Source organism: Rhizobium sp. 01T417 (assembly GCF_056398905.1).
In genome coordinates this window covers 1-96,109 of the sequence record NZ_JBFTQH010000022.1, presented here as the reverse complement: position 1 = coordinate 96,109, position 96,109 = coordinate 1, and the positions used below count along the sequence as shown (strand labels likewise).

At 59.5% G+C, this 96,109-nt stretch carries 95 protein-coding genes and 2 pseudogenes; 36 read left to right on the top strand and 61 right to left on the bottom strand.

Annotation, left to right across the window (positions count from 1 at the left end; all coding sequences use genetic code 11):
- Positions 1 to 352: 352 nt before the first annotated feature.
- From AC1DPR_RS20800 to AC1DPR_RS20790, 3 genes are all read left to right on the top strand, one after another.
- Positions 353 to 931 (top strand): hypothetical protein, encoded by a 579-nt coding sequence (locus tag AC1DPR_RS20800; protein WP_477817069.1) that lies wholly within the window; start codon positions 353 to 355, stop codon positions 929 to 931.
- Between the two features lie 136 nt (positions 932 to 1,067).
- Positions 1,068 to 1,280, top strand: a complete 213-nt coding sequence (locus AC1DPR_RS20795; protein WP_477817068.1) for a hypothetical protein — start codon at positions 1,068 to 1,070, stop codon at positions 1,278 to 1,280.
- A 237-nt stretch (positions 1,281 to 1,517) separates the two neighbouring features.
- Positions 1,518 to 2,417: a hypothetical protein gene (locus tag AC1DPR_RS20790; protein WP_477817067.1), complete on the top strand. Its 900-nt coding sequence runs from the start codon at positions 1,518 to 1,520 to the stop codon at positions 2,415 to 2,417.
- Between the two features lie 119 nt (positions 2,418 to 2,536).
- Here AC1DPR_RS20790 and AC1DPR_RS20785 read toward each other — a convergent pair whose 3' ends face one another.
- From AC1DPR_RS20785 to AC1DPR_RS20750, 8 genes are all read right to left on the bottom strand, one after another.
- Positions 2,537 to 3,253: a transcription termination/antitermination NusG family protein gene (locus AC1DPR_RS20785; protein WP_477817071.1), complete on the bottom strand. Its 717-nt coding sequence runs from the start codon at positions 3,251 to 3,253 to the stop codon at positions 2,537 to 2,539.
- Positions 3,254 to 3,255: 2 nt separating this feature from the next.
- Complete coding sequence (locus tag AC1DPR_RS20780) at positions 3,256 to 3,648, bottom strand: hypothetical protein (RefSeq protein WP_477817066.1); 393 nt, start codon at positions 3,646 to 3,648, stop codon at positions 3,256 to 3,258.
- Positions 3,648 to 4,079, bottom strand: coding sequence for a hypothetical protein (locus tag AC1DPR_RS20775; protein ID WP_477817065.1), 432 nt, complete (start codon positions 4,077 to 4,079; stop codon positions 3,648 to 3,650). The genes AC1DPR_RS20780 and AC1DPR_RS20775 overlap by 1 nt, the downstream gene beginning before the upstream one ends.
- Positions 4,076 to 4,468 (bottom strand): Rossmann-fold NAD(P)-binding domain-containing protein, encoded by a 393-nt coding sequence (locus tag AC1DPR_RS20770; protein WP_477817064.1) that lies wholly within the window; start codon positions 4,466 to 4,468, stop codon positions 4,076 to 4,078. Before AC1DPR_RS20770 ends, AC1DPR_RS20775 begins: the two co-directional genes overlap by 4 nt.
- 92 nt (positions 4,469 to 4,560) lie before the next feature.
- Complete coding sequence (locus tag AC1DPR_RS20765; RefSeq protein ID WP_477817063.1) at positions 4,561 to 5,589, bottom strand: bifunctional DNA primase/polymerase; 1,029 nt, start codon at positions 5,587 to 5,589, stop codon at positions 4,561 to 4,563.
- Positions 5,589 to 5,900: a winged helix domain-containing protein gene (locus tag AC1DPR_RS20760; protein WP_477817062.1), complete on the bottom strand. Its 312-nt coding sequence runs from the start codon at positions 5,898 to 5,900 to the stop codon at positions 5,589 to 5,591. Before AC1DPR_RS20760 ends, AC1DPR_RS20765 begins: the two co-directional genes overlap by 1 nt.
- A 124-nt stretch (positions 5,901 to 6,024) precedes the next feature.
- Positions 6,025 to 6,222 carry a helix-turn-helix domain-containing protein gene (locus AC1DPR_RS20755; RefSeq protein ID WP_477817061.1) on the bottom strand — a complete coding sequence of 66 codons (198 nt, stop codon included), beginning with the start codon at positions 6,220 to 6,222 and terminating at the stop codon, positions 6,025 to 6,027.
- A 182-nt stretch (positions 6,223 to 6,404) separates the two neighbouring features.
- On the bottom strand, positions 6,405 to 7,628 hold the full coding sequence (locus tag AC1DPR_RS20750; protein WP_477817060.1) for a tyrosine-type recombinase/integrase: 1,224 nt from the start codon (positions 7,626 to 7,628) through the stop codon (positions 6,405 to 6,407).
- A gap of 363 nt (positions 7,629 to 7,991) precedes the next feature.
- Here AC1DPR_RS20750 and AC1DPR_RS20745 point away from each other — a divergent pair, with 363 nt between their 5' ends.
- The gene (locus AC1DPR_RS20745) at positions 7,992 to 8,621 is read left to right on the top strand and encodes an eCIS core domain-containing protein (RefSeq protein WP_018855065.1); all 630 of its coding nucleotides are present in this window, start codon (positions 7,992 to 7,994) and stop codon (positions 8,619 to 8,621) included.
- Positions 8,622 to 8,801: 180 nt separating this feature from the next.
- On the opposite strand, the gene AC1DPR_RS20740 is transcribed toward AC1DPR_RS20745, so the two are convergent.
- Complete coding sequence (locus AC1DPR_RS20740; RefSeq protein ID WP_477817059.1) at positions 8,802 to 10,331, bottom strand: cation:proton antiporter; 1,530 nt, start codon at positions 10,329 to 10,331, stop codon at positions 8,802 to 8,804.
- A 116-nt stretch (positions 10,332 to 10,447) separates the two neighbouring features.
- On the opposite strand from AC1DPR_RS20740, the gene AC1DPR_RS20735 reads away from it, so the two are divergent.
- Positions 10,448 to 11,665 carry a flavin monoamine oxidase family protein gene (locus AC1DPR_RS20735; protein WP_477817058.1) on the top strand — a complete coding sequence of 406 codons (1,218 nt, stop codon included), beginning with the start codon at positions 10,448 to 10,450 and terminating at the stop codon, positions 11,663 to 11,665.
- Positions 11,666 to 11,703: 38 nt separating this feature from the next.
- On the opposite strand, the gene AC1DPR_RS20730 is transcribed toward AC1DPR_RS20735, so the two are convergent.
- The 4 genes and pseudogenes from AC1DPR_RS20730 to AC1DPR_RS20715 form a co-directional block, all read right to left on the bottom strand.
- Positions 11,704 to 13,203: a L,D-transpeptidase family protein gene (locus AC1DPR_RS20730; RefSeq protein WP_018855069.1), complete on the bottom strand. Its 1,500-nt coding sequence runs from the start codon at positions 13,201 to 13,203 to the stop codon at positions 11,704 to 11,706.
- A gap of 471 nt (positions 13,204 to 13,674) precedes the next feature.
- Positions 13,675 to 14,181: a hypothetical protein gene (locus AC1DPR_RS20725; protein WP_018855071.1), complete on the bottom strand. Its 507-nt coding sequence runs from the start codon at positions 14,179 to 14,181 to the stop codon at positions 13,675 to 13,677.
- Between the two features lie 257 nt (positions 14,182 to 14,438).
- Positions 14,439 to 14,570 (bottom strand): annotated as a pseudogene (locus AC1DPR_RS20720) (hydrolase); the annotation flags it as partial.
- 164 nt (positions 14,571 to 14,734) lie between these two features.
- Complete coding sequence (locus AC1DPR_RS20715; RefSeq protein ID WP_018855073.1) at positions 14,735 to 15,442, bottom strand: type 1 glutamine amidotransferase domain-containing protein; 708 nt, start codon at positions 15,440 to 15,442, stop codon at positions 14,735 to 14,737.
- A gap of 383 nt (positions 15,443 to 15,825) precedes the next feature.
- Between AC1DPR_RS20715 and AC1DPR_RS20710 the strand changes: the two genes are divergently transcribed.
- From AC1DPR_RS20710 to AC1DPR_RS20700, 3 genes are read left to right on the top strand one after another with little or no spacing between them, the layout of a single operon-like run.
- Positions 15,826 to 17,124: an epoxide hydrolase family protein gene (locus AC1DPR_RS20710; RefSeq protein ID WP_477817057.1), complete on the top strand. Its 1,299-nt coding sequence runs from the start codon at positions 15,826 to 15,828 to the stop codon at positions 17,122 to 17,124.
- 56 nt (positions 17,125 to 17,180) lie between these two features.
- Positions 17,181 to 17,726 carry a hypothetical protein gene (locus AC1DPR_RS20705; RefSeq protein ID WP_477817056.1) on the top strand — a complete coding sequence of 182 codons (546 nt, stop codon included), beginning with the start codon at positions 17,181 to 17,183 and terminating at the stop codon, positions 17,724 to 17,726.
- Between the two features lie 18 nt (positions 17,727 to 17,744).
- On the top strand, positions 17,745 to 18,392 hold the full coding sequence (locus tag AC1DPR_RS20700; RefSeq protein ID WP_113471297.1) for a cysteine hydrolase family protein: 648 nt from the start codon (positions 17,745 to 17,747) through the stop codon (positions 18,390 to 18,392).
- A gap of 91 nt (positions 18,393 to 18,483) precedes the next feature.
- On the opposite strand, the gene AC1DPR_RS20695 is transcribed toward AC1DPR_RS20700, so the two are convergent.
- On the bottom strand, positions 18,484 to 21,312 hold the full coding sequence (locus AC1DPR_RS20695; protein WP_477817055.1) for an ATP-binding protein: 2,829 nt from the start codon (positions 21,310 to 21,312) through the stop codon (positions 18,484 to 18,486).
- A gap of 253 nt (positions 21,313 to 21,565) precedes the next feature.
- Here AC1DPR_RS20695 and AC1DPR_RS20690 point away from each other — a divergent pair, with 253 nt between their 5' ends.
- Positions 21,566 to 22,216 carry a response regulator transcription factor gene (locus AC1DPR_RS20690; RefSeq protein WP_477817054.1) on the top strand — a complete coding sequence of 217 codons (651 nt, stop codon included), beginning with the start codon at positions 21,566 to 21,568 and terminating at the stop codon, positions 22,214 to 22,216.
- A gap of 594 nt (positions 22,217 to 22,810) precedes the next feature.
- On the opposite strand, the gene AC1DPR_RS20685 is transcribed toward AC1DPR_RS20690, so the two are convergent.
- Together AC1DPR_RS20685 and AC1DPR_RS20680 are read right to left on the bottom strand one after the other, a co-directional pair.
- A complete protein-coding gene (locus tag AC1DPR_RS20685) occupies positions 22,811 to 23,281 on the bottom strand; it encodes a nuclear transport factor 2 family protein (protein ID WP_113471298.1) in 471 nt (156 codons plus the stop codon).
- A gap of 121 nt (positions 23,282 to 23,402) precedes the next feature.
- Positions 23,403 to 24,488, bottom strand: coding sequence for an NAD(P)H-dependent flavin oxidoreductase (locus tag AC1DPR_RS20680; protein WP_477817053.1), 1,086 nt, complete (start codon positions 24,486 to 24,488; stop codon positions 23,403 to 23,405).
- A 277-nt stretch (positions 24,489 to 24,765) separates the two neighbouring features.
- Between AC1DPR_RS20680 and AC1DPR_RS20675 the strand changes: the two genes are divergently transcribed.
- Genes AC1DPR_RS20675 through AC1DPR_RS20665 form a run of 3 tightly spaced genes read left to right on the top strand, consistent with a single transcriptional unit; the run spans position 24,766 to position 26,983 of the window.
- Positions 24,766 to 25,491, top strand: coding sequence for an SDR family NAD(P)-dependent oxidoreductase (locus tag AC1DPR_RS20675; protein WP_477817052.1), 726 nt, complete (start codon positions 24,766 to 24,768; stop codon positions 25,489 to 25,491).
- Positions 25,485 to 25,955 carry a RidA family protein gene (locus AC1DPR_RS20670; protein ID WP_018855082.1) on the top strand — a complete coding sequence of 157 codons (471 nt, stop codon included), beginning with the start codon at positions 25,485 to 25,487 and terminating at the stop codon, positions 25,953 to 25,955. The genes AC1DPR_RS20675 and AC1DPR_RS20670 overlap by 7 nt, the downstream gene beginning before the upstream one ends.
- 38 nt (positions 25,956 to 25,993) lie before the next feature.
- On the top strand, positions 25,994 to 26,983 hold the full coding sequence (locus AC1DPR_RS20665; RefSeq protein WP_477817051.1) for an enoyl-CoA hydratase/isomerase family protein: 990 nt from the start codon (positions 25,994 to 25,996) through the stop codon (positions 26,981 to 26,983).
- Positions 26,984 to 27,060: 77 nt separating this feature from the next.
- Here the strand turns inward: AC1DPR_RS20665 and AC1DPR_RS20660 are convergent, their stop codons facing one another.
- A complete protein-coding gene (locus tag AC1DPR_RS20660; protein ID WP_477817050.1) occupies positions 27,061 to 27,999 on the bottom strand; it encodes an AraC family transcriptional regulator in 939 nt (312 codons plus the stop codon).
- A gap of 100 nt (positions 28,000 to 28,099) precedes the next feature.
- Here AC1DPR_RS20660 and AC1DPR_RS20655 point away from each other — a divergent pair, with 100 nt between their 5' ends.
- Positions 28,100 to 29,104 (top strand): SDR family NAD(P)-dependent oxidoreductase, encoded by a 1,005-nt coding sequence (locus AC1DPR_RS20655; RefSeq protein ID WP_113471300.1) that lies wholly within the window; start codon positions 28,100 to 28,102, stop codon positions 29,102 to 29,104.
- A gap of 157 nt (positions 29,105 to 29,261) precedes the next feature.
- On the top strand, positions 29,262 to 29,930 hold the full coding sequence (locus tag AC1DPR_RS20650; protein ID WP_018855086.1) for a VOC family protein: 669 nt from the start codon (positions 29,262 to 29,264) through the stop codon (positions 29,928 to 29,930).
- A 36-nt stretch (positions 29,931 to 29,966) separates the two neighbouring features.
- Here AC1DPR_RS20650 and AC1DPR_RS20645 read toward each other — a convergent pair whose 3' ends face one another.
- From AC1DPR_RS20645 to AC1DPR_RS20635, 3 genes are all read right to left on the bottom strand, one after another.
- Positions 29,967 to 30,203 carry a tautomerase family protein gene (locus AC1DPR_RS20645; protein ID WP_018855087.1) on the bottom strand — a complete coding sequence of 79 codons (237 nt, stop codon included), beginning with the start codon at positions 30,201 to 30,203 and terminating at the stop codon, positions 29,967 to 29,969.
- 31 nt (positions 30,204 to 30,234) lie between these two features.
- On the bottom strand, positions 30,235 to 30,867 hold the full coding sequence (locus AC1DPR_RS20640; RefSeq protein ID WP_113471302.1) for a thioredoxin domain-containing protein: 633 nt from the start codon (positions 30,865 to 30,867) through the stop codon (positions 30,235 to 30,237).
- A 69-nt stretch (positions 30,868 to 30,936) separates the two neighbouring features.
- The gene (locus AC1DPR_RS20635; protein ID WP_018855089.1) at positions 30,937 to 31,650 is read right to left on the bottom strand and encodes an SDR family NAD(P)-dependent oxidoreductase; all 714 of its coding nucleotides are present in this window, start codon (positions 31,648 to 31,650) and stop codon (positions 30,937 to 30,939) included.
- A 281-nt stretch (positions 31,651 to 31,931) separates the two neighbouring features.
- Here AC1DPR_RS20635 and AC1DPR_RS20630 point away from each other — a divergent pair, with 281 nt between their 5' ends.
- Together AC1DPR_RS20630 and AC1DPR_RS20625 are read left to right on the top strand one after the other, a co-directional pair.
- Positions 31,932 to 32,201 (top strand): hypothetical protein, encoded by a 270-nt coding sequence (locus AC1DPR_RS20630; protein ID WP_018855090.1) that lies wholly within the window; start codon positions 31,932 to 31,934, stop codon positions 32,199 to 32,201.
- Positions 32,202 to 32,516: 315 nt separating this feature from the next.
- Complete coding sequence (locus AC1DPR_RS20625; RefSeq protein WP_113471303.1) at positions 32,517 to 33,506, top strand: potassium channel beta subunit family protein; 990 nt, start codon at positions 32,517 to 32,519, stop codon at positions 33,504 to 33,506.
- A gap of 84 nt (positions 33,507 to 33,590) precedes the next feature.
- Here AC1DPR_RS20625 and AC1DPR_RS20620 read toward each other — a convergent pair whose 3' ends face one another.
- Positions 33,591 to 33,908, bottom strand: a complete 318-nt coding sequence (locus tag AC1DPR_RS20620; RefSeq protein WP_018855092.1) for a DUF982 domain-containing protein — start codon at positions 33,906 to 33,908, stop codon at positions 33,591 to 33,593.
- Between the two features lie 400 nt (positions 33,909 to 34,308).
- Here AC1DPR_RS20620 and AC1DPR_RS20615 point away from each other — a divergent pair, with 400 nt between their 5' ends.
- Positions 34,309 to 36,819: a glycogen/starch/alpha-glucan phosphorylase gene (locus AC1DPR_RS20615; protein ID WP_113471304.1), complete on the top strand. Its 2,511-nt coding sequence runs from the start codon at positions 34,309 to 34,311 to the stop codon at positions 36,817 to 36,819.
- A 31-nt stretch (positions 36,820 to 36,850) separates the two neighbouring features.
- Here AC1DPR_RS20615 and AC1DPR_RS20610 read toward each other — a convergent pair whose 3' ends face one another.
- From AC1DPR_RS20610 to AC1DPR_RS20600, 3 genes are all read right to left on the bottom strand, one after another.
- Positions 36,851 to 37,303, bottom strand: coding sequence for an arginase family protein (locus AC1DPR_RS20610; RefSeq protein WP_169684012.1), 453 nt, complete (start codon positions 37,301 to 37,303; stop codon positions 36,851 to 36,853).
- Positions 37,266 to 37,727: an arginase family protein gene (locus AC1DPR_RS20605; protein WP_477817049.1), complete on the bottom strand. Its 462-nt coding sequence runs from the start codon at positions 37,725 to 37,727 to the stop codon at positions 37,266 to 37,268. The genes AC1DPR_RS20610 and AC1DPR_RS20605 overlap by 38 nt, the downstream gene beginning before the upstream one ends.
- A 96-nt stretch (positions 37,728 to 37,823) precedes the next feature.
- Positions 37,824 to 38,585, bottom strand: a complete 762-nt coding sequence (locus AC1DPR_RS20600) for a MarC family protein (protein WP_477817048.1) — start codon at positions 38,583 to 38,585, stop codon at positions 37,824 to 37,826.
- A 252-nt stretch (positions 38,586 to 38,837) separates the two neighbouring features.
- On the opposite strand from AC1DPR_RS20600, the gene AC1DPR_RS20595 reads away from it, so the two are divergent.
- From AC1DPR_RS20595 to AC1DPR_RS20565, 7 genes and pseudogenes are all read left to right on the top strand, one after another.
- On the top strand, positions 38,838 to 39,068 hold the full coding sequence (locus AC1DPR_RS20595) for a hypothetical protein (protein ID WP_192242223.1): 231 nt from the start codon (positions 38,838 to 38,840) through the stop codon (positions 39,066 to 39,068).
- Positions 39,069 to 39,543: 475 nt separating this feature from the next.
- Entirely contained in the window at positions 39,544 to 41,067 is a 1,524-nt protein-coding gene (locus tag AC1DPR_RS20590) for a DUF3300 domain-containing protein (protein WP_477817047.1), read from the top strand.
- A gap of 22 nt (positions 41,068 to 41,089) precedes the next feature.
- A complete protein-coding gene (locus tag AC1DPR_RS20585) occupies positions 41,090 to 42,031 on the top strand; it encodes a DUF2950 domain-containing protein (protein ID WP_192242133.1) in 942 nt (313 codons plus the stop codon).
- A 383-nt stretch (positions 42,032 to 42,414) separates the two neighbouring features.
- Positions 42,415 to 42,543: a hypothetical protein gene (locus AC1DPR_RS20580; protein ID WP_018858765.1), complete on the top strand. Its 129-nt coding sequence runs from the start codon at positions 42,415 to 42,417 to the stop codon at positions 42,541 to 42,543.
- Between the two features lie 828 nt (positions 42,544 to 43,371).
- Positions 43,372 to 45,289 (top strand): annotated as a pseudogene (locus tag AC1DPR_RS20575) (heavy metal translocating P-type ATPase).
- A gap of 844 nt (positions 45,290 to 46,133) precedes the next feature.
- A complete protein-coding gene (locus AC1DPR_RS20570; RefSeq protein ID WP_477817046.1) occupies positions 46,134 to 47,666 on the top strand; it encodes an FAD-dependent oxidoreductase in 1,533 nt (510 codons plus the stop codon).
- Between the two features lie 300 nt (positions 47,667 to 47,966).
- Positions 47,967 to 48,839 (top strand): amino acid ABC transporter substrate-binding protein, encoded by an 873-nt coding sequence (locus AC1DPR_RS20565; protein WP_477817045.1) that lies wholly within the window; start codon positions 47,967 to 47,969, stop codon positions 48,837 to 48,839.
- Between the two features lie 82 nt (positions 48,840 to 48,921).
- Here the strand turns inward: AC1DPR_RS20565 and AC1DPR_RS20560 are convergent, their stop codons facing one another.
- From AC1DPR_RS20560 to msuE, 8 genes are all read right to left on the bottom strand, one after another.
- Positions 48,922 to 50,571, bottom strand: a complete 1,650-nt coding sequence (locus tag AC1DPR_RS20560; protein ID WP_113471313.1) for a Na/Pi cotransporter family protein — start codon at positions 50,569 to 50,571, stop codon at positions 48,922 to 48,924.
- A gap of 230 nt (positions 50,572 to 50,801) precedes the next feature.
- Positions 50,802 to 52,133, bottom strand: a complete 1,332-nt coding sequence (locus AC1DPR_RS20555; RefSeq protein WP_477817044.1) for an LLM class flavin-dependent oxidoreductase — start codon at positions 52,131 to 52,133, stop codon at positions 50,802 to 50,804.
- 37 nt (positions 52,134 to 52,170) lie between these two features.
- Positions 52,171 to 52,830: a peroxiredoxin gene (locus tag AC1DPR_RS20550; protein WP_018858771.1), complete on the bottom strand. Its 660-nt coding sequence runs from the start codon at positions 52,828 to 52,830 to the stop codon at positions 52,171 to 52,173.
- A gap of 153 nt (positions 52,831 to 52,983) precedes the next feature.
- Positions 52,984 to 53,583, bottom strand: a complete 600-nt coding sequence (locus AC1DPR_RS20545; RefSeq protein ID WP_026371995.1) for an RBBP9/YdeN family alpha/beta hydrolase — start codon at positions 53,581 to 53,583, stop codon at positions 52,984 to 52,986.
- A 40-nt stretch (positions 53,584 to 53,623) separates the two neighbouring features.
- Positions 53,624 to 53,755 (bottom strand): hypothetical protein, encoded by a 132-nt coding sequence (locus AC1DPR_RS20540; protein WP_018858773.1) that lies wholly within the window; start codon positions 53,753 to 53,755, stop codon positions 53,624 to 53,626.
- A gap of 9 nt (positions 53,756 to 53,764) precedes the next feature.
- Entirely contained in the window at positions 53,765 to 53,923 is a 159-nt protein-coding gene (locus tag AC1DPR_RS20535; RefSeq protein ID WP_018858774.1) for a hypothetical protein, read from the bottom strand.
- 20 nt (positions 53,924 to 53,943) lie between these two features.
- Complete coding sequence (locus AC1DPR_RS20530) at positions 53,944 to 54,114, bottom strand: hypothetical protein (protein WP_018858775.1); 171 nt, start codon at positions 54,112 to 54,114, stop codon at positions 53,944 to 53,946.
- A gap of 19 nt (positions 54,115 to 54,133) precedes the next feature.
- The gene (gene msuE / locus AC1DPR_RS20525) at positions 54,134 to 54,697 is read right to left on the bottom strand and encodes an FMN reductase (RefSeq protein WP_018858776.1); all 564 of its coding nucleotides are present in this window, start codon (positions 54,695 to 54,697) and stop codon (positions 54,134 to 54,136) included.
- 501 nt (positions 54,698 to 55,198) lie between these two features.
- On the opposite strand from msuE, the gene AC1DPR_RS20520 reads away from it, so the two are divergent.
- From AC1DPR_RS20520 to AC1DPR_RS20500, 5 genes are all read left to right on the top strand, one after another.
- Positions 55,199 to 55,354, top strand: a complete 156-nt coding sequence (locus tag AC1DPR_RS20520; protein WP_018858777.1) for an entericidin domain-containing protein — start codon at positions 55,199 to 55,201, stop codon at positions 55,352 to 55,354.
- A gap of 204 nt (positions 55,355 to 55,558) precedes the next feature.
- Complete coding sequence (locus AC1DPR_RS20515) at positions 55,559 to 55,786, top strand: hypothetical protein (protein WP_018858778.1); 228 nt, start codon at positions 55,559 to 55,561, stop codon at positions 55,784 to 55,786.
- Positions 55,787 to 55,991: 205 nt separating this feature from the next.
- A complete protein-coding gene (locus AC1DPR_RS20510) occupies positions 55,992 to 56,276 on the top strand; it encodes a hypothetical protein (protein ID WP_018858780.1) in 285 nt (94 codons plus the stop codon).
- Positions 56,277 to 56,443: 167 nt separating this feature from the next.
- Positions 56,444 to 57,193 carry a cytochrome c biogenesis CcdA family protein gene (locus tag AC1DPR_RS20505; RefSeq protein WP_018858781.1) on the top strand — a complete coding sequence of 250 codons (750 nt, stop codon included), beginning with the start codon at positions 56,444 to 56,446 and terminating at the stop codon, positions 57,191 to 57,193.
- Between the two features lie 40 nt (positions 57,194 to 57,233).
- A complete protein-coding gene (locus tag AC1DPR_RS20500; protein WP_018858782.1) occupies positions 57,234 to 58,184 on the top strand; it encodes an AEC family transporter in 951 nt (316 codons plus the stop codon).
- On the opposite strand, the gene AC1DPR_RS20495 is transcribed toward AC1DPR_RS20500, so the two are convergent.
- The 5 genes from AC1DPR_RS20495 to cysG are packed head-to-tail and all read right to left on the bottom strand — an operon-like array spanning position 58,164 to position 63,369.
- Positions 58,164 to 59,375, bottom strand: coding sequence for a UbiH/UbiF family hydroxylase (locus AC1DPR_RS20495; RefSeq protein ID WP_018858783.1), 1,212 nt, complete (start codon positions 59,373 to 59,375; stop codon positions 58,164 to 58,166). The genes AC1DPR_RS20500 and AC1DPR_RS20495 overlap by 21 nt on opposite strands.
- A gap of 38 nt (positions 59,376 to 59,413) precedes the next feature.
- The gene (locus AC1DPR_RS20490; RefSeq protein ID WP_477817043.1) at positions 59,414 to 59,926 is read right to left on the bottom strand and encodes a DUF934 domain-containing protein; all 513 of its coding nucleotides are present in this window, start codon (positions 59,924 to 59,926) and stop codon (positions 59,414 to 59,416) included.
- Between the two features lie 10 nt (positions 59,927 to 59,936).
- Positions 59,937 to 61,607, bottom strand: coding sequence for a nitrite/sulfite reductase (locus tag AC1DPR_RS20485; protein WP_018858785.1), 1,671 nt, complete (start codon positions 61,605 to 61,607; stop codon positions 59,937 to 59,939).
- Between the two features lie 8 nt (positions 61,608 to 61,615).
- On the bottom strand, positions 61,616 to 61,930 hold the full coding sequence (locus AC1DPR_RS20480; RefSeq protein WP_018858786.1) for a DUF2849 domain-containing protein: 315 nt from the start codon (positions 61,928 to 61,930) through the stop codon (positions 61,616 to 61,618).
- Between the two features lie 2 nt (positions 61,931 to 61,932).
- Complete coding sequence (gene cysG, locus AC1DPR_RS20475) at positions 61,933 to 63,369, bottom strand: siroheme synthase CysG (protein ID WP_026371996.1); 1,437 nt, start codon at positions 63,367 to 63,369, stop codon at positions 61,933 to 61,935.
- A gap of 262 nt (positions 63,370 to 63,631) precedes the next feature.
- On the opposite strand from cysG, the gene AC1DPR_RS20470 reads away from it, so the two are divergent.
- Both AC1DPR_RS20470 and mazG read left to right on the top strand, forming a co-directional pair.
- On the top strand, positions 63,632 to 64,219 hold the full coding sequence (locus AC1DPR_RS20470) for a nucleoside deaminase (protein ID WP_018858788.1): 588 nt from the start codon (positions 63,632 to 63,634) through the stop codon (positions 64,217 to 64,219).
- Positions 64,220 to 64,225: 6 nt separating this feature from the next.
- The gene (gene mazG / locus AC1DPR_RS20465) at positions 64,226 to 65,059 is read left to right on the top strand and encodes a nucleoside triphosphate pyrophosphohydrolase (protein ID WP_018858789.1); all 834 of its coding nucleotides are present in this window, start codon (positions 64,226 to 64,228) and stop codon (positions 65,057 to 65,059) included.
- A 64-nt stretch (positions 65,060 to 65,123) separates the two neighbouring features.
- On the opposite strand, the gene hflX is transcribed toward mazG, so the two are convergent.
- The 8 genes from hflX to dusB all read right to left on the bottom strand — a co-directional run bounded on the left by hflX (position 65,124) and on the right by dusB (position 75,156).
- A complete protein-coding gene (gene hflX / locus AC1DPR_RS20460) occupies positions 65,124 to 66,458 on the bottom strand; it encodes a GTPase HflX (RefSeq protein WP_018858790.1) in 1,335 nt (444 codons plus the stop codon).
- Between the two features lie 77 nt (positions 66,459 to 66,535).
- Positions 66,536 to 66,778 carry an RNA chaperone Hfq gene (gene hfq, locus AC1DPR_RS20455; protein WP_003539403.1) on the bottom strand — a complete coding sequence of 81 codons (243 nt, stop codon included), beginning with the start codon at positions 66,776 to 66,778 and terminating at the stop codon, positions 66,536 to 66,538.
- Between the two features lie 110 nt (positions 66,779 to 66,888).
- Positions 66,889 to 67,752 carry a D-amino-acid transaminase gene (locus AC1DPR_RS20450; RefSeq protein ID WP_026371997.1) on the bottom strand — a complete coding sequence of 288 codons (864 nt, stop codon included), beginning with the start codon at positions 67,750 to 67,752 and terminating at the stop codon, positions 66,889 to 66,891.
- A gap of 63 nt (positions 67,753 to 67,815) precedes the next feature.
- Complete coding sequence (ntrX, locus tag AC1DPR_RS20445; RefSeq protein WP_018858792.1) at positions 67,816 to 69,180, bottom strand: nitrogen assimilation response regulator NtrX; 1,365 nt, start codon at positions 69,178 to 69,180, stop codon at positions 67,816 to 67,818.
- Positions 69,170 to 71,440, bottom strand: a complete 2,271-nt coding sequence (locus AC1DPR_RS20440) for a sensor histidine kinase NtrY-like (protein WP_018858793.1) — start codon at positions 71,438 to 71,440, stop codon at positions 69,170 to 69,172. Before AC1DPR_RS20440 ends, ntrX begins: the two co-directional genes overlap by 11 nt.
- Before the next feature lie 190 nt (positions 71,441 to 71,630).
- A complete protein-coding gene (gene ntrC, locus AC1DPR_RS20435; protein ID WP_018858794.1) occupies positions 71,631 to 73,082 on the bottom strand; it encodes a nitrogen regulation protein NR(I) in 1,452 nt (483 codons plus the stop codon).
- The gene (locus AC1DPR_RS20430; RefSeq protein WP_169683867.1) at positions 73,079 to 74,233 is read right to left on the bottom strand and encodes a two-component system sensor histidine kinase NtrB; all 1,155 of its coding nucleotides are present in this window, start codon (positions 74,231 to 74,233) and stop codon (positions 73,079 to 73,081) included. Before AC1DPR_RS20430 ends, ntrC begins: the two co-directional genes overlap by 4 nt.
- Positions 74,230 to 75,156: a tRNA dihydrouridine synthase DusB gene (gene dusB, locus AC1DPR_RS20425; RefSeq protein WP_477817070.1), complete on the bottom strand. Its 927-nt coding sequence runs from the start codon at positions 75,154 to 75,156 to the stop codon at positions 74,230 to 74,232. Before dusB ends, AC1DPR_RS20430 begins: the two co-directional genes overlap by 4 nt.
- A 236-nt stretch (positions 75,157 to 75,392) precedes the next feature.
- Here dusB and AC1DPR_RS20420 point away from each other — a divergent pair, with 236 nt between their 5' ends.
- On the top strand, positions 75,393 to 76,604 hold the full coding sequence (locus AC1DPR_RS20420; protein WP_113471318.1) for a bifunctional 2-C-methyl-D-erythritol 4-phosphate cytidylyltransferase/2-C-methyl-D-erythritol 2,4-cyclodiphosphate synthase: 1,212 nt from the start codon (positions 75,393 to 75,395) through the stop codon (positions 76,602 to 76,604).
- A 1-nt stretch (position 76,605) separates the two neighbouring features.
- Positions 76,606 to 77,106: a CinA family protein gene (locus AC1DPR_RS20415; protein ID WP_018858798.1), complete on the top strand. Its 501-nt coding sequence runs from the start codon at positions 76,606 to 76,608 to the stop codon at positions 77,104 to 77,106.
- Here the strand turns inward: AC1DPR_RS20415 and AC1DPR_RS20410 are convergent.
- The 12 genes from AC1DPR_RS20410 to eno form a co-directional block, all read right to left on the bottom strand.
- On the bottom strand, positions 77,097 to 77,540 hold the full coding sequence (locus tag AC1DPR_RS20410) for a type II toxin-antitoxin system RatA family toxin (RefSeq protein ID WP_007790436.1): 444 nt from the start codon (positions 77,538 to 77,540) through the stop codon (positions 77,097 to 77,099). The genes AC1DPR_RS20415 and AC1DPR_RS20410 overlap by 10 nt on opposite strands.
- Positions 77,541 to 77,549: 9 nt before the next feature.
- Complete coding sequence (locus AC1DPR_RS20405; protein ID WP_026371999.1) at positions 77,550 to 78,122, bottom strand: P-loop NTPase family protein; 573 nt, start codon at positions 78,120 to 78,122, stop codon at positions 77,550 to 77,552.
- A 72-nt stretch (positions 78,123 to 78,194) separates the two neighbouring features.
- On the bottom strand, positions 78,195 to 79,166 hold the full coding sequence (lipA, locus tag AC1DPR_RS20400; RefSeq protein WP_018858800.1) for a lipoyl synthase: 972 nt from the start codon (positions 79,164 to 79,166) through the stop codon (positions 78,195 to 78,197).
- Positions 79,167 to 79,208: 42 nt separating this feature from the next.
- Positions 79,209 to 79,457 (bottom strand): GlsB/YeaQ/YmgE family stress response membrane protein, encoded by a 249-nt coding sequence (locus AC1DPR_RS20395; RefSeq protein WP_018858801.1) that lies wholly within the window; start codon positions 79,455 to 79,457, stop codon positions 79,209 to 79,211.
- A 121-nt stretch (positions 79,458 to 79,578) separates the two neighbouring features.
- Positions 79,579 to 81,024 carry a dihydrolipoyl dehydrogenase gene (gene lpdA, locus AC1DPR_RS20390; RefSeq protein WP_018858802.1) on the bottom strand — a complete coding sequence of 482 codons (1,446 nt, stop codon included), beginning with the start codon at positions 81,022 to 81,024 and terminating at the stop codon, positions 79,579 to 79,581.
- A 15-nt stretch (positions 81,025 to 81,039) separates the two neighbouring features.
- On the bottom strand, positions 81,040 to 81,621 hold the full coding sequence (locus AC1DPR_RS20385) for a GNAT family N-acetyltransferase (protein ID WP_018858803.1): 582 nt from the start codon (positions 81,619 to 81,621) through the stop codon (positions 81,040 to 81,042).
- 2 nt (positions 81,622 to 81,623) lie between these two features.
- The gene (locus AC1DPR_RS20380) at positions 81,624 to 82,265 is read right to left on the bottom strand and encodes an SGNH/GDSL hydrolase family protein (protein WP_018858804.1); all 642 of its coding nucleotides are present in this window, start codon (positions 82,263 to 82,265) and stop codon (positions 81,624 to 81,626) included.
- 19 nt (positions 82,266 to 82,284) lie between these two features.
- Positions 82,285 to 83,625, bottom strand: a complete 1,341-nt coding sequence (locus tag AC1DPR_RS20375) for a pyruvate dehydrogenase complex dihydrolipoamide acetyltransferase (RefSeq protein WP_113471319.1) — start codon at positions 83,623 to 83,625, stop codon at positions 82,285 to 82,287.
- An 18-nt stretch (positions 83,626 to 83,643) separates the two neighbouring features.
- Positions 83,644 to 85,020, bottom strand: a complete 1,377-nt coding sequence (locus tag AC1DPR_RS20370) for a pyruvate dehydrogenase complex E1 component subunit beta (RefSeq protein ID WP_018858806.1) — start codon at positions 85,018 to 85,020, stop codon at positions 83,644 to 83,646.
- Positions 85,021 to 85,037: 17 nt separating this feature from the next.
- On the bottom strand, positions 85,038 to 86,084 hold the full coding sequence (gene pdhA / locus AC1DPR_RS20365) for a pyruvate dehydrogenase (acetyl-transferring) E1 component subunit alpha (protein ID WP_018858807.1): 1,047 nt from the start codon (positions 86,082 to 86,084) through the stop codon (positions 85,038 to 85,040).
- Positions 86,085 to 86,230: 146 nt separating this feature from the next.
- Positions 86,231 to 86,551, bottom strand: coding sequence for an FtsB family cell division protein (locus AC1DPR_RS20360; protein ID WP_007532419.1), 321 nt, complete (start codon positions 86,549 to 86,551; stop codon positions 86,231 to 86,233).
- 145 nt (positions 86,552 to 86,696) lie between these two features.
- The gene (gene eno, locus AC1DPR_RS20355; RefSeq protein ID WP_112659422.1) at positions 86,697 to 87,971 is read right to left on the bottom strand and encodes a phosphopyruvate hydratase; all 1,275 of its coding nucleotides are present in this window, start codon (positions 87,969 to 87,971) and stop codon (positions 86,697 to 86,699) included.
- Between the two features lie 415 nt (positions 87,972 to 88,386).
- Here eno and AC1DPR_RS20350 point away from each other — a divergent pair, with 415 nt between their 5' ends.
- On the top strand, positions 88,387 to 90,231 hold the full coding sequence (locus AC1DPR_RS20350) for a methyl-accepting chemotaxis protein (RefSeq protein ID WP_113471320.1): 1,845 nt from the start codon (positions 88,387 to 88,389) through the stop codon (positions 90,229 to 90,231).
- Between the two features lie 20 nt (positions 90,232 to 90,251).
- Here the strand turns inward: AC1DPR_RS20350 and kdsA are convergent, their stop codons facing one another.
- Together kdsA and AC1DPR_RS20340 are read right to left on the bottom strand one after the other, a co-directional pair.
- Positions 90,252 to 91,097, bottom strand: a complete 846-nt coding sequence (kdsA, locus tag AC1DPR_RS20345; protein WP_018858810.1) for a 3-deoxy-8-phosphooctulonate synthase — start codon at positions 91,095 to 91,097, stop codon at positions 90,252 to 90,254.
- The gene (locus AC1DPR_RS20340; RefSeq protein WP_018858811.1) at positions 91,094 to 91,978 is read right to left on the bottom strand and encodes a VOC family protein; all 885 of its coding nucleotides are present in this window, start codon (positions 91,976 to 91,978) and stop codon (positions 91,094 to 91,096) included. Before AC1DPR_RS20340 ends, kdsA begins: the two co-directional genes overlap by 4 nt.
- A gap of 199 nt (positions 91,979 to 92,177) precedes the next feature.
- Between AC1DPR_RS20340 and lexA the strand changes: the two genes are divergently transcribed.
- Positions 92,178 to 92,894, top strand: coding sequence for a transcriptional repressor LexA (lexA, locus tag AC1DPR_RS20335; protein WP_018858812.1), 717 nt, complete (start codon positions 92,178 to 92,180; stop codon positions 92,892 to 92,894).
- Here the strand turns inward: lexA and AC1DPR_RS20330 are convergent.
- On the bottom strand, positions 92,875 to 93,609 hold the full coding sequence (locus tag AC1DPR_RS20330; protein ID WP_113471321.1) for a hypothetical protein: 735 nt from the start codon (positions 93,607 to 93,609) through the stop codon (positions 92,875 to 92,877). The genes lexA and AC1DPR_RS20330 overlap by 20 nt on opposite strands.
- Positions 93,600 to 93,956 (bottom strand): ComEC/Rec2 family competence protein, encoded by a 357-nt coding sequence (locus tag AC1DPR_RS20325; RefSeq protein WP_026372001.1) that lies wholly within the window; start codon positions 93,954 to 93,956, stop codon positions 93,600 to 93,602. The genes AC1DPR_RS20330 and AC1DPR_RS20325 overlap by 10 nt, the downstream gene beginning before the upstream one ends.
- A 674-nt stretch (positions 93,957 to 94,630) precedes the next feature.
- Here AC1DPR_RS20325 and gltA point away from each other — a divergent pair.
- Positions 94,631 to 95,920: a citrate synthase gene (gene gltA, locus AC1DPR_RS20320; RefSeq protein ID WP_018858813.1), complete on the top strand. Its 1,290-nt coding sequence runs from the start codon at positions 94,631 to 94,633 to the stop codon at positions 95,918 to 95,920.
- Positions 95,921 to 96,109: the final 189 nt, after the last annotated feature.

Sequence of the window (96,109 nt, the reverse complement as noted above, 5' to 3'; positions counted from 1 at the left end):
GAAAGGAGGAACGTCTCACCAGCAGGACACCCCGACAAACAGCCCCAATCAGGGGGCGGCATCATCTCGGAACAAGGGGGCGGTTAATTCTCGGAATTGGGGGGCGGCATCATTTCGGAATGCGGGGGCGGATTGCCTCGGAATCCGCAGGCGATGGGCCTCTAGCCAGAGCCAGCTTGAGCGCCCTACGGTCTTGGTGGGGTTCTTCTTTGCCATAAGGTTTCGGCGCCTTTGATTATTTGGACGGCGCACAGAGCGCTCGACTCTTCCGCAGTTCTAATGCAAGCTGAGATTGATTACGCGCTGTGGGGGATGCAGCATGTGGGACGCCATTCAGTACGTCGGAGGCGCAATGACGCTTGTTGCGTTTATTGTAGCCGCGACCCTTCAGGCCTATAACTCGCGTTTGAAAAGCGTTCGCAAAACGCTTGAATCTGTTCCTGCTGAACAGCGCCTTGAAGCTACGAAAGTAGCGGCGGAGTACATCAACGTTAATACGTCAGAGCTTCCTGCAGGGAAAAAGTTCGACATTGTTATGCAGCAACTTCGGTTGAAAGAACAGCGACAATGGCAAGTAACAATATCGGCACTTGTAGTCGCTTTTCTTTTGAGCGGCTTAACCCTCGCCGCCATCTTGAGAGGTCCGACCAACATCCCATCGACACCCCCCGCCCCGAGTCCCGATCCCGCACCGACTGTTCAGGAATTCGTGGTTTGCAACGTTGACGTTGACAACGTTGACAAATGTCCACCTTACGACTTCGTACGACATATAGGCCATTCTGCCAGTCAGGCCGACATCGGCAACTTGGCGAACGAACTGTGCCCGCAGCGAGGCCTCAAGGTTGCCTCTCCCTATGGCTTCATGCGCTCTGATCGCGGCGGAGGCCAATGGGGCGTAAACGAAATCGTCATCCGGTGTGAAGGCTGATCGTTCGTCCGGCTGTCCCCGCAACCCAAATTTGGACGGACCGAACTCTGTGGATTGTGCGGTTTGCAATCTGCGAGCCTTGCGACTCACGGTTATCAATCGTTTGCTGCGCCCTCCAAGCAAGAAGGAGACAAAGATGAAAACGACTGAAGACTGCATTATGATAGCGGCTGCAGGCGGGGGGCTTGATCTTACCAATGCCGGCAAGACAACCGAAGATTTGATACGCATAGCCGCAGCTGCCTCTGGCAAAGGAGCTGTGATCTGGGTTCCAGGTTCGAAGACAACCCAAGATCTGATCAGAATTTCTTCTGCGGGCAAAGGCTGCGTAATGGTCCGCTTTGACTGAATGACGGTAGCTGGAGCATACCAGCTACCGCTTCACTCTCCCGCCACCCAGCAGTACCTGCACACCTCCGGAGAGCGGCTGCGACTATAAGTGGGCTCCTAAGCGGGGTACCGCTGTTTCCCCTTTGCTGACCTGCATTTAGTGGCCTCGACTCTTTCAGGTTTAGGATGCAAGCTGCGATTGCTGCTTTTCTCCCTTGGGATTGTGGGCGTGGGGGAGTCGACGGGGGCGAGTGCAATGGACGAAGATGTTCAACTGCAGGCAGTGGTTCCGGCAGAACCAGCGCAAGCAAAGGGGATTTTTGCTCGCCTAACGTCTTGGATTGCAGAAAATTGGTTCAAAGTTTTACAGGGCACAGGCGCGATTGCATTCATTTTCACAGCTGTAGTGACAGGCGCCAACAGGATCTGGACGACACGCGAGTTCGCTCTGATCAACTACAATGACGTCCCGTTCTTTGTGGGCTCGGCGATTGTTCCGTTTCGTCATCCAAATGACTGCATCTCTGCCGTAGATGATTGGGCTAAGATGGGGAACGCTGAAGTTTCTGCTCATCCTATGAACACCTTAACCCGGGTCCTTCGGCTGGACGGCACCTGGATGCAGGTGACTTGCATAGGCGGTCAGGAAGAGCATTCATTTGCAGTTATTGCCGCCCTCAACCAGGACAACAGCAATTTGATCCGCGACGCGCAGGACCTCCAAAGCAGTATAAGCAAGGCCGATACAGAGAGCAGTTTCTCGTATGCTCCGACTAAACCCTGGCTTAGGCCCAATATTGGGTCCTCTACCTTCGAGGCTTCAATCGCGCTAACCGACCCTGAGCTACAGGAACTTAATCAGATGGGGACCCTTCCCCTGAAAGTTAGAAGGCACTTTTCCCAAAACGGCTTCAACCAAGCCCAATGCTTCCAGGGAACTTGCAGTTTTTTTAAGCCGGGCTTCTCGATAATTGTCTCGACAAAGAGGCTTGAAGACAAAAATGCGCTTCAGCTTGACGCCTTCATCGTTGCAACCTCAGAAATTATCGGGACAAGTTCACTTGGGATGAATCTCGAAAGCACTTTTTCGTTCTTGCAGGCTATGCCGGGAATCCAAAACTTGCAGGCAATTGGCAGAGACGACCGAGACTTCTAGGCGCATTTCTTCCATCGCGCGGTTTGCTGGGGAACCGCGGTGGACCGTCGCTCTGCGCACTGTACATCCACCAAATCAGTGCGCAGATATTACCAAACAGTTATGCGTTTGCAAGCGGATCACCCGAGTTTCAACAATTGATCCATTGTTTGCATAACCAAAGCGCGGGATGACGGTGCCCTGAGGCTCCGATTTAGGCCGCCGGCCAACTCGGAATACTGGGCATTGCGGATCTTGCGGCTTGCTCTCGATGCAGCCTTCTTGATCTCCATCATCTCTCGATCGACTTCCTCCTGGCGCATCCGCAAGGCCTTCTCCAGCAGGTACTTCTGGTCCTCCTCCCAGACCATGTAGCGGAGGCGATCAATCACTTCTTGCGGGAAGCTGAAAGGCTCGGGAGCGTCGCCGTAGGTCCGGCTGTACTTCAGAAGCTTCCCAACGCCTTCGACAGCCTCGACCGGGACGAAGCGCTGGGTCGGCAGGTTCACGAACACATACCCGGTGAAGATCGGGAAGCGCCGCTCGATCAACTTCTTGTTCCGATGGTGCTTCACGACGATCCGGTAGGTCGGCATGAAGGATTCGAAGCCCGCATTGGCGAGGTTGCGCTCGATGAGGCTCAGGCACGGGGCCCTTTCGTCGCCGGCGGGTGCCGATGGCGAGCGCTGAGATCCTGGCGCTGCCTTGACCGCGAACCAAAGATCAGCGACTGGCCCCCACTGGCCGGCCTGGCCTTCATCGTGGCGAGCTTTACGGAACCTAAGTTCCTCGGCCCGCGTCTCCTTCGCCAACTGGTCTTCCTTGTACGGATTGAAGGCTCGACTGAGGGTCTGCATGTTCAAATCTTGATATCCTTCAGCTGGTTCATGATTGAGCTGCGGCGCTGTTGTCCAGCCGCTCGGGCTTGCTCGCGCTGAGCCTTTGTAGGTTGGAGGCCCATCGTCACCTGTCGCACCGTGAAGCCCTTGCGCTTCAGCGCTTCGACTTCAGCCATGCAGTCCTCGCTGTCGGCGTGCGCGAGGTGATGGTCTTTTCGGCCGTTCTCGATGCGATCGATCCGCCAGTTCCTGAAAAGCTGCCCTGGCATTTGATAGTACTCGTAGGCGACTCGGACAGGCATCGGCCGGAAACCCTTGGTCGCCGTCTTGATGCGCTCGGCATTCACCTTGCCGAGCAGCTTTTCCATCATGCGCTGCTGCACGTCCTCGGGGAGCTCGTCGACCATAGACATCAATGTTCACCTCGCGTGGCCTTCTCGGCCAAGTAGGTTGCAGGATCGATACGTTTGACGTCAGAGGCGGCACCAAACGTACCAAGCTTGTAGTCTCGGAACTTCCGCTCGCCTTCCGGATCGAACTTCGCGGCCGCGATACTACGAACCCAACCAGCAGCCTTGCCGGCATTCGCCATTATCTGACGATCCTGGCGCTCCTGCTGACGTTTGGCCTTACGGCGCCCCTTCTTCGACTTCGGCGTTTCTGGCTTTCCCCACAGCACACGCTTGTTGCTCTTCGGCTTGGCCGGTCGATTGGCTTCGTTGTCGAGGCGATCGAGAGCCTTCCAGGCGGCGGCGTTAGTGTCGAAAGGACCGTCCACCACCTTGCCGCGCTGGTCGGTGATTTCGAATTGGCCATCGTCGTTGCGGGTGACGTTCAGGATCATGCGTCTCTCCCGTGGCTCTTCAGGAAGTCAGGCAAGGTCCAATCGGATCGCCCGCCCTCGCTCATGCTCTGGGCAAACTCTTCGCTCGTCGGCTCGTTCATGGCGCGCGGCACTTTCGTCTCGATGGCACGCTTGACCTCCTCCCGCATTTCCTCGGGCCAAAGCAGGTGCACAGGCTCGCCGCGCATCGCAGCATCAACGAAGGCGTCGACGGTCGGCTGATTGCCGATCACATCGCGAAACCGCTTGTCGATAGCCTTGGCCGTATTGCTGTTGGGGTGGTGCTTCTTTCGGTCCACTACAGTCCAACCGAAGATCCGAAAGCCAACGAAATCGAGATACTGATAGGCTTCTGCCTCGGTCATTTTTGGAAGGGCGGAAATGCTCATATCGCACCGCCGGTCGACCGAACGCTTAGTAGAAAGAATTTTGCTACAATATAACTATACACACCTCTCTCCTTTTCTCTGTGCCTCTGTCATCACAGCAGTCTCACAATCGGGGGATCGTTCTTTCCTCTTCCCCCCGGGTGGACGATTTCTAGAAAACCTCGACCAACGAGGACATCGCGTGCAGCGCGAAAGGTCGGAACACTCACGCCCATCGCCTTTGCCATGCCTTGACCAAGCTGGAACGGGCCGCCGTCGCGGTACGAGTTTTCCATTCGTAAGGTAATCAGCAGGGAGAGCGCGAGCGGAACATCCCACAGGTGATCCTTGTCGCTCCTGAAGATGACCGCCGATGCTTCGCCGCCGCTCACCATGAGACGGCCGGCCAATTTGTACTTCCAAGCCGAGTTGGCGACGCTGAGGACCTCATCCGAATGCATCGGCTCGGCGAACTGTAGATTTGCCTGGGAAACCATCTGGATTAGTTCCTCCTGGGTAGTGGCGTTTCGGGCTTGGCGCAGCGCGCGGCGAAAGAGCGAATTGTTGCGCCCATCACCGTCCCGCATGGTGTTTGAGCGAAGGCTGGGCTTGTCGCTACGTTCAGCCGTCTTCGGATCGATCCGGAAAGTGAGCGCTGGCTTGATGACGTTGGCCATCGTCGGCAGGTTATCGAGATCATCCATCTTTCCTTGAATGATCTGATACCGACCTCGGGCGCCGATCGAGGGCGGGGCAACGACATACCCATCACCAAGGATATCAACCGGTCGCTCTGGGTCTGGACGGATATGACGGCTTTCCCCGCTGTTGCGGTACCACGCCTGAAAGTGGCCGGACCCGCTTCGAACGATGAATGGCGTTTGCCCGTGGCGGGAAAGCCCGTCGGCAAGCTCACGCTCGTCTGTCGTATCAACGTCGAGGATCGTGAGCCCGTTGCGTTTACACGCAATCCCCAGCGCGTTATGCGCCGGGAACTTCAGTGCGAGTTGGCTGCTGGTGGGGAGACCTATCTTGAGGTAGCCTTTCACCGCTGGCTTTTTGTGCTTCTCGTCGACAACAACGGGGAAAGAACTGATCCCGTGAGCAGCATACTGGGGTTGCCATTCCGCAAACGCACCCATTACGCAGCGCCGCCCTCCAGTACGCGCAGGTCAGAGCATAAACGATACTTCGCATGTGTCCCTGGGAAGTCGCCGCCGTGAGGCTCATGTTCGGTCTCTATCGCGAAGCCGGCACCCCGCAAGCGATACACGTAGTGCGCCCATCGGGGGCCAGGATGAGTGAGAGGGGTGCATCCGTTCTTGCCGGCCTTGATGAGATTTTTCAACGCCCACGCGTTGCGCCCAACAACAGTAATCGGTTGACCAACCGACTCTCCGTTATCAATGATCTCGACTCGTATGCATGTACGTGCTTTAGATTGGCTGCTCATCGGCGCTCCTGTAATGCTGATGGGAGAGGAGAGGTCCCCTTCGGGGTGATTTCGAAAAACAGCGGCATGGGTTTTCTGAGTTTGGCGACCGTTAACCCATGCCGTTTTTCGTTGAGTGGTTTATTCATGCAGCTCCTTTCGTTGGCGTCTCGGGGAGCGAGTTAAGCCAATCATCAGCGTCTACCTTTCTGATCAAGGTCCGCTTTCCAGCCTTCCTCACTCGAAGACGCCCCGCCCCTATTTCCTCGTACGTGAACGTTCGCCCGATACCATAGAGCGTGCAGAACTCGGGTATGGTTAGGGCAGCTTTGTCAGGTTCCATGTCATCTCCATTAAAACCCAGTGACTGTCTCAAAGTGGCCCAGGCGACTAAGTACGAACCTGAACTCTACTTCGAACAATGACGTACAATACTGTATTCATGCGCCCACATAGGAGCTAACCGCCGGTTCATCCACAAGGAATTTTGTTCTCGTTATGTTTCCATTTATTCCTATGATTTTGTCAACACACCCTTTTTAGCGGCACAACAGCGCAACTGCGATCTATTGAGCAGTAATTAGCCCACGCTCTCATCAACTTACGACGCTTATCTAATGCGTCACTTCGGCGATAAGCTGCTTCGACTTTGTTCCCAACAACATGTGCGAGCGCAGCCTCTGCGAGGTCGCGTGGGAAGCTAGTTGAATCCCCGGCCCAATCGCGAAAACTGGATCGAAATCCGTGTACTGTCACATCTACTTTCATTCTTCTCAAAAGCATTTCCATCGACATGTTCGACAGTGGTCGACGCGGACGCTGTCCAAAGAAAACAAAATCCCCGATGCGCACCTCCAACAGGCTTTTGATGATTGCTAACGCTTGTGGAGATAGCGGCACCCGATGCTCCTCCCTCGCCTTCATACGACTTGCCGGAACAATCCAGACCGCGGCTTCGAGGTCGAACTCCTCCCATCGCGCCCCGAGCACTTCGTTCGATCGAGAAGCCGTGAGGATTAGGAACCGAAGGGCCTTGGCGGCCATGGCGTCCGAGAGCGACTTATAAAAGGCCGGAAGGTCTCGATAATCCATCGCGTCGTGATGCTTCACGCTTTCTTTTTTTCGCATCGGCAGCGCGTTCTTCAGATGACCATTCCACCTTGCAGGATTGTCCCCAGACCGCCATCCTTTAGCCTTTGCGTAGTCGAGGACCTTTTCTATGCGTCCACGTAGCCTAGAGGCGGTCTCCGGTTTTTTCTGCCATATCGGTGTCAGGACCTGCAGCACGTGCTCGGTGTCGATTTCCTGCACCGCAAGCTTGCGCAGCTTTCCGCAATAGGTGTTTCCAAGGGTCATTTCCCATTGAGCGACATGCTTTGGGTTCGACCAGCTTGGCTTCATGATGCCAACGAACTCATCTGCAACAGAGCCAAAGGTTTCCAGCTTAAGGGCTGCTTTCCGATCCGACGCTTCCATGAAGGGGTCGCCTTTGCGGCCGAGAATATCGCGGATCTCCTGCGCCTTTTCGCGAGCTTGCTTCAGAGAAACCAGCTCAGCCTTGCCAGATTTCCCGGCGGACCCAAGGCCCATTTCGTATCGCTTTGCGGAGATGACCCACATGAACACCCAGGACTTGGCACTGTTCTTTGACACATTGAGATAGAGGCCCCCGCCATCGCTGTGGCGACCTGCCTTCAACCTGTCTGATGAAACAAAGGAAGCTGAGAGTTTATTGAGCCCGCGCGCCAATCCGATCCCCACTTGTTTCCCCACTTTCAGTGCTGGCTACAAGCGAATCATAGCGAATTTGCGTAAACAATGAAAGGTAGATTACCTTTTATTTTCAAGGTGATAACGGACGCTTGCGAACTGTTGCGGACACCAATTCGCCTGACACCTCTTCCGCCAAGTTTTTTATTCATAACACTGATATCAGACGATTTTCATCGATAGCTCGTTCTCGCTTGCTATCTTAGATTGCGCCATGCTGGGAATGAGAGGAGAAACCCATACGGGTGACCGAGGCTCGGCGATCCATAGGAGAATTCAACGCAGTAGCCGCGGATGATCCACAGGACTATCATGTCTTACCGATGAGAAGAAATTACTGCGATGAACCGACGCCGCGCGACTATCTGGGTCCTGTCTGTCATCGTTGCCGTTAGTCTGATGCTCGACGGACCATCCGCCGTTGCTCATTATCAGGCTGACCGCAGGGACAATAGCTTCGTCATCATCGCAAATGAAAGTGTGGTCGACGCTCTCAACGAGCTTCAGGCACATGTTCTGAGCGGCCCGATACTCGCGAGCGTAATCACTGCGAGCCGCGATGAGGCCATCCACAAGGCTTTGCCGATACCTGCACACATTCGCCGTCAGTTGACCGGCTATGCCAGCGAAGACTCAATGAATCGCGTCAGATACAAAATCAATAACGACAGCTCCTTCAGCCTTGCCTACTTGCTGGAGCATGGCGGTTTTGCAGATGCAGTTACCCTAATCGATGTCGTTGTGTTCAGAGACCCGCGTGTAGCCGCGAGTCCCTGTGCGTGGGCCCATGAGTTGACGCATGTCGACCAATTCCGGGAATGGGGGGTGGAGGGTTTTGCCGTCCGATATGCGCGGGATTGGCGGACGGTCGAAAGTCAAGCTTATGCCAAAGGTGACGGCTACGACCGTTGGAAGCATCAACAGAAAGAATTCCCCAGCCTTGATGTCGATCACAAATGCAGCCTGAAATGATCGGAGTCGAGCGCCAGGCAAACGCTGCCCAAGGAGCGAGGCGCTTGGGCTAGCCAGACAAACATTCCACTGATGATCCAACCTCGACCTTCCTGAGAACTCTCTGAATTTCGAGGATCTTGTCCTTCATCAGGACCAGGAAATGGAGTTCATCCAGGCGCGAGCGCTCTTGGTGCGCACCTAACTCTCGGTAATTCGCCGCTCCTCGTCCAAAGCCACGGCAAGCTGCTTCCAGTCGAGATCCTCCTGCAGTTCAAGATACTGGCTAGGACCGACACGATCCGCGTCGCGCAGTTCGTCGAGGCGTTTGCGTTGCGCCAGTACAGCGGCAAGGGCCAGATCACGACGGCGTGCTGGCAAAGACCCAGGGCCACTCTCGCAGATTTCTCGATAGGCTAGTCTGATGGCCTCGACCTCCGGGCCCTTCTCGCCTTCAAGGCGGCCAAGGGCAGCCTGGGCAAGAGACTTGCGTGCCATGTGGATTTCCTGCCTCGACTTGTCCTCCCTCCCGAGCTTCAGGAGGCGGATCATGGGCGCGAGAGTCGCGCCCTGGATGACCAGTGTTGCGAGCACGACCGAGAAGGCCGTCAAAACCACGAGGTCTCGTTCGGGGAAGTCCGCGGGCAACACGAACGCGGTGGCAAGGGTAACCAGTCCGCGCATACCCGACCACCCAACCAGCAGCGTTTCACCATGTTCAAAGGGTGCGAGTTCATGACCGCGCCGATGCCGATAGCCAACAACCGCGTGAAAAAAGAATGCAATCGCCAAGCGCGACGCAATAACGCCTACGACGACGATCGCAGCGAACCCGATCGCCCTCTCCAGCTCGGCCGCCGACATGGCGCCAACAATGCGGCGGGCCTGCAGTCCCATCAGCAGAAAGGCAACCACGTTCAACAAGAAGACCACGGTCGTCCAGACGGCAAACGAGTGGACCCGCATGCGCGGAGGATCGTCGACCTTGGCAAGGGTAGCGAGTGTCATCGCACTTGCCACTGTTGCCAGCACGGCAGAGAGGTGCAGACGCTCGGCAATCAGCCACGTCGCGAATGCATAGACGAACTGAAGCAGCGTGCCGCCAACCGTATTGTCGGTGACGGTACGAAGTCGTGAAACCAGAAACCCGAAGGCAATTCCGAACAAAACTCCGCCCGGCGCCGCAAAAGCCATCCGCGCTACGGTTTCAGTTTCGAACCCGCCCCTCGCCTGGATGGTCAAAGCCGCGCTGAACAGCAGCAGCGCCGTAGCATCGTTGAACAGGCTTTCGCCTTTGAGAAGTGCGTCGACCCGGCGGTCGACCGGCAGATTGGACAGGACCGCGGTCGCCGCAGCTGCATCCGGCGGTGCGACGATCGCACCGAGAGTCACTGCCACCGCGATGGGCAACCCGACGGTAACTGCACTGATCGACACCACGACTCCAACCGTGAACAGCACTGCCACAACCGCGTAGACGAACAGCGGCACCAGCATGCGCCGCGCCGCGCCGAGGGGGAAGTCGTAGGCGGAATCGACAAGTACGGGGGCGATGAACAATGCAAGGGCGGTCGGAGGGTCGATGGGTATATCTGGCGCACCCGGCAACACCGCGACGGCAACGCCGGCTGCGGCGAGGATGCCGGGATACGGCAGCTGCATTCGTCTGGTTACCTGCAATAGCAGGATTGCGACAGCAAGCAGTGCAACGAGTGTTTCGAAGAATGTCATGCCCCGAATAGTAGCAGTCTTTAGCGCGCGTTGAAGAGGGATCGATTCCCTTGTAGAACCCGGTAGTAGAACCAGTCAAAGACGAGCGACGAGCGCCTCAAGGCGGAGCGGCGACCATGGATTACGACGTAGCGATTGTCGGTGCCGGCGCTGCTGGAATTGCGGCGGCACGGACCCTGTCCAGCGCCGGCTCCTCGGTCATCCTCCTAGAAGCGAGTGACCGCATCGGCGGTCGCGCCTGGACAATTGAGATCAGCGGAATGCCGCTCGACATGGGTTGTGGTTGGCTTCATTCGGCCGAACGCAATCCACTCGTCGAGATGGCTCGTGCTGCCGGGCTTACCATCGAAAGCGGCCCGACGGCATGGCGACGGCAGTGGCGCGATTTGGGCTTCACGCCGGAAGATCAGAAGGCGGCGGAAGCAGCGTGGGACGCATTCCAAACCCGCATTCGCAGCGATCGCCAACCAAGCGACCGTGCTTCCGATGCGCTGCCGGCAAACGCGGAATGGAATGCCTATTGCGACGCGACAAGCGGATACATGAATGGGACACCGCTCGAGCGGTTGTCGATCAAAGACTTCCTTGCATACGACAATGCCGCATCAGATGCCAATTGGCGGGTTCACGAAGGCTACGGCACTCTGATTTCTTCGAGCATACCTGATGTTGCATTGCGACCCTCGACACCTGTGCGCCGTATCGCGCTGTCCGATCGTGGCGTCCAGCTGGAGACCGACCGCGGTGCGATCAGCGCCCAGAAGGCTGTGATTACGTCGTCGACCAACGTCCTTGCCAACGGTGTGATCGCGTTCGATGCGGCAGTTGACGATCATCTTCACGCATCAAGCCAATTGCCGCTTGGCCTGGCAGACAAGCTATTCCTCGAACTGCACGGGAACCATGGCCTCGAGCCCGAGACCCATCTTCTCGGCGATCCCCGCAACGCCGAAACTGGCAGCTACTATATCCGTCCGCTTGGCCGACCGATTATCGAGGGCTTCTTCGGAGGCGCAGGTGCCCTGGTCATTGAGCGTGCGGGGCTGCTGGATGCGTTCGCTTTCGCGATTGAACAGTTGTCGTCCCTGCTGGGTAGCGGCATACGACGGCATCTGCGGCCACTGGCCGCGACTTCGTGGTGTCGTACCGATTGGATACGCGGTTCCTACAGTCATGCGCTCCCAAATCACTCCGATGCCCGCAACATATTGGCGCGCCCAGTCGATGATCGACTGTTCTTTGCGGGCGAGGCCACCCACATCTCGGATTTCTCAACGGCGCATGGTGCCTGGGAAAGTGGTATCAGGGCAGCCAACGAAGTCTTGCGCGGCTGACTTGAAGATGTCGTAGACGCCCTGCGTTGTTTGGGCGCTCAGGATTGATTGCGGCTTGAGGTCGTCATCGATATCGCGGCGAGCGTCTCTGCATCACGACCGTAAATGTCATCGAAATAGTGCACGACGCCGTCTGCAGTTGGCCATGCTGTAAAGTATGAGACATATACCGGAACTTCTTCCGGTGCCGGCATCTCCTTCTTTTCGCCATCGGCTATCTGTTGTGCAACAAATTCAACGGATGTTTTCAGAACCGCAGCCGCCATTGCGCGTGGGTTTTCCAACCGTACGCATCCGTGACTGAACATTCGATCCTGCGCGGCGAACTTTCCGCGCGCCGGAGTATCGTGCATGTATATGTCGTGAGGGTTCGGGAACAGTATCTTTAGCTGTCCGAGTGCATTGTCCGGCCCCGGCGGCTGAACAACGGAGATGTTCTCGAGAGGCTGGGCCCAATCGACCTTCGCGGAGGACATCGGCTTTCCATTTACAGAAACCTTGTAACCTTCCCTGTCGAGATATGCGGGGTCGCGCTTCAGATGCGGTAGCATCTCGTTGCGAATGATCGATTGCGGCACGCCCCAGTCGGGATTGAACTGAACAGTCTTGATCGAAGCATCGAAGAAGTTCGTCTGATGATCCTGTTGCCCGATTACGGCCTTCATCGAAAGTGCCAACTGACCCTGCTCATAGTAATACGCCATGTAAGCCGGTTGATTGATGAAGACATAGCGATCAGGAAACTCCTGAGGCAGCCAACGGATTTCCTCCATCGCAACAATGACCTTATCAATGTTGGCGGCGCTATCGCCTCCCTGACCCGACGATCGCAGCCAATGAAGTTCCGCTGCAAGCTGGGCGAACTTCGGATTGCTCGGCATAAGCCGGTCGACGACCGGCATCAGATCCGGATGGGCAGACAATTGGTCGATGGCCGCCTTCAGATCAACTTGCTTCCGCTTGAAGTCATAGTAGTTGGAGAGCTGGTTGGGATCGATCCGCCCGCGGTAGTTATCCTGCAGAAACATCAAGAACTCGCCGGACAGCGACGCTTCAAATAGGGCCAAAGACTTCGCGTATTCGGGCGAGCCCCGCGGAACCGTCTCAAACGTCGTGGCGACCGCATAGTCACTGGTGCTCAGGCCCCAATCATCCGCCTGCTTCAACAGGTTCAACGCCTGCACTGCCTTGGCGGTGGGACCTTTGCCATCGACCCAGATAAGTTTTGCTTTCGGATTGCCGTAATAGGCCTCAACTGCGTCCGCTATATCGTTGTTCATCACGATCGAGACGCCGCCCATCTCGCGCAGTACCCTTGATTGATTACCTCCCACAGTCTCAAACAGTGTCGAGAACGAACTGGCTCCCTGCCGAGAAATATGGACAGCCCGGCGCACAGGAACCGCGTAGGCATTTTTCGGGCTGGCCTGCTCGGCAAGCGCCGGCTGCGGCTCGGCCCTAACCTTGCCTTCCAACGCGGCAAACAGAACTAGACCGGCGAGCGCACCCGCGAAGAGTGTCAGTGTTCTCAGGGCCATCGGGTGTCCTCGAAACATTAAAGCAAGATCCGTGCGCTGCTACCGTTATGTTCTATGAGCCAGACTACAGCGCCGACATTCGGGCGGAAGATGGGCGGTATGGACCTCGGCATGCTGCCCCTTGTCTTCCTGCTTCTGAGAAGGGCCGACATGCAACAGCGTCAGCACCTGCTTCCTGACACCGAAGACGCCGGGTCGCGCGAGCATTCTGGTAATCCCACCCTATTTCCTCAAGGGCGAGTGTACTGACATCGTGGCACCGCTGGCGCCATGGGAGCGGCGCGCTCGCATTGTTCATGCAGTTCTGGCAGCCGTGGCGGATACGGCGAGAAGATGGCGCGCTCCCCCGATATCAGTGAAATGGTGGTTGCTGACTAACGGAGGTCATGTCCTCTCGCCGCCGCAGTGCCGAAAGGCCAGCCAGCTTTCGGTAAGGTCGCAGCCACGTCCTCGGCGCAGGATCGGGCGCGTTCATAGGGCTCGGCTATCATAAGCCCACTGAAGTAGTGCCTGTCGCTGCCGAGGACGGCAGAACCAGTCGTGGGGCTCGCAGTGGCGCCGTAGCTGCGATGCATGTCGCTTCATAGACTTCCAACGCCCAATCTGGCGTTCATCCTCGCCGGGTAACCTGCGACCTAGGAAATAGCGGCAGTACCATTGAAACCACCCGCGGGGATCGTCCGGATATATCCAGCCTTTGGCTCGCCAGACGCTAAGTGGTTGGCTGGCACCCACGCCGAAAAAATTCAAACTCGGATCATACCAGGATGAAATCTTGGCCGCGGCGAACCATTCTTTGGGGAATTCGTCCGCGCAATCGGTCATGTATTTGCCCCCGAATACACCTAGCCTTAGCATCTCCGCAGGTGTCAGTTCCGGTGCAAAGCCCTGGTGGAAGTCTTGGCCCGTGGGCGCGGTCAGAGGATATCGATAACCCTGCTGCATCCGATCTTTCACTTCAACCCACGAAATGACCATCGGTGATCTCCCTACTCGCATACATCATCGACTGATCTTCATAATGGGACAGGCGAGTGATGCCTGCTACTTTAACTGAAACATTTCGATGTGGGCTTGCTCGTATCGAGGTTGAGGCGCGGCTGAGACCAGCCACAACATTTCGCGGATATCGCCGTTAGATATCGATTTGCGCCACCAGAACTGCCTGCCTGCATTAAAGTTCCCTCGCTCAACGTCGAGGTTCAAAGACGGAGAACTTGCTTCGGACAATCATAAGCCATGGTGGTCAGACTGGTGGAAACGCCGAAACCCTTGGCTCCATGGGCGACGAGATCTGCGTTGTTCCGAAGATTGACGGCATCGATGCTCTTCGTCGCAAAAGCCATCTGCGACTGATAGTCGATCATGATCAGCGTGTAATCCTTCGGCGTGAGGAACTGAAGCCTGGCAGCCGTAGCGGAGCTAATGAATTTGCCGGCTGGCGACGCCGAGGCAAGGCGCAGGGCTGCGAGCGGTCACAACGGCTGGAATTGCGACCGCAGATTTGTCGTTACGCAGTTCGCATGGCCAGTTACGCAGCCGTGGAACTTGTCTGCTCCGTTGCGCCTTTCAGAAGCTTGACGAGGGCCTGCGCACCTGAGGTGGACGAGGCAGGGTTCTGGCCGGTGATAAGCCGACCGTCGGTGATGGCAAAGGGTTGCCAGTTGTCTTTCTTCTCGAAAAGTCCGCCGAGCCGTTTCAGTTCATCCTCAACAAGGAATGGCACGACGTTGGTCAGTTGAACCTCCTCCTCCTCGGTGTTGGTGAACCCTGTGACGCGCTTTCCCTTGACGATCGGCTCCCCCTTGTAGGTCACGCGATGCAAGACGCCAGGCGCGTGGCACACCGCCGCGACAGGCTTTCCGGCGTTATAGAAGGATTCGATCAAGGTGATTGAGTCCGGATCCTCGGCAAGATCCCACATCGGCCCGTGGCCGCCAGGATAGAAGACCGCGTCGAAATCGTCCGACCGCATATCCTTCAGCTTTTTCGTCGTCGCGAACACCTGCTGCGCGTCCGGATCTTTCTTGAAGCGAGCCATCGCGGCGGTCTGGTTTTCGGGCAGATCGCTCTTCGGGTCGACTGGCGGTTGACCGCCCTTCGGCGAGGCGAGCGTCAGATCGATGCCGGCGTCGCGAAAGACGTAATATGGTGCTGCGCCTTCCTCGAGCCAGAAGCCCGTCTTGCGGCCGGTGCTTCCGAGTATGTCATGCGATGTGAAAACCATCAGGATCTTCATCTGTCGGCTCCTTCCTTTGCCGTTACGCAGCGAAACCGGCTGCATTAGGAAAGTATGCCGACGATTGCCAGGAAGCGCACTTGCACGTTGGTATTGGCAACACCTTGGTATTGGGTAACACCGTGCGCTGAAAACCCTCGTTCGCGCAGTACCTGAAGCGAAGCCAGACGACGGTAACCGCGATCCACTAGGGCCAAACCGGAGCGACGATGTTCTCAGGTTGGCTGCATCGATCGGAACCATAGCGGACAGAGCTGAATACGAACATCCAAACGTGCTCTCGATTCCACTATACGAAGGTGTCGCCGATACCTTAGTTCAATGGCTGCATTTCCTCTTTGGTGACTTGTTACTCGCCAGCAAGCTAACTCCAGGAGGCTCTCATGTCCCATAACCAACCGGCGGTTTCGCGCCGTACACTTCTCGCAGTGGCAGCATCAATCAGTGCATTGGGCGTGCTTCCTGAAGCGTTTGCCGCGAGTGGCGATCCAAACGCGATCAAACCATTTCGATTCTCGGCTAAGGATGCGGAGCTATCCGATCTTGCCCGGCGGGTCGCGGCGACCAGGTGGCCTGACCGGGAAACGGTCGAGGATCACTCGCAGGGCGTCCAGCTCGCTACCATCAGGAAGCTCGCCGACCACTGGGCCAAGCACTACGACTGGCGCAAAATCGAAACGAAACTGAACTCCTACCCGCAGTTCACCACGAAGATCGAAGGGTTGGACTTTCACTTCATCCATGTGAAATCTAAGCACGCAAATGCCCTGCCGATCCTTGTCACCCATGGATGGCCCGGTTCCATCATCGAACAGCTAAAAATCATCGAGCCCCTGACCGATCCGACCGCGCACGGCGGCAGCGCCGACGACGCCTTCCACGTCGTCATCCCATCGCTTCCGGGTTACGGCTTCTCCGGCAAACCGACAGAGCCCGGATGGAACCCTCCCCGCATTGCCAAGGCATGGGCTGTACTGATGCAGCGCCTCGGCTACCCAAAATACGTCGCGCAGGGCGGCGACTGGGGCAACGCCGTTACCGAGCTGATGGCTGTGCAAGAGCCTCCGGGATTGCTCGGCATCCATACCAACATGGCAGCAACCGTTCCCGCCGACATATCCAAGGCGCTGTCAGCCGGCACGCCGCCTGCCAACCTCACGCCTGATGAAAAGCGCGCGTGGGACCAGCTCGACGATTTCTACAAGAATGGTCTTGGCTACGCCATCGAGATGAACAACCGCCCGCAGACGCTTTACGGCATCGTCGACTCACCGATCGGTCTTGCCTCATGGATGCTTGACCATGACATCCGCAGCTATGACATGATCGCTCGCGTCTTCGACGGCAAAGCGGAAGGCCTGACGAAGGACGATATCCTCGACAATATCACGCTCTACTGGCTGACCAATACGGCGATCTCTTCCGCCCGCCTGTACTGGGATAACGCGCACTTCCCTTCGGGTGGTTTCTTCGATCCGCGCGGCATCAAGATATCGGTCGCGGTCAGTGCCTTCCCGGACGAGATTTACCAGGCTCCCCAGAGCTGGGCCGAGAAGGCATACCCGAAGCTCATCTTCTACAACCGGCCTCCCAAGGGCGGCCATTTCGCAGCCTGGGAGCAGCCGATGCTTCTCACGGCCGATCTGCGCGCCGCCTTCAAGCCGCTCCGCAGATCGATGTGACGGCGTCTGCGGCGTTCCCCGCAAAATTCCCACCCATTGGATGAAGGAGAAAGACAATGTCAGACAAGCAGATCGTCGATTCCAGCTTCACGGCCATCATCAACGCGTCGATCGAGAAGATCGACATCCCGACGTGGTGCTTCACGCTGCCCGAAAAGGAATACCAGGGCTGTTCGCCCGCCCATATCGCTGCCGGCTTCACTACCGCTCCAGACGGTACGCGCATGTCGATCAACGTCGAAACGATCGGCGGCAGCCTGATGGTGCAGCACTACGTCGAAACGCTCGGCGAATTGGATCATCTGATCCTTGATTCCGACTCTGATGTGTTCACGCCGACGGGCCGGGTAGCCATTCACGTGACCTGGGAACTAAGCGTCAAGGCAATCGACAAAAATCACTGCGAATTTACCAACCGGGTTCAGTCCTTCGCGACCCCGGACATGCTCGCCTCTCTCGACCGGCAGGGCATTCCTTTCGAGATCTTCCGCACGCAGCGCCAGCCGATGTCGATCGCCCATAACAAGGGCGAGACGCCACTGTTCGCAGCCAGCATCGAGCGCCACGCGCTTCGCAGCCAACAGCCGTCGAAAGCAGCCTGAAGCCCAAGGGAGCCGATAATCATGCATCTGTCCTACGAGCGCGGCATCACCGGTCTTCTGGTGGTCGACCCGTACAACGACTTCATCTCTGAAGGCGGCAAGATCTGGCCACGCATCAAGGAAGTCGCAGAAGCCAACAATTGCGTGCCGCACATGGAGCAAATCCTCAGTACGGCACGACAGGTCAAGATTCCCGTCTTCTTTGCCATGCACCACAGGTACCGCGAAGGCGACTACAAGAACTGGAAGTACATTGCGCCTATTCAAAAGCTTGCGTGGAGCCGTAGGAGTTTTGAATACGGGACCTGGGGCGGAGAGTTCAAGGCCGAGTTTGTACCCGCGCCCCGCGAGATTGTCGCCTCGGAGCATTGGTGCTCCAGCGGCTTTGCCAACACCGATCTCGATCTGCAGCTCAAGAGGCAGGGCATTCACAAACTCATTGTCATCGGGCTGATCGCACACACCTGCATCGAGGCGACCGTGCGTTTCGCGGCAGAGCTTGGATACGACGTGACAGTCGTGAAGGACGCCGTCGCCGACTACTCCGACGAGATGATGCACGCGGCGCTGGTGATCAATATGCCGAACTATGCGAGCGCGATCGTAACCACTGAGCAGATTGTCGATGCGCTGAAAACCATGGAGCCCGTGGCCCCTGCCACCTGAGACAACCAGTCATAGCGCCTGCCCACAGACGCCGGCGCTGCTCGTCGGTCGTACGGGACCGAAAACGACGTCCGTCGGTTCTATAGCAGCTTCACACAGCCGATGCCTCGATCAATGCCTTTGCCTCGAGAAGCCTCGGACTGCTGAAGCCCTCAGTGAATCGCCGATAGACAGGAAGCAGAACACTCGGAACGCTTGCCTGGCGGAACGCACCAAGGCTGACGCCCGCGTTCAATTCCCAATAGAGTGCTCCCTGCTTCGCCGCTTCCGCCATCGCCTGTTGAAAGAGACCTTCGATCAGGGACGTCTCGCTTGAGCCTTGCGCCTTGAGCACTTCTGCTTTCCGCCTCAGGATTTCGGGCACCATCCAACGGTAGCCTTTCTCTTCCGAGAACAGCAACGCGTTGGCGACCTCGTTCAAAGCCTCGTTGAAACGCCCCATTGACTGTAGCGCAGCTGCGAACTCACAGAGGTAGAAAGGATAGAACAACAGGTAGGCCCCACTACGCAGTTCCACGAGGCCGGTTCGAAGAGCCTCGATACCCTCGGCCGGGCTACCCGTTCGATAGGCGAGACTGCCCTTGATGCACAAGCCGGCGGCATGGAAGGGTCGAAGACCGTGCTTAGATGCCTCCGCTAAAAGCTCCTCGCCCCATTCCTGCGCGCGGTCCAGATCGTTAAGCGTTAACGAAACGAAGGAAGCCGACCATGCGAGCGCGACGCAGAGGACGAAAGGCTGCCGTGTCTCTCGGGCCTCCTGTATGGCGACCTCTGCCGTAAGTGTTGCGGCGTCCAGTCGGCCACCTGCGATCAGGTTCACTGTGTTGTGAGCCAGAGAAGACGTTCGTACGTCCGCTTCCAATCGCAGCAAGTCTGTCCGGCGGTTCACCAGCGGATAGTGTGTGGCCGCCCATTCAAGCCTCTCGCCGGCTTCTTGATGGAGCGCCTGATAGGTCTGGGGAATGCCTACAAGCCATGAGGCCGTTGCGCGTCCGCGCACATCGTGTTCTTCAACCGCCCCCTCATATTCGCGCGCATAGGCTAGAGCGTCGCTCAATTCCGCCGAGCGGGCGGAGAAGAGCCACAGGGCGCAGGTTAGGCGCTGGCGATAGTCGTAATCGTTCAGATCCCTGGCAAGTGCCAGCGCGCCGGTGAGTACTTCCTTTCCGCGCTTGTTCATTCCCTGAGTGTAGATGAGCGCGTATCCCAGAGCACATCGCAAGACCATCTCGGTGCGCGAGCCGTTTTCTTCTCCTATGTTCTCCAGCGCGCGCTCAGCCCAGTCGCCAGCTTCGGAGACCAGCGATATTGCCGTCCAAAAGTCGCTTGACGCGGCAGCAAGCTTCGCGCCGAGCACGCCATCGCCGCTTTCCGAGAACGCCCATCTCAAGGCCGCACGCACGTTGTCGGTCTCCTTTCGGTAGCGACCGATATTGTCGAGCGCCGTCTGAAGGGAGCGCTCCTCCGAAAAAGGTTTAAACAGCTTGAGGAAGTATTTCGTAACTCGAGACATTGTTCGCCGAAACTCGTCCCGAGCTCCCAGCTTTTGCAGCGAGTAGACCCGCACAGTCTCAAGAAGGCGCCAGCGCGGAGCAGCGTCGAAACCGTCGAATGCGATCAAAGATTTTGAGACGAGATTTGATATCACGAGCGCCGTTTCCGCTTCCCCGTCGCCGCTGACCGCTACCGCCGCGTCCAGAGTAAAGCCGCCGGGAAAAGTCGCCAGGCTACAAAGCAATTCCCGTTCCGCGTCCGGCAGAAGTTGATAGCTCCAGTCCAGGGTAGCGCGGAGCGTCTGATGACGAGGCAGTGCCGTCCGGCGCCCGCCAGTGAGCAGCACGAAACGATCGTCGAGCCGGCCGGCGATCTGCTCTATTCCCAGCGTCGCAGCACGTGCCGCTGCAAATTCGATTGCCAGCGGTATGCCGTCGAGATGCCGACAAATCCCGGCAATGGCCAAGAGCTTCTCCGTGTCGTCCGCGAAATCCCGTTGCAGCGCTCGAGCGCGCGCCACGAAGAGTTGGATGGCGCTGTGCTCCAGAGCGCTGGTCGCCTCCTCCCTAGCTGGCACCTCCAAAGGTGGGACGCGATAGGCGAACTCTCCCTCGATCCTCAGCAATTCTCGACTTGTCGCAAGAACCGTCACATTTGGGCACGTGCGGACAAGTGCCTCGATCATCGCTGCCGCAGCATCGATGACGTGTTCGCAGTTGTCGACAACGAGYAGCATCGTTCGCCTACCAATGCAACGCGCGACGACCTCGGCCGAGATTTCGTCACCTTGAAGTTGCAGGTCGAGAGTTTGAGCCAGGGTTGTCGGAACTAGGTTGGGGTCCTGCAGCGAAACCAGCTCGATGAAGAAGGCATCTCCTTCGACGCTGGGCAAAAGACTACGGGCGATTTCGGATGCAAGTACCGTCTTGCCGATCCCGCCAGGGCCTGTCAGCGTCACGACCCGATAAGCGGATGCGAGCGTAAGAAGCTCAGCCACGGCATTCTCACGACCGATAAGATCAGATATCGACGCCGGGATCTTGGAAACGTAACGGGCGTCGGCTGAATGAGTTTTCACCGACGGCGCCGTTCCGTTGAGCGATGGCGCGCCAGATTTCCAGTTGCCAAGAAGTCGGTATCCACGGCCGGAGATCGTCTTGAGCAGATCCCGGTCTTTTCCCAGAGCCTTTCGAATGGCCGATATGTGGACCTGGAGTGTATTCTCCTCTACGACGATCCCCGGCCATACGCGGCGCATCAGATCCCCCTTCGACACGGCGTCTCCACCGGCCACTACGAGGACCTCGAGGATGTCGAATGCGCGGCTTCCGATCGGAACGGGTGCGCCGAGAGCCCTGAGTTCCCGCTTTGCGAGATCCATCTCCCAGCCGCAGAATTCGAAAAGGCCCCGTTCGATCTGTCCCAAAGCGATCCGATCTCTCTTGCCAATGCCAAATAGCTCAGCGGCATCTGTAACCGCCGCGGCGATTCATGACGGCGGAGACGCCGCACCGGATACTTCAGGATATTTCAGATTCTCTCAACCCACTTAAGTCGCTTCACGGGCGGTATTGGCTTAGACAATAGCCATTCTTGTTGGCGAGCTTCGCGCTATCGGCGCATTCTAAGAAAAAATACCACTTCTACGTGACTTCATCTTTGAACCGGAGGAGAATGGCATGTACAATGGCGGTCTGCCCCAGACATTCCCAAGTAACAAGATATCGACGTCGGACGCGCCGTCCGTATCCGTCGTGAGCAATAATGATGAGATCGGCGAGATCCTGCCCGACGAGTTGCGGTCGTGCGGCTGGCGACCTCACATCTTCGGATCAGCAGTTGAATTTCTCTCCGCCCGACGCGTTTCGAGCTTCGGGTGCATCGTTCTCGATGCTGATCTGCCCGATCTGGATGTCCAGACTCTCACCCGGATCATCTGCTTTTATGCGATGCATTGCCCGGTCATTCTGCTAACGAGCCACGACCATCGCGGCATGACCATGACGGCATCTCGGTTCAACTTTACAATCATGTCGAAGCCGGTGAACACGGTTGCTCTCCTTGAAGAGATACAGGCCGCCATTGCATCAACCATCAAGGTCAATGAACTCGACCGGCGTTATCGGTCCCTCTCGGTGCGCGAGCGCCAGGTCATGCAGTTCGTGGTGGCTGGGCTACTCAACAAGCAGGTCGCCTATGAACTGAGCCTCAGCGAAATCACGATCAAGGCCCACCGCGGGCAGGTGATGAGGAAGATGCGTGCACGATCGTTGCCAGAGCTCGTAAACATGGCTGCCAAACTCGAACTTGGCGCTGCACCGCTACACTAAACACGGATCCAGCCGGGGCACCACTCTTTGCCGCCGGCTCCGACGGGACGCCGAGAATTGTCAGCGAAAGTGGTCGGAGGCGTCCTCGCCGATCCATTTTTCTCCGACTGCCTTCGACGGAGATCTTTGGACCTGTGCTACCGCCCGAGAAGTTTGTCTTTAGTCCTTAGCCCTTGGATGCTTCCTATCAATCTCTCGGGTGATTGCCGAATTTGCCATCAGGTATATTCGGGCAATACCTAAGTTTACTTACCAGAATGGCCGTCACGGCTTAGGCTATGTTTTATCGCCTCCCTAGTTGGCGATAAGCTTGCGCAGCAAGCGCTCCAGTGTTCCTCCCGCCGCTGGAGCTCGCGGATCCCCCTCCCACGATCCGCCAAGGCCGTCTCCAATCCGCCTGGAGACGGCCTTCCCTGCATTGGAGTGTGGGTCGCCGATCGTTGATTGTATGGAGCCAATCATGCGGGTGATGTAGGGCACATCGGGCTGGCGGAGTTCGCGGGTAATCTCGAAGGTCCCGGCTTTATCGATTTATGGCCATGGCCACACGTCGTGAACGAGACAGCGCCGACAACCGCCGGCTCTGCCCCTTGGTCATTTGCGTTCGCTAAAGATCAACCGTTGGTAATCGGCAAGCATCTTTGGGTCCTCGACCGATCCGTGATGGTGGAGCAGCCGCCAGGCATCGTCCTTTCGGACAAACCACCGCGTCGTCCGGAAAGCAACGTCGATCGTCTCACGCGGCGTCTTGCATTGGCCTCGCTCGCGACCGACGAAGAGATGCCAGTCGGCGCCACTCTGGCTCGTGAAATCGTGAAAGGTGACGCGGACCTCAGCCTGGCCCTCGAAAAGCCTGGAATAGCCTTCGGAGATCGAAGGCCACCCTCGGCGGATGCCGCCGATGGGATTGTCCATGCTTGGAGCCTCCCCGTCGAACCAGACCGACTCCAGCCCGGCCATGTCTCCGCTGTTGAAGGCTCTATAAAACTCTATCAGAGCGTCGAGAGGGCTACCGTCGCCGGCCTTGGCTTCGCTTCCACTGATTTCAACGAAATGCCGTTCCATCGCGAATCCTTTCGTTTCTTCAAAAGCGACCGTTGGGAAATAGAAGCCAGCCCATCAACCTCCCGCGCGCCACTTGACTGCCGCCCAGTATCAGAAGCGCGATCCGACACACTTCCCAGGCTCAGCCTTGCGTCCGTCCTTGGATGACTTTGAGGGCATCCTGATACAGGCGCCGGGTCAGATCGCCGGCGGACAGCCTCGGTGCGAGCTTCGCCGCCTGCCCTGACCAAAGATTCGTGAAGTCGTTCCTGGACGCCTCCTCCGCTTTCGCCTTGATTGCGGCGAGAGCGGCCCCGGCGGTTGGAAACGGTGGAGCGCTTTCGGAGAGCGGACCGAGCTCGCGCATGATGCGATTGACAACGCTTCTGGCGGGCCTGCCGGTGAAGACGTTGGTGATCGCGGTGTTGTCGTCGCGCGCATCACCGAGCGCCTGCGCATGAACGGCAGGAATCTTTGCTTTGGGGCAGAAGAGGTACGCGGTTCCGATCTGAACCGCGGAAGCACCGAGCATCAGGGCGGCCGCCACGCCTCGGCCGTCAGCGATGCCTCCTGCCGCGATGACGGGGACGTTCACCGCGTCAACGACCTGCGGGACCAGCGCCATCGTTCCGACCTGCGTGGACATGTCATGCGTCAGGAAATTTCCGCGATGACCGCCGGCTTCAAAACCCATTGCCACGACAGCGTCGACGCCGTTTTCTTCTAACCAGACGGCCTCGGCGACAGTAGTGGCCGACGAGATGATCTTCGCGCCGGTCGCCTTCACTCGCTGCACCAAGGACTTCTCCGGTAGGCCGAAATGGAAGCTCACGATCTCCGGCTTGAACTCCTCCACCACCTCGCAGAAAGCGGAGTCGAACGGTGCACGTCCGGCTGCCGTCACCGGCGCCGCTGGATCGAGGCCGGATTCGACGTAATATGGCGCGAGCAGCGCCCTCCACCGCATCTGCGCGGCTGGATCGGAGGGCGGCGTGTGATGCGCAAAGAAGTTCACGTTCAAAGGAGCCTTCGTCGAGCTGCGGATGCTCGTCAGAGCCGCCTTTAGCTGATCGATGCTCAACAACGCGCTTGGCAGCGACCCGAGGCCGCCCGCCTGTGCAGCGGCGATGACCATCTCGTTCGTGGTCGAGCCAGCCATGGGCGCTTGAATGATGGGGATTTCAATCCCGAATAAGTCGAGGATTCGGCGGTCGGGCCAGCGCGTCATGTCGGACTCCATTTCGTATCCTGTGTCTGACCGTCATATCTCCGGTGCTCGTTGCGGTCCATTGCACCTTAGTGTCTACGCGCGCCAATCGATCCCAAAGTATCGGGAACACCTTGGTACAATAGCGCCTCGAGGAAATCGGCGCGATGGTTGCGGAGAACGCAGGGCGTAAGCGCCTTCGTTCCCGGCACGGCCGGCATCAGCGCATCAATTTCGAAACAAGCCGACCTGCCCCCACGGCAGGCGAATGGCTCTTTGCATCAAAACGGAGGCATACATGAGTGTGCAGAAGACAGTGGTGGTAACCGGTGCCTCGCAAGGGATCGGAGCCGGCATCGTGCAGACCTTCCTCGACAGGGGCTACAACGTCGTGGGAACCTCGAGACGCATCAGCGAGACGACGCCATTCGACCGCAGCGACCGTCTGGAACTCGTCGACGGCGACGTCAGCGATCCCGACACCGCCGAACGGGTCGCGCAGCGGGCAATCGACCGCTTCGGATCCGTCGACGCCCTCGTCAACAACGCCGGAATCTTTTTTACGAAGCCCTTCCTAGAATACACCGTCGACGATTTCCGGAAACTCTCCGCGACCAACGTGGAAGGCTTCATCCTTTTCACCAATCACGCGATCAGGCAGATGCTTCGCCAGAAGTCTGGCGGAAGCATCGTCACCATCACGTCGTCCCTTACGGATCACCCGATCGCGGGCGTGAACGCGTCATTGCCGATGGTCACAAAGGGTGGACTCAACGCGATAACCAAAAGCCTCGCGCTGGAATTTGCGGCAGACAATATTCGCGTCAACGCAGTGTCGCCAGGCGTCGTCGACACGCCGCTTCATGCGTCCAACCCGAAGGACTTTTTGAAATCGCTGTCGCCGATGGGAACGATCACCGCGGTGCAGGAGATCGTCGACGGCGTCGTCTATCTGACGGAGTCCGCAAATATCACCGGGGAGGTGCTGCACGTCGACAACGGCGCACATCTCGGCAAATGGTAGCCCGCGGCCCAGAAGCGCGACTGGAGGAACTGGCCATTGCCTTGCCTCCTCCGCCCACCCCATTCGGCGCCTACGTCGAAGCTGTCCAGTGCGACACCCTGTTATTCCTCAGCGGCATGTTGCCAGTGGTTGGACACGATCCGGTTTATCATGGGCGCGTCGGCGAGGAATTGTCTGTCCTCGAAGGTTATGACGCGGCGCGGACGGCCTGCCTCAGCGGTCTTGCCGCTGCCAAGGCGCAGCTCGGATCGCTGGATCTCATTCGTCGCATCGCCAAGCTCGGCGTCTACATCGCTACGCCGGGAGATTTCCGGGAACATCCGAAGGTCGCCGACGGCGCCTCGGAACTGCTGCTCGATGTCTTCGGAGCGGATCGGGTCCCACCGCGTATCGTCCTCGGCGTCGCCAGCATACCACTCGGCATGCCGGTCGAAGTCGAACTCGTTTTCGAGATCGAGCCCTAGCAAACCTTTCTCTTCCAATCTGAACGATGGAGTAAGTCATGAAGATCAAGCCAACGGATGCGAGGAACGTCGTCATTGTCTCGTCGAAGTTTCTGACGGCCACCGCCCTTCTGATGCTGCCCGCCCTTGCGCTTTCCGGCCAGGCGGGCGTCGCCGAAAAGACGGCCCGTCCGGCGGGCGAGCAAGCTCAGCCTGCAAGCGAGCAGACACAGATCAAGGTCGACAAAAGAACCCCGGCGTACTGGCGGGTGACGTTCGACAACCCACCCTTCAACATCTTCGGGCCGGAGACCATTCCGCAGATGGAGAAGGTCGTCGCCGAGATCGACTCGGATCCCGATTTGCGCGTCGTTGTCTTCGACAGTGCGGTGCCGGGCTTTTTCCTGACCCACTACAACTTCACGCCCAAGCTTTCCGAATCCACCAGCCTGCCATCAGGGACGACGGGACTTCATCCGCTTCCGGACATGCTGGTTCGCATCAGCAAGGCGCCAGTGGTGTCGATCGCACTGATACGCGGACGCGCAACGGGGGTCGGTAGCGAACTTGCGCTGGCCAGCGACATGCGCTTTGCGAGCCGGGAGAAGGCAATCCTTTCCCAATGGGAGGTCGGCGCAGGCTTCGTACCCGGTGGTGGTCCTATGGCCCGGCTTCCCCGTCTGATGGGCCGGGGCCGAGCGCTTGAGGTTCTGCTCGGCTCCGACGACATCAATGGCGATCTCGCCGAGGAGTACGGTTACGTCAACCGGTCGTTCCCCGACGACAAGCTTGACCCGTTCGTAGACGCCCTCGCCACTCGCATCTCCGGCTTCGACCGGCAGGCGATTGCCGACACCAAACGTCTCGTCGACTATGCAAGCCTGCCGTCCAACCCCGAGATCGGTGCCGGGTGGGACGCGTTCATCACCTCCGTACAACGCCCGGTCGCACAGAAGAACATTGGCAAGCTGATGGACATGGGCCTGCAGACCAATCCGGACATCGAGGCCAGACTTGGCCACTACACAGGGACTTTGGCCGACAAATAGGTAAACAAGTGTCCGTACAGTCCATGGCAAATCGCACGGACACCTCACATGATTCGTGCGAGCACGGGCAAACAAAATCAGGAAGCGTGCGCCGCTTCCTCGACGAGATAAAGTCGGCCTCCACGTCGAGGCGATACGCCCATCACACGCTTGAAAGCGGTGCTGAAGGCCGCCTCGGAACCATATCCGACTGAGGCCGCAACCCTGGCGATAGAACTGCCCTCCTGGCGAAGCGCGCGTTCGGCCTGGAGCATTCGCCATTCAGTCAGATAGTTGAGCGGCGGGCGTCCGGTCACATTACGAAAGTGAACCGCGAAAGCCGTCCGAGACATTCCCGCCGCACGGGCGAGTTCAGGAAGCGTCCAGGAACGGGCAATGTCGCCGTGCATGAGGTTGAGCGCTGGGGCGAGTTTTGGATCGCAGGCGGCGCGAAGCCAGCCGGGACGAACCTGGTCTCCTGATGAAAGGTGCCGACGTAGGATCTGGATGAGCAGCAAATGGGCTAGACTTGAACACGCCATTCCGGCCCCTGGAGCGCCGCCTGCCGCCTCTTCGACGAGTTCGCCGATCAATGCTCCAAGTCGGCTCGCTCCACTTTCGGCCGCCGGAAGATGAACAAAATCCGGCAGGCTTTCGATCATCAGGCGTCCGCCGACATGGTGTGTATCGATATGACCTCCGAGAAGCAGGAAGTCGTCGCCCTGCCCGACTGGAATGATGGACTTCCCGGCGCCCCTGAAGATCTCGGCCGCCGGCTGCGGAGCAAGCGCCAGATCGCTCGCGACCACAAACCCGACGTCACGCGTCAAGATGAAGATGTCGCCGGCCTTGAGCCGGAATCTTGCGACTGTGCCGTCAAGGGCAAGGAAACAGTGCCCGCGACCGACAACGAAGAACTTGATCTTGCGCGGTGGTTCGAAACGGATGGCCCAGTCGCCGCCACCAATAAAGCCGCCGGCATAGATCGTACGAGCGTCAAAGACCTTGAGGGTATGTGATAGCGGATCGCGTGTCATTTTGAACTTTGGCGAAAGAAACTGGAACTTCTGAATATTCAAAGTACGGCAATCGGAGAGCATATCCAAGGGCGAACAGTCACCGAAAGGAACTCACCAAATGCCTACGACGCAGACGCCACTCGGATCCGGCTTCCATGCCTCCAGCACGACGCTCGACATCATCGCCGGTATCGACCTCACCGGAAAGTTGGCGATCGTGACAGGCGGCTATGCGGGCCTTGGGCTAGAAGCCGCGCGGACGCTGGCGTCGGCTGGAGCCCGGGTGATCGTCCCGGCGCGAGACGTAGATCGCGCGCGACGTGCTATCGCGGAGATTGGTGGCGGGATCGAAGTCCGGCCGATTGACCTCACCGATCCAGCCTCGATCGACGCCTTTAGCTGTGACATCGTCCGGTCGGGGCTTCCGTTGCACATTCTCGTCAACAGCGCGGGCATCATGGCGCTGCCGGAACTGAGCCGCGACTCCCGAGGCAACGAGCTGCAGTTCTCGACCAACCACCTCGGTCATTTTCAGCTCACGCTCCGCCTGTGGCCTGCATTGGTTCGAGCTAGAGGCGCGCGCGTCGTTTCGGTCTCCTCAATGGGTCACCGCTTTTCCGACATCGTCTGGGACGACTTCAATTTCGAGCGCCGCCCATATGATGGCTGGAGCGCGTACGGACAGTCGAAGACAGCCAACATCCTCTTTGCTGTCGAACTTGATCGCCGAGGGCGCGACTTCGGGATCCGCGCGTTCTCGTTACACCCCGGCGGTATCGTGACTGGTCTGGCGAAGCACATCTCGACCGAACGCCTGAAGGAAATGGGAAATCTCGACGAGAAGGGTGTGCCTGTCATCGATCCTGACAGGGACATGAAATCGATTCCGCAAGGTGCGGCAACCCATGTTTGGTGCGCAGTCAGCCCTCAGCTCGCCGGCCTCGGGGGCGTGTTCTGCGCGAATTCGGACATAGCGCTTCTCGAGGACGGGTCCATCGTCACCTCGCTCGATGGGCGGGACCGGCGAACGTCGAAAGTCGCGCCTTATGCGGTAGATCCTGCTTCTGCTGAGCGCCTCTGGATGATGAGCGAGAGGGAGACCGACACTCAATTGTCGATTTGAACCGTCTTACTCCTCCCGTTCCTCACCCGCTGGATGCCAGAGTCAATGGGGGCGTTGGCGGCGACACCATTGGATAATGGACGGTCCCCCGAGGCGAGCGCATCGTGTGCCTGGTCGCGGGAAGTTCCCCGCGGCAATTTTACCGAGGGATGACAAGATGACCATTCAGGAGCGTAGCACGACCGCGACAAAGACAGTGAAGGATGCCGACATGAAACTGGAGGTCGTCGTGATCCCAGTTTCGGACATCGACCGCGCCAAGGCATTCTATACGGGACTTGGATGGCGTCTCGACGCCGACGTGCCCGGCAAGGACGGCTTCCGCGTCGTTCAAGTCACGCCGCCGGGATCTCCCTGCTCGGTGATCTTCGGATCGAACGTCACATCCGCGGCGCCGGGTTCCGCTCAGGGACTGCATCTTATCGTATCGGACATTGAGATGGCTCACGCGGCACTGGCCTCACATGGTGCTGAAATGAGCGGCGTCTTCCACGACGTCGGCGGCGTCTTCCACCACAAGAACACCGATGGACGGCTGCCCGGCCCACACCCTTCGCGCGCCAGCTATGGATCGTTCGCATCCTTTAGCGACCCGGACGGCAACGGATGGCTCCTCCAGGAGATTACGACGAGGCTACCGGGTCGAAAAGAGGCCAACGGCGCGACGTTCACCTCCGGCAGCGATCTGGCAGCAGCCCTTCGGCGCGCTGCGGCTGCCCACGGCGAGCATGAGAAGCGAAACGGGGGCAAGCATGACGATGACTGGCCCGATTGGTACGCCGCATACATGCTTGCCGAGCAAGCAGGGGCCGATCTTCCGGATTGACACGATCAAACTGCGCGCTTGCCGCCCCCAAGCGGACTAGGTGCCCTTGGCGGCGGCGAGCTTTCGATATTCCGCGGTCGGCAGCCCGCCCCATCCCCAGTTGTCGAGGTCCACTTCTTCGATCACCACGTAAGTGGATTCGAGCGGCTTGTTGAGGACCTCGAGCAGCACCTGGCTCACGCCCGCAATGAGGCGGGCCTTCTCTTCCTCCGTAACCGACTGGCGGCCCGGCGCAGTTCCTTCACGAGTGACCTGCACGTTTACAATAGGCATCGTTTGGTACTTTCCAATTGTCCGTCTGCCTTCAGAAGCCCAGCGCCGACAGGTGCTGCTCGAGCGCGTCGACGTGTGCATACCCCGAGCCAACCCTGGCCAGCTCGGCATCCTTCCTGACGAAAAGTGTCGGGAAGCTCGAAACGCTCATTGCTCGGGCGGTGGCGAAGTCGGTCGCCGCTTCCGCGATCGTGCTGCCTCGCTTCCACGTCTCCAGGAACTCTTCAGCAGTTGTGGGGTGGCCCAAAGTCGTCAGGGCACTGCTTCCGACTTTTGCGAGGACGACGCCATCGGTGGTATCAAGCGCGTCGACGTAGAAGGCATGCTGAAACGCCCTGAAGACCTTGAGAAGGTTGGCTTCCGGACGCAGGATGCGAGCGGCGACGACCGCGCGGCAAATCGGTTCGGTATCGTAGACGAACCCTTGTCTCGCCAGCAGCCCTTCACGATTGAACGGAAGACCGCTTGCCTCTTCGACCCTAGCCCAGTGATGCAGCCTGAATTGCTTTCCGGCATCGTCGAGAACGTCGGTCGCGCCGGCGCGGAGACCGCCAAGTATGATCTGCAGAGAGGCTTCCGGGCGCCGTTCGAGCAGCAGTTCCATTTCCTTTCCGAACCCATAGCACCACGAGCACATCGGGTCTGCGGCCAGTACCAGTTCCATCGTTGTTCCAATCGTTGTCGTCTGGGAGACCTGACGCACTTGCGTCAGGCCGTTCGGTCCGAAGGCGTGTTACCAGCGACCGGCGTTCTGACCGCCGTCCACGTGCAGGATCTCGCCGGTCACAAAGCTGGCGTTCTCGAGGTAGAGAACGGCGTCCACGATGTCGCTGATCGCGCCCATGTGGCCGATCGGGTGCAGGGCCGAAAGGAACTCATGCGTTTCAGGGGCGTGCATGGGGGTCTTGATGATGCCGGGCGATACGGCGTTCACCCGAACCCCGGTCTTGGCATACTCAAGCGCGAGTCCCTTTGTGACGGCATTCAGACCGCCTTTCGTCAGCGAAGCAAGGGCCGCGGGGACGCCAGCGATCGGCTGGTTGACGAGGCTTGTGGTGATCGAGACGATGTGACCGGATCCCTGCTTCAGCATCTCCTTTGCGGCGCGCTGCGTGATATGAAAGAAGCCAGCGACGTTCACGGCGAAGTTCAGATCGTAGTCTTCCTGCGTGAAGTCGACGAACGGCTTGGCTGTGAACACGCCGGCGTTGTTGACGAGAGTGTCGATGCGGCCGAAGCGCTCAATGGCTTCGCGAACGACGCGCTCAGCGGTCTCGACCTTCGAAATGTCGCCGGCGACAGCGTGAACGCCGGCATCGGAACCAGCCTTGATGGAACGCGAGGTAGCTACGACGTTGTAGCCCTTTTCCCGGTATCCACGGACGAGGCCCTCGCCGATGCCTTGGGACGCGCCGGTGATGATGGCTACCTTCTGATGACTGCTCATGATTGCATCCTTTCGATTGCGACGGCCGATCCCTCGGTCCGTCCAACGCCAGCGGCGTCGGTGCAATTGATTTAGATGTCTGCGTGTCTCGGGAGAATTGGCGATAGAAGGATGACACCCATCCGCCAAGCGGCATAATCACCGTATGCTTCCTGCCTCCCGGAGATCCGTCGGAGCTCACTCAGAAGATGGGGAGCGGCGCAGCATGTCGGCTTCGCGGCGGTCGTAGCACCCGGCCTGCGCTTGCGAGGAGAGTCAAGGCCAACGGCGATCTCTGCTATATGCCGGAACTTCTGCGTGTAAAGGCGAACCTGTTGTTGTCGATGTCGGCGTCAGATGAGGTGCACACGTGCCTGTTGCAGGCCCTCGACACAATCCGGAACATGGGTGCCCGCGGCTGGGAATTGCGTGCCGCGACCGACTTGGCTCGTTTCTTAGCGGCTGAGGGTCGCATAAGCGATGCGGGAGCGCTGCTTCAGCCGATCTTGGATAAGTTTGACGAAGCGCTTGATACCGAAGACCTCAAGATTGCGGGCGGCGTTTTGCGATGAACGAAAGTCCGCTGGGTCCACCCGTCACGAACCTAAGAGAGGGCATATTGCGGCCGGACAACATTTTCAGGGATGATCGGCGGTAGTGAAGATCCTGCAGAACCAAAACAGAACGCTGCCGTCCCTTTGCGGTAAACCTTCCCAATCAGTTGGCGAGTCTCGGCTGCCTGGCTAAGGACAGCAAGCAGGAACCCGAAGGCTGAGGAAATGCTCGGCTCCGCGTTCTCGTTTTTGGCCTTGCGCCCAAGCGGGATAGGGCTAGGTTCGCTACGAACAGCTGCTCGGCTGATTGTAAACATTCGTAGGAGGTTCGTTATGGAATATCGTCGTCTCGGCAAATCGGGCCTGAAAGTCAGCGAATTCTCCTTCGGATCATGGGTCACCTTTGGCAAGCAGGTTGATGGCGGCGATGCGGTCAGCCTAATGAAGCTCGCTTATGACAAGGGGGTGAACTTCTTCGACAATGCCGAAGGCTACGAGAGTGGAAAATCCGAACTTGTGATGGGCGAAGCGCTCAAGACGCTCGGCTGGAGCCGCGATAGCTTCATCGTCTCCAGCAAGGTGTTCTGGGGCGGGGAGAAGCCGACGCAACGCGGGCTGTCGCGCAAGCACGTAACCGATGCTGCCCACGCCGCGCTCAAGCGGCTGCAGGTCGAATACCTGGACCTCTATTTCTGCCACCGGCCGGATATCGATACGCCGATCGAGGAGACCGTTCGGGCGATGCACGATCTCGTGGCGCAGGGGAAGATCCTTTACTGGGGAACCTCGGAATGGTCGGCGCAGCAGTTAACCGAGGCTTACGCCGTCGCGCGGGATCTTCGCATCACGCCGCCGACGATGGAGCAACCCCAATACAACATCTTCGAGCGCCAGAAGGTGGAAGCCGATTATCGGCCGCTCTACGACCTTCTCGGTCTCGGAACCACGATCTGGTCGCCGCTTGCATCAGGCGTCCTCACCGGCAAATATAACGACGGCGTGCCGGCTGACAGCCGAATGAACCTTCCCGGATACGAGTGGCTGAAGGAGAAGCTATCGAGCGACGCTGGCCGCGCCCAGATCGCGAAAGTCCGCGAGTTGGCGAAGCTCGCAGACGAGATCGGGATCTCGATCACGCACCTTGCTCTGCTGTGGTGTCTGGCCAACAAGAATGTCTCAACTGTCATCCTTGGCGCGTCGCGCACGAGTCAATTGGAGGACAATCTTGCGGCCCTTTCGCATAGGGACAAGTTGACTTCCGACGTGCTCGATCGGATCGATGCAATTACCGGAAACAAGCCGGCGGCGGCGCAGCGGTTCTAGCTGCGAGGATCCACAGGCAGCAACGTGTGACGTACTTCTTTTCGTTCGCCTCTAGGACGGCTTAAGATTGAGCCGACATCGGCGCTAGTGAACCTGCCCGGCAGGTGGCGATTTCGTCAGACCATCCGGACGATCGGGAACATAATAGATCCGGTCCATCCAGGAAATTCCGACTTCTTCGGCCGCATCAATGAGGGCCAGCTTTGCATCGTCTGCCGGGAGCAACCCTTCCATAACTGCCGCGCAAACGGCAAGCGCACGCTCAAATGCCGGCCCAAAGGTTACCGGCCACTTGTCAGCTAGTAATGCGGAAGCTTCGCCAGTTCCTTTGATATCGATGGGTTGCGGAAAGTCAGGCAGCCAGATTTCCAGACCAAAGGTCCAATCGCTCCTTGAAAGCATGTGCGTGCTCCTCCCCTGAGTCGCTACGGGCAAAGACTCCTATCGGATCGCGGCGCTTTCATGGTCTCGAACGGGCCATGGCGTGTCGCCCGGACGATTTTACGACACTCTTGAAATTAGACCGCCAATCATGATGTCTACTTTGGATCCCAGCGGCCCGGCCCTAGAGCTTGCCGCCGCAGCCTCACCAGTGTCGTTACGTGCGTCGTTTACGGTAACATACTTCACTGCGCTGTTGGTTTCAGGCACCATCAACCCGGCACCCGCCCCGCTAAAGCGCCTCTTCATGCAACACGCGGGACCGTTAGCTCGACCTTTGAGCGCGTGAAAGACGGCATGGCACTGCGATGGCTCGTAAACCAATCCCGAAGATCGTGACCGGCAGGTTCGGAGGCATGGAATGGCAGACGACCAGGAAACATCAGCCCAAGCTCCTGAATTGGAGGCGACGGACTCCATTCCCCCGCAATATGATTGCGGCCCCCTCAAGCTAAGTGGCAGCAGCAACGCGTTGTACGAACGTCATCTTCTGTTCGACAACGTGCGGGCATCGAGCGAGATAGGAAACCGCGAGCGGTATGAGGCAGTCGCACGGTCCGTTCGGGATATTCTTTCCCAGCGCTGGGAAAAGACAGAAGAGGTCTATGATCGCGAGAACCCCAAGCGGGTCTATTATCTCTCGATGGAGTTCTTGATCGGTCGTTCCCTTAACAACAACGTTGTCAACCTGGGGCTGGGCCCTCTTGCGGATCGCTTCTTTCAAAGACATCAGCTGGACGAATTGGCCTTGCTTTCCGAAGAGCCCGACGCCGGGCTCGGCAATGGTGGTCTTGGACGCTTGGCAGCATGCTTTCTCGAGTCCATGGCGACGATGCAATTGCCTGGAATGGGCTATGGCTTGCGCTACGAGTACGGGATATTCAAACAGTCGATTGTCGATGGCTGGCAACGCGAACAACCGGACAATTGGTTGCGCAGGCCTGATCCCTGGGAAGTTGCCCGACCTCACTTGGCCGTGCCGGTCGAGCTTGGATGTTCGTTCGAAGTGCGCGGGGGAAGCCTGAGAGCGATCGCCGGCGTGCCTTCAAGCTTGCTCGGAATCCCTTACGACAGGCCTGTCGTCGGCTACGGCGGAAAAACGATAAACACGTTGCGGCTATGGGCTTCCGCAACTCCCCACGTATTCGATTTCCAGGAATTCAGCGCAGGTGACTTTGTTGGCGCACTGGCCGAACGGCTGACAGCGGAAACCGTGACACGTGTTCTTTATCCGGACGATTCCACCAGCATGGGACAGGGCCTTCGCTTCGTGCAGGAATATTTCCTTGTAGCGTGCTCATTGGCCGACCTGGTTCGACGCTTCCAAAAAAGCAACAGTAATTGGGACGATCTGCCGACGAAGGTGGCTATCCAGCTCAATGACACCCATCCGAGTCTCGCCGTTGCGGAGCTCATGCACATCCTCCTGGATACGGCAAAACTTGACTGGGAGCGTTCATGGGACCTCACGAAAAGGACCCTTGCCTACACAAACCACACCCTCCTCCCGGAAGCGCTGGAAAAGTGGCCGGTGCGCTGGTTTGAGTTGATGCTTCCACGGCACTTGGAAATCATCCTGGAAATCGATCGCCGCTTGCGGGAAGAGGTGCAAACTCGCTGGCCGGGCGACAATGGCCGCATCGAGCGTATAGCCATTGTCGAGCAAGGCAATCACCTGGTGCGGATGGCTCACCTCGCAATAGCCGGCTCCCACAGCACGAACGGTGTCGCGGAGATACACTCGAAGCTGCTCCGAAACGTCACCGTGAGCGACCTCGCAGAACTCTATCCTGACCGTTTCAACAACAAGACAAACGGCGTCACGCCACGCCGTTGGCTATTGCTGTCAAATCCGGGTCTTGCCGAATGCATCTCCGAAGCTATCGGCGACCGCTGGATAGCGAACGCGACGGACCTCGAACGTCTGAGGTCGCTTGCCGATGACAGCGGGTTCATTTCCGCCGTCCAAACCGCAAAACGCAAGGCCAAAGTCCGTTTTGCCGATTGGCTCAAGGCGCAGGCGGGAGTTCTGGTTGATCCTGACACGATTTTCGATAGCCAGGTGAAGCGCATCCACGAATACAAGCGACAGCTCCTGAATGGGCTGCGAGTCGTCGCCCTCTACCATCGGCTGCGGCAGAATCCTAGTCTCGATATGCCGCCACGCACCTTCTTCTTTGCAGGAAAGGCGGCTCCTGCCTACCACGCTGCCAAACTGATTATAAAGTTCTTGAACAATCTTGCCGCCACGATCGACCGCGATCCGTTGGTGCGGGGTCGCCTTCGGCTACTATTCCTGCCCGACTACTGCGTGTCACTCGCCGAGCAGCTCATTCCTGCCAGCGACGTATCCAACCAGATATCAATGGCGGGATACGAGGCAAGCGGCACGAGCAACATGAAGTTCATGATGAACGGGGCGTTGACCATCGGCACGCGTGACGGCGCAACGATCGAAATGGCCGAGGCCGCGGGCGAAGAAAATTTCTTCCTGTTTGGGCTGACCGCAGACCAAGTTGCAAACAGCCGCTGCTGGTATAGCCCCGGCTGGCACTATGAGAACGAGCCAGAGATACGCGCTGTCCTCGACCTGATCTTCTCAGGCGAATTCTCGCGAAATGAGCCGGCAGTCACCGACGCGCTGCGCAACATACTTCTGGTCGGTGGAGATACTTACATGCATTTGGCCGATTTCACCTCCTACATGGATGCAGATTCCAATCTTCAATCACTCTATCGGAATCCGGAAGCTTGGAGCCGCAAGGCGATCATGAACATCGCGGCTTCAGGAAGGTTCTCGAGCGATCGCACGATCGCCGAATATGCCCGCGACATCTGGGAGGTAGCTCCATGTCCGTTGCCATCGGCTTAGTCTCATGACTGGATCGATGTATCGGTCCCGGCTAGACCAGCGGGAGTTGGCTCAGAAGTTTTCTGGTTTCGATCGCATCCCAGGAAATGTATTCGGTGATGGCCATCCCCACGATTTCGCAAGCAGCAGACACATCCCGAAGGAGCCGCACCACGTGCTCAGGTTCCAGGCGCCCCCTGGGGACACCGGATAGAAACGTTTTATCAGTACCCGGTTTATTGAAAAGAATTGGCGGGAAACGGCCGGGCAGGATCGCATCGACGTCGAGATGCACTGCAAGCTGCTTGATGTCCTCGTCCGCAATCCACTTCAGGATTGCGTTACTGTCGCCGTACAACTTACGCGAGGATGTGTGTCGGAGGTTCAGGCGATCAATGACCTTCTGCTCATTAGCAGACCACTCGTCCAGCCCCGCATACATGACCTTGGACGGTCGAACAGGGATATCAACCTCGCCGACGAAATCGCGGTCGGCCCTCGCCAAGGAGCATACCGAGCACCTGCGCGTGCGCGTGACCGGTGTCCTTCAGCGTCTGGATATCTGGATGTGCATCTATCCAGAGCACTCCGACGTCCCCACCGTATCGCTTGTTGAGATACGCGATTGGGGCCAGATCGACGAGACAGTCGCCTCCGATTGTAAGGATGCGATCCGGTGCGTGCTTTTCGATCGCGGACCGCGCTGACCGGGCTTGTTGCAGCAAAGCGCTCTTAGCGACAATTCCATCCTCCAGGGGCAGTTCCGCCTCACCAGGCGACGAAACGTCGATTGTTTCCTCGGGGCCCTGAGATCTCGGCGGAAGCCACGACAGCAAGCGCGAGCTGACGTAATACTCGGCGAGGTTCTCGCCTTGCCACTGGGGCAAATGTAATCTGAGGGTGTGGTCAACTGTGGTATGAGCAAACACTCCTTCGCCATCGCGTGTGCCACTGAAGTAATCAAGCCACCGAGCGCCAGGGCGGACATTCGAGGCGTGCAAACTTCCCTAGTGAGAATGCGGCGGTTACCAAGCAATCATGCTTAGACTATGCAGAATGATCTGCAGTCCCAGAGCGGCTTGGGTAACCCCGAGCACAACCGCCAAAACCTGCAATGACGTTCCGATCCATCTGAGGATGGATTCAGCAAACATCATGGCCAGCCAGTCAAGCGTCAGGATCAGCAATACGATCGCTGCCACGGTGACGCCTTCCGCTTGCCGGTCACCCGCCAACGTAGCGAAGACGATGACGGCAGCTATACCATAGGGCGTCACAATTGTTGGAAACGCCAACGGTGCCAGAGCAAATTTCAAGTCCATCTGGCCCTGCTCCGTTGGCCGTATCATTGGGTCCGCGGTCGGCTGCAAAACGGTTCGCAAAGCCACCATGAACAAGATAATGCCGCCCGTCATCGCCAGCACCGGCAACGAAATCTCCAGATTTTCAAGCATGGTGCGTCCGAGAAATCCGGCGATGGCGAGCGCCGCCGCCGAGAACAGGATCGCTCTGGTGGCTAATTGTCGCCGAACGCTGGGCTCGTAGCTGCCCGCAAGGACCTTGAATGGCACCAGTATCTTAATTGGGCCGAGCATCAAAAAAAGCATCAGGAATATCTTGCGTGAGCCGAATTCCACCTCTGGGAACTCCGGCAGGGGCAAGGATTGCGCAACGGATTGCACCGGAACGCTCACCGCCCAAACCATAGCCAGTACAGACGCCAGGAGATATCGCCGCACGGGTTCCTTTGCTTTTGTGGTATGGGTCGCCTGGTGTTCGTCAGCCATATCAGCGGAACCGGGTTGCGATCCCGCCCCATACCACTTTCCGTTCTCGACCGCCATTTCGCCTTGGGGTCAAAGCGGTCTCTGGCTTCAGTGGCTTCCCCACGCCCGGTCGGCCATTTCAAGACAAAGTCCGGCCCAGGATTGGACCATGTCCCAATACACGACGGGGTTGGGAACCAACCCGATAGCCGCTTGCATTTCGGCAGCGCTCGTTGTTCAGTTCAGCAGCATGCATGTTTCATGGAGGGAGACATGGGCGCGACGATCGTCGAGCGCCTCGCAGAATGCGCCGCGATGATAGAAGATCTCTCGCAACGCATTTCCCGGATCCAAACGGGCGAGGTGCAGCATCAGGCCAGATTCGCTGGTGGGTCCTGGGAGGACATTACGCCGGAGATGCTCGTTCTCTATGAGCGTCTGCTCGAAAACCAAAAGTTCCTTGCTGAGGATCTGCGCGGCCGTTTGAGTAGCGGCGATAGCTGATCTCACCTCCCGTGGCCTCACAAGAAGGCGGGCCACCGTGGTTCGAACATTCGGCGCTGTTCAACTTCCGTTTCCGCGCCCATCAGCGATGACTTAGATCGCTGTGACACATGACAGTTCATCGTAGCGCCCGTGACTGCTTGATCAACCCGATCTGACTAGCTCGTCCGGCGATCACGAGCGCGCTATTTCGCACGATCGGCATGAATTTGCATTCCAACTGCACGTCGACAGCAATTCTCCACATTGGACAGCCATGACGGGCATAGATCGGCTCCCGTAATTTACCGTAACGTACGTGCGGCCGGGGCTGATTGCTGCTAGCCTGTCTTCATGGAGTTGCGAGGGGCCTCCGCATCCGCAAGTATTTTTCGCTCGACCGGCGGCTGCATTTTCTGCGGGTGCAAGCGAGGCTGCCCAGACGTCCAGTGGAGACGGTGATCCGTCTTCCACCAAAGAAAGAAAAGGTGCGATCATGACAAGGTTTCTTGCTTGGTGTGCAACTTGGCTGGCGGCGGTGTCCTGGCTCGTCATTCCGACAGAGCTACCGACTGCCTACGCGCAGCAGCCAGCGCCCGCACCCGCTTCTGCTTCAGCCGCCGCGCCGGCACCGAGTACCGCCGAAACAGCAGCGGCGCCTCAGGCCTTGACGGAGGACGAACTCGAGACGCTTGTCGCGCGCATCGCACTTTATCCGGATGACCTCGTGGCACTGATCACGGCTAGCTCGCTGTTTCCGCTGCAGATCGTCGAGGCGAACCGGTTCCTTGAAACGAAGAAGACTGATGACAAGCTTAAGCCCAAGGAGACTTGGGATGGCAGTATCATCTCTCTTCTCAACTATCCTGAGGTCGTCAAGATGATGAACGACGACCTGGAATGGACACAGACGCTCGGACAGGCGATCACCTATCAGCAGAAGGACGTCCTTGTGGCCATTCAACAGCTGCGCGACCAAGCGGTGGCCAAGGGCGCGATCAAGACGGACGACAAGATCACGATCGTCAACGAGGGCGACAACGTTGTCATCCGGCCGACCGACCCCGAGAAAGTCTACATCCCGAAATATCCGCCGGAGATGCTCTACGAGCCGGGCTACGCCTACCAGCCTATTAGCTACTACGACCAGCCCTATTCGAACTATTGGTATCCCGGTGCTGCCTTCTTCGCCGCAGCCGTGACGGGCGTTGCCTGGGCGGCCGCGGTCAACTGGGACAACTGGGGCGTTTGGGGCGGCAACTGGGGCGGCGACATCGACGTCGATTGCAACAACTGTTTCAACAACCGCAATTTCAACGGCAAGGTTAAGTGGAACGACGTCGACTGGAAGAACGTCGACCGCAGCAAGCTCAACATCGACAGAAGTCAGTTGGCGAACGTCGACCGAAACACTATCCGAAACAATCTCCAGGCCAATGGCGCCAACAACCTGCGCAATCGCGCCTCCGAGATCAACCGTGAGCGCGGCGCTGGCGTCGCCAACCGGGCGGACCGCGCAGCCGACGTGCGCAGAAGCACCGCGGAGGGTCTGAAGAACCGCGGCGGTAACGCTGGGCAAGCCGGCCTCAACCGCCCCGGCGGCGGGGTCGCCAACCGGCCAGCGGCAGGAAATCGGCCAGGCGCCGGCGCGGGCGTAAATCGCCCCGGTGGCGGAAACCGGCCGGCGGCCGGCCAGCGGCCCGCGAACGGTAAGCTCGCCGGCAAGGCGGACAACCGCGGCCGCGCAAACGCACTCGGCAACGTCTCGTCGAAGCGCGGTCAGGTCGACGCTTCGAGGCGTGGAGCGCAGAGCCGCGCCAACGCCCAGCGCCCCAACCGTTCCAACGTCCAGCGCTCGCCCAACCGTTCCAACATTCAGCGCGGTGGGGGTGGACGGTCGCAGATGAGCCGTGGCGGTGGCGGACGGCAGCAGATGAGCCGCGGTGGCGGCGGTAGGCAAATGCCTCGAGGCGGCGGCGGCCGCGGTGGCGGTGGCGGACGCGGTGGCGGCAGACGTTGAGCGACCTTTGGGGAGAAAAACGATGAACACGTTCTTCAAGTCTGCAGGCCTCTGGGCCGTTCTTGCAACAACGACCGTTCTTTGCGGAACTGTACCGGTGCTCGCCCAGGATACGCCGTTCGACAACTTCACGGCCTCAACTCCGGCGCCGCAATTCGACGACCCGATTGCGGCGGTCGACAAGCTGAAGGCAGCGCTGTCGTCCGGCGACGTCGATGGTCTTGCTGCGCTGCTCGGCATCGACGCGGCCAAGCTAAAGGCCAACGAGGATGCCATGAACACCTACCGGCAAATCCGCGAGGGCGCCGCAAAGCAGGTGGTCGTGGAGGACCGGGACGGCAAGAAGATCGTCGAGATCGGCGACAAGCTTTGGCCGCTCCCCTTCCCGCTCGCGAAACGTGGTGATGGCAAATGGGCCTTCGATACCAAGGCGGGCTTCGAGGAGATCCTCGACAGGCGGATCGGCGAGAATGAACTGCAAGCGATCGACACCATGCGCAACTACGTCGACGCGCAGCAAGAATACGCTTCGGCCGATCACGACGGCGACGGCGTTCTCGAATATGCACAGAACCTTATAAGTAGCCCTGGCAAGACAGACGGCCTTTACTGGCCCCCCAACCAGGGAGACTCAGACAGTCCCGCCGGAGCCTTCGTCGAACAGGCCGCTCTCGAGCGTGCGAAGGCCGGGGATGGCTATTTCGGCTACCGTTTTCGGATCCTGAAGGGCCAGGGCGCCAACATAGCCGGTGGCGACTACAGCTACATAATCAACGGCAACATGATCGTCGGGTTCGCGCTCGTCGGATGGCCCGTCAAATACGGTGAGACGGGAGTGAAGACGTTCCTGGTGAGCGAGAAGGGCGTCGTCTACGAACGCGATCTCGGCACCAACACCGCCGCGGCGGTCGCGAAAATGACGCGCTTCAACCCTGACGAAAAATGGGACATCGTACCCAACTGATTTTGGCACCGCCCCGCCGATGGGAGTCATTTCGCAACGTTCGGACAAAATTCGAATGCGATGCGTCCTTTGCCGCCTGTGACTGGGAAAGACAAGCCTGCATTCCTTTCGTCCGTCTATGGCTACGAGTTGCCAGGCGCGAGCGGCGCTGCGATTGGCGCCTAAATTGAGACTTCTCAGACGACATCTGGGCGATGTTCGCCACTGCTGCAAATTCCGTAGCCGCCAGGCGCGACGAACCACCTCGCGGCGTCAGGAATAGGGTTCACGGACCCGATTTTGGAAACCGCCCCCCAAGCGAGATCACGAGTGTTGCAGTTCCGCACTCGACTCGCCGTTAAAGCAATGCTCCAGTAACAACAGGCTAAAGTTGGGAGTTGGCGATGTACTACGAGTGGAACGAAGCCAAAGCGAGACGGCAGTACCTGATCAAGTTCGCCTCGGTCTGGCTGGCAGCGATCGCGTTGGCATTTCTTCCTGTCTGGTGGTTGGTGCAGGAAACCACTTTCTAGTCTTGTCAGACGAAGATCTTGCCTGATCGGGAGACACCCAAGGGGTGAACTCGGCCGCAACGCCTACGCCTCTCAGAACTCTCGAAACAGTTCCTACCAGCTGTAGCGCCAGTTACCAACATTGGCGTACGTGCGATCGATGGTCGGCTGTGCTTTTATGACCCCGGCCAGAAAATGCGGCCACTTCCTGTGATAGTGTTCCGAGGTCCGTGCACACCCCTGCGGGCCTCATCCTTTGCGCCTCCCACCGAATGACTAGCCCTCCCCCTCAAACGGAGGCATCCTGCCCTTCGCCCCAATAGGTTATTCTGAAACTTGTTCGCAGTCCCTCTGTGAGCAGGGTTAACTCAGGGCCCCGCAGAACCCCGTCGAGCCTTGCGCTTCTCTGTTCTACAGCCAGGCCGCGACAATAGCCGCGGCCTCGGCATTTTCAGGAGGGCTTCGATTTCGGCTGCTTCCGACCCGCGATCGACATGTGCTTGAAGCCTCTGTAGTTCGGTTACATCCGCGTGTCATTTGGCTGCACGTCGAAGCCGCTATGTGACCTCCGGCGACTGTCGATCTGGGGGCTCTCGCATACAGATGGCCTCCTCGGCTCGTCGCGGCCGCTGAATGCCTCGTCGGCATGACCGTGGTGACAGCAGGCTGGATGATGCTTGGACGAGTGAGTGTGCTGGTGGTCAAGAACACTTGGAGGGCGCCTCAATGCCCCCTAAAGTCGGCCTGGACGCACTCCTCATCAACGGCGATGAGAACTGCGACAAACGCTCGGGCACAATTCCGGGCGCCCTGAGCCGGGGTAACATAAACCAGTGAACCGAAGGCGAGATGAGCGGGCAAGGCAGAGACAGGTTCAAGATTGCCATTCTGGCTGTTGCCCTTACCGGCCTTACGGGTGGGGCCAGCCTGAGGCTTGCCGGAAATGTTGATCTCGCCGAAATGGTCTGGGTCGCCGGGGTCGTTCCTGTCCTTGCCGTCCTAATCATCGAGATTGTCCGAAGCCTCTGGAGAGGCGAGGTCGGCCTCGACATCGTGGCGGCTCTGTCCATGTCGGCCGCGCTTGTCTTCGGTGAGACGCTCGCCGCGGCCGTCGTCGCGCTGATGTACACTGGAGGCACATTCCTCGAGAGCTTTGCCGAAGGCCGTGCCCGCCGTAACATGCAAGACCTCCTCTCACGCATTCCACGCACCGCCGCCCGATACCGCGACGGCGCGTTGGAAGAGGTGTTACTCAACCAAATCGCACCCGGCGACCTTCTCCTCATTCGGCAAGGGGACGTCGCGCCTGTCGACGGAACTGTCGAGAGCGCGCGCGCGGTCGTCGACCAGTCAGCCATGACAGGTGAATCGATGCCTGTGAGACTGATGCACGGGCAAGAGGCGATGAGCGGCTCGACCAATGTGGGTGGGTGATGCCTTCGATCTGCGCGCAAGCCGCCGCGCTGCGGAGAGCACCTATGCAGGAATCGTCCGTCTGGTCGAGGAGGCGCAGCGGTCGAAGGCGCCGATGTCTCGACTGGCAGATCGCTATTCGATCCTGTTCCTCGTCGTTACGGTCACGCTTGCCGCTGCCGCGTGGTGGATGACCGATGACCCAATCCGGGCCGTAGCCGTGCTGGTCGTAGCCACACCCTGCCCTCTGATCCTTGCGGTGCCGGTCGCGCTGGTCGCGGGCCTATCGAGGGCAACGCACTTTGGCGTGCTGATCAAGGGCGCGAGGGCCCTCGAGGCACTCACGCAGGCCCAAACATTGATCCTCGACAAGACCGGCACACTGACGGACGGCCGTCCGCAGATTGTGTCGGTCGACACTTATGCCGACTTGCAGCCGGGTGAAGTGCTTCGCTTGGCTGCGGCAGCCGATCAGGCATCGAAGCACCCCATGGCACAGGCGATCGTTGCCTCGGCACGCGCGCAGGGCATGCCCCTGCCAATACCGACGCATATCGAGGAAGTTCCAGGAGACGGGGTCGCGGCTCAGGTGGACGGCCGATCCGTCGTCGTGGGCGGGACAGATTTCGTGATCAGCAAGATTGGCAGATCGCGGGCTCCGGATCAGGAATCCGAAGCGGGCTCTGTGCTGGTCGCGGTCGCGGTGGACGGCCAGCTCGCGGGAAATCTGGTCCTGTCCGACCCGTTGCGCCGGGAAACGGCAGGCTTCCTTTCCGGCATCCGCCGCAGTGGCATTAGACGGATTGTGCTTGCCACAGGCGACCGTCACGCCGTCGCCGAGGCCGTTACTGAAGGGCTCGGGCTTGATGCCGTCCGCGCCGACCTGACGCCCGACCAGAAAGTTCTTCTGGTGCTGACCGAACGCAAGAACGGGCCGGTGATGATGGTGGGCGACGGCGTCAACGACGCTCCCGCATTGGCGGCCGCCGATATCGGCGTAGCAATGGGAGCACGGGGGGCGGCCGCCTCCGCCGAGGCTGCTAGCGTTGTTCTGCTGGTTGACGACCTCGGTCGGCTCGTTTCGGGGCTAGAAGTGGCTAAGCGATCACGCGGGATCGCGCTCGAAAGCGTCTTCGCGGGCATCGGTCTTTCCATGGCCGGAATGGTTGCCGCAGCCCTTGGCTACCTCACGCCAGTCCAGGGCGCGCTCCTTCAGGAGGCAATCGATGTTGCGGTCATCCTGAACGCCTTGTGCGCGCTGCGAATAACACCAAGAAACGTGTCGGCAGTGGGCACACGGGTTAACCCTGTCGAGCTCCAATCCCAGGCAGAACGCTACGGTGCCTCTCAATGACTAGCCTCTCCCTAGCTGAGACGCATATGGTGTCTCGACGCCGATCTGCATCGGCGATGCACGCGGCAATACCTTTGAGGGACCGGAAGCCCGTCATTGAAAGCCTCAAATTGCAAGATGTCAGAAAGGTTTAGGCTGAGCGCCGAACGCGGTCTCGATCTGCCGCGAATATTACAACCAGAAACTTATTTTGAGACGACACGGCCACTAAGTCGGGTAGGCTGCTTCCATGAGGGGGTAGCTGGAATGAACTCGGAAGCGCGAGACTATGGACATCAAACCGACTGGCAAAGCATCGCCATGCTAACGATGCCATTGGCCATTGCCGTCGTTTCGTTTGGATGTCAGTTTTTCCTGTAGATATCTCATTATGGAAGGCTCCGCGCTTTTGCACCACAACGCCCCTAGACTGTCACAAGGAGAGCGTTGCCCGAGGCGGTTGCGTTCTATCCAGACAACCTCATTTTAAGCTCGACAAGCACAATCCGAGGAAATTCGCTGCACCCTCGCGCGACGAACTGGCGCGGCGCCCAAGGCGCAGCGATTTGATGGCGAGTCCGAAAACTCCACCGCCATGTCGCGCTGGACAGCTTTGTAGATAATCGCTGCCCTCCCTGGGGTCCTCAAGCTTGCGCTGGGTCAAGGTGCGAAACAAGCGGGCCACCTGTTCCGAACGCGGCATCATTGGAAACAGCGAAAGCGACTCCAGATGTATTTGGCGACGTTTACTTCGAGCCATATTCACTTACCTAAAGGGCAGAATAGCCCGAGAATTTAAGGGAGCTGCCTGGGCAACCTCCTCGCAGCAGGCGATACCGGCAGCTGCCTTTTGACGGAGGAGAAAATGACCGATAGCCGCTCAGATCCGAAGGGACCCGATCTCGCCCTCGGAATAGCACTCGACAACCTTCCCGATGGAGGCAAGCTGGTTGGTCACAAAGACGGCGAGCCCGTGCTTCTCGTGCGTCGTAGAGCAGAGATATTTGCCGTTGCCGCCACCTGTTCGCACTATGGCGGACCGCTGGTCGACGGCCTGGTTGTCGACGACAGTGTTCGTTGCCCCTGGCATCATGCCTGCTTCGACCTGCGAACCGGAGAGGCCCTGCGCGCACCGGCCCTGTCGCCGCTCACGTGCTGGTCGGTCGAGCAGCGCGGCGATAGGATTTTTGTTGGCGATAAACGCAAGAAATCGTCGCAAGCCTCGCGCGATAGCAATGCCGAGGTCTTGCCGGAAAGAATCGTCATCGTCGGCGGTGGCGCGGCGGCTTTTGCCGCAGCCGAAAGACTGCGGCGCGAACAATATCAGGGCGCCATCGTCATGATCAGCGACGACGAGGCGTTGCCGGTCGACCGCCCCAACCTCTCGAAGGACTATCTTGCGGGCAAGGCTCCCGAAGACTGGATCCCACTGCGCACGGAAGGCTTTTATGCCAAGAACGGCATCGAGGTACGCCTCGGAACGAAGGTTGCCGACATTGATGTCCGCGCCAGAGAGGTCGTGCTCGCCGATGGCGGCCGGGTCGCCTTCGACAAATTGCTGCTAGCGACCGGCGCGGAACCGGTGCGCCTCAGCATACCGGGTGCCGACCAGCCTCATGTCCACACACTGCGCTCGTTTGCCGACAGTCGCGCGATCATCGCGCAGAGCGGCGCGGCGCGGCGCGCTGTCGTGCTGGGCGCCAGCTTCATCGGCCTCGAGGTCGCTGCCGCGCTTCGGACCCGCGGTGTCGAAGTGCATGTCGTGGCGCCTGAGGAACGGCCGATGGAACGGGTGCTAGGTCCCCAGATGGGCGACTTCATCCGCGCCCTGCATGATGAACATGGTGTCGTCTTCCATTTGAAAGATACCGCTGCGAGCATCGGCGCCAGCGAGGTTTTGCTGACGAGCGGCAGCACGCTGACTGCCGACCTGGTCGTTGCCGGCATCGGCGTGCGCCCGCGGGTCGATCTCGCCGAAAGAGCGGGGCTTACCATCGATCGAGGTGTCCTGGTCGATGCCTATCTGGAGACCAGCGCGCCGGGGATATATGCGGCCGGCGATATCGCGCGGTGGCCCGACCCCCACAGCGGCGAGAACATCAGAGTTGAGCATTGGGTCGTGGCCGAGCGGCAGGGTGCTACCGCTGCGCTGAACATGCTCGGACGCCGGAAGGAGTTCACGGATGTGCCGTTTTTCTGGAGCCAGCATTACGACATCCCGATCAATTATGTCGGACACGCCGAGAGATGGGACGCGATCGAGATCGAGGGCGACATTGCTGCGAAGGACTGCCTCCTGCGCTTCACGCACGGCGGACGTGTTCTGGCGGTTGTCACGATCTTCCGCGATGCGGAAAGCCTCGAGGCAGAACTGGCGATGGAACACAAAAAGGCATAACGCGCGTAATGGCTCTATGCCAACCCGGATCTCTCCTGTCGCAAAATAGCGCCGTGGAGTTGATCCATAAAGCAGCACCGTGTGGGCTGCCGACGTGGGCGTCACGCGCGCCGCTGTAATGGCTGCCAACGGCTTCACATGTTGATCCAGGCGCCCGACCTGCAGTGCAAGATGGGGCTTTTCCGTCCCGCGACAGCGAGGTGCCCTGAGTTGACAAATGGCTGACTGCCCATAATCTGCGCGTACGCCTTTTAGTTCGCCGTTTTTTTCGTGGTGAGGTTCATGCCCATGGCAAAGTGCATGAGACGATTTCTGCTGGCGAATGTTGCCCTGTGGCTTTCCGCGATCGCGGCCGGCGCTGCGACGCTCGATACGGTCACCCAGCGCGGCAGTGTGCGTATCGGCTACATTACCGACGAGGCGCCCTTTTCCTCCGTCAAATCGGGCGCCGATCCGACGGGATATGCCATCGACCTGTGTGGCAAGATCGCCGACGAAATAGAGTATCGGGTTCCGCAACTGAAGCGCGAATACGTTGAAATGACGCTCGCCAACGGCTTCGATGCAGTGAAAAACGGACAGATCGACCTGCTTTGCGGCGCGATCACCGTCAATTTGAAGAGGCGAGAAATCGTTGACTTCTCACAGCCAATCTTTCTGACGGGGGCGACCGCGTTGCTCCGCAAAGATTCGCCTAACTATCTGCAGACTCTTTTTCTCGAGAAGCCCGCTGTTCGCCCGGTCAGCCAGCGTGTCCCCTCCACACGCGTAATCGGGGTGCGGGCAAGCACAACAACTGGAACGACCCTGCGCGAGGCGTTGGCCATCCAAGCCTCGAAGACGAAGCTTTCCGATTTCGAAACGCACGAGGACGGGCTTAAGGCGCTGGAGGATCACAAGATCGACGCCTATATCGCCGATCAGGTGCTACTCATCAGCCTGGCCAAGAGGGCACGCGATTCATCGTCGCTCGAGATCGGTGATCGGCTCTTTACGCATGAACCCTATGCAATAGCGCTGCGTCGCGACGACGCCGACTTCCGCCTGCTGGCCGACCGTGCGTTGACGGCATTCTATCTGTCGGACGATTTTCTGCCGCTGCTGGAAGGCTATTTCGGATCCGAGGCGCCGATGCTGCACACGCAAATCATCATGGAGYATGTTCCCGATTGATTTTAATCACCTCAATCAAGGGATTACACAAGCAGCTGCACCGCCTTGCGGAACGACCGACCGCAAAGGGGTATCCTGATGGCTAATGCCCGCCGCGCCCGAGAAGATGGGCAGCCAACCGCCAGGTGTGATGCGCGATTCGGTCGAGTCGTCGAGCGGCGTCGATCCGCGCGAAGGCACTTGCAGCTACCAGCTCTCCCAGTGCAACCGAGGCAAGAGTTGTCGCGCGATGGTCCTGCTTCAGCGCGCTGAGTTCTTTTGCCGCCCGTTCGGCGTCCGAAAGCGTCGCGGCGACCTCGGGTGACACGCTCCAACCGATAGCCGCGGCCTGCGCGCTGAGGGCGGTTTCAGAAGTGATCGAGCGACCAATCGCTTCGGCCGCGATCATCACACGTGCGCATAGCTCGGTCGCGCGGCGTTCGAGAACGGCTTCGACCGGCCGGCCGGGGAGTTCCCCCTCCTCCAGGACGTCCGCAAGGCGCGAAGCGTGATCGAGCGCGTGCAGCATGCTCGTCATGCGCAACCGCTCATCCTCAGTCTCGGGCGGCTCCTTCAATTCGGAGAGAAAATCCCGTATCTCCGACAGCACAATGCCGGTCGAAACGCCTCCGGTCGCAAGCCTCGTCGGGCCTGAGAGCGCAGCAGAAACCGAGGCAGTGTTCATCGCGAGGACGTCCGCCAGGACGCGCCTGACCGTCTCGATCGCGATGACCGGACTGGCAAGGGCGCTTGGATCAAGCGCGCGCTGAACGGCTGTCTGCCTCGACGGCAACATACGCTCGACAACGCGGGTAAACCATTGCGTCGCCGGAAGCAGCACCGCAACCCCTACGACGTTATAGGCCGTGTGATAGGCAGCAAGCTGCGTCATCCCGTCGACCGACGCGGAGAAGCGTTTCATCAGTACAGTCGTGAACGGAAAGGCGATGATCGCGATAAGCGCCGCGATCATCTTGAACAGCACATAGGCCAGGGCGAGGCGCTTGGCCGTCGTGCTGGCGCCGATCGCGGCTAAGGCGGAACTCGTCGCCGTCCCGATATTCTGGCCGATGATCAGTGCTGCGCCTTGCTCCAGGCTCACTGCCCCGGCGTAGAAGGCGGAAATGGTCACGGCGATCGCCGCCGTCGAGGACTGCATGACCGCCGTCATCGCCAAGCCAACGCCGATCAGCATCATGAGGCCAGACAAACCCGCACCCCAGCTAACTCCCGGAGAACCAAGCACCGAGGGCAGATCGGACGGATGCAGCGTCTCCGCCAGCCCCCCCATGCCCTGCTGCAGTGTCGTCAGCCCGTAAAGAATGAGCGCGAAACCCGCAAGCGCACTGCCCCCCGCCGCGATCCTCCCGCCGCTCAGTAGCTTGGCCAGCGCTCCGATGAATATCATCGGCAGCGCGTAGGCTGAGAGCGAGACTCTCACGCCGATCAGCGCAACCAGCCATCCCGTTCCCGTTGTGCCGACATTGGCGCCGAAAACGAGCCCAAGCCCCTGCGGGAAGGTCAAGAGCCCGGCGTTGACGAGACCGATCGTCGTCATCGTCACCGCGCTCGACGACTGGACGAGCAAGGTGACGACAGCGCCCCAGAAAGCGCCGGAGAGCGGCGTGGCGACTGCCGCGCCCAAGGCGGTCCGTAACGCCGATCCCGCCAATGCCTTGAGGCCGTCGGTCATGACGGTCATGCCGAGGAGAAAGAGCCCAATTCCACCGAGAATGGCAACCGCTGTCGACATCGGCGTTTGGCTCCCTTCGCTTCGCTCTTTATCTCTTCAAGCTAATAGGACCAACCTCGCCGTGCAAGCGGGCTTGGAATGCCCTTCCTTTGGGTGAGTGAGCACACGGGAAAGCCAACGCGCGGCCTTCGATTCGGTGCTTATCTTTTCCGGATCTGATCCGCGGCGGCCGGCCTCCCCCCTTGCCTCTCCTTGCCGTAAGAGGATGCTTCTCCGCCAGTTGTTGCGACTCAGCGGCTTGCAAAAAACCTGTTGGCGGGCCGAGATAGGCCAAGGTGTTCACGTAGCGTCGCACCCTCGTAATCCCTCCTGAAAATGCCTCGTCGCTGCAGCTCGGGTACAAGCCGATCAACGACATCGTCGAGACCTTGGGGAAGGTAGGGGAAGACGATGTTGAAACCGTCGCTGCCGCGTGCCGTCAGCCATTGCGCCATCTCATCGGCGATCGTTTCCGGCGTTCCTACGAACGCAAGGCCCGCGTAGCCCCCATAGCGCTGCGCGAGCTGCCGAACGGTCAACTGCTCTTCCTGGGTGAACTTCAGCACTTGCGCGCGGCCGGTCTTGCTGGCGTTCGTCTCGGGTATCTCAGGCAGCGGCCCGTCCGGATTGAAGCCGGAAGCATCATGACCAAGGGCGATCGAGAGCGAAGCGACGGCGCTGTCATAGTGAACGAGGCTGTCGAGCAGCGCCCGTTTCGCGCGCGCCTCCTCAATGCTGTCGCCAATGACGATGAAGGCGGCCGGCAGGATCTTGAGGCTATCAGGATCGCGGCCGACGGCGGCCATCCGCCCCTTGATATCGGCATAGAGTGATTGCGCCGCCGGGAGATCGCGCGGCGAGCAGAAGACGACTTCGGCTGTCTCGGCGGCAAGCTGGCGGCCCGGCTCTGACTGCCCCGCCTGCACGATCACCGGCCATCCCTGAGGCGGGCGGGCAATATTGAGCGGACCGCGCACGCTGAGCTCCTCGCCCTTGTGATTGAGGACATGCATTTTGGTCGGGTCGAAAAACTGGCCACTTTCCACGTCGCGCGTAAATGCGTCGTCGGCGAAACTGTCCCAGAGGCCGGTGACGACGTCGTAAAACTCGCGGGCGTGGCGATACCGTTCGCCGTGTTCGACATGTTCATCGAGGCCAAAATTCAGCGCGGCGTCGGGATTAGCCGTCGTCACAATGTTCCAGCCCGCGCGCCCGGCGCTGATATGGTCAAGCGAGGCGAAGCGGCGCGCAACGTGATAGGGCTCGTCGAAGGTCGTCGAGGCTGTCGCAACGAGCCCGATCCGATCGGTGACGGCGGCAAGCGCCGACAGCAGTGTGAACGGCTCGAAGGAGGTTACCGTCTGGCTCCTCTTCAGTGCCTCCACAGGCATGTTGAGCACGGCCAGATGATCAGCCATGAAGAAGGCATCGAACTTCGCCGCCTCCAGCCTTTGCGCAAACTCCTTTAAGTGCTTGAAGTTGAAGTTCGCGTCCGGGTAGGCGCCGGGATAGCGCCAGGCTCCGGTATGCAGACTGACGGGGCGCATGAAGGCGCCGAGATGCAATTGTCGCTCGTGTGCCATCAAGTCGTCCCGCCTTATGGCTGCCCGTGCCCGCCGGCTACGCCTGCGGCTGCTTGGTCTTGCGCAGGTACGGCAGCACCGTGTCAAACGATCCGAAGCGCGTTACCGCGTCCTCGTTGGAGACGGCAGCCGTGATGATGACGTCATCGCCCTGCTGCCAGTTCGCCGGCGTCGCGACCTGATGCTTTGCCGTCAACTGAATGGAGTCGATCGCGCGGAGGATCTCGTTGAAGTTTCTCCCCGTCGTCATCGGGTAGGTGAGGATCAGCTTGATTTTCTTGTCCGGGCCGATGATGAAGACGGAACGAACGGTTGCGTTGTCAGCTGGCGTGCGGCCTTCCGACGTTTCTCCGGCTCCAGCCGGCAGCATGTCGTAGAGCTTGGCAACCTTCAGGTCCTTGTCGCCGATCAATGGATAGTCGACATCGAAGCCGGTCGCCGTCTTGATATCGCTCTTCCACTTGCTGTGGCTTTCCACCGGATCGACAGAGATGCCGATGATCTTGGCGCCGCGGCTGCGGAATTCGGGCTCCAGCCCTGCCATCGCCCCAAGCTCGGTCGTGCAAACCGGCGTGAAGTTCTTCGGATGCGAGAAGAGCACCGCCCAGCCGTCACCAATCCAGTCGTGGAACTGAATGGGACCCTGCGTGGTGTCGGCGGTGAAATCAGGGGCAATATCGTTGATGCGGAGGCTCATGAGTCGTGACCTTGTTGGAAATGGCGCTGGTGTTCAATGACCGGCGATTCTGTAGTCGTTTTCTGGCGCTGTTCAAGCACTTGTGCCACGATGCCGGTGATTAATGGCCGCAAAGTTCGCGTGCCGACCAGTTGGCATCGTCGATGACATCGACTACCACGCGGACGAGGCCTCTTTACCAAGAGACGGCTTTTTCGGCGGTATCTTATCAAGATGCCGCGTTCTGGCTTTCAGGGTTTCAAAGGCACGGTAGCCCCCCGGCCACCGGCCATAGCCGCTGGCGACATTGACGTGCCCGGCCAGACCGGCATTGCGAAGCTCGCTGCCCCAGAGACGGGCAAACAGTGTCAGGCGATCGAGCGACATATAGTGATCGTTCAGACTGCCGACGACGATACTCGGAAACGGCAGCTCGGCCGTCGGCATCGTACCAAACGCAATCTGCCCGGGATGCAGCTTCTCGGTCACCAGCAGGTCGCACGGCGCCACCAGCAGCGCTCCCCTCACCCGCGCCGCAGAAGGCCGCCCGGCAAGGCTTGCCGCAAGCAGACATCCAAGACTGTGAGCAACGATATACGCTTCACCGGCATCTTCGAGCACGGCCTCGAGCCTCACCCGCCAGACGCTGAGGTGCGGATGATCCCAATTGTCCTGCTGGACGAGGCGACTTTCGGGATGATCCCGCAGCCATGCGGTTTGCCAGTGCGCATCTTCTGATCCGAAGAGCCCGGGAAGAATTAGTACTGGCGCCATCATCAATCCTTATCCGCATCGTGTGAAGGAGTATCTGTTCCTAGAGAACGCCGAGGGTGATTGCGAAGAGGAACCCGAAGGCGAACACCGTCGCCGCGGAAGCGGCCACATCCGCCGCGGCATCGGCACGCCGGCTACGCGGAGCAATATGGCGAGCATCGAAAACGGCCATGACGATCCCTCAGTACCAAGGCGCCGGAGACGAGCTCCAATAGTAGATTTCATAGTCGCGTGCCGTCAGTTCGCGGTCGCCATGCGGCTCGCACCGTGGCGCGGCTGCCGGTTGGGAAGGACCGATGAGGACCATCGACCGGAACCAAAGAAGAAGAGACTGCATCATCGTTTTCTCCTTGCCGCACCTCAGATCAGCTGGTTGCGCCTCGCATTCGAAAGCAGGTCCGCGGCGCTGGCGACGGGGCCGAACAGCATCAGCAGTCGATTTTGCTCGCGCATCGTCAGCCGATAGCGACGCGCAAAGTCGAAGACGCTCCAAAGCTCGCTCCCCATCGCCCGTTTCTCCGCACTGTCCATGCCACCATTCCTCCAAATCTCATTCGGCCGCCTGAAGCGAGGTCCTTGCCGACGGGACGAAAGAGAAGGCTGCCAGTTCGTCGACGACAGAACCGATACGGCCAGACAGCGCCTCCGAAGCGATTTTGTAGTCGACGAAATCGCGGTCAGCGGCATAGACGGCCGTCGGCAACGTGTGGGCCATGAAGAATCCGAACAACGGCCGCAGCTGATGCTCGACAATCAGGGCATGGCGGTCTCCGCCTCCGGTGGCAGAAATGATGATGGGCTTCGAGCGCAGTTCGCTCGGCTCGATTAGATCGATCAAGTGCTTGAACAGGCCGGGATACGAGCCCTTGTAGGTCGGCGAGCCGATGACCAGGACATCCGCCTTGACGATATCATCAAGAACCTGGCTGGCCTGTTCATCCAGGTCGCGACGCCAGAGCGCAGTGCCCAGCGACGGACCGACGTCCTTCAGATCGTAGATCTTGCTTGAAAAGCCGTAGTTTTCAGCAGCAAGCCCCGCAATATGCTCGACCAGGGCATAGGTCTTGGACGGACGGTTAAAGCTACCGGCAATACCCACCAATCGCAGCGACATAGATCTCTCTCCTTTGTTGTTAGACCGAATATTGTCTATAAATTTTATGAACAAAAGAAATGACGTTCCGTTATCTAGGAGAACCGTGAAATTCGATGCCCTCGGGCGCGCCGTCACGCAGCGGCTTCTGCAACTCTCCTAAGCTGTTGAACAGCAAACCTACGAGGCGGCAGAGAGCGACGGCCAGACCGTGTAATCGCGTGCGCCTGCTACGGCCCGGCCGTTCAAAAGTTCCAAGGCGTGCCGCAAGCTTTCTGTCTGGGCATACGCGTTTTTCTTGGAACCTTTGGCCGCGCCGCTCGTTTTTTTGATTGCAGCGTTTGAAATCCGCGCTGCCGGACCAGCATCGCATATGTAGGTTCGTCAAAAAGGCCCGGTGGTTTCTATCCCGCCGGGCTTTTCTTGGTCCCTTCCCCCGCTTTTTCTCCTTCGATTGTCGTTCGTTTTGAACAACTTGCGGTCTCGAGCATTAACTATCGTCAGCAACCAGGAAACAACCCAATGACGATCACCGCCAAAGTTGCCGCCGCCCTATGCATGCTCATGGCACTGAGTTCTTGCGCAAACACGATCAAGGGCATTGGGCGCGATACGGCCAATACCGTCAATGCGACCCAGAACGCCGGCAATCGTGTAGCGAATGCTGCGTCCCGCTAATCTCGTTGATGGCTTCGCCGCCAACAACCGGGCCCTGCATGCTTCCGGTCTGAAACCGCCGAGACGCGTTTTTTGGTGGACAGCCTGAGCGCGTTCGAAAGGAGCGTTTCAATCTCTTCGCGTTAATCGACGGAAATAGCCGGCGGGCCTTGAAATCGCATCGATCGAAGCAAAGATTCGTCTGGATGCGATGGAGGCCTAGCCATGTCGAACTATAAAGAGGAAAGGCGGTTTCGGTGTCAGGACGACAGAGGGAAAACCTATGTCGTCATTCAGCAGATCAGGATTTCTGGCCAAAACGCGCCTTCGCCCAAGACCGACTATATGACCGAGGAAGGCGAGATCGTGAATCGACTCGATGAAGATCATTTTCTGCTCCTGCTCGATGGGCAGGTACTGCACATTCCCCATATCTCGGATACGGATCACTGAGCGGTGACGGCACGACAGAAATGGCGCGCCGCTGACTCCAGGTGCTTTCGCTGCGTCTGCCGCCGACCAAACTCAACCGAATCATGATTCGGCGCGATCATCCGCATGACTGGGACATGAACGCCGGTTTCAGTGCGCATTCATTCGTGCCCAACCATCAGCGCTCCGAAGGCGTTGCGTTGACAGATACAGATGGAGACCGATCATGAGAAAGCTAGTTGTTGCAGCCGCCGGACTAGCGACGCTGCTCGTAGCCTCACCGGCTTTCGCGGACGGCGTATACTTCGAGTTCGGCTCCGGCCCACGCTATTATGACGATCCGCCTCCGCCGCGCTACTATAGGCACGGCCCGCGCTATGCGTACGACGATGATGGCGATGATTATTATCGCCCGCGTTATGCGCGACAGGTGTGCTGGGACCAGCCCTACCAGAAAAAGAGCCATCACCACTACATCACCAAATACAGGACAGTCTGCCGCGATCGCTAACATGCAGTGCGGAAGGCAATGATGGTGCGCCCGGCGGCGCACGATCACCGGTTCCGCATCCTGCGTCCTCCCTTCCTTTTTCAACGAAAGCGCAAAAAGGTGATTGGCCCGGATGGTTAGGTTGCGATAGGACTTCGCGCATCATTGCCTGCCGCCGGAGTGCCTAAGTGTCGATTGCCGATATTTCCTTGTTGAGCGCCCTTTTTGCCGGCGCGCTGTCGTTCGTGTCGCCCTGCGTCCTGCCTCTCGTTCCCCCCTATCTCTGCTATATGGCCGGCATTTCCGTCGAGCAGTTTCGCGGTGGCAGCGCCGTTGCCGTTGCCCCGGACGCGCGGCGGGGCGTGCTGTTTTCGGCGCTTTTCTTCACACTCGGCTTCGCGACCGTTTTTGTGGCGCTCGGCGCTGGTGCATCCAGCATCGGCATGGCGCTTCGCCAGCATCTCGATCTCCTGGCAAAGATCGGCGGCCTGATCATCATCGTCATGGGTTTGAATTTCCTCGGAGTCTTCCGGATTGGAATTCTGGCCCGCGAGGTGCGCTTCCAGGGCAGCGGCAAGCCCGCGACGCTGACCGGTGCCTATATCATGGGCCTGGCTTTCGCTTTTGGCTGGACACCCTGCATCGGTCCGGTACTCGGTGCGATCCTTGGCGTTGCGGCCTCGCGGGAGACGGTTGGCTCAGGTGCTGGGCTGCTGGCCGTCTATTCCCTCGGCCTTGCCATCCCGTTCTGGATCGCCGCTGGCTTTTCCGGCGCCTTCATGAACTTCCTGACGCGCTTTCGCCGGCATCTCGGAACGGTCGAGAAAGTCATGGGCGTATTCCTCGTCCTGACCGGCCTCGCCTTCATGTTCGGTTTCGTCAGTGACGTCGCAATCTGGTTCCAGCAGACCTTTCCAATCCTGATGAAAATCGGCTAAGCCGAAATCACCCCGAAGAAAGTTGCATTTGGAATAGCCGTTGTTCGATATTGTCAGTCTGCTCCTGCCGTTCTTCGGCCTGATCCTCATTGGCTATATCGCAGGCAAGGTGACGAAGCAGCCGGCCGACGCGCTCGGCTGGATGAACACCTTCATCATCTATGCAGCGCTGCCGGCGTTGTTCTTCAAGCTCGTCTCACGCACGCCCTTCGAAGATCTGACAAGGATCGACTTCATCGCCACCGATCTCGCGGCAACCTATTCGATCTTCATTGCACTGTTCGCGATCGGTCGCTGGATCCGGGGTAATTCGCTCGCCGACTGCACGATCCAGTCGTTTGCCGGCGCCTACGGCAACATCGGCTATATGGGGCCTGGCCTCGCTCTGCTGGCGCTCGGCCAAGCAGCGGCCATACCGGTCGCGCTGATCGTCTGCCTCGAGAACGCGCTGCACTTTATCGTCGCGCCGGCGCTGATGGCAGCGGCAGGCGATGACCGGCGTTCCGCGGGACGGCTGGCGATCGACATTACTCGGAAAGTGGCCTTCCACCCCTTTATCCTGTCGACGGCGTTCGGCTTCGTTGCTGCCGGCTTTCACATCGATCAGCCGGCCGCATTCCAGCATTTCGTCGACTATCTCGCGCAAGCTGCCGCCCCCTGCGCTTTGTTTGCCATGGGCGTCACGCTGGCGCTTCGGCCGGTGAGGCGCATACCGGCCGAAATCGGCTATATCGTTCTGGCGAAGCTCATCGTGCACCCGATTGTCGTCTATCTCGCGCTGACCGCCATCGGTGGCTTCGAGCCGGTCTGGATATATGCCGCGGTACTGCTTGCCGCCCTGCCGACGGCAACCAACGTCTTCGTCATCGGGCAGCAATATGGCGTCTGGAAGGAACGCGCTTCGGCAACGATCCTGATCACGACGGCGCTTTCCGTCGTGACCGTCTCGCTCTTCCTGATTGCGATCAAATCAGGCTTTCTTCCGGCTTAGCTTTTCGTTGATCGCGCCGGGAATATCGCGGAACGAACGACCAGGCTCGATGCCCTCACGCATGACAATGCTGCGCAGTGGGGCGAGTGCCGACAGAATGTGCAGGCCGGCAGCGCGCATCATCTGAACAGGCAGGAAATCGGACAATAGCGAGCGATTAAGAAGATCGACGCTCGCGGTGCGGCTCATGATATCGGCGCGACGCTTCCGATCGAAACGGTCGCCGGCATCAGCCGCGATCGGCAGTTCGGGTCGCGTGCAAAGAATGTCCTGAAGCGCCATGACATCGCGCAGGCTGAGGTTCAGCCCCTGCGCGCCGATCGGCGGGAAGACATGCGATGCCTCGCCAATGAGGGCAATCCGCCCCTTGCCGAAGCGATGGGCCATCATGCCTGATAGAGGCCAGAGCTGCACACCTTCCTCGACGGTCACCTTACCGAGCAGTGACTGCATGCGCTCCTCGACGACATTGCTCAGTTCAACGAGCGAGAGTTCATTGCGGGCGACGGCATCCGATGGGTTCTGGACCCAAACGAGGCTGGAGCGATTGGCGGGCAGCGGCACCTGAGTGAAGGGTCCGCTTTCCGTATGGAACTCCGTCGAGATATTCTCATGCGGCAGCGAGTGTTCGAAGTTCAGCACCATGGCCGACTGCCGATAAGACCAGGTGCGAACGTCGATGCCGGCGGTTTCGCGCAGCTTCGACTTGCGCCCATCAGCGCCAACCGCGAACGTCGCCGACAGGATTTCGCCATCGGCAAGCGTGACCGTCACCGATTCGGTGCCGATATCGATCACGCCGGCAAACGACGTAAAGCGCGTGATGTTCCCCTCACCGGCGATCGCGGCCTCCAGCACCCCCATCAAGGCTTTGTTCGGGAAATTGTAGCCGAAGGCCTCAAGATCGAGTTCGACCGAACGGAATGTGGTGATCGGCGCCCGCAGCAGGCGATTCGTGCCGTCGATGATGCGCATGGTGGAAAGCGGCGCGGCCGCTGGCCGCAACTTTTCCCACAACGTCAACCTGTCGAGGAAACGGATCGATTGATCCATGAGCGCGGTCGTGCGCCGGTCCTGGCTCGGCGATGGCGGGGCAACGAGAGCCACGTTGCGTCCGCCGCGAGCCAAGGCGATGGCGGCGATCATGCCAGCAAGCCCGCCACCGATCACCGCGATTTCAAAAGTCTTCATTGCACCGTTCCGTCAATTCTTTGACGGCGATCCGGTGCTTATGCAGCCGGCTTCGCCTGACGGCGCCAACTATAGCCCTTGCCAGCGTCCGCGTCACGCACAGCCGGTTGATAATGATGCGGAATTCCCGTCAGGCGATGTTCCGTGAGGCGCTTTATCGCAGTCTCGTTGGTGACAGCGAAGCTGTCGATGCCGACCCGCTGCATCAGCGGAATCTGGTCGATCAGCACGTCGCCGACGGCGCGCAGTTCGTTGGTGTATCCAAGGCGGTCGCGCAGGAGGGATGCATGGCTGAAGGCCCGGCCATCGTTGAACGCCGGGAAGGCGACAGCGACGATCTCAAGCCGATAGAGGTAGGGCTCGAGCTTGCGAATATCGTCCGCCGGCTTGATCAGCACGCCGAAGCCGACCTCGTTGCTCTCGTCGGCCCTGGCGATCAGCTCGTCCAGGCCGAGAAGGGGCTTCTGCCCCTCGCCTGCCTTCACCTCTTCAGTCTCGATCACCCAGGGATCGTTCTCTACGAAGCCGGTTTCTCTCCAGATCTTGGTCATCGTCCCCTCCTTACGCCGCTTCTGCCGCCGAACCATACAGCGCGTCCTTGAACGGCTGAGGACCAACGCGGCGATAGGTTTCGAGGAAGATCTCAGACGGCTCCTTGCGGATTGTCAGATAGGTGTTGACGATCGTTTCGATCGCGTCGGTCACCTTGTCGGGCTCGAAGCCGCGGCCGATGATCTCGCCGATCGACGTATGCTCGTCGCCCGAACCGCCAAGCGTGATCTGGTAGAGCTCAGCGCCCTTCTTCTCCACGCCCAGCAGGCCGATATGGCCGACATGGTGATGGCCGCAGGCATTGATGCAGCCGGAGATCTTGATCTTCAGCTCGCCGATCTCAGCCTGCCGATCCGGATCGCCAAAGCGCCGGGAGATTTCCTGCGCAACAGGAATGGAGCGCGCATTGGCGAGCGCGCAGTAGTCCAACCCCGGACAGGCAATGATATCGGTGATCAGACCGGCATTGGCCTCGGCGAGGCCGATGGCGACGAGACCGCGATAGACCGCTTCGAGATCGGCGAGCGCCACATGCGGCAGGATCAGGTTCTGCTCGTGGCTGACGCGGATTTCGTCGAAGGCATATTCCTCAGCGATATCGGCAATGGCATCCATCTGGCTATCCGAAGCATCGCCCGGAATGCCGCCGATCGGCTTCAGGGAGATCGTCACCATGCCGTAGTCGGGATGCTTGTGCGGCTGCACGTTCTGCTGCACCCAGCGAGAGAAAGCCGGATCGGCCTTCTTCCAGCGAGCGAGATTTTCCCAGCCTTCGGCGCGATCCTGCAGGGCCGGCGGCGCAAAATAGGCGGCGATGGCTTCGACATCAGCTTCCGGCAACTTCAGCTCGGATTCCTTGAGTTCCGCGAACTCTCCCTCGACCTGACGCGCCAACTCTTCCGCGCCTGTTTCGTGCACGAGGATCTTGATGCGAGCCTTGTATTTGTTGTCGCGACGGCCATGCAGGTTGTAAACGCGCACGATGGCTGTCGTATAGGACAGCAGGTCCTCTTCCGGAAGGAAGTCGCGGATCAGCTTGGCGATCATCGGCGTGCGGCCCTGGCCCCCACCGACATATACGGCAAAGCCGATTTCACCCTTCTCGTTCTTCTTCAGATGCAGGCCGATGTCGTGGACCTGGATCGCGGCGCGGTCACGTTCGGCACCGGTGACGGCAATCTTGAACTTGCGCGGCAGGAACGAGAATTCCGGATGCACCGAGGACCACTGGCGCAGGATCTCGGCGTAGGGGCGCGGATCCGCGATTTCGTCGGCGGCTGCACCTGCAAAATGGTCGGCAGTAACATTGCGAATGCAATTTCCCGACGTCTGCAGAGCGTGCATCTCAACGGATGCCAGCTCGGACAGCGCATCCGGGATTTCGGAGAGCTTCGGCCAGTTGAACTGCAGGTTCTGGCGGGTCGTGAAGTGGCCGTAGCCGCGGTCGTACTTGCGCGCGATATGAGCGAGCATCCGCACCTGGCGCGAGCTCAGCGTCCCGTAAGGAATGGCGATACGCAGCATGTAGGCGTGAAGCTGCAGATAGACGCCGTTCATCAGGCGCAGCGGCTTGAACGCGTCTTCGGCAAGCTCACCGGAAAGGCGGCGCTGCACCTGGTCGCGGAACTGCTCGACGCGCTCGGCGACAAAAGCGTGGTCAAATTCGTCGTAACGATACATCTGCTTCCTCAGACTGCGATGAATGCGGGGTCGGCGGGCTTGTAGCCCGGCGCGTATTCCATGGTTGGGCCCTGGGCACGAATGCGTTCGCGCAAGCGCAGCGGCCACAGCACGCCGTTGCTCTCCTGAACCTCGACGACGGCTACGTCCACGACCTGATTGTCGGCATAGGACTTCTTGCCAATTGCTTCCAGCGCATCGACGGCTTCTGTATGGCGAGCAACAAGGGCTTCCTGCAGCGAGGTCACCCATTGGCCGTTGGCGTTCAGCCAGACAGCGATGCCATCCGTCAGTCGGTTGGCAGTCAGGACCTTGTCCACCATGTTCAGCTCCTTGCAAATTCCTCGGACCGGGCGCGTTCGCGCACGAGCGGTTCCGACAGTTCGAAATTGGCGCCTGCTACAGCATCGCCGATAATGACCATAACCGGGCCGGTCAACTCGTCACGGTGCTGCAGATCAGGAAGATCCCGCAGAATCCCATGCAACAGCCGGCGATTGGGACGGCTGGCATTCTCGATGACGGCGACAGTGGTTTCTGCCGGAAGGCCAGCCTGCATCAGGCGCTCGGCGACGGAAGCGGCGACGGTGCGCCCCATATAGACGGCGATCGTTGCGCCTGAGACGGCGAGGCTTGCCCAATCCGGCAGGACATCACCCGTCAGATCGTGGCCGGTCGTGAAGACCAGCGAGGATGCCACGCCACGCAACGTCAGCGGCAACTCGAAATCGGCGGCGGCGGCGAAGGCCGAGGTGATGCCGGGGACCACTTCATAGGAAATGCCCGTAGCCCGCAGCGCTGCCATTTCCTCACCTGCCCGGCCGTAGACCAGCGGATCGCCGGACTTCAGGCGAACCACGCGCTTGCCTTCGCGACCGAGATATACCAGCAGATCGTTGATCTCTTCCTGCGACTTCGAATGGCATCCCTTGCGCTTGCCGACCGACAGGCGCTCGGCGTCGCGGCGGCCCATGTCGACGATTTCCTGCGGCACGAGGGCATCATAGACGATGACATCGGCCTCCATCATCACGCGCTGGGCGCGCAGCGTCAGCAGGTCCGCAGCACCCGGCCCGGCGCCGACGAGCCAGATGTGCCCCTCGACCTTCTCAGCGGACCGAAACAGGCCGTTGGCTGCACGGCGAGCCTGCGGCAGGTTCTCGCTGGCGACAGCATCGGCGACCGCGCCGGAGAAGAAGCGGCGCCAGAACAGGCGGCGCGCAGCGCCCTTCGGGACGAGATGCTCGACGGTCTTTCGATAGCCGATGGCAAGATCGGCCAGCCGCCCAAGTGATGGTGCAAGAAGTTGATCGACCTGTGCACGGATCATCTGTGCGAGCACCGGTCCCGCGCCTTCGGTGCCGATAGCGACAGCGACCGGCGCGCGATTGACAAGAGCAGGCGTGAAGAAATCGCAGTAGTCAGACTGATCGACGGCGTTGGCGGGCACCTTTTCGGCGCGCGCGGCCTCAACGATGGCGCGATCCTGCGCCGCGTCTCCGGTCGCAGCAAAGACGAGTGTTGCCCCACGGACTTGCTCGTCCACAAAAACTGCGCGCACCGTCTCAATCCGATTGGCGATCAGATAGGCGTGGTAATCGGCCTCAGGATGATCGGTATAGGCAACAACCCGTGCCTGCGTGTTCAGCAGCAAGCGAACCTTGGCGAAAGCCTCGTCGCCATTGCCGAAGACGGCCGCGATCCTGCCCTCGACGCGAAAGAAGGCAGGGAATACCGACAGTTGTTCAGTCTTGGGAGACATCATCAATCCATTTCGAAGTTGCCGGAATATGCACTCTCTGCCCAGGCAAATGAAGAAACAGAAATTCCAATGCCCGCGCGCGCACGTATTCTTTTACTCGCTCTCTCAATGATTTGAGTAAAAGTCACCGGTGCGGCGCAGCGGACACACCTGCGTCTGCCGCAGCGCAGCAGAAAGGCTGTGACAAATCCCGCTCCCCGTCGAAATCGGCATTTGCCTCGCCTGCCGCTACCGGTAGAGTGCGGCCACCAAGGAGAAAGCCATGTCCGACCAGACCATCGCCGCCCGCCTGCTCAACGTCATGGAACAGGACATCCTGCCGATGACCGAACGCGGCGTCGCTGCCGGCAACAAGGTGTTCGGCGCTGCGATCCTGCGCAAGTCCGACCTCTCGCTCGTCATCGCCGAGACCAACAACGAGCTTGAAAATCCGCTGTGGCATGGCGAGGTGCACACGCTGAAGCGCTTGTACGAACTGGGCGAGAAGCCAGCCACCAAGGATCTCATCTTTCTGTCGACGCACGAACCCTGCACCATGTGCATGTCGGCGATCACCTGGGCCGGGTTCGACAATTTCTACTATTTCTTCAGCCACGAGGATTCGCGCGACGCCTTCGCCATTCCTCACGACCTGAAGATCCTGAAGGAGGTTTTCGGTCTGGAACCGGGTGGCTACAGGCGCAGCAATGCGTTCTGGAACAGCTTTGCCATTGCCGATCTCGTCGAGACCGAAGAAGAGCATTTGAAGGCCGAACTGAAAACACAGACTGCGCGCATCAAGGCGCGGTACGATGCGCTCTCGGAAAGCTACCAGGCGTCGAAGAGCGACAACGATATTCCACTGAACTGAGTGACCATGGAAGCCTCAAAAGACATTTCGCGCCTGATCGAGATCATGGCCGCGCTGCGCAATCCGGCAACCGGCTGCCCCTGGGACATCGTCCAAACGTTCGAGACGATAAAGCCCTACACGATCGAGGAGGCCTATGAAGTCTCCGACGCAATCGAGCGCAATGACATGGACGACCTCTGCGAGGAGTTGGGCGACCTGCTGCTGCAGGTCGTGTTTCATGCGCGCATGGCCGAGGAAGCGGGAGAATTCTCCTTTGGCGACGTCGTTGAGGCAATCACCCGCAAGATGATCCGCCGCCATCCGCATGTCTTCGCCCGTTCTGATGCCGACACGCCCGATGCGGTGAAGAAGCAGTGGGACGACATCAAGCAGGCAGAAAAGCGCGAGCGCGCCGAACGGCGAGCCAAGCGCGGCGTCAGCGAGGATTTCAAGGCGGGGTTCCTCGGATCGGTCCAGCGGAGCTTCCCTGCCCTGACAGAGGCGCTGAAGCTGCAGGAACGCGCTGCAAAGGTGGGCTTCGATTGGTCAGCGCCCGAACCGATCCTCGACAAAATCGAGGAGGAAATCGGCGAGTTGCGTGTCGCCTTAGCGGAAGGCGATCAAGCAAAGGTCAGTGATGAGCTCGGCGACCTCATCTTCGCCGTGGTCAATATCGGCAGGCATGTAAAGGCTGACCCGGAAGATTCCTTGCGCGGAACGAATACAAAATTTCGTAGACGTTTCAGTCATATCGAAGCCGTTCTTGACGCGGAAGGCGAAACTTTGGACGCGGCGAGTCTGGAGCGGATGGAAGAAATCTGGCAGGCGGCGAAGGCTATCGAGCGGCAACTGGGCTGAGCCGACATCCTTACCTTGCATGAGGCCCAGTCCGGGCGTAATGCAAAGCCCGCTGCAGGGAGCTCTAGCGTTCCCAATCCTCTTTCGCGACTTTCGGCCCGTTGCCCAGGCGGCGCTCCAGTTCGACCGCTTCGGTTTCCGAGAGACGTACATCGAGCGTGATCGACCCGTCCTCGTTGTCCTCGCGGTTATCGACGATCGCATGATCGTAGAGCCAAGGCAGCAGCGCCAACTTGTCGACAGGCAAGCGCACAGTCGCTTCGGTCAGCACGCCTGACAGTCTGCGGCTGATCTCTCCCATCAGCGTATCGATACCCTCGCCGCTGATTGCGGATAGGGCGACGACGTTCTCGGCACCACTCGCCTTCTGGACGATGGCATCGTGCGCTTCCGGCTCAAGGCGATCGATCTTGTTCCAGACTTCGATGATGCGCTTGTCGCCCTCTTCCTCGTCGATGCCGAGGTCCTTCAGGATGCGGAGCACGTCGGCACTCTGCGCCTGATTGTCGACGTCGGACATATCGCGGACATGAAGGATCAAGTCGGCTTCCAGCACTTCTTCCAGCGTAGCGCGGAAAGCGGCGACGAGGTGGGTCGGAAGGTCCGAGATGAAACCGACGGTGTCGGAGAGGATCACCGTGCGGCCATGTGGCAACTTCATTCGGCGCAGCGTCGGATCGAGCGTTGCGAACAGCATATCTTCGGCCAGCACGCCTGCCCCGGTGATCCGGTTGAACAGTGTCGACTTGCCGGCGTTGGTATAGCCGACGAGCGCCACGATCGGATGCGGCACCTTCTTGCGCTTGGCGCGATGCAGCTGGCGGGTGCGGACCACCTGTTCCAGCTCACGCTCGAGCTTGACGATGCGGTCCTGCAGCAAGCGACGGTCGGCTTCGATCTGGGTTTCACCAGGACCACCCATGAAGCCGCCACCGCCGCGCTGACGCTCAAGGTGGGTCCAGCTGCGAACCAGACGGCCCTTCTGATAGTTCAGATGAGCTAGATCGACCTGCAGCGTGCCTTCCTTAGTGGAAGCGCGACGGCCGAAGATCTCGAGGATGAGGCCAGTGCGGTCGATGACCTTGGCGTTCCATTCCTTCTCGAGATTGCGCTGCTGTACCGGTGTCAGCGGATGGTCGACGATCACGAGACCGGAATCATTCGCATCCAACGTCGCCTTGATCTCTTCGATCTTGCCCGTGCCCATCAATGTTGCGGGTCGCGGATCGCTGACGGTGACGATCGTGCCATTCACCACATCGAGGTCGATCGCCTGCGCAAGACCGGTCGCCTCTTCCAGGCGGCTCTCGGGCGTGCGGGTGACCACAGGCGCAGCATCGCCCGCACTGCGTCCGGCGCGCCCCTGCTTGAGCAGGGGCACGACGACGGTCGCGCGCATATCATCCCGGTGCTTGGCTGCTTCCGGGATGATCGAATCGTTTTTGGTATCGCGTGTCGAGATAATTGCAGGTCCCGTTAGGAAGCAGCTTCTTCGCTTTCGAACATCTGCATCGGCTGGCCGGGCATGATGGTCGAGATTGCGTGTTTATACACGAGTTGCGAATGGCCGTCACGGCGAAGCAGAACGCAAAAATTGTCGAACGAGGTGACAACTCCGGTCAGCTTCACGCCATTGATCAAGAAGATTGTCAGTGAAATCTTTTGTTTGCGTACAGTATTGAGAAATAAGTCCTGCAGATTCTGAGAACGTTCCGCCATCGCGCCGCTTCTTTCTTTATTGCCGGCTTCATTCCGCCGGTGAAATACTAATCAACCTCGCCTGCAGGCAGYCGACAACCCTCATCCCATCTGCCCAGAAAGTCTTGGTATCAAATCGCAATCTTTTCCGCAACGTCGAAAAAGGCCTCCCTAATTTTCTGGGAGACGCTGCCTGGATGGCCATTTGCGATCGGCTGGCCATCGATCGACACAACCGGAAAGCAGATGCTCGTGGCCGCCGTGATGAACACCTCACGCGCCGCAAGCATCTCCGCGACCGAGAATTTCCGCTCCTCGATCTTCAGGCCCAGCTTGGCGCCGACATCGATCAGCGTCGTGCGGGTAATGCCGCGCAGAATGCCGTGTTCAGCCGGACGCGTAATGAGAGTGCCGTCGCGATCGACGATCCAGACATTGGTCGCAGCTCCCTCTTTCACCATCCCATCGGGGTCCACAAAGATCGCCTCCTGCGCACCGGCTTCCTTCGCGTGCTGGCGCGCCATGGCGTTCGGCAAGAGACCGACGGACTTGATATCGACACGGTCCCAGCGATTGTCGGGCACGGTGATCGCCTTGATGCCTGTCGCGTTCTTCCTCGCGATGATCGAAGGATCGGTGCTCTTGGCGGTGATGACCAGCGAGGGCAGCGTTCCTTCTGCGGGAAACACATGATCGCGCCGTGCAACCCCACGGGTGATTTGCAGGTAAAAGAGACCGTTGCGGACGCGATTGCGCCGCAGCGTTTCGCGAATAACACGGGTCAGCGCGTTGCGGCTCATTGGCCAGGCAATACGCAACTCACCAAGCGATCGGTCCAGCCTGTTCAGATGGCGTGTAAGATCAACGATATAGCCATGCCTGATTTCACAGACTTCATAGACGCCATCCGCGAACTGATAGCCTCTATCCTCGATATGGACCATTGCATTCGAGTGCGTGACATAGCGGCCGTTCACATAGGCTATTCTGGGCATGGTGAACCTGTGCGGGAGTTATAGCAGAGAGAATTAGGACGGCGCCGCAGCGCCGCCCGTGTCTCAGACGCCGAGCGACTTCAACTTGCGGTGAAGCGCCGAGCGCTCCATGCCGACAAACTCCGCGGTGCGCGAGATATTGCCGCCAAAGCGATTGATCTGCGCGATCAGGTAGTCCTTCTCGAACATCTCTCGTGCCTCGCGAAGCGGCAGCGTCATGATGTGATAGTCGTTCTTGGCCGAAACCTTTGGCAACATGTCGCCAAGGTCAGTCGGCAGCATCTCGGCAGTGATCGGCGCATCCGGACCGTCGGAACGGGCAAGGATCATCAGCCGCTCGATGTTGTTGCGCAGTTGGCGGATATTGCCCGGCCAATCATGGGCCTGTAGCACGGCCATCGCGTCGTCGCCAATGCGGCGGGGACGGATGCCGGCCTGTTCGGAAATCTGCCGCATCAGCTGATCGACCAGGAACGGAATGTCTTCGCGCCGTTCGGCGAGTGCCGGTACGCGCACGGGCACCACGGCAAGGCGATGATAGAGATCTTCGCGGAACCAACCCTCGGCGATGCGGGTCTCGAGATTGTAGGCCGTCGACGAGATGATGCGCACATCGACCTTCACCCGCTTGGAGCCCCCCACGCGCTCGAACTGCTGATCGACAAGAACGCGGAGGATCTTGTTCTGCGTCTCGCGCGGCATTTCGCCGACTTCGTCGAGGTAGAGAATGCCACGGTGTGCCTCTTCCAGTGCGCCGATCTTGCGCGCCTGGCCAGGCGACCCTTCCGTACCGAACAGCGCAATCTCCATGCGATCAGGGGTGATATTGGCGGCATTCAGTGCCACGAAGGGACCATTCGCGCGCGTCGACTTCTTGTGGATCATACGGGCCACAAGCTCCTTGCCGGAACCTGACGAACCAAAGATCATGATGCGGCTGTTGGTCGGCGATACCTTCTCGATCGTCTGGCGGAGCTGCGAGACGGCAACGGAGGTACCGATAAGTTCGACCGGATCGCCAGCCTTGCGCTTGAGTTCGGATACTTCGCGCTTCAGCTTCGAATTCTCTAGCGCGCGCTCCGCGATCAGGATCAGTCGATCGGCCTTAAATGGCTTTTCGATGAAGTCGAACGCGCCCCGCTTGATGGCGGAAACAGCCGTCTCGACGTTGCCGTGACCCGAGATCATGACGACAGGGATGTCCGGGTGGCGCGTCTTGATCTCGTCCAGAAGCGACAGACCGTCGAGCTTGCTGCCCTGCATCCAGATGTCGAGGAAGATCAGCCGCGGCGCACGATCGGAGATCGCAGCCAGCGCACTGTCGCTGTCATGTGCCGTACGGGTCTCATGTCCTTCGTCAGACAGGATACCGGAGACGATCTCGCGGATGTCGTGCTCGTCGTCGACGACCAGAATATCAGAGGCCATAAACACTTTCCTTGTCACTTGCGGCCGGAGCAGAAGGCGCAGTTTCCAGACGTGGCAGATGCACGCGGATCATGGCCCCTCTTCCCTGGTCGAAATCAGCGGGCGCATCATGCAATTCGAGCTGCCCACCATGTTCCTCAATAATCTTCTTTACGATCGCCAGGCCAAGTCCGGTGCCCTTCTCGCGCATCGTCGTATAGGGTTCCAGAATGCTGTGGCGGTTTTCGACCGGCAGGCCGCGACCGTTGTCGATCACATCGACGGTGAAGCGATCCCGCGCCGGATCGAGCGAGGCACGAACGAGGATCTTGCGCTCGTCGCGCTCTCCGCTCGGCACGGCTTCAATCGCCTCCACGGAATTCTTGATCAGATTGCCGAATGCCTGACCGAGCATGCGGCTGTCGAACAGCCCTTCCAGCGGCTGGTCGCCCAGTTCCTGCTGGAAGCTCACGTGGCTGTTGCCCATCTCGCGCAGGAACACCGCATCATGCAGGATCTTGCGGAGATCGCTCGGCTCCTTGATCGGCTTCGGCATCCGGGCAAACGACGAGAACTCATCCACCATGCGGCCAATGTCACCCACTTGCCGGATGATGGTCTCGGTGCACTGGTCGAAGACGCTGCGGTCATCCTGGTTGATCTGTTTGCCGTAGCGGCGCTGAATGCGTTCTGCCGACAACTGAATCGGCGTCAACGGATTCTTGATTTCATGAGCGATGCGGCGGGCGACGTCGCCCCATGCCGTCGAGCGCTGTGCGATAACGAGGTCGGTGATGTCGTCGAGCGTGATGACATAGGATTCGCTCATGTCGCGTACTTCCTCGCGCGTCACCTGGACGCTCAGCGTCCGCACGGTGCCAGCTCGCACGAGGGCAATCTGCTTGCGGAAATCGCCGCGATAGCGGGAGGCGGCTTCCGTCAGGACCTGGTCGACTTCGGGCGCGATCTCGGAGAGTTGCTTGCCGAGCATGTCCGACGCCGGCAATGCCATAAGCGCTTCTGCGGAACTGTTGACGATGGTGACCCTGCGATCGTGCTCGACACCGATGACCGCGGCGGTCACACCGGATAGAACCGCTTCAATGAAACGACGGCGGTCGTCCACCTCATCCTTGGCCTCCAGGATCTCGTCGCGCTGCGTGCGAATTTCCGAGATCATCTTGTTGAAGGTCCGCGAGAGGTTGGCAACATCGCCGTCCACGGAATGGACAGGCACGACAATATCCATGTTGCCGGAGGCCACGCTGTCCGCCGCCGTAATCAGCAGACGGATCGGACGCACGATACGGTCAGCCACGGCAATTGCCGTCCAGATGGCGGCCAGCAAAACGATAAGGGCAAAGCCGATGTAGAGAACCGCGAAGGCGATCTGCAGCGAGAAACGCCCTGCCTCCATGGATTTGTATTCTGTGGCGTTCTCCTCCATGAGACGCATTGCGCCCATGACCTTGGGATCGACCGCGCGGACCGTGTAGAGGAACGCGCCGTCAATCGCATCGAGCTTGATGATGGCGCCCACCAGGTTGGTTATGCCCGGCGGAATCAAGGTCGGCTGGCCGGCCGCGGCCTTGTTCAACGCATCCTGGGGAATTGCCGGCAACGGCTTCTCGGTCTTGATATCAGCCTGGGTGATCACCGAGCCGTCAGACTGGACAAGGAAAGCACCGAGCAGCCCGCGGCCCCGCGCCTGCCGCGTCATCAAATCGGAAAAGCCGGTGCGATCGAGATTGAACAGAGCCCTGTTGCGCTCGAGGTCATTCGCCATCGAGACAGTCTGGCCCTGCAGGTAGCTCGCATTCTCCATCATGTAGGCCTGCCCGATGTTTCGGGAGGAACTGACGATCGATTGCGTGCGGAGCGCAAACCACCGGTCGAGGCCGGCATTCAGCGTAATACTGGCGAAAATCGCAACAAGGATCGCGGGGGTGATCGCGACGATTGAGAAGAGCACAACGATGCGGATATGAAGGCGCGCCGCCGCTCGCCCGCGTTTCCGCGCCTTGAGCAGGCGGGAGACCTCACGTGCGATGAGGGCCATCAGACCCAACACGAAAAACGAGTTCACGACAACCGAGGTGACAACGACATGGTAAGTCGGCGCGATCGGGGTCAGCCCGAGCAGAACGAAGAGCGTCAGCGTGGCACAGAGAAGCGCACCACCGGCAAGGATCAGGCCCGGCAGCGCAAACAGGGCACGGCGATCGGTCACGGCCGTGACAGCTTCGCCTTCCGCCGCAGGCGGCATTGCATCCTGTTCCATTCGCTTATTTCTCCTGGCGGCAGGCAATCGCCTCCGCCGCTCCCGCGGACCAGGGCGGAAGCCGCCAGCCTGCCTCCGCAACGCAACGGCAAGTGCCGCTGCTCTCTTAGACAGCTCCGAAAACCCGAACCCCATGCGTGACTTCTAAGCAACGCATTGTGGCGAAAATGCAACGTCGCCAGTCACATTGTCAAGCAGTGCGGGAGCTTCTGTACACCGATACGCCAAGCTCTCTGATCTTCTTGCGCAGCGTATTGCGGTTCAACCCCAAAAGGTCAGCCGCCTTGATCTGGTTGCCGCGCGTCGCCGTCAGCGCGGCTAGAATCAGCGGATACTCCATTTCCGTCAATACACGATCGTAAAGCCCGGGTGGCGGCAGGCCGTCGCCGAAACCGGCGAAGTATGTCCGCATGTTTTCTTCGACAGCCTGGGCGATAGTCATGTTGCCGTTACGGATCGGCCCCTTGTCGATCGGGCTGTCCGGCACATCGGACCGAAGCTCGGCTTCGATGATTTCGCGGGTGATCACATCCTGTGGATAAAGTGCCATCAACCGGCGAATGAGGTTCTCGAGCTCGCGCACGTTGCCCGGCCAGGCGTAGGCTTTCATCAGATCGAGCGCCTCCTGATCGAAGCGCTTGGAGCCAAGGCCTTCCTTTTCCGCCTGCTGGACGAAGTGGCGCACAAGATCCGGGATATCCTCCGCACGATCACGCAACGGCGGCAGACGCAGCGGAACGACGTTTAGACGATAGTAGAGATCCTCGCGGAAAAGTCCCTGATTGATCGCCTGCTTCAGATCCTTGTTGGTCGCCGCGACGATCCGAACGTCGGTGCGGATCGGTGTGCGGCCGCCGACAGTGGTGTACTCGCCTTGCTGCAGGACGCGCAGGAGGCGCGTCTGGGCATCCATCGGCATATCACCAATTTCGTCGAGGAAAAGCGTGCCGCCTTCGGCCTGCTCGAAGCGACCGGTCGAACGCGTCTGGGCGCCGGTGAACGCACCCTTCTCGTGGCCGAAGAGCTCGGATTCGATCAGATCGCGCGGGATCGCCGCCATGTTGATCGCGACAAACGGCCCGTTGCGGCGCTTGCCGTAGTCATGGAGCGCCCTCGCCACCAGTTCCTTGCCGGTACCGGACTCGCCGGTGATCATCAGCGTCAGATCGGTCTGCATCAGGCGCGCAAGGACGCGATAGATTTCCTGCATCGCGGCCGAACGGCCGACAAGCGGCATTCCGTCCTGCATGTCCTCGTCAAGCTTGGCTGGCCTGCGCTTCGGCTCGGCCAGCGCACGGCCGATGATGCCGATCAGTTCCGTCAAGTCGAATGGTTTTGGCAGGTAATCGTAGGCGCCCTTTTCGGAAGCCTTGATCGCCGTCATGAAGGTGTTCTGGGCGCTCATGACAAGCACGGGGAGATCCGGGCGGGCCTTCTTGATGCGCGGCAGGAGATCGAACGCATTTTCATCCGGCATCACGACATCGGTTACGACAAGATCGCCCTCGCCTGCCGACACCCAACGCCAGAGCGTGGCGGCGTTGGAGGTAATTCGCACGTCATAGCCGGCGCGGCTCAGAGCCTGATTAAGCACGGTACGAATTGCCGCATCATCATCCGCGACGAGGATCGTTGCTGTCATCGAGTAGGTCCTGTGGGAGTTATGGTCGTTGCGTCGTCCACCGATGCGTCCTTGGAGGCCGGCATCAAGACGCGGAATGTCGTGCGGTTGGTCTGGCTGTCGCATTCAATAATGCCGCCGTGGTCCCCAATAATCTTAGCGACGAGCGCGAGGCCAAGGCCGCTGCCGTTCGTCTTGGTCGTAATGAACGGATCAAACAGATGCGGCAGAAGGTCCGCCGGCACGCCCGGACCGTTGTCCTGAACACAAAATTCCAGCGGCAGCGAAATCTTTTCGCGCGTGCCGGCGACCGACAGACGAATGCCGGAGCGGTAAGCCGTCGTCAAAACGATCTCGCCATCCGGGCGATCGCCGACGGCTTCGGCGGCATTCTTTACGAGATTGAGGAACACCTGAACAAGCTGATCGCGGTTCGCGTAGACCGACGGCAACGACGGGTCGTAGTTCTCGGTGATCCGGAGGTGCCGCGCAAATCCCGCCTTCGCCACGGCCTTCACGTGATCGAGAACGGAGTGGATATTGACCGGCATCCGATCAACGGGGCGTTCGTCCGAGAAGACTTCCATGCGGTCCACGAGCGAGACGATGCGGTCCGTTTCGTCGCAGATCAGCCGCGTCAATGCGCGGTCGTCGTCGACGACCGATTGCTCTAGCAGCTGCGCTGCACCGCGAATACCGGAAAGCGGATTCTTGATCTCATGCGCCAGCATGGAGGCAAGCCCCGTGACCGAGCGGGCCGCCGCACGATGCGTCAGCTGCCGGTCGATCTTGTCCGCCATCGACCGCTCTTGGAACACGATCACGACGGAGCCTGGATCGCTGACGACAGGGGCAACATACAAGTCGACAAGCTTGTCCTGTCCGAGGCGCGGCGAGCTCAAGTCGACGCGATACTCGTTGATCGGTGCTCGCCGTTCACGAACCTGGTCGATCAAGGCCAGCAGCGGACTGCCAAATGGGATAAAGGTCGAGATCTTGTACCGCGCGAGGTGGGCTGCGCTGGCACCGAAGAAGGCTTCCGCTTCCCAATTTGCGAAGGCGACGAGGCCAGCCTCGTTGACCATCACGACCGGATTCTGGATCGCGTTGAGCACAGCGATCGCAACTGCGCTAACGCCGTTGTCGATCGACGATGGCACGTCATTCGTCATGCAGCCTCCCGGGTCTGCGTGTTCGATGCCGCAGCCATAAATGCATTATAAAACCTTGCAGCTACGTCGTCGGGCTCCCGCGCCGTCATGATCGCGGCCTTTTCCTGCGCTGCAAGACCAGGCGCAAAACGGTCGAGATACCAGCCAAGGTGCTTCCTTGCATGGCGAACGGCGACTGCCTCACCGTAAAATTCGAGCATCATTCTGTAGTGCTCGGTCGCAATGTCGGGGACTTCCCACACTTCGGGCGCCGGTTGCCCAGCCAATACGCCGGCGTGCCACGGCCTGCCCTGGCAGCCCCTACCGATCATGACGGCATCGGCTCCCGAGCGACGCAGAATCTCATGTGCATCCTCGACGGTTTCGACATCGCCGTTTGCAACCAAGGGCACGGTAATGGCATCGCGAACCGCGCGGATCGCATCCCAGTCTGCCCGACCCTCGTAAAACTGCATGCGCGTGCGGCCATGGATCGTAATAAGCTGAACGCCAGCCTGTTCGGCGCGGCGCGCGATCTCGGGCGCGTTGATCGAATTCTCGTCCCAACCGAGCCGCATCTTCAGGGTCACGGGAACGCTGACGGCCTTGACTGTCGCCTCGATGAGGCTGAGGGCGTGATCGGGATCGCGCATCAAGGCGGAGCCGGAGTAACCGCCAATCACTTTCTTGGCGGGGCATCCCATGTTGATATCGATGATGTCGGCGCCATGGTCGGCAGCGATCCTCGCGGCCTCCGCCATCCAATGGGCTTCACGGCCAGCGAGCTGAACCATGTGGGGCTCAAACCCCGCGCTTTCGAGGCGTGCCCATGATTCGGCAGTGCTGTTGACCAGTTCGCGGCTTGCTACCATTTCGGTGACCACAAGCCCTGCGCCATGACGCCACGCCAGTTGCCGGAACGGCATGTCCGTCACGCCAGACATAGGCGCCAGTACAACACGGTTCCTGACTTCCACAGGTCCAATCCGCAAAGGTGATGCGAGGTCGAAGCTCAACAATTGATTATCTTTCAGGCACGCGAAATGCGTGCACTATTTTTAGACAGATTTGAATGGCTTGCCAAGAGGGCAGTGCGCGAATTGACATTTTTCGAGCAAATGCTGGAATTCGATGCGCCAAGCCGCTAAGCACCGGTGTAAAAATCGCGCTTTGAGGATTTATGCCGCAAATGCATCAAAAGCAACCAGCAATAGGTATCGTCGTCGTCGCGGCCGGCCGCGGCGAACGCGCGGGCGCCTCCGAAGAGGGACCGAAGCAGTATCGGGCGATTGGCGGCAGGCCTGTTATCACTCACACACTGGAGAAGTTCGCCAGCTGGGAGCTTGCCCGCCACATCGTCGTGGTCATTCACCCCGACGACGAGGCGCTGTTTGCTAAGGCTGCCGGGCAGGTCCAGTCCGGCACGCCGATCGATGCGGTTCACGGCGGCGCTACGCGCCAACAATCCGTCTTAGCGGGACTACGCCATTTGCGCGGCAAGAATATCTCGCATGTTCTGATCCACGACGCAGTGCGTCCCTTCTTCGATCATGCGCTTCTCGATCGCATCGCTGGCCTGCTCTCGGAGGGCGTGCCGGCAATTCTCCCCGCCATGCCCGTCGCCGACACGCTGAAGCGAGCAGATCATGATGGAACGGTCCTCGACACCGTTTCCCGCGATCATCTCTACGCAGCGCAAACGCCGCAGTCTTTCGCCTTCGAGCCCATCCTTGCCGCCCACGAAAAGGCGGCCGTGGCAAATCTCACCGATTTCACCGACGACGCCGCCATTGCCGAATGGGCCGGTATTCCGGTGCGGATCGTCGAGGGTCTGGCGGACAATGTAAAACTGACGGTCAAACGGGACATCGCAATGGCAGACAGCAGACTTTCAGTACAGGCGCTCCCCGATGTGCGCACCGGCAACGGCTACGACGTCCATCAGCTCGAGCCGGGCGACGGCGTAACGCTCTGCGGCGTCTTCATACCGCATGACCAGAAGCTCAAGGGTCACTCCGACGCGGACGTAGCGCTCCACGCGTTGACTGACGCACTGCTTGCGACCTGTGGAGCGGGCGACATCGGCGATCATTTTCCGCCATCTGATCCGCAGTGGAAGGGCGCGCCGTCGCGCATCTTCATCGAACATGCGGCAAAGATCGTGCGCGAGCGTGGCGGCGCCATCATGAACGCCGACGTGTCGCTGATCGCCGAAGCACCGAAAGTCGGGCCGCATCGCGACGAGATGCGCGCCAATCTGTCCGAGTTCCTGGGCATCTCGATCGACCGCTGCTCAGTCAAGGCGACGACCAACGAGAAGATCGGCTTTGTCGGCCGGCGCGAGGGCATCGCCGCGATCGCCACGGCAACCGTCGTCTATCGGAGCACATGAGATGAGCACCTTCCCGAACGACATCATCGTGCAAGCAGAAGCGATCATTCGCGATTTCACGGCAGCTGGGCTGATGGTTTCGACCGCGGAATCCTGCACCGGCGGACTGGTCGCTGGCGCGCTCACGGAAATCTCAGGATCGTCCTCTGTCGTGGACAGAGGCTTCGTCACCTACACCAATACCGCCAAAATGGAGATGCTTGGCGTGCAGGAGGAAACGCTGATCCGCTTCGGCGCGGTCTCCGAGGAGACGGCGCGGCAGATGGTGCACGGCGCCCTCTTCCGCTCCCGCGCCGCCATTGCCGTCGCCGTGACGGGCGTTGCCGGGCCAGGCGGCGGATCGGTGGAGAAGCCGGTCGGCCTCGTCCACCTCGCGGCCAAGTCGCGCTCTGGCGGGCTTATTCATCGGAAGATGCTCTACGGCGACATCGGTCGCAGTGAGGTGCGGCTTGCGACGGTCAGGACCGCGCTTGGTATGATCCAGGAATTGGCTCAGCCGTAAATCTTCGTCGCCCGCGTTTCGAAGGCTTCCGAGAACATGCGGAAGGCGCGATCGAACATCGACCCCATGACCGCCCCCAGGATGCGGCTCTTGAACTCGTAGTCGATGAAGAAGTGGATGTTGGAGCCTGTTGCCGTCTCCTCGAAACGCCAGCGGTTGTCGAGATAGCGGAATGGTCCATCAATATACTTGACCTCGATGAGGCGCTCGGCCCGGTTCAACAGCACCTGCGTCGTGAAGGTTTCGCGGATCGCCTTGTAACCGACGGTCATATCGGCGATCAGCAGAACCTTGCCGTCACGCTCCTTGCGGCTGCGAATGCTCAGCGCCTCGCAGAGCGGAAGAAACTGAGGATAATGCTCGACGTCGGCGACGAGATCGAACATCTGATCGGCGGAATGCGGGACGGAGTGATGCGTTTCGAACTGAGGCATGATCGGCAGTTAAGTAGGAGCGCCGAGAAGATCAAGAAGGTGGTTCACCTCCCGCCGGCTTTTCAGCTGAAAAACCGGAACATTCGGGCCATGCTTGTCGAGCGCAGCAATCACCAGGGGCGCGAACCGCTTCTCGAACGTCCAGATGTAAGTGAGAAACTCCCGATCCGGCACTCGCTCCAGGCATCCGGGCGCCATGTCTGGCCGAGTCCTTCCGAGATGGAGGAACGCGCGTTTGCAGATTCCCCACAGACAAAGCCAGCGCGGCATACGTACCCAGACGACCAGTTCCGTGCGGGCGACACGAATATCGAAGGTGGATGGGCCGGTTCCGTCCATGAGCCACCGTTCGCCGGCGACGACGTTACCGATCAGATGGCGCTCTTCCTCTTTCGGGCGCTTGACCCAGCCCGGCAGCCAGAAGAACTCTTTATCCATGGAAAAATAAGGAAGATCGAGCTTGCTGCTGAGTTTTAGCGACAAGGTGCTCTTGCCGCCGCCGGAGCAGCCGATGACCATGATGCGCTCGGACTGGCGCAGCAGTGCGGCAACCTTGCGCATATCGTCGATATAAGCCGGCATTCTCGTCGCCTCCGCAAACAAAAAGCCGCGGGAAGATCGCCGCCGCTTTTGAAAAATGCAAGCGATCGTTGATTATTCCGCTGCGATCAGCAGCTTTTTCTCGCGTGCGGCCTTCAGGCGTGCGAAGTCGTCGCCGGCATGGTGCGACGAACGCGTCAGCGGGCTCGAAGCCACCATCAGGAAGCCCTTGGTATAGGCGACCGTCTCGTAGGACTTGAATTCGTCAGGCGTAACAAAGCTCATCACCGCGTGGTGCTTGCGGGTTGGCTGCAGGTACTGGCCGATGGTCAGGAAGTCGACCTCTGCGGTCCGCAAGTCGTCCATCAGCTGCAGCACTTCGTTTCGTTCCTCGCCGAGACCGACCATGATGCCCGATTTGGTGAACATGGTGGGGTCCAGTTCCTTCACGCGCTGCAGCAGGCGGATGGAGTGGAAGTAACGAGCTCCCGGACGAACCGTCAGGTAGTTGCCGGCAACCGTTTCCATGTTGTGATTGAAGACGTCGGGCTTTGCGGCAACGACGCGCTCCAGGGCACCGGGCTTCTTCAGGAAGTCGGGCGTCAGGATTTCGATGGTCGTCGTCGGCGAGGCAACACGGATCGCCCAGATCACCTTCTCGAAATGCTCGGCGCCGCCGTCTTCGAGATCATCGCGGTCGACCGAAGTGATGACGACGTGGGAGAGCCCCATCTCCTTCACCGCCTTGGCGACATTCTCCGGCTCGGCCATGTCAAGCGCATTCGGCTTGCCGGTCGCAACGTTGCAGAAGGCGCAAGCGCGGGTACAGATCTCGCCCATGATCATGAAGGTCGCGTGCTTCTTGTCCCAGCACTCGCCGATATTGGGGCAACCAGCCTCTTCGCAGACGGTGACGAGCTTGTGCTCCTTCACGATCGAGCGCGTCTCTGCGTATCCCTTGGAGGTTGGCGCCTTGACGCGGATCCAATCCGGCTTGCGCAGGACCTCCTGGTCAGGCCGATGAGCCTTTTCGGGATGCCGCACACGCTTGGTATCAGGATTGATAGTATCGAGAATGGTTACCATGGCAGTTCAAATCTCCGCCGCTCCATGCGGCAAAAGCCCTATCTATCGGCGGACGAGCCGCGCGACGAATATCAGCAAGCAGGCACCAAGAAAACCCGTGACGAAGTAACCGAGCCTGCCCCCGGCCACCTCTATATGAAATTGCGCCAGAATCGCGGTTGCGACCACCGAGCCGACGATGCCGAGCACGATATTGAGCAATACTCCGTAGCGAACCTCCATCAGCTTGCCCGCGAGCCAACCCGCAAAGCCGCCGATGATGATCGCTGCGATCCAGCCTACGCCTTCCATCCTGCCCTCGCCTCTTTACGATATCGCCCTTGCGATCAGAACCACGATGATGGCGCCGACACACCATAAACATGATGATCGACTCTTGCTTTTTCCACCTTCGACAATAGGGAAGAAACGATCAAGCGTTCAGGACACGACCATAAGCATCCAGAACCGCTTCCTTCATCGTTTCGGAAACCGTCGGATGCGGGAAGATCGTGTGCATCAGTTCCTCTTCCGTGGTCTCTAGGTTCATTGCGACGACAAAGCCCTGGATGAGCTCGGTGACCTCAGCGCCAACCATGTGGGCGCCGAGCAGCTCGCCGGTCTTCCTGTCGAAGATGACCTTGCAGAGACCCTGATCTTCGCCAAGCGCGATCGCCTTGCCGTTGGCGGCAAAGGAGAAGCGACCGACACGGATGTCGCGGCCCAATTCCTTGGTCTTGGCTTCCGTGAGACCGACGGAGGCAACCTGCGGGTTGCAGTAGGTGCAGCCCGGGACCTTGCCCTTGTCGGTCGCATGAACGTTCGGCAGGCCGGCGATCTTCTCGACGCAGACGACGCCTTCGTGCTCCGCCTTGTGAGCGAGCATCGGCGGGCCGGCGACATCACCGATCGCGTAAATGCCAGGAACGTTGGTCTTGCCGTAACCGTCGATGACGACGCAGCCGCGATCCGTCTTGACGCCGACAGCCTCAAGGCCGAGGTTTTCGATGTTGCCCTGCACGCCGACAGCCGAAATCATGCGATCCGCCGTGATTTGCTGTATCTTGCCATCCGACGTCTCGACATGCGCGGTGATGCTGTTGGCGGATTTTTCGACCTTCGCGACCTTGGCGCTCGTGAAGATCTTCATGCCGCGCTTTTCCATCTGCTTGCGGGCGATCGCAGTAACTTCCGCATCCTCGACCGGCATGATGGTAGGCAAGACTTCGACCACCGTCACGTCCACGCCCATCGACAGATAGAAGCTTGCGAATTCGATGCCGATCGCGCCCGAGCCCATGACGATCAACGACTTCGGCAGTACATCCGGCTTCAGCGCTTCGAAATAGGTCCAGATCAGCTTACCGTCCGGCTCGATGCCCGGCAGGGCGCGGGGACGCGCACCTGTTGCAACGATGATGTGCTTGGCGGTGTAAGTGCCCTCGCCCTTGACGCCCTTCGGCACGGGATGCTGTGGCTCGACGACCGGCTTCGACGACTTGCCGACGACGATCTCACCCGGCTTGGTGATCTTGGCCTCGCCCCAGATCACGTCGACCTTGTTCTTCTTCATCAGGAAGCCGACGCCTCCGTTGAGGCGTGCGGAGACGGCGCGCGAGCGGGCAACGACCGCCTTCACGTCGGCGCTGACCTTGCCTTCCAGCACGAGACCGTAGTCCTTCAGGTGGTTGGAATGGTCGAGAATTTCGGCCGAGCGGAGCAGAGCCTTGGTTGGAATGCAGCCCCAGTTCAGGCAAATGCCGCCCAGATGCTCGCGTTCGACGATCGCGGTCTTGAGACCGAGCTGGGTGGCGCGCACAGCGGCGACATAGCCCCCGGGTCCGGAGCCGATGATGATGACGTCGTAGTTCTCAGCCATGTTTCCCTGCCTTTGCTATCGGGCGTCGCGGGTGAGAAGCACCCACTCGTGTTTCCTGCCGTTTTCGAAGAAGGCCACGGCATTCGTTCGCGCCGCCTCCGAAAATCCATTCTTCTTGTAAAGCGACAGAGCCGCCTCGTTGTAACCTGCGGTAATCAGGCTGACCGGCGCATTTTCCGCACGCTCAATCTGATCCATGAGAAGCCGTCGACCGATCCCGATGCCACGCAGATGGCTGTAGACACCGAGCGTTCCGACAAACCAGCTTCCCACCACCATTTTCTGCAGATCGATGACCGGCTTCAGCGCCGGGCGATCCGCCTCGATATTCCGTATGCCTTCGCCAAGACCGTAGCCGATCGCGGCTCCCGCGATCTCGCCATGGGCTTCGGCAATCACGGCGTCGCTCCAGTTGCCTTGCCCCTGGTCGCCACGCAGCTTCTGCCGTCCACGCTCCATCGGCGTATCGCCGCCACCGTTTCCAAGCTCCACCAGCCAGAGCCAGGAGGCGAAACCATGGGAAGCGATGTCCGTGAGTAAAGCCAGCTCCGTCGCATCCTCCCGCGTCGCGGGACGAAGCGAAGCGAAGGATCCCATGCTCAAAGCCCCAGCATCATCCGCACAGTCGACTCCATGCCGCGCCCAAGAGCGCGGGTATTGTCCGCATCAAGGTGAATGCCATCGACCGGTGTCGTCTTCGCCACCGAATTGCCGTCAAAGAAGCCGCAGCCGAGTTCGTCCGCGAGATCACGATAAAGGGTCGGAAGCTTCGCCGACTCCTCGATGGCGCCGACGAACGACGCCGCAAATGGCACGTTTGCCGTCTCACGCACCTTCGGCGGCGCGACGATCAGAATGTCCGGCCCATCGAATTCGAAGGGCCAGGCATGATTGCGGATCAGACGCACCAGCCGGGCAATGCCCTGGCAGGCGGCAAAGGCCGAACCCGCCACGACAGGCTTCATGTCGTTGGTGCCAAGCAGCAAAATGACAAGATCAAGCGGCGCATGGCTCTGCAGAATCGTGGGAAGGATGCGTGCGCCGTTCCGGTCGCAGTCGGCGAGATGGTCGTCGAAGGCGGTGGTTCGCCCATTCAATCCTTCGGCGATGATCCGCACTTCGTTGCCGAGTGCCGCCTGAAGCGCACTTGGCCAACGATCCTTGTAGGCATGACGTCCGATCGTGTCGGCGTCATAGCCCCAAGTCAGCGAGTCACCATAGCAAAGAACGGTCTTCGTCATTTCCGCCTCCGCTCCGGTCTCAGACGAGCATACCCATCGGATTTTCGATGTAGCCCTTGAACGCCTGCAGCAACTCCGCACCAAGCGCGCCGTCGACGCAGCGATGGTCGGTCGACAGCGTGACCGTCATCACGGTTGCGACAGCCAGCTGGCCGTTCTTGACGACGGGGCGCTGCTCGCCTGCGCCGACTGCGAGGATCGTCGCATGCGGCGGGTTGATGACGGCTGCGAACTGCTTGACGCCCATCATGCCCATGTTGGAGACCGAGCTGGTTCCGCCTTGGTATTCTTCGGGCTTCAGCTTGCGATCCTTGGCGCGCTTGCCGAGATCACGCATCTCGTTGGAGATGGCCGACAGGGTCTTCTCCTCGGCCTTGCGGATGATCGGGGTGATCAGGCCGCCAGGGATCGAGACGGCAACGCCGACATCGGCGTGCTTGTGCTTGACCATGTTGGCTTCGGTCCAGGAGACGTTCGCATCCGGAACATCGCGCAGAGCCAGCGCCATAGCCTTGATGACCATATCGTTGACCGACAACTTGTAGGACGGCGCACCATCCTTGCGGGGAGCGGCATCGTTCAGCTGGGCACGCAGAGACATCAGTGCATCGAGCTCGCAATCCACGGTGACGTAGAAGTGGGGCACAGTCTGCTTGGACTCGACGAGGCGCTTGGCGATGACCTTGCGCATGCCATCATGCGGCACGAGCTCGTAAGAGCCCGGTTCGAACAGCTTGAGAACGCTCTCGTCCGATGCGCCCTTCGGGGCTGCAGCAGGAGCCGGTGCGGCAGCCTGTGGAGCAGCAGCAGCCGGAGCAGCCTTTGCACCACCACCTGACACGGCCGCTTCGACATCGCTCTTGACAACGCGGCCGTGAGGGCCGGAGCCTGATATGGCCGAGAGATCGATACCGGATTCCTTGGCCAGTCGACGCGCAAGCGGCGAGGAGAAGGTGCGATTTCCGCCCGCGGGAGCGGCTGCAGGTGCCGCTGCCGGAACCGGTGCGGCAGCAGCCGGAGCCGGTGCTGCCGGCGCTGCTTCCGCCTTCCGGGCTTCAGCAGCCTTCGGCGCCGGTGCGGCAGAGCCTGCACCGCTTGCAGCAGCGGATACATCTTCGCCATCGGCAGCAAGCACGGCGATCAAGGCATTGACCTTGACGCCTTCCGTGCCGGCAGGAACGACGATCTTGGCAACCGTGCCCTCATCGACGGCTTCGACTTCCATCGTTGCCTTGTCGGTTTCGATTTCCGCAATGATGTCGCCCGACTTGACCGTGTCGCCTTCCTTGACGAGCCACTTGGCCAGATTGCCTTCTTCCATCGTCGGAGAGAGGGCAGGCATCGTGATGTTGATAGGCATCGAAATACCCTCCCCTTGTTACTTGTAGCAAACGGCCTTTACGGCATCGACGACCTCGGCGACGCTCGGCAGTGCGAGCTTCTCGAGATTGGCGGCGTAGGGCATCGGAACGTCCTTGCCGGCGATCGTGAGAACCGGCGCATCGAGGTAGTCAAAGGCCTGCTGCATGACGCGGGTAGCGATTTCGGTGCCGACCGAGTTCTGCGGATAGCCTTCCTCGACGGTGACCAGACGGCCGGTCTTCTTGACCGATTCAATCACGGTCGGAAGGTCCATCGGGCGCAGCGTGCGCAGATCGATCAGCTCGGCATCGATGCCGATCTTTTCGAGTTCGGCGACGGCCTTGGTGGCATAGGTCATGCCGATGCCGAAGGAGACGATCGTGACGTCCCTGCCCGGACGATGGATGCGAGCCTTGCCGATCGGGAGAACGAAATTATCGAGCTTCGGCACATCGAAATGCTGACCGTAGAGGATTTCGTTCTCGAGGAAGACAACAGGGTTCGGATCGCGGATGGCAGCCTTGAGCAGACCCTTTGCGTCGGATGCCGTGTAGGGCATGACGACCTTGAGGCCCGGGATCTGGCTGTACCATGCCGAGTAGTCCTGGCTGTGCTGGGCACCGACGCGGGCAGCTGCACCGTTCGGGCCGCGGAAGACGATCGGAGCACCCATCTGGCCACCGGACATGTAGAGCGTCTTGGCGGCGGAGTTGATGATCTGGTCGATCGCCTGCATGGCGAAGTTGAAGGTCATGAACTCGACGATCGGCTTCAGACCGGACATGGCAGCACCGACGCCGACGCCGGCAAAGCCGTGCTCGGTGATCGGGGTGTCGATGACGCGGCGGGCGCCGAATTCCTGCAGAAGACCCTGGGTGACCTTGTAGGCGCCCTGGTATTCGGCAACTTCTTCGCCCATGACGAAGACGCTGTCGTCGGCGCGCATTTCTTCGGCCATGGCATCGCGAAGCGCTTCGCGAACAGTCATGGAGACCATTTCCGTACCTGCCGGAATTTCCCGATCGTTCGGCACGGCAGCCTTCGGCTCCGCCGGAACCGGAGCAGCAGCAGGCTTTTCTTCCGCCTGCGGAGCGGCAGCGACAGGTGCGGGCTGCGCGGCAGGTGCGGCAGAGATGTCGGACGCCGATTCACCGTCCTGAAGCAGGACCGCGATCTTGGCATTGACCTTCACATTTTCCGTGCCGGCCGGAACCAGGAGCTTGCCGATGACGCCTTCATCGACGGCTTCGACTTCCATCGTTGCCTTGTCGGTTTCGATTTCGGCGATCACGTCACCAGACTTGACGGTGTCGCCTTCCTGCTTGAGCCATTTGGAAAGCGTGCCTTCTTCCATCGTCGGAGAGAGGGCGGGCATGAGAATATCGATTGGCATGGGTCGTCCCTCCCCGATTAGAGCAGAATGTCAGTGTAGAGCTCGGATGCATCCGGCTCCGGATCGGACTGGGCGAAGTCGGCGCTGTCGGCAACGACATCGCGGACATCCTTGTCGATCGCCTTCAGATCGTCTTCCGAGGCCCAACCCTTCTCAAGGAGGCGCGCACGCACCTGCTCGATCGGATCCTGCTCGGAGCGCATCTTCTGCACTTCTTCCTTCGTGCGGTACTTCGCCGGGTCGGACATCGAGTGACCGCGATAGCGGTAGGTCAGCATCTCGAGGATGATCGGACCCTTGCCGGAGCGGCAATGCTCGAGGGCTTCGTCGGCTGCGGCCTTTACGGCGCGGACATCCATGCCATCGACCTGGATGCCGGGGATGCCGAAGCCGGAGCCACGCAGGGAGTAGTTCGACTGCGCGGTCGCGCGGGCAGTCGAGGTGCCCATGGCGTAACGGTTGTTTTCGACGATGTAGATGATCGGGAGCTTCCAGAGAGCAGCCATGTTGAAGCTCTCGTAGACCTGGCCCTGGTTCGCAGCACCGTCACCGAAGTAAGCGACGGAAACGCTGTCGTTGCCGCGGTAGCGATTGGCGAAAGCGAGACCCGTTCCAAGCGAAACCTGGGCGCCGACGATGCCGTGACCGCCGTAAAAATGCTTCTCTTTCGAGAACATGTGCATCGAGCCGCCCTTGCCGCGCGAATAACCGCTACGGCGGCCGGTCAGTTCGGCCATGACGCCACGCGCGCTCATGCCGGTCGCCAGCATATGGCCGTGATCGCGATAGGCGGTGATAACCTGATCGCCTTCTTTCTGCGCCATCTGCATGCCGACGACGACAGCTTCCTGACCGATGTAGAGGTGACAGAAACCGCCAATGAAGCCCATGCCGTAGAGCTGCCCGGCCTTCTCTTCGAAGCGGCGGATCAGCAGCATTTCGCGGTAGGCCTTGAGCTCCTCGTCGCGCGTGAAATCAGCGACAGGACCACCATTCGAGGCCTTGTTTGCCGGCTTTGCGCTAGTTTTACGGCTGGAAACGGTCGCGGTTTTTCGCGGCGCCATTCAACCCTCCCTATGGGTTTGTCGGTTCTTTGGTGGCGCACACCATAGGGAAGAAATTTAGCCACAGCAATGCCATAAATGCATGGCTCGTATTCATCAGTAAATCACTGATAAATAACGCTTTATTTCGATTAACTGAATTTCAGTTAATTCGAATAGTGATTGAATATGACGATCTCGTCGGCGCGAGAAACATTAAGCTGAAGACGCGCTTTCTCGTCCAGCATGTCCTTGTCCATCGAACCGTCGCTCAGCAGCGCGACCTGCTTTTCAAGATGCTCGCGCTTGCCTTTCAGAACCGCCAACTCCCTTTCGCGCGCTATCCGCTGGCGCTCGAACCCCTCGGTTGCCCGCAGACCGTAATCACCATGAATGCAATGATAGCCGAAGTAGGAGAGAAACGCGACCGTCATCGCGGGAACCACGAAACGACCGATCTTTTTCTTCTTGTGATGCTTTGTCCACATAAACGCACGCTCGAACGCATTACCTCGATGCGCTGAAGACTACCGGGCAGAGATTAACTGTCCGTTGACTATGAAAAATCGGGCACGAAAAAACCCGCGCCTTTCGTAGACGCGGGTCCAAGTCGCTCAATTCAGGCGCGATTGATCAGCCGCGGATGATCGAACGGCCGGCGTAGCGGGCCTGCGGGCCGAGACCCTCTTCGATGCGGATCAGCTGGTTGTACTTGGCCAGGCGATCCGAGCGCGACAGCGAGCCGGTCTTGATCTGACCGCAGTTGGTGGCGACCGCCAGATCGGCAATCGTCGAATCTTCGGTTTCACCGGAACGGTGCGACATGACTGCGGTGTAGGCAGCCTTATGCGCAGTGTTGACGGCGTCGAGCGTTTCCGTCAGCGAGCCGATCTGGTTGACCTTGACGAGAATCGAGTTGGCAACGCCCATGCGGATACCATCACGCAGACGGGCCGAGTTGGTGACGAACAGATCGTCACCGACCAGCTGGACCTTCTTGCCGGCCAGATCCGTCAGTGCCTTCCAGCCGTCCCAATCGTCTTCAGCCATACCGTCTTCGATGGAGATGATCGGATACTGGGCGGCGAGCTGGGCAAGGTATTCAGCCATGGCACCCGATTCCAGCGTGCGGCCTTCGCCTTCGAGAACGTACTTGCCGTCCTTGAAGAATTCGGTCGCAGCGCAGTCGAGGCCGAGGTAGATGTCTTCGCCCGGCTTGTAGCCGGCTTTCTCGATCGACTTCATGATGAAGTCGAGGGCTTCAGGGGCGCTCTTCAGGCCCGGCGCGAAACCACCCTCATCGCCGACGTTGGTGTTGTGGCCCTGAGCCGACAGCTCCTTCTTGAGGACGTGGAATACTTCCGAGCCCATGCGAACGGCTTCGCGGATGGAATCGGCACCGACCGGCAGGATCATGAACTCCTGGAAGTCGATCGGGTTGTCGGCATGCGCGCCACCGTTGATGATGTTCATCATCGGGACCGGCAGCAGGTGGGCGCTGGCGCCACCGACATAACGGTAGAGCGGCAGGCCGGCAGCCTGGGCAGCAGCCTTGGCAACCGCGAGCGATACGCCGAGGATGGCGTTGGCGCCGAGGCGCGACTTGTTCGGCGTGCCGTCCAGTTCGATCATGATGTTGTCGATCTGGATCTGGTTTTCGGCATCAATGCCGCCGATCGCGTCAAAAATTTCGGTGTTGGCGGCTTCGACAGCCTTTTCAACACCCTTGCCGAGATAGCGATTGCCACCATCGCGAACTTCAACAGCTTCGTGAGCACCGGTGGAAGCGCCCGACGGCACCGCCGCACGGCCCATGCTGCCGTCTTCGAGATAGACATCGACTTCGACGGTCGGATTGCCACGGCTGTCGAGAATCTCGCGGGCGATAATGTCGGTAATTGCAGTCATCGGTTCTTCCTGCTCGGTGGGTGATAACGTTGGAAGCCTGTTTAATCGAAGGCACACAAATTACAATGCCACACTGACGACAGATGGCATGCCACGGCCCTAACGGGTGAATATGTCAGGCCTTTGAAGGCACGCCCGGCCGTTGGTTAGAGACAACGCTTATCAACTTTCAAAACCTGAAGTTTTGGAAATATAAATTTTGACTTTCAAGCTGGTTGTAAATTTATCGACCAGTAACCAATCATATTTATAGTTAACGGCCGAAAGGAAATAGCACCTTCTTCGGCAGGCGTTATTGCATGATGCGCTTCCTTATGCGGCCAGGCCGCCTGTCACGATCCATAGCTGCTGCTCGAAAATTTCCAATGGTTTCAGAAACGACGTCGTTCACTATTTACTATTTACGGGGCATAGGATGAAACTCAATATTGCACGAAGCCTTGCAATCTTCGCGGTGGTCGTCGCCACCGGGCTCATTGCTTCGATCGGCATACAAAACTACGCCTTCAATAAGCTACGCGTGAACGGCGAGATGTACCGGCAAATCGTCTACGGCAAGGATCTCGTTGCCGATATTCTGCCGCCGCCCCTCTATGTCGTTGAATCCTACATGCTTGCACTCGAGGCGGTGCAGCGCCCGGAGGTCGCCGGAAAGAACATCGACCGCATTCAAAATGTCCTGAAGCCCGCCTATGAGGATCGCCGCAAGTATTGGCAGGCAACCGCGCTCAGCGCAGACCTCAAGGAAAAACTTCTGAACGACGTCCTCATCAAAGGCGATGCGTTCTGGAAGGTGATACAGGACGAACTCGCGCCCGCCATCCTTAACGACGACTCTGCGGTCATCCCGACAGCCTTCGAGAAGCTTGCGACCAATTTTCATATCCACGAAACGGCGGTCAACGAGCTCGTTGATATGGCGAACGCCTTCCTGGCAAAGGCTGAAAAAGACGCGGCCGAACAGACAAGCATTCTCTCGGCGATCACGGTTGCATCTGCGGCGGTCTCGCTTTGCCTGCTTCTTGGCGGCCTCTACGCCTTCCGCCGGCGCGCCATCGTGCCACTTTCGGCGATGCGCGACTACATGGCGATCCTGGCGGGCGGCGACTATTCCAAGGAAGTCCCCTTCAGCCACCGTGTCGATGAAATTGGCGAAATGGCACGCGCCGTCACCGTGCTTCGCGAATCGGCGCAAGAACGGAACAAAATCCGCGAACACCAGGATGCGGAGCGCCAGGCCCAAGCCCAGCGCGATGCGGCGCTGGCCGCCTCCAAGGCTGATGAGGATGCCGGCCGCGAACGCATCATCGTGAGCCTGAGCCGCGGCCTGGACCGTCTTTCCCGCGGCGACCTCACCGTCCAGCTCAACGAAGCGTTCGCGCCAGACTACGAGAGGCTACGCGAGCAGTTCAATTCGAGCGTCCGCACGCTTTCCGGCACAATGAGGGATATCGCGACGGCAACCACTACGGTCAGGACTGGCACTAGCGAAATCGCAACAAGCACGGATGATCTGGCCCGGCGAACGGAACATCAGGCCGCATCGCTGGAGCAGGCAGCCTCGGCGCTAGATCAGATCACGGTTACGGTCAAAAACTCGTCGGAACGCGCCCATGAAGCAAACGCGATGATGACGGTGACGAAGGAAAGCGCCAGCTATTCGGCAACTGTCGTGCACGAGGCCGTAGCTGCAATGGAGAAGATCGAAGCATCATCCGTGCAGATCGGCGAAATCATCAACGTCATCGACGAGATCGCCTTCCAGACCAACTTGCTCGCGCTCAATGCTGGTGTTGAGGCCGCTCGTGCCGGCGAGGCCGGAAAGGGTTTTGCCGTCGTGGCGCAAGAAGTGCGCGACCTCGCCGGCCGCTCTGCCAAGCTGGCGAAGGAAATCAAGCAGTTGGTCGAGACTTCGTCCAGTCAGGTGTCAACCGGCGTTGCCTTGGTGAACCGCACCGGCGAAGCCTTGAACAGTATCGATCAGCAGGTGCTGAAGGTGACGACGCTGATCGAGGCGATCGTGCGCTCTTCCTCTGAACAGACGACCGCGCTCGTCGAGGTCAATGCCGCCGTCAACACCATGGACAGCGTCACCCAACAAAACGCCGCGATGGCGGAGGAAACCAGCGCAGCCTGCCGCGAGCTTGGCAACGAGGCGCTACACCTCAATCACCTGCTCTCCCGCTTCGCTCTCGAAGGCACGGAGAGGACGGCAGGATCGGCATATCCCACAAAGACGAGGTTGGCGCTCGCCGGTTGACGGCGTGCACGTCCATCCATTTATCCCGCCTTGGCAATCGCATCGAAGGCCAGCAGCTTTTCGAGAAGCCGCGGCATATCCCGCAGATAGACCATGTTGGGACCATCCGAAGGCGCATTGTCAGGATCCTCGTGGGTTTCCACGAATACGCCAGCGACGCCGACAGCGACCGCCGCACGCGCGAGCGTCTCCACGAACTCGCGCTGCCCTCCGCTCGAACCGCCCTGCCCGCCCGGCTGCTGGACCGAATGCGTGGCGTCGAAGACCACGGGGGCGCCCATCGCCGCCATGACAGGCAGCGATCGCATGTCGGAGACCAGCGTATTGTAGCCGAAGGAAGCACCGCGTTCGCAAAGCAAGATGTTCGGATTTCCGCTCGAATTCAGCTTGTTGAGAACGTTCTTCATGTCCCAGGGCGCGAGGAACTGCCCCTTCTTGACGTTGATGACGCGGCCGGTCTTGGCGGCGGCAACGAGCAGGTCGGTCTGACGGCTGAGGAAAGCTGGGATCTGCAGGATGTCGACGACGGTGGACACCTCGGCACACTGCTCTTCGGTATGAATGTCGGTCAGGACAGGAAAGCCGTATTCCCTCTTGAGATCGGCGAACACTTCAAGCGCCGTTTCGAGGCCGATACCGCGCTGCGCTGACAGCGACGTCCGGTTCGCCTTGTCAAAGGAGGACTTGTAGACGAGGCCGAGACCAAGCTTGTCGCAGAGTTCCTTCAGCACACCGGCGACCATGAAGGCATGCTCGCGGCTCTCCATCTGACAAGGCCCGGCAATCAGCGACAGCTTGCCGGAATTCGAAAAGGTGACGCGGCCGGCGCCTTCGCCGACCACGACTTCGGAATTTGTCTGGCTCATCGTTTCTCCTCGAAGGCGAAGAGAGCGCCCTGTCCGGGCGCGGCCTTCACCAGAATTCGATTGTTCTTGCGCGTATAGGTCATCCCGTTAGCAGCCAATTGCGCTTCTGTCACGGCGAGATCGCCTACTTTGAAAACGATGGCAACACCACGCAGACCGCGATCGTCGGAAGGCGCAGGGATGTCGAAGTAGGCGTCCAGTCCATCCGGGGAGAGAACACTCACTCTGGCATTCGGAGTTGTCACGCTCACACCGAAGGCCTCATTGGTCGTTCCCAAGCTGTGGGCGGCGGCGCGCAGGAATGGTCCAAACGCCTTGGGGTCGGGTGCCCCAAGCACGATCTCTGCGATCCCAACCACCCCATTTGCATGCACTTGCAGGGCTTTCCGGTCGGCTGGCAGCGGGTTGACACGTTGGCATGTGAAGAAAAAGAAATCTGGAGCGCGCAGGTCAACTGCAAAGGCGAGCTTAAATGCAGCCGTCACCTCCGAGCCATCGGGCATCTTCATCGGCCGCTCGAACTGCAGCATCTCGCCGCCATTGATCTTTTCGGACAGAAACCGGGCATGGTCGCGATCGGCATCCGCCGTCGCAAAGACCACGGCAGACAGCCCATCGTCTCCACATCGGAATCGAAAGGCACGGTCCCGCGCGGTGAAGACATTGCCTTTCTGCGCCGAAGCTTCATGCAGTTCGGCATTGGCGACCCCGAGAGGCTCCAGATAAGTTTCGTCGGCGAAGAATATGCAGGCATTCTCGGTCCCAAACGGGTGCCGGGCGTCGGGCGCGACGGTGAATCCCAGCTTTCCGAGACGCTCGCGCGAGAGCCTGATATTTGGAACCGGCAGCACGATGTGGTCCAGCGGATGCGCTTCGCTCATGGCAACTTCTCCGGAATTTGCGAAGATGTGCGCCGGGCAACAGGACAATGCAACCCCCTTCTACGCTTTCGGTCAAATGAGACGCAAAAACTCAGCAAGTTGCAGGCAAGTTTTACGAAAATTTAGGTACTTGCGGAACACATATGGAACATATAGTGTCTGTTCTGGCTTTGTTTCACGACTCTGGGGTTCAACTTCGATGCTGACGCGCAAGCAACAGGAGCTTCTTCTCTTCATTCACGAGCGAATGAAGGAGTCCGGTGTCCCCCCTTCTTTTGATGAAATGAAGGATGCCTTGGACCTCGCGTCGAAGTCAGGCATCCACCGCCTGATTACCGCGCTGGAGGAACGGGGCTTCATTCGCCGACTGCCGAATCGAGCCCGCGCTCTGGAAGTCATCAAACTGCCCGAGGCATATAACCCGAGCCTGCAGCCCCGCCGCGGTTTTTCGCCGAGCGTTATCGAAGGCAGCCTCGGCAAACCACAGCCAGTTGTGGCGCCGAAGCCAGCGCCGCAGGCTGACAACGGCGGTCCTGCCTCTGTACCGGTCATGGGACGGATTGCTGCCGGCGTACCGATTTCGGCAATTCAGAACAATACCCATGACATCACGGTTCCGGCGGACATGCTTGGCCCAGGCGAGCACTATGCGCTTGAGGTCAAGGGCGACTCGATGATCGAGGCCGGCATCTTTGATGGCGACACGGTAATCATCCGCAACGGCAGCACCGCCAATGCCGGCGACATCGTTGTTGCGCTTGTCGATGATGAGGAAGCGACGCTCAAGCGCTTCCGCCGGAAAGGCGCCTCCATCGCACTTGAGGCGGCAAACCCGGCTTACGAGACGCGCATTTTCGGGCCTGACCGTGTCAAGGTCCAGGGCAAGCTTGTCGGCCTCATTCGCCGCTATCATTGAAGGCAAGCGGCTCGCCGTCAAAGGTGCCGCTTCGCCAATTATACGCCCGATGGCGGATCCAAGGGCGGTCGAGCCTCGTATAGGCCGTCGTGACGACGGGGCTACCTTGATCGTCGATCCTTACCTCAGCGGCACCAAAGCGACGCAAGTTTTCGCCGGTGAACAAAAGTGCGCCCGACCGACACCCCGTCGTGCGGAGGCGAGCGGGTGTCACGACGATATCGGCCGTATCGCAGGCAGCGCCGAAGTAAGCGGGATTTTCGACGATCGTCACGACGTAGCCGCTATCGTGCGTGGCTGTGCACCAGACGCCTTTCAGGCATACAAATCGGTTCTCAGCGCTCGTCGCAGCCTGACGTAACGCATCGCGGGCATTGCGCAATTCCACGGCAGATAACCTTTCCGATCTGCCTTGAATGTCCCGCCGCCTGATAGCGTTGACACCCTTCAACAATTGCGGTGGTTGATCTAGCTCCGCGGCGAGCGCCATTCGCCATTGGTCGAAAATGAAGTCAGGCGGATGCGGCCGGTTCGGTGCAAGGACTTGTCCTCTCACAATCGCGACGAGATTGCCGTCTTCGGCAATGACCATGTCGGGCGGCGGTTCGCTCGGCGCAACCACAACAAGCACTGTTGCCAGCGCCGCAATGCCAGCGCCGAGGTAGCGGATCTTGGAGCGCAGAAGGGCAAGTAAGAGGAACCCTGCTACCGCCACAGGAAAATACCAACCCGGCAATCTGCCGATATCGATATTGCCGCCCAGGTCGAGACCATCTGGGCAATGGCGATCACGATGTCGAGCCCGAAACCGGCAATTTTCCATGGAATGACGTCGAGGCCCAAAGGTGTCAGCAGCATAGCGAGCATGCCCATCGGCATCACCACGAAAGAGACCACCGGCATGGCCATGAGATTTGCCGGCAGACCATAAGCGTTGAGCCGGTGGAAGTGCTCGACGGCGAAAAGCGCGGTCGAGAAGCCGCCGATCATCGCGGTCAGCAGGATGCCACCAAAGAAGCATATGATGAAAACGACGGGCGTTACTGCGGCGACCTGCAGCAAGGGATGTTCGTGCGGCGGCCTTCTTGACCAGATCGCGTAAACCGGCGACGAGGGCAAGCGTCGCCGCAAACGACATCCGGAGCTCGGCCGGGGCACTTCCAAGCACGAACCAGAGGATCGCGCCCGCCCCAGCGAAGACGGACGAAACCAGGAAGAACCGCCCATGCTCTATCTCCGTTGCCACGGCGAGACGAAGCCACACGGTACAACGATCCGACGCCGTCCTTATCCGTGTCGGCCACGGCACGAAGGATTGCGTCCGGAAAGTTAGCGGAGGTTCCGCAGGAACTCGTGGCACGAGAAAAGAAGGCTGTGGCGCGCGCCCAAACGCGTCCGCGCCGGGTGTGGCTTCCCTCACCTCCAATGGCCTCAACCCCGGCATGCATTGCGCCCAAAAACAGCCGCCCGTACAACCAGAATGAAAGCTAACGGGCTTCCAAGCAAGAATAATCGATTGAAATCTGAAGGAAAATCGGAAGCCGGAAAAGCTAAGGATAATCATCAGCTTCTGCTATGCGCAGGGGTCATCGCAGAAGTGCCCAAAAGTTGATACTGCGATGCACAAAATGGCGTCACGGTAACTTGGCATTAGGCGCGCGATCATATAGCAATCATCGACGACGCTTAACCCTATGGCGCTTTTATGGCGCCAACCGCCAGTTTGGAGGATCATAATGACGGAACAAAGCGCAACACTGAAAATCGGTGACAAATCAGTCGATCTCGCCGTCAAGAGCGGCACCATCGGTCCTGACGTCATCGATATCGGCGCCCTGTACAAGAACACGGCTTCCTTCACGTACGATCCTGGTTTCACCTCGACCGCGTCCTGTGAATCGAAAATCACCTATATCGACGGTGACGCCGGCGTACTGCTGCATCGCGGCTATCCGATCGAGCAGCTCGCCGAGCACGGCGACTTCCTCGAAGTCTGCTACCTGCTTCTCTACGGAGAACTGCCGACCGCAGCCCAGAAGAAGGACTTCGACTATCGCGTGACGCATCACACGATGGTGCATGAGCAGATGAGCCGGTTCTTCACGGGCTTCCGCCGCGATGCACATCCGATGGCTGTCATGTGCGGTTGCGTCGGCGCGCTGTCGGCGTTCTACCACGACTCCACCGACATCACCGATCCGCATCAGCGCATGGTCGCAAGCCTGCGTATGATCGCCAAGATGCCAACGCTGGCCGCCATGGCCTACAAGTATCACATCGGCCAGCCCTTCGTTTACCCGAAGAACGATCTCGACTACGCGTCGAACTTCCTGCGCATGTGCTTTGCAGTTCCTTGCGAGGAATATGTGGTCAATCCGGTTCTGGCCCGCGCCATGGACCGCATCTTCATCCTGCACGCCGACCACGAGCAGAACGCGTCGACCTCGACCGTCCGCCTCGCCGGCTCGTCGGGTGCAAACCCGTTTGCCTGCATCGCAGCCGGCATTGCATGCCTCTGGGGCCCGGCACACGGCGGCGCCAACGAAGCAGCGCTGAACATGCTGACTGAGATCGGCACTGTTGACCGCATTCCGGAATACATCGCCCGCGCCAAGGACAAGAACGATCCGTTCCGCCTGATGGGCTTCGGTCACCGCGTCTACAAGAACTACGATCCGCGCGCCAAGATCATGCAGAAGACGACGCATGAGGTTCTCGGCGAACTCGGCGTCAAGGACGATCCGTTGCTCGAAGTTGCGATGGAACTCGAGCGCATCGCCCTAACCGATGAATACTTCATCGAGAAGAAGCTCTATCCGAACATCGACTTCTACTCCGGCATCACGCTGAAAGCCCTGGGCTTCCCCACGACTATGTTCACCGTGCTGTTTGCCCTGGCCCGTACGGTCGGCTGGATTGCCCAGTGGAACGAGATGATCGAAGATCCGGAGCAGCGTATCGGTCGCCCGCGCCAGCTTTATGTCGGCGAACCGGAGCGCGACTACGTGCCGGTTTCCAAGCGCTAATCGGCGATCACAGACAGCAAAAAGCCCGGTCAGAAATGACCGGGCTTATACATTGCGAGGCCGGTGCATCGGTTATGATGCACCGGCCTCGTTTGCCATTGAGGTGATTGCAACACCGCAGTGACGATGCGCAGAGCGGTTGGTCCTAGCGGGCCTGAACTTTCGTTCGTAAAAAAGCAGAACCCTTTG

Bases quoted from the DNA above. Each gene is read 5' to 3' on its own strand.
- AC1DPR_RS20800 (WP_477817069.1), top strand. From the start codon at position 353: ATGACGCTTGTTGCGTTTATTGTAGCCGCGACCCTTCAGGCCTATAAC.
- AC1DPR_RS20775 (WP_477817065.1), bottom strand. From the start codon at position 4,079: ATGATCCTGAACGTCACCCGCAACGACGATGGCCAATTCGAAATCACC.
- eno (WP_112659422.1), bottom strand. From the start codon at position 87,971: ATGACTGCAATTACCGACATTATCGCCCGCGAGATTCTCGACAGCCGT.
- AC1DPR_RS20765 (WP_477817063.1), bottom strand. From the start codon at position 5,589: ATGGGTGCGTTTGCGGAATGGCAACCCCAGTATGCTGCTCACGGGATC.
- AC1DPR_RS20755 (WP_477817061.1), bottom strand. From the start codon at position 6,222: ATGGAACCTGACAAAGCTGCCCTAACCATACCCGAGTTCTGCACGCTC.
- AC1DPR_RS20615 (WP_113471304.1), top strand. From the start codon at position 34,309: ATGGCAGACGACCAGGAAACATCAGCCCAAGCTCCTGAATTGGAGGCG.
- AC1DPR_RS20795 (WP_477817068.1), top strand. From the start codon at position 1,068: ATGAAAACGACTGAAGACTGCATTATGATAGCGGCTGCAGGCGGGGGG.
- AC1DPR_RS20780 (WP_477817066.1), bottom strand. From the start codon at position 3,648: ATGTCTATGGTCGACGAGCTCCCCGAGGACGTGCAGCAGCGCATGATG.
- lexA (WP_018858812.1), top strand. From the start codon at position 92,178: ATGCTGACGCGCAAGCAACAGGAGCTTCTTCTCTTCATTCACGAGCGA.
- AC1DPR_RS20670 (WP_018855082.1), top strand. From the start codon at position 25,485: ATGGTAGCCCGCGGCCCAGAAGCGCGACTGGAGGAACTGGCCATTGCC.
- AC1DPR_RS20640 (WP_113471302.1), bottom strand. From the start codon at position 30,867: ATGGAACTGGTACTGGCCGCAGACCCGATGTGCTCGTGGTGCTATGGG.
- AC1DPR_RS20660 (WP_477817050.1), bottom strand. From the start codon at position 27,999: ATGACACGCGATCCGCTATCACATACCCTCAAGGTCTTTGACGCTCGT.
- AC1DPR_RS20620 (WP_018855092.1), bottom strand. From the start codon at position 33,908: ATGCTTTCAAGGAGCGATTGGACCTTTGGTCTGGAAATCTGGCTGCCT.
- AC1DPR_RS20430 (WP_169683867.1), bottom strand. From the start codon at position 74,233: ATGACGAATGACGTGCCATCGTCGATCGACAACGGCGTTAGCGCAGTT.
- AC1DPR_RS20715 (WP_018855073.1), bottom strand. From the start codon at position 15,442: ATGAAGATCCTGATGGTTTTCACATCGCATGACATACTCGGAAGCACC.
- AC1DPR_RS20665 (WP_477817051.1), top strand. From the start codon at position 25,994: ATGAAGATCAAGCCAACGGATGCGAGGAACGTCGTCATTGTCTCGTCG.
- AC1DPR_RS20450 (WP_026371997.1), bottom strand. From the start codon at position 67,752: ATGCCCAGAATAGCCTATGTGAACGGCCGCTATGTCACGCACTCGAAT.
- AC1DPR_RS20350 (WP_113471320.1), top strand. From the start codon at position 88,387: ATGAAACTCAATATTGCACGAAGCCTTGCAATCTTCGCGGTGGTCGTC.
- AC1DPR_RS20490 (WP_477817043.1), bottom strand. From the start codon at position 59,926: ATGACCAAGATCTGGAGAGAAACCGGCTTCGTAGAGAACGATCCCTGG.
- AC1DPR_RS20370 (WP_018858806.1), bottom strand. From the start codon at position 85,020: ATGCCAATCGATATTCTCATGCCCGCCCTCTCTCCGACGATGGAAGAA.
- AC1DPR_RS20685 (WP_113471298.1), bottom strand. From the start codon at position 23,281: ATGGAACGGCATTTCGTTGAAATCAGTGGAAGCGAAGCCAAGGCCGGC.
- hflX (WP_018858790.1), bottom strand. From the start codon at position 66,458: ATGCGCGCGACCGTCGTCGTGCCCCTGCTCAAGCAGGGGCGCGCCGGA.
- AC1DPR_RS20705 (WP_477817056.1), top strand. From the start codon at position 17,181: ATGTCAGACAAGCAGATCGTCGATTCCAGCTTCACGGCCATCATCAAC.
- AC1DPR_RS20600 (WP_477817048.1), bottom strand. From the start codon at position 38,585: ATGGCTGACGAACACCAGGCGACCCATACCACAAAAGCAAAGGAACCC.
- AC1DPR_RS20585 (WP_192242133.1), top strand. From the start codon at position 41,090: ATGAACACGTTCTTCAAGTCTGCAGGCCTCTGGGCCGTTCTTGCAACA.
- hfq (WP_003539403.1), bottom strand. From the start codon at position 66,778: ATGGCGGAACGTTCTCAGAATCTGCAGGACTTATTTCTCAATACTGTA.
- AC1DPR_RS20415 (WP_018858798.1), top strand. From the start codon at position 76,606: ATGAGCACCTTCCCGAACGACATCATCGTGCAAGCAGAAGCGATCATT.
- AC1DPR_RS20580 (WP_018858765.1), top strand. From the start codon at position 42,415: ATGTACTACGAGTGGAACGAAGCCAAAGCGAGACGGCAGTACCTGATC.
- cysG (WP_026371996.1), bottom strand. From the start codon at position 63,369: ATGTCTCCCAAGACTGAACAACTGTCGGTATTCCCTGCCTTCTTTCGC.
- AC1DPR_RS20515 (WP_018858778.1), top strand. From the start codon at position 55,559: ATGTCGAACTATAAAGAGGAAAGGCGGTTTCGGTGTCAGGACGACAGA.
- AC1DPR_RS20635 (WP_018855089.1), bottom strand. From the start codon at position 31,650: ATGAGCAGTCATCAGAAGGTAGCCATCATCACCGGCGCGTCCCAAGGC.
- AC1DPR_RS20770 (WP_477817064.1), bottom strand. From the start codon at position 4,468: ATGAGCATTTCCGCCCTTCCAAAAATGACCGAGGCAGAAGCCTATCAG.
- AC1DPR_RS20375 (WP_113471319.1), bottom strand. From the start codon at position 83,625: ATGCCTATCAACATCACGATGCCTGCCCTCTCTCCGACGATGGAAGAA.
- AC1DPR_RS20710 (WP_477817057.1), top strand. From the start codon at position 15,826: ATGTCCCATAACCAACCGGCGGTTTCGCGCCGTACACTTCTCGCAGTG.
- AC1DPR_RS20625 (WP_113471303.1), top strand. From the start codon at position 32,517: ATGGAATATCGTCGTCTCGGCAAATCGGGCCTGAAAGTCAGCGAATTC.
- AC1DPR_RS20380 (WP_018858804.1), bottom strand. From the start codon at position 82,265: ATGACGAAGACCGTTCTTTGCTATGGTGACTCGCTGACTTGGGGCTAT.
- AC1DPR_RS20550 (WP_018858771.1), bottom strand. From the start codon at position 52,830: ATGAGCCTCCGCATCAACGATATTGCCCCTGATTTCACCGCCGACACC.
- AC1DPR_RS20735 (WP_477817058.1), top strand. From the start codon at position 10,448: ATGGATTACGACGTAGCGATTGTCGGTGCCGGCGCTGCTGGAATTGCG.
- msuE (WP_018858776.1), bottom strand. From the start codon at position 54,697: ATGTCGCTGCGATTGGTGGGTATTGCCGGTAGCTTTAACCGTCCGTCC.
- AC1DPR_RS20360 (WP_007532419.1), bottom strand. From the start codon at position 86,551: ATGTGGACAAAGCATCACAAGAAGAAAAAGATCGGTCGTTTCGTGGTT.
- AC1DPR_RS20570 (WP_477817046.1), top strand. From the start codon at position 46,134: ATGACCGATAGCCGCTCAGATCCGAAGGGACCCGATCTCGCCCTCGGA.
- AC1DPR_RS20740 (WP_477817059.1), bottom strand. From the start codon at position 10,331: ATGACATTCTTCGAAACACTCGTTGCACTGCTTGCTGTCGCAATCCTG.
- AC1DPR_RS20485 (WP_018858785.1), bottom strand. From the start codon at position 61,607: ATGTATCGTTACGACGAATTTGACCACGCTTTTGTCGCCGAGCGCGTC.
- AC1DPR_RS20395 (WP_018858801.1), bottom strand. From the start codon at position 79,457: ATGGAAGGCGTAGGCTGGATCGCAGCGATCATCATCGGCGGCTTTGCG.
- AC1DPR_RS20655 (WP_113471300.1), top strand. From the start codon at position 28,100: ATGCCTACGACGCAGACGCCACTCGGATCCGGCTTCCATGCCTCCAGC.
- ntrC (WP_018858794.1), bottom strand. From the start codon at position 73,082: ATGACAGCAACGATCCTCGTCGCGGATGATGATGCGGCAATTCGTACC.
- dusB (WP_477817070.1), bottom strand. From the start codon at position 75,156: ATGTCTGGCGTGACGGACATGCCGTTCCGGCAACTGGCGTGGCGTCAT.
- AC1DPR_RS20510 (WP_018858780.1), top strand. From the start codon at position 55,992: ATGAGAAAGCTAGTTGTTGCAGCCGCCGGACTAGCGACGCTGCTCGTA.
- AC1DPR_RS20520 (WP_018858777.1), top strand. From the start codon at position 55,199: ATGACGATCACCGCCAAAGTTGCCGCCGCCCTATGCATGCTCATGGCA.
- AC1DPR_RS20340 (WP_018858811.1), bottom strand. From the start codon at position 91,978: ATGAGCGAAGCGCATCCGCTGGACCACATCGTGCTGCCGGTTCCAAAT.
- AC1DPR_RS20530 (WP_018858775.1), bottom strand. From the start codon at position 54,114: ATGGACAGTGCGGAGAAACGGGCGATGGGGAGCGAGCTTTGGAGCGTC.
- AC1DPR_RS20495 (WP_018858783.1), bottom strand. From the start codon at position 59,375: ATGAAGACTTTTGAAATCGCGGTGATCGGTGGCGGGCTTGCTGGCATG.
- kdsA (WP_018858810.1), bottom strand. From the start codon at position 91,097: ATGAGCCAGACAAATTCCGAAGTCGTGGTCGGCGAAGGCGCCGGCCGC.
- AC1DPR_RS20480 (WP_018858786.1), bottom strand. From the start codon at position 61,930: ATGGTGGACAAGGTCCTGACTGCCAACCGACTGACGGATGGCATCGCT.
- AC1DPR_RS20440 (WP_018858793.1), bottom strand. From the start codon at position 71,440: ATGGAACAGGATGCAATGCCGCCTGCGGCGGAAGGCGAAGCTGTCACG.
- gltA (WP_018858813.1), top strand. From the start codon at position 94,631: ATGACGGAACAAAGCGCAACACTGAAAATCGGTGACAAATCAGTCGAT.
- AC1DPR_RS20560 (WP_113471313.1), bottom strand. From the start codon at position 50,571: ATGTCGACAGCGGTTGCCATTCTCGGTGGAATTGGGCTCTTTCTCCTC.
- AC1DPR_RS20745 (WP_018855065.1), top strand. From the start codon at position 7,992: ATGAACCGACGCCGCGCGACTATCTGGGTCCTGTCTGTCATCGTTGCC.
- AC1DPR_RS20590 (WP_477817047.1), top strand. From the start codon at position 39,544: ATGACAAGGTTTCTTGCTTGGTGTGCAACTTGGCTGGCGGCGGTGTCC.
- mazG (WP_018858789.1), top strand. From the start codon at position 64,226: ATGGAAGCCTCAAAAGACATTTCGCGCCTGATCGAGATCATGGCCGCG.
- AC1DPR_RS20535 (WP_018858774.1), bottom strand. From the start codon at position 53,923: ATGATGCAGTCTCTTCTTCTTTGGTTCCGGTCGATGGTCCTCATCGGT.
- AC1DPR_RS20410 (WP_007790436.1), bottom strand. From the start codon at position 77,540: ATGCCTCAGTTCGAAACGCATCACTCCGTCCCGCATTCCGCCGATCAG.
- AC1DPR_RS20730 (WP_018855069.1), bottom strand. From the start codon at position 13,203: ATGGCCCTGAGAACACTGACACTCTTCGCGGGTGCGCTCGCCGGTCTA.
- AC1DPR_RS20790 (WP_477817067.1), top strand. From the start codon at position 1,518: ATGGACGAAGATGTTCAACTGCAGGCAGTGGTTCCGGCAGAACCAGCG.
- AC1DPR_RS20675 (WP_477817052.1), top strand. From the start codon at position 24,766: ATGAGTGTGCAGAAGACAGTGGTGGTAACCGGTGCCTCGCAAGGGATC.
- AC1DPR_RS20405 (WP_026371999.1), bottom strand. From the start codon at position 78,122: ATGCCGGCTTATATCGACGATATGCGCAAGGTTGCCGCACTGCTGCGC.
- AC1DPR_RS20645 (WP_018855087.1), bottom strand. From the start codon at position 30,203: ATGCCTATTGTAAACGTGCAGGTCACTCGTGAAGGAACTGCGCCGGGC.
- AC1DPR_RS20470 (WP_018858788.1), top strand. From the start codon at position 63,632: ATGTCCGACCAGACCATCGCCGCCCGCCTGCTCAACGTCATGGAACAG.
- AC1DPR_RS20760 (WP_477817062.1), bottom strand. From the start codon at position 5,900: ATGAGCAGCCAATCTAAAGCACGTACATGCATACGAGTCGAGATCATT.
- lpdA (WP_018858802.1), bottom strand. From the start codon at position 81,024: ATGGCTGAGAACTACGACGTCATCATCATCGGCTCCGGACCCGGGGGC.
- AC1DPR_RS20555 (WP_477817044.1), bottom strand. From the start codon at position 52,133: ATGGCACACGAGCGACAATTGCATCTCGGCGCCTTCATGCGCCCCGTC.
- ntrX (WP_018858792.1), bottom strand. From the start codon at position 69,180: ATGGCCTCTGATATTCTGGTCGTCGACGACGAGCACGACATCCGCGAG.
- AC1DPR_RS20650 (WP_018855086.1), top strand. From the start codon at position 29,262: ATGACCATTCAGGAGCGTAGCACGACCGCGACAAAGACAGTGAAGGAT.
- AC1DPR_RS20420 (WP_113471318.1), top strand. From the start codon at position 75,393: ATGCCGCAAATGCATCAAAAGCAACCAGCAATAGGTATCGTCGTCGTC.
- AC1DPR_RS20540 (WP_018858773.1), bottom strand. From the start codon at position 53,755: ATGGCCGTTTTCGATGCTCGCCATATTGCTCCGCGTAGCCGGCGTGCC.
- lipA (WP_018858800.1), bottom strand. From the start codon at position 79,166: ATGGTAACCATTCTCGATACTATCAATCCTGATACCAAGCGTGTGCGG.
- AC1DPR_RS20385 (WP_018858803.1), bottom strand. From the start codon at position 81,621: ATGGGATCCTTCGCTTCGCTTCGTCCCGCGACGCGGGAGGATGCGACG.
- AC1DPR_RS20595 (WP_192242223.1), top strand. From the start codon at position 38,838: ATGGGCGCGACGATCGTCGAGCGCCTCGCAGAATGCGCCGCGATGATA.
- AC1DPR_RS20690 (WP_477817054.1), top strand. From the start codon at position 21,566: ATGTACAATGGCGGTCTGCCCCAGACATTCCCAAGTAACAAGATATCG.
- pdhA (WP_018858807.1), bottom strand. From the start codon at position 86,084: ATGGCGCCGCGAAAAACCGCGACCGTTTCCAGCCGTAAAACTAGCGCA.
- AC1DPR_RS20785 (WP_477817071.1), bottom strand. From the start codon at position 3,253: ATGCAGACCCTCAGTCGAGCCTTCAATCCGTACAAGGAAGACCAGTTG.
- AC1DPR_RS20630 (WP_018855090.1), top strand. From the start codon at position 31,932: ATGCCGGAACTTCTGCGTGTAAAGGCGAACCTGTTGTTGTCGATGTCG.
- AC1DPR_RS20545 (WP_026371995.1), bottom strand. From the start codon at position 53,583: ATGGCGCCAGTACTAATTCTTCCCGGGCTCTTCGGATCAGAAGATGCG.
- AC1DPR_RS20725 (WP_018855071.1), bottom strand. From the start codon at position 14,181: ATGGTCATTTCGTGGGTTGAAGTGAAAGATCGGATGCAGCAGGGTTAT.
- AC1DPR_RS20680 (WP_477817053.1), bottom strand. From the start codon at position 24,488: ATGACGCGCTGGCCCGACCGCCGAATCCTCGACTTATTCGGGATTGAA.